Genomic DNA, 107,111 nt, shown 5'->3' with positions numbered 1-107,111 from the left:
TTCGCGCCGGCCTCGACCTCCTTGAGGATCCGCACGACCTGTTCCTCGGTGAACCGCGACTTCTTCATGTGAGCTCCTTCTGGGGGAACTCTACTTCCGACTGGCTCGAATCAACGAGGACGCTTCACCTAGAGCCAAGTCGTCCGGTTCCTCTGACCGCTGCTCGTGGCGTCGCGGTGCCGTGCCGAACGCTCACCAGGCGCAGGCTGAAGGCGGCTGACCTGTCCCGCGTCAGACGGACAACCGCCATCTGCCGCCAGCCACCGGGCGGACGCAAGCCCTTCCTATGGACTTCGACGCCGCCCTGGCGACGCGGGCGGCGCCGAGCGCGCCCAGATCCTCGAGGCCCGGCGGGACCGACCCAGCGGCAGGACGTCGGCGTCGACGCGCCTCATGCTGCACATCGTGCGCCCCGCCCATCCGCCCGTCGCCGTTTCGGGCACGCATGCGGGACGCGCGAATTGTCTTTTCCCCGGGCTCGTGCTTAGTTGCGCCCGGGGACACGGACGAGGGGATGGATCAATGACGATCCGCATTTTTCTGCTGGACGACCATGCGCTGGTGCGCACCGGTTTCAGGATGATCCTGGGCGCCGAGCCCGATCTCGAGGTGGTGGGCGAGGCGTCGAGCGGCGAGGAGGGCCTGCCGCTGATCCGCTCGCTCAGGCCGGACCTCGTGCTGTGCGACCTGCACCTTCCCGGCGTCAGCGGGCTGCAGATCACCGAGCGCCTGGTCCGCGGCCAGGACGGGCCGCGCGTGCTGATCGTCTCGGTGCAGGAGGACGGGCCGCTGCCGCGCAGGCTGCTGGAAGCGGGCGCGAGCGGCTACGTCGGCAAGGGCTGCGACGCATCCGAGCTGCTGCGTGCGGTGCGCGAGGTCGCCGTCGGGCGTCGCTATCTCGCCGGCGGCGTGGCCCAGCGCCTGGCGCTGGGCGCGCTGGACGGCGGCGGCTCGCCCTTCGACCAGCTCACCAGGCGCGAGCTGGAGGTGGCCCTCATGCTGTCGCAGGGCCGGCGCATGGACGACATCGCCGAGCGGCTCTGCCTGAGCCCGAAGACCGTCGCCACGCACAAGTACCGGATGATGGAGAAGCTCGACATCCGCGACATGATCTCGCTGGCGCGGCTGGCCGGGCAGTACGGCCTGATCTCCCCCTGATGCGGGGAAGGCGCGAACGGCGACCTGGATGGTCGCCGTTCGCGTACGCCTTCAGTCCTGCCTACCGTCCTCGCGACGCGGCTGCTCCTCGGGCGGAGCCGCGTCGTCCGCTGCCGCGCCCGGTGCCGGTTCGGCAGCGGGCGCCCGCTCGGCGCCCGGCTGGCCTTCCGCCGCCGGTTCCTGCGCCGGGGTGCGGTTCTTGGCGGACGAACGGGGACGCCGCGGAGGCTTCGGCGTGTCGACGGTCGCCGACGCGGCGTCCTCGCCCTGGCTGGCGGCCGCCGGCGGCGGCGTCAGCGTGAACGCGGGGCTGTCGGCCGTCGGCGCTTCCACCGTGCGCGCGCCGGGCGCCGCGGTGCCGCTGCTGGCCAGGGGGCGCGGCGCGACCGCGTCGCGCGGCGACTCCGGTGCCAGCGCGTCGGCCGCGGGCGGAGTGGCCTCCGGTTCGGGCTCGGCCTCGAGCTCCGTGCGCGTCACCTCGGCCTGCGGGGCCGGGGCCGTCTCCGGAGCGGCTTCGGGTGCCGCGGCGGTCACGGCTGCGTCGGGCCGCGCAGGCTGCTCGGGTGCCGCCGTGGCCGGTGTCGCCGGCGCATCGACGCGTGCTGCGGCCTCGTCCCTCGCGGGTGCCGGAGACGCCGCCTCCGGCGTCGCCTGCGGCGGAGTCAGCGGCTCGGCGGCGGCAGCCGGTGCTTCTTCGGTCACGGGTGCACGCGGGCGTTTGTCCGGCGCGGGCGTCGACGCGGCGGCGTCCTTGTCCTGCGCGGTCGCCCGCGGCTCGTCCTCGTCGAGGAAGGCCATGGCTTCCGCCGGCAGGCCGAGACGCGCATCGCCGCGCTCGCCGGAGCCCGTCGCATCCGCCTCGCCGTCGTCGAGCGCGATCTCGGACTGCTCGGTCGGCGTGTTCTGCGCGACCTCGTCCGCGGCGGGGTTCTCGCCACGACGACGACGGCGTCCTCCGCGACGTCCGCGGCGGCGGCGTCCGCTGCCGTCGCCGTTGGCATCGTCACCGGCCGGTGCGGCCTCGTTGCCGCTGGTCTCGGCGGGGCGGGGCGCCGGGGGCGTCTCCTCGCGGCGCACCTCGTTGCCGCTGACGGCGTCGTCGACGGCTGCCGCGGCGGGTGCCATGGCCGCCGCGGTGATCGGATCGGCCGCCTCGTCGGTCACCTGGCCCTGGCGCGGCGCGCGCGCCGGCTTGGCCTGGGCGTCCTGCCTGGCCTCGGCCTTGCGCGACGGCGCACGTTCGGGCTTCGCCGTCTCCTGCGGGCGTGCGGCCGGCTGGCCCTCGGCGCGCGGGTTCTCGGCGCGGCCGGACCTGGCCGCCTGCGGCGCCTGCTCCTCGCGTGCGGCGTCGCCGCCGCGGGGCTTGCGGCCCTGGCCCTGCTGGCCACCGCCGCGCGGGGTGTTCGGGGTGCCGGCCGACTGGCCGCGGCCGCGCCGCGACTGCTCGTCGCGGCGTCCGCCGCGCCGGCCCTCGCCGTTGCGCCGGTCACGCTCGCCGCCGGAACGGCGTCCATCGCCCTCGGCGGGCGCGGCGGGCGCCGCGGTGCCGGGCTGGCCGCGGAACCAGCGCACCACGCGCTCGATCAGCGAGGCCGAATGGGTCGGTGCCGGCTGCACCGCCGGCGCCGCGGGCTCGGGCTCCGGCTCGCGCACCGGCGCGGGCGAGCTGTGCTGCACGCGGGTGACCGCCGGCGGCGGGATGTTGAGGTTGGCCTTGGTCAGCGAGTGCGTCTCCAGCTTCCTGGGGCTGACGCGGTGGTAGCTGGGCTTGCTCGTCTCCTCGCCCAGTTCGTTCTCGCGGATCCGCACCACGTTGAAGTGCGGGGTCTCGATCTGCTGGTCGGCGACGATCACCAGCGGCGCCTTGTGGCGCTCCTCGATCTCGGTGAGCGCGCGGCGCTTCTCGTTGAGCAGGTAGTTGGCGATCTCCGGCGGCGCCTGCACCAGCACCTGGCCGGTGTTGTCCTTCATCGCGTGCTCCTCGGCGACGCGCAGGATCGACAGCGACAGCGACTCCACCGAGCGCATGCGGCCGTGGCCGTCGCAGCGCGGGCACACGATCTGGCTCGACTCGCCGAGCGAGGGGCGCAGGCGCTGGCGCGACATCTCCAGCAGGCCGAAGCGCGAGATGCGCCCGATCTGCACGCGCGCGCGGTCGTTCTTCAGCGCGTTCTGCAGGCGGTTCTCGACCTCGCGCTGGTGCTTGTTCGACGACATGTCGATGAAGTCGATGACCACCAGGCCGCCCAGGTCGCGCAGGCGCAGCTGGCGGGCGACTTCCTCGGCCGCCTCGAGGTTGGTGTGGAACGCGGTCTCCTCGATGTCGCCGCCCTTGGTGGCGCGCGCCGAGTTGACGTCGACCGCGGTCAGTGCCTCGGTCTGGTCGACCACGATCGATCCGCCCGACGGCAGCCGCACCTGGCGCTCGTAGGCGGCCTCGATCTGCGACTCGATCTGGTAGCGGTTGAACAGCGGGACGTTGTCCGCGTACAGCTTGAGCTTGCGCAGCTGCTGCGGCATCACCTGCTGCATGAACTCCCGCGCCTCGGCGTAGAGCTCGTCGGTGTCGACCAGGATCTCGCCGATGTCGGCGCGCAGGTAGTCGCGCAGGGCGCGGATGATCAGGCGCGACTCCTGGTAGATCAGGAACGGCGCGGGCCTGGAGAGCGCGGCGTCGGTGATCGCGCGCCAGACCTGGAGCAGGTAGTCCAGGTCCCACTGCAGCTCGTCGGCGTCGCGGCCGACGCCGGCGGTGCGGATGATGACCCCCATGTCGTCGGGGATCTGCAGCTGGTCCATCGCCTCCTTGAGCGCCTGCCGGTCCTCGCCCTCGATCCGGCGCGAGACGCCGCCGGCGGTGGGGGAGTTCGGCATCAGCACCATGTAGCGGCCGGCCAGCGAGATGAAGGTGGTCAGCGCCGCGCCCTTGTTGCCGCGCTCCTCCTTGTCGACCTGGACCACGACCTCCTGGCCCTCGCGGAGGATCTCCTTCAGGCCCGCCTTGTTCGGGTCGACCCCGTCGCGGAAGTAGTCGCGCGAGATCTCCTTGAGCGGCAGGAAGCCGTGGCGCTCCGCGCCGTACTCGACGAACGCGGCCTCCAGCGAAGGCTCCAGGCGGGTGATGCGCCCCTTGTAGATGTTGGATTTGCGCTGCTCGCGCGCGGGTTGTTCGATGTCGATGTCGTAGAGGGTCTGGCCGTCCACGATCGCGACCCGCAGCTCCTCGGCCTGGGTCGCATTGATGAGCATCCGCTTCATTGTTGTGGTGTCCTCACGCGCTCGACCGCGAGAACGCCGGCTGCCTTGGCTGTCGCACCCCGCGTCCCCAGGGGACGGGCGGCACCGCGACGGCTCCGTCCCGGGGACGGGGCCTGCCGAAACCTCCAGCGCTACAACCGAACCGCCGGGCGAAGCCCGCGGGAGCGCTCGTTGAAATACGTCCGGATCGCGCTCGCGCGCGCTCCGGAATGGCCTGGGCGACGGCATCCGCCGCACCGGGACGATCTATCCGTCCGCCCGCGCCGGCCGCTAACATGACCGCCCCCTCGGAGCGGCGGCAGCGTCTTTGCAGGATTCGAAACAAGCGGCTTTCGGCCGGTTTGCAACGAAATCAGGACGTTATCTCGCGCCCTTAGTGTAGCAGAGTCGATTGGCATGGCGGACGACACAGGCGTCGCCGGCGTCCGCCACGTGCAGGTGGCGGACGACCGCGACGGACAACGGCTGGACAACTTCCTTCTCGGGCAGCTCAAGGGCGCGCCGCGCGGGCTGGTCTACAAGCTCGTGCGCAGCGGCCAGGTGCGGGTCAACGGCAAGCGCGCGAAGGCGGAACAGCGACTGGCGGCAGGCGATGCCGTCCGCGTGCCGCCGGTGCGGACCGAGCCGGCGGCGGGAGGCGGAACTCCGTCGCGGACGCTGCTCGACCTGATCGAGCGCGCCATCGTGTTCGAGGACGGCGCGCTGATCGCGATCTCCAAGCCTTCGGGCGTGGCGGCCCACGGCGGCAGCGGGGTCAGCTTCGGGGTGATCGAGACGCTGCGCGCGCTGCGGCCGCAGGCCTCGCTCGAACTCGTGCACCGGCTCGACCGCGACACCTCCGGGCTGATGGTGATCGCGAAGAAGCGCTCGGCCCTGCTGCAGCTGCAGGCCCTGCTGCGCGAGGAGGGCGGCATCGGCAAGCGCTACCTGGCGCTGCTCGGCGGCCGGCTTCCGGACGGCGTGCTCGACGTCGACGCGCCGCTGCACGTCGCCGCGCGCCAGGGTGGCGAGCGCCACGTGCGCGTGGATGCGGTCGGCAAACCCAGCCGCAGTCACTTCCGCGTGCTGGAGCGGCGCGGCGGGCAGAGCTACTGCGAGGTCCGGATCGAGACCGGGCGCACCCACCAGATCCGCGTGCACGCCGCGCACCTGGGGCACCCGGTGGCCGGCGACGGCAAGTACGGCGACGCCGAGCTCAACCGGCGCCTGCGCGAACGCTGCGGGCTGCGGCGCCTGTTCCTGCACGCCGCCTCGCTGGAATTCGCGCTCGACGAGGGTCGCCGGCCCTACGTCCTGAACGCGCCGCTGGCGCCGGAACTGGCCGAGGCGCTGGACAGGCTCGGTTGAGGCGGGACGCTCAGGCGGAGGCGCTGGCGTCGTCGGCGAGCATGTCGGCCTTGGCCGCACAGATGAAGTCGTTCTCGGAGAGCCCGCCGACGTCGTGGGTGGAGTAGCGCACCACGACGCGGTCGTAGTGCACGCCCAGGTCGGGGTGGTGGTCCTCGCGGTGCGCGATGAAGGCGAGCGCGTTCACGAAGGCCATCGTCCGGTAGTAGTCGGGGAAGCGGAACGTCCGCACCAGCGCCTTGCCGGCCTCGGCGATCTCCCAGCCCGGGACCTGCGGCAACAGCTCGCGGACGCGGGCCTCGGCCAGACGGTGATCGGCGCCCCGCCGCGGCAGGCAATGTGCGACGTGCAGGGGAGTCAGGTCGGTCATGGCGGCGGTCCTGCGGGGGAGGCGGCGCAGTATAAGCGGCGCCCCGCGGCAAGGCCCCACCGGGACGGGCGTTGGGCAGGCCGTCATGGTGCGCTGTACTAGAATGCGCGGATGATCCAGATCAGCGACACCGCACAGCGCCATTTCCGCAGGCTGCTCGAGACCCAGGGCGGCGACGCCGTCGGCATCCGCCTGTCGGCGGTCGAGGCCGGCACCCCGCGCGCCGATGCGCGGCTGGAGTTCTGCGAGCGCGAGGACCTCGACGGCGACGAGTGGGCGATCGACTGCGAGGGCTTCGTCCTGTACGTCGATGCGCAGGCCGCCCCGTACTTCGATGCCGCGGAGATCGACTACGTCGCCAGCGGCACCGCGGGCCAGCTCAACATCCGCGCGCCCAGGATCAAGGGCCACGTGCCCGGCGACGACGCCTCCATCGTCGAGCGCGTGCGCTGGCTGCTCGACACCGAGATCAATCCGCAGCTCGCCTCGCACGGCGGCCGCGTCGCGCTGGAGGAGGTGACCGGCGACGGCGCGGTGATCCTGCGCTTCGGCGGTGGCTGTCACGGCTGCGGGATGGCCGACGTGACGCTCAAGCAGGGCATCGAGAAGACCCTGCGCGGGCGCATCCCCGAGATCACCGCGGTGCGTGACGCGACCGATCACGACACCGGTACCGCGCCCTACATCCAGCGCAGCGTCTGAACCCGGCACGCGCCACCGCCGTGGGCGCACCCGCGCATCGGCGCCGCCGCGACCGTCTCCCGGCATGACCGCCGTTCCCGCTGCCTGGCGCCGCCGCGATCGCTACGGGCTGGCCGAGCGCTTCACCGCCACGCGCGGATTCAGCCTGCTCGCGCTGGTGCTGGCGATCCTGGTACACGTCCCGGTGATGCTGGCGATGCTCCTGCCGGTGACCCCGCCTCCGTCCGCGGAACCGATACGCCGCGGCGGCGCAGTCGGCGAGGGCGGGTTCACCCTGGTCGACATCGCTCCCGAGGCACCGCCGTCGCCCGCGCCGCCGCCGCCGCGCACCTCCGCCGTGCAGGCCTCTTCCGTGCCACCGGCGCCGCGGCCCGCGCAACCGGCGCCGCAGCCGGCGACTGCCGAGGCCGAACCCGAGGCCGAGGCCGAGACCGAGACCGCCGCCGAGCCGCCACCCGAGACGGAGCCGGAGGCGATTGCGCCCACCGCGCCCGAGCCGCCGCCCGAGGCGGCGGTGCCCGTTGCCGAGACGCCGCCCGAGCCGCAGCCGGCGCCGCCGGCGATCGAGCGCGAACGCCTGCAGATCGAGCCCGAGGCGCTGGACCTCGCGCGGCCGCAGCCCGATCCGCTCGTGCAGGTCGAGCCGGACCTGCAGGCCGAGCCCGAGCTCCAGCCGGAACCGCAGGACCAGCCGCAGGCGCAGGCCGCGCCGCAGCCGGAAGCACCCGCGCCGGTGGAATTCGTGATCGAGGACTGGGTCCTGGCGCAGCCCGAGGCGCCGGTCGCCGACGCGGCGCCGGCCGCGGTCCGGCCCGAGCTGCGGCTCGAACGCGAGCCCCAGCCCGAGGCGGCGGCCGAGCCTGTCCCCGAGGCGCCCGCCATGCCCCTCGAGCGGACGCGTCTGGCGACGCCGGCCGAGCCGCTGTCGCTGCCGACGCCCGATCCCGGTCCCGCTGTCGTGCCGGAACTGGCGGTCGAGCCGGACCCGGCTCCGCCGGCGGAAGTCCCGCCCACGGAGCAGGATGCGGAACCGGAGCGCCCGGCGGAGACGCCGCTTGCCGAGGCGGAGGCGCCCGAGGCGTCGCCGGTCGAGCCCGTACAGCCTGCGCCCGATCCCGACGATGCCGCAGCGGATCCCGCGGCGGACGCGCAGGCGCCGGCCACGGCGGATGCGCAGGACACGGCGGCCGATGCGGACGCCGCCGACGCGGTGACGCAAGCGCCTCCGCTCGACTTCGGCCCGCCCGCGGACCGCGGCGAGCCCCCGCGTGCCGACGACTGGTCGGACGACTGGAGCGCGCCGGGCGACACGCCGAATCCGGCGCTGGCGGGATCCGACCTGCCGCGGCTGTACCAGCGCGACGGCGGCCTGAATGTCGACGAGGGCCTCGCCGACGGGATCGACGACGCGCGCGCGCTGGAGCGGGCCCCGACCGAATTCAGGATCGCCAACCTCGACAAGGCCGGCACCTTCCGGCGGCCGCTGCCGCGCGAATACGAGCCGACGCGCTGGGACGACTACTGGGTTCCCGAGCAGAACCTGCTGGAGGAGTGGGTCGCGCGCGGCATCAAGAGCGTGAGCATCCCGATCCCGGGCACCCGCTACAAGCTCGTCTGCACGATTTCGGTGCTGCAGTTCGGCGGCGGCTGTGGCCTGGATCGCGGCGGGCAGGCGCACGATCCGAAGCCGCCGCCGGACGTGCCGCTGAGCCCCTTCCGCCTGCCCGACGTGGCTGCGGATCCCGCGACGCCGCCGCCCGATCCGGGCGTCTGCGATGCGCTGCGCCAGGCCATGGATGCCGCCCGCAGCGCATCCGAGCTCGAGGCCGCGCGCGACGCCGCGATCGAGCGCGGCTGCACCTCCTGAGGCAACTCCGGTGGGGTGTCGCGACCGGCATCTGCCATGACCTCATTGGGTACCGGTGCCGCGCCTCGCAGCCCCGTCCGGACCGGCGCGCGGGGCCCTACGGAAACGAAAAAGGCCCCGCGGGTGCGGGGCCTTTCCAGCGCGATCGCGAAGCCCGCGTCAGCGGACGTGGCTGAGATCGGTGAGGTCGGTGGCCTGCCTGGAGAAGTAGGCCGCGATCTCCTCGATGTCGGCGTCGCTGAGGTTCTGCGCGAACGGCTGCATCTGCGGGTTCTGGCGCTCGCCGGAGCGGTAGTCGTGCAGGGCCTTGGCGAGGTAGTCGGGATACTGGCCGGCCAGCTTCGGATAGGTCGGCGCCAGGCTCTCGAGGCCGGTAGGGCCATGGCACTGGGTGCAGGCCTTGGCCTTCTCGGGGATGTCGGCGGGCAGTTGCGCCGCGTCCTGGGCGAACGCCGCGGAGGCGGAGAGGGCGAGGGCGGCGGCGAGGAGCCCGCGGGCGAGGACGTGGTTCATCGTGCACCTCCACCGAGGCTGGAGAGATAGGCGGCGATGTCGGCGATGTCCTGGTCGGAGAAGCTCTCCGCCTGCGCGCGCATGGTCGGATGGTTGCGGCGGCCCTCGCGGTACTCGTGCAGCGCGGCGACGATGTAGTCCTCGTTCTGCCCGCCGATCCGCGGCACGTGGTAGTTCGGGTAGGCGTTCTTGTACCCGGTGACGCCATGGCACCCGGTGCACGTGTAGGCCAGGTCCGCACCGCGCTCGACCTCGCCCCTGGGCGATTCCGGTGCCGCGGGGGCGGGCGTTGCGGCGGGAGCGGCGGGAGCGGGCGTGTCCTGCGCGTGCGAGACGCCGGCGGCGAGGAGCGCGAGGCTCATGCCGGCGGCGAGGTGGCGGATTGGCTTCATCGTCGGTGTGGTCCGGGACGTGTGGCGGTTCGAACAAAGCGGGCAGTATAGCGGTGCGCGACCGTGATGCCATTCATCGCCGCGGCACTCGGCCCCGGCAGGGAGAGGATCAAGCTTCCCGTCGCGACCCGGGCAGGACGAGGTCGCCGCCGTCATTCCGTCACCGTCCGCCGCGCACCATCGCGCTCCCCGGCCATGCGGCACCGCGCCAGGCCGCCCCGGCGGCCGGTCGTCCGCCGAACGGCACTCCGCAGCCTGACCTTCGGCACATCCACCGCCGCGGGTGGCCCGCAATACTGTCATACATACCTATAACACCAGGCTTCCACCACGCCATGAACGCCCACGCCCTCCCGCTGCGCCGCGCCGCCCTGGTCCTCGCCGGCGTCCTCCTGCTCTCCGCCTGCGGCGGCAGCGACGAGAAGGCTGCCGACGCCGCTTCCGAGACTCCCGCAGCAGGCGCCGAGGCACCCGCCGCGCAGCCCGAGGCGGTGCCGGTCGAGACCGCCCGCGCCGCCGAGCGCGAGATCGCTGCCAGCTACACCACGACCGCCGCGCTCGAGGCGCCCGGCGAGGCGCAGGTGGTGGCCAAGACTTCGGGCGTCCTGCTCGAGCTGATGGCGGAGGAGGGCGACCGGGTGAAGCGGGGCCAGGTGCTGGCCCGGATCGATCCGGATCGCCCGCGGCTGGAGGTCGCGCGGACCGAGGCGGCGATGCGCAAGCTGGAGGCCAACTACGCACGTTCGCAGCAGCTGGCCGACAAGCGCCTGGTCAGTGCCGACGCCAACGAACAGCTGCGCTACGACCTGGCCAGCGCACGCGCGGCCTGGGAGATGGCCAAGCTCGAGCTGAGCTACACCCAGATCGAGGCGCCGATCGACGGCGTCATCGCGCAGCGCATGGTCAAGCGCGGCAACCTCATCCAGCTCAACAGCGCGCTGTTCCGCATCGTCGACGACTCGCGCCTGGACGCGGTCCTGAACGTGCCGGAGCGCGAGCTCGCGATCCTGGAACCGGGGCAGACCGTGCTGCTGCGCGCCGACGCGCTGCCGGGCGAGGTATTCGAGGGCAAGGTCGACCGCATCAGCCCGGTGATCGATGCCGGCAGCGGTACCTTCCGCGTCACCTGCGCCTTCGATGCCGGCCAGGCGCTGCGGCCGGGCATGTTCGGGCGCGTCGAGGTGATCTACGACCGGCGCGACGACGTGCTGACCATTCCCCGCAGCGCGCTGCTCGAGGAGGGCGGCGAGCCGGCGGTGTTCGTGGTGCGCGACGGCAAGGCGGTGCGCACGCCGGTCGAGATCGGCCATTCGGGCAGCGACTACGTGGAGGTCCGCTCCGGCGTGGAAGCCGGCGCCAGCGTGGTGACCGCCGGCAAGCTGGCGATCCGCGACGGCGCCGCGGTGGAGACGCTGCCGATGGACGACGGCGCCCGCACCGCAGCCGCGACCCCTTCTGCCGAAGGCAACGGCGGCGGAGCGGTCCGGCAATGAACTTCATCGAGGCGTCCACCCGCCGTCGCGTCACCGTCGCGATGGCCACGCTCACCGTGGTCCTGTTCGGCCTGATCGCGCTGCGCGACATCAAGGTCAACCTGCTGCCGGACCTCAGCTATCCCACCCTGACCGTGCGCACCGAGTACACCGGTGCCGCGCCCGCGGAGATCGAGACGCTGATCACCGAGCCGGTCGAGGAATCGGTCGGCGTGGTCAAGAACCTGCGCAAGCTGCGCTCGATCTCGCGCACCGGGCAGAGCGACGTGGTGCTCGAGTTCGCCTGGGGCACCGACATGGACCGCGCCGGCCTCGAGGTGCGCGACAAGCTGGAGACGCTCGACCTCCCGCAGGAGGCCACCGCGCCGGTCCTGCTGCGCTTCAACCCGTCCAACGAGCCGATCGCGCGCCTGGTGCTCTCGGCCAAGGAGGGCGAGAGCGCGAACGCCGACGGCGCGCTGACGCGCCTGCGCCGCTACGCCGACGAGGAGCTGACCAAGCGCCTGGAGCCGGTCGAGGGCGTGGCCGCGATCAAGGTCTCCGGCGGCCTCGAGGACGAGGTGCAGGTGCTGATCGACCAGCAGCGCCTGGCCCAGCTCGACATCCCGATCGAGACGGTGATCGAGCGGCTCAGGCAGGAGAACATCAACGCCTCGGGCGGACGGCTGGAATCGGGCAGCCAGCGCTTCCTGGTGCGCACGGTGAACCAGTTCGCCTCGCTCGAGCAGATCGGCGACATGATGGTCACCACCCGCGCCCAGGGCGGCGGCAACAGCGCCGCCCAGGAGGCCGCGGCGGCCGCGGCGCGGGTGGCGGCGATGACCGGCTCGGCCGATGCCCTGGCGGCGGCGGCGACCGCCAGCTCGGCGGCCTCCGGCGACGGCGCCAGCTCGCCCGGCGGCGGTCTCGCCGTGCGCCTGCGCGACATCGCCACGATCCAGCAGGGCCACAAGGAGCGCGAGGCGATCATCCGCCTGGGCGGCGAGGAGGCGGTCGAGCTCGCGGTCTACAAGGAGGGCGACGCCAACACCGTCACCGTCGCCGACGCCATGCATGCGGCGCTGGAGCGGGTGCGCGCCGACCTGCCGCCGGACGCGGAGCTGACCGTGGTCGAGGACCAGTCGATCTTCATCCGCCAGGCGCTGGCCGACGTGCGCTTCGACGCGCTGCTTGGTGGCGTGCTGGCGATCCTGATCATCTTCTTCTTCCTGCGCGACAGCTGGAGCACGTTCGTGATCTCGCTGTCGCTGCCGGTCTCGATCGTCGCGACGTTCTTCTTCATGCAGCAGCTGGGGCTGAGCCTCAACGTGATGTCGCTGGGCGGCCTGGCGCTCGCCACGGGCCTGGTGGTCGACGATTCCATCGTGGTGCTGGAGTCGATCGCGAAGGCCCGCGAGCGTGGCCTCGGTGTGCTCGCCGCGGCGATCGAGGGCGCGCGCGAGGTGAGCATGGCGGTGGTCGCCTCTACGCTCACCATCGTCGCGGTGTTTCTGCCGCTGGTATTCGTCGAGGGCGTCGCCGGCCAGCTGTTCAAGGACCAGGCGCTGACCGTGTCGATCGCGATCATGGTCTCGCTGGCGGTGTCGCTGACCCTGGTGCCGATGCTGAGCTCGCTGAAGGGCCGTGCGCCGATGGCCTTCCCGGAGGAGCCGGCGCGCGCGCCGTGGCATCCGCGCTCGCGCGTGCTGAAGCCGGTGGCCGCCACCCGCCGCGGCATCGGTCATGGCGTGCGCGGCGCCGCGTTCGGGATCGGCTGGCTCGCGGTCACCGCGTTCCGCGCGGCCGGCCGCGTCGTCGGCCGCGCCCTGCGCTTCATCGGCACCTGGGTGATGAAGCCCTACGACCGTGCCGCCGCCGGCTACGCGCGGCTGCTGCCGCGGGCGATGGCGCGGCCGCGCCTGACGCTCGGCACCGCCGCGGCGGTCTTCGTCGCCGCCATGGCGCTGGTGCCGCTGCTCGGCCTCGACCTGATCCCGCAGCTCGCCCAGGACCGCTTCGAGATGACGGTCAAGCTGCCCGCCGGCACCCGCCTGGAGGAGACCGACGCGCTGATGCGCGCGGTGCAGGCCCGGCATGCGGAGGATCCGGGCATCCACGCGCTCTACGGCGTCTCCGGCAGCGGCACGCGGCTGGACGCCAGCCCGACCGAGTCCGGCGACAACATCGGCAAGCTCAGCGTGGTGCTGGCGCGCGGCGCACCGGGCGACACCGAGGAGACCGAGACCGAGCGCCTGCGTGCGACCATGGCCGGCTACCCGCAGGCCGAGGTCAAGTTCGGGCGGCCGGAACTCTTCAGCTTCTCCAAACCGCTGGAGATCGAGCTGCGCGGCCGCGACCTGGACGCGCTGCAGGTGGCCGGCCAACGCCTCGCCGCCATGCTGGGGGAGAACGACCGCTTCGCCGACGTCGAGTCGAGCGTGCAGGACGGGTTCCCCGAGATCCAGATCCGCTTCGACCAGGACCGCGCCGCCGCGCTCGGCCTGACCACGCGCCAGATCGCCGACATCGTCGTGCGCAACGTGCGCGGCGAGGTGGCCACCCGCTACAGCTTCCGCGACCGCAAGATCGACGTGCTGGTGCGTGCGCAGGAGGACGACCGCGCCTCGGTCGCCGACATCCGCAACCTCATCGTCAATCCGCAGAGCAGCCGTCCGGTGACGCTGGAGTCGGTGGCCGAGGTCGAGACCACGACCGGCCCGAGCGAGATCCATCGCGCCGACCAGGTCCGCGTGGCAGTGGTCTCGGCGAACCTGCGCTACGGCGATCTCGGCAGCGCGGTGGCCGCGGTGCAGGCGATGGTCGCGGAGAACCCGCTGCCGGCCGGCGTCGGCCTGCACGTGGGCGGGCAGGGCGAGGAGCTGCAGGATTCGGTGAACTCGCTGCTGTTCGCCTTCGCGCTGGCGATCTTCCTGGTCTACCTGGTGATGGCCTCGCAGTTCGAGTCGCTGCTGCATCCCTTCGTGATCCTGTTCACCGTGCCGCTGGCGCTGGTCGGTGCGGTGCTGGCGCTGGTGCTGACCGGCTCGACGCTCTCGGTGGTGGTGTTCATCGGCCTGATCCTGCTGGTCGGCATCGTGGTCAAGAACGCGATCATCCTGATCGACAAGGTCAACCAGCTGCGCGAGACGGGCGTGGCCAAGTACGAGGCCATCATCGAGGGCGCGACCTCGCGCCTGCGGCCGATCGCGATGACCACCCTGACCGCCCTGTTCGGCTTCATGCCGCTGGCCTTGGCCACGGGCGAGGGCGCCGAGATCCGAGCGCCGATGGCGATCACCATCATCGGCGGCCTGGCGGTCTCGACGCTGCTGACCCTGCTGGTGATCCCGGTCATGTACGGGCTGCTCGACCGGCGCCCGGACGCGCACTACGTGCGTCGCGCGCAGCCGGTCGCGCGCGCCGACGACGCGCTCGACGGCGGGCTGGGCGAGGGCGCGCAGGCATGAGCGCGCCCGACGACATCCCCCAGGGCGCCGGCGAGAAGCCGCAGCGCCACGGCTGGTCGGTCGCCGAACTGAGCCTCAAGCGGCCGGTGACGGCGATCATGTTCTTCGTCTCGCTGCTGGTGATCGGCCTGCTCGCCGCGGTGCGCCTGCCGCTCGAACAGCTGCCGGAACTGGACGCGCCGTTCGTCCTGGTGTTCCTGCCCTATCCGGGCTCGAACCCGCAGGAAATCGAGACCAACCTGATCCGCCCGGTCGAGGAGGCGCTGGCGACGCTGCCGGGCATCAAGCGCATGCAGTCGCAGGCCGGCGCCGACCAGGGCTTCGTGTTCATCGAACTCGCCGACTGGGACCGCGACGTCGAGATCGCCGCGGCGCAGGCGCGCGAGAAGCTCGACGCGATCCGCGACGAGCTGCCCGAGGATTTCCAGCGCTACCAGATCCGCAAGTTCTCGACCAGCGACGAGGCGGCCCTGCGCGTGCGCCTGGCGAGCAAGCAGGACCTGACCGGCGCCTACGACCTGCTCGACCGCGAGCTGGTGCAGCGCGTCGAGCGCGTGCCGGGCGTGGCGCGCGTGGAACTGTCGGGCGCGCCGCCGAGCGAGATCGAGGTGGCTCTGGATCCGGACCGCCTGAGCGCGCACGGCATCGCCCTCAACGACCTGGCGCAGCGCCTGCGCGCAGTGAACTTCTCGGTCTCCGCCGGCGAGATCGACGACCGCAGCGGCCGTCGCGTGCGCGTGCAGCCGGTGGGCGAGATGCGCGACCTCGACGAACTGCGCGATCTGGTCATCGACGAACGCGGCCTGCGCCTGGCCGACGTCGCCGAGGTCCGGCTGAAGCCGCAACGCGTGGACTACGGGCGCCGCCTCGACGGGCGCCCGGCAGTGGGCATCGACGTATACCGCGAGCGCAACGCCAACCTGGTCGAGGTCACCCGCGCGGTCCTCGCCGAGCTCGAGCAGGTCAAGACGGAATCGGCGTTCGAGGGCGTGGCCTTCAACATCATCGACGACCAGGGCGAGTCGGTGACCAGTTCGCTGAAGGAGCTGGCGGAGTTCGGTCTCATCGGCATCCTGCTGTCGGTGGCGGTGCTGTACTTCTTCCTGCGCCACTGGCCGTCGACGCTGATGGTGACGCTGGCGATCCCGATCTGCTTCGTCATCACCCTCGGCTTCATGTACTTCTTCGGGCTGACGCTCAACATCCTGACGATGATGGGCCTGCTGCTCGGCGTCGGCATGCTGGTCGACAACGCGGTGGTGGTGGTCGAGAGCATCTATCAGGAGCGCGAGAAGCTGCCGGGCAACCCGATGCAGGCCTCGCTCACCGGCACCCGCAACGTCGCCATCGCGCTGTCCGCGGGCACGCTCTGCCACTGCATCGTGTTCGTACCGAACCTGTTCGGGCCGGCCAACCAGATCAGCATCTTCATGGTGCAGCTGGCGATCACCATCTCGGTGTCGCTGCTGGCGTCCTGGCTGGTCGCGGTGAGCCTGATCCCGATGCTATCGGCGCGCATGAAGACGCCGCCGGCCGCGGTGTCGGACACGGGCTTCATCGCCCGGCTGCAGGCGCGCTACGCCCGGCTGCTGCGCTTCACCCTGGCGCATCGCGGCCTGTCCATCGCCGGCATCGTCGCGATCGTGCTGGTGAGCATGGTCCCGGCGAAATTCACCAAGTTCGACATGTTCGCCGAGGAGACCGGGCGCGAGCTGCGCCTGGGCTACAGCTGGAACGGCTCGTACCCGCTCGCGCAGATGTCGAGCGAGATCGCCCGGGTCGAGAACTGGCTCGACGCGCACCGCGAGGAGCTGCAGATCACCCAGATCTATTCCTGGTTCAGCGAGAGCGAGGGCGGCAGCACCATGCTGCAGCTGACCGAGGACGGCGAGATCCGCGACACCAAGGCGATCATGGAGCAGATCCGCACCGGGCTGCCGAAGTCGGCGCGGGTCAAGGTCGCCTTCAGCAACGGCGACGGCGGTGGCGGCGGGGGCGACAGCAACGCGATCCAGGTGTCGCTGATCGGCGATTCGCCGGAGATGCTGCGCGAGATCTCGCAGTCGATGGTCCCGGTCCTGGCGGCGCGGCCGCAGCTGCGCGACGTGCGCCTGGACGAGGGCGACGAGAACTCGGAGCTGGCGATCCGCGTCGACCGCGAACGCGCCGCGCAGTACGGTTTCGGCGTGGAGGAGGTCTCCAACTTCGTCAGCATCGCCCTGCGCGGCTCGCAGCTGCGCGATTTCCAGCGCGGCGACAGCGAGGTGCCGATCTGGGTGCGCTTCGCAGGTGCGCAGCAGTTCCGGATCGAGGACCTCTCCGGGCTCGACCTGCGCTCCGCCGACGGGCGCAGGATCCCCCTGCTGTCCCTGGTCGACGTCCGCACGCGGCCCGCGGCGACGCAGATCTCGCGCACCAACCGTGAGACCACGCTGAGCATCCAGGCCAACCTGGCCAAGGACGTGACGGTGCCGCAGGCGCGCGAGGCGATCGAGGCCGCGCTCGCCACCTACGAGATGCCCGACGGCTACCGCTGGAGCCTCGACGGCGCGTTCCAGCAGGACGACGAGGCCGGCAAGCAGATGCTGTTCAACCTGCTGCTGGCGGTGGTGATGATCTACGTGGTGATGGCGGCGGTGTTCGAGTCGCTGCTGTTCCCGGCGGCGATCATGTCGAGCGTCCTGTTCTCGATCCTCGGCGTGTTCTGGCTGTTCGCGTTGACCGGCACGTCGTTCACGGTGATGTCGTTCATCGGCATCCTGGTGCTGATGGGCGTGGTGGTGAACAACGGCATCGTCATGGTCGAGCACATCAACGCGCTGCGGCGCGCGGGGATGGACCGGACCGCGGCGCTCGTCGCCGGCAGCCGCGAGCGCCTGCGCCCGATCATGATGACCATGGGCACGGCGATCCTCGGCATGCTGCCGCTGTGCGTGGCGACCACCCAGCTCGGCGGCGGCGGGCCGGCCTATTACCCGATGGCGCGCGCGATCGCAGGCGGCCTGGCGTTCTCGACCGTGGTCAGCCTGCTGTTCCTGCCGACGATCTACGCGGTGCTCGACGACATGAGCGCGGCCACCTCGCGCCTGCTGAAGAACGTGCGCGCGAAGGCGCCGCTGCGGCCGCGGGCAGCGTCGGCGATGGAGTGAACGGGACGGGCGGCGGGCGCGAGTGCCCGCCGCTCAGACCAGCCTGCGCAGGATCGACAACCCGCCGGTCCACACGCCGATGGCGGTGCCGAGGCTGGTCAGGAAGAAGTTCAGCAGGATCCGCGACACACGGTTGCGCCACCAGCCGCGCACGGTGGCGACGTCGTCGCGCAGGGCCATGAAGTCGGCGTAGGTCGGTTTGCGCATCCAGGTCTCGACCAGGGCGCTGACGGTGCCCGAGGCCAGCGCCGGATGCAGCGGCGTGATCGGCGAGGAGACGAAGGCGGCGAGGATGCTCAGCGGATGACCACCGGCGATCGCACAGCCCAGCGCACCGAGAAAGCCGGTCGCCAGCACCCAGTGCAGCAGCAGCGCGCCGCCGAGGTCGACGCCGCCCTGCCAGAACCCCCAGGCGAAACCGCCGAAGACGAGCACGGCGAGCGCGATCGTGAACCAGGGGATGCGGCTGCCCTGCGGCGTCTCGATCAGGCGCGCGCGCACGGCGTCGGGCGCCTCCCGCTGCTCGGCCAGGTGCGCGGCGACGCCCTTCAGGTGCCCGGCACCGAGCACCGCGAGCACATGGCGCGCACCGTGGACCTGCGCGGTCTCGCGCAGCGCCGCGGCCATGTACTCGTCGCGCTCGGCGATGATGCTGCGGTAGAGCGCGGGGTTCTCGCGCGCGAAGTCGCCGAAGCTGCTTTCGAGCATGTCGCCGGACTTCAGCTTCTCGATGTCCGCCTCGCTGACCTCCTCGTCGGCGAACAGGCTCATCAGCAGGCCAGCGCTGATCTTGGCGCGTCCCCAGAAGCCCAGCGAGGCCAGCGCACGGCGGAAAGTGACCCCCACGTCGCGGTCCACCAGCGCCAGCGGCAGGCCGCGCTCGGCGGCGCGCATGGCCGCGGCCTTCAGCTCCGCGCCCGGCTCGATGCCCAGCTGTTCGGCGAGCCGCCGCTGATAGGCGGCGAGGCCGAGGTTGGCGGCGAACACCGGCGTCCGCCCGCTGCGGATGACCTGCAGGAGGTCGAGGCGCGCCATGGCGTCGGGGTCGTTGAGCGCGGCGTGGCGCTGGGCGTCGAGCTCGACGGCGACGAGGTCGTAGCCGGCGTCGCCGGCCAGCGCCTGTTCGACCGCCTCCACGCTCGCGCGCGAGACGTGGGCAGTGCCGAGCAGGACAAAGCGCACGCCGTCGCGCTCGACCTCGGCGAAGGGTTGGCCGCCGAACCGCGCCGCACCCTCGTCGGCGCGTGCGGCGCCGTCTCGATCCACGGGCTGCATCGGGCTCAGTCGCGGTAGCGGCGAAGGAGGTCGCCGTAGGCGTCGATGCGCCGATCGCGCAGGAACGGCCAGATCCGCCGCACGTGCTCGCTGCGGCCGAGGTCGACCTCGGCGTGCAGCACCTGCGGCGCGTGCGAGGCCTCGGCGAGGAACTCCCCCTGCGGCCCGAGTACGTGGCTTGCCCCCCAGAAGTCGATGCCGGACGCGCCCAGCGGCGACGGCTCGTGCCCGACCCGGTTGCACGACAGCACCGGAACGCCGTTGGCCACGGCGTGGCCGCGATGGCTCAGGATCCAGGCATTGCGCTGCCGGTCCTTCTCGTCCTGGGGGTCGTCGGGATCCCAGCCGATCGCGGTGGGATACAGCAGCAGTTCGGCGCCGGCCAGGGCCATCAGGCGCGCGCCCTCCGGATACCACTGGTCCCAGCACACCAGCACGCCCAGGCGGCCGACCGAGGTGTCCACCGGCTCGAAGCCGAGGTCGCCGGGCGTGAAGTAGAACTTCTCGTAGAAGCCGGGGTCGTCGGGGATGTGCATCTTGCGGTACTTGCCGACCAGGCGGCCGTCGGCCTCCAGTACCACCGCGGTGTTGTGGTACAGGCCGGCGGCGCGGCGCTCGAACAGCGAGCCGACGATCACCACCCCGTGCTTCTTCGCCAGCGCGCCGAGGCGCTCGGTGCTGGGGCCGGGGATCGGCTCGGCCAGGTCGAACTCGTGCACCGATTCGTGCTGGCAGAAATAGGCGCCGTTGTGCAGTTCCTGCAGCAGGACCAGGCGCGCGCCGGCGGCCGCGGCCTCGGCGACGCGCGCCTCGATCACGGCCAGGTTGGCCCCGGCGTCGCCGTGGTTGCGTTCCTGGATCAGGGCGACGGGCAGGGTGCGCTTCGACATGGGGCGGCTACCGGGAAGGTGGGCGTGACGCCGCGGACGCGGCGTCGACGCCGGACGGCGGATCAGATCAGGCCGGCCGGCAGCTGCATGGTCACGCAGTGCAGGCTGCCGTTCTGCCAGATCAGCGGGCGGCAGGGAACCGGCACGATCTCGTGGTCCGGGAAGGCCTTTTCAAGCACCGCGCGCGCGGCGGCATCGGCCGGATCGTCGTACGCGGGCATCAGCACGGCGCCGTTGACGATCAGGAAGTTCGCATACGAGGCGGCCAGGCGCCGCTCGCCGTCGCGGATCGGCTGCGCCCAGGGCAGCGCGAACAGGCGGTAGGGACGGTCGTCGGCGGTGCGGAGCCCGGCGAGCTCGGCGGCCATCGCCGCGAGCTCGGCATGATGGCTGTCGCCGGCGTCGTCGCAGGCCTGGTAGACGATGGCGTCGTCCGGCGCGAAGCGCGCCAGCGTATCGACGTGGGCGTCGGTGTCGTCGCCCTCCAGATAGCCGTGCTCGAGCCAGAGCACGCGCTCGACCCGGAGCGCCTGCTTGAGGCGTTCGGTGAGCGCTTCGCGCGTGGCCTCGGGGTGGCGCTCGTGCAGGCAGCGCCACGTGGTGAGCAGGGTGCCACGGCCGTCGGATTCGATCGCGCCGCCCTCCAGCGCGAACTCGACCGACTCCAGCGAGGCGTCGCCGAACACGCCGGCGGCGTGCAGCGACTGCACCAGGCGGTCGTCGCGACCGGCCTCGAACTTGCCGCCCCAGCCGGTGAAGCGGAAATCCAGCAGCCGGTGGTGCCTGCCGCGCTCGTCCTCGCAGGCGAGGGTGACCGGCCCGGAGTCGCGCAGCCAGGTGTCGTCGTAGGCGACCTCGACGAAGTGCAGCCGGCTCTCGTCGACGGCGGCATTGATCAGCAGCGCGGCGGCATGCTGGCGCACGGCCGCGTCGGGCACGCACACCAGTACCGGCTGCCGGCGCGCGATGGCGTCGACCAGCTTCACGTAGCTGCGCTCGACCTCGGCCAGGCGCGGCGCCCAGTCGGTACCGGAATGCGGCCACGCCACGACCACCGCGGACTGGCGCTCCCATTCCGCGGGGAAACGGTAGGACTTCATGCGGTCACCGTGCGGGCTTGGGCCCGAGCTCGCTGGCCACGGCCTTGTTGGCGACGACGTCGATCACCCGGTCGCGCTCGAAGTACACCGTGAAGGCGGGATAGACCCAGCGGTTGATGGTCGGCCACTGCGCCTTCTGCCCGCCGCGCGGCTCCAGCCTGCTCGACGGTGCGCCGTAGCGCGCCTGCACCTCGGCCGAACTCAGCCCGCGCGCCGGTACCGCGGCCGGCTCCGCGCCCACACGCTCGATCAGCAGGGTGTCGGCCTGGACGGGCAGGGCGACGGCGACGATGAGGCCAAGCAGGGCGGCACGCAGCATGGACGCTTCTCCGGGAGGGGCGGATCCGGCGGCGGCCGGACGGCGCGGACGTCGTGTCCGCGGATGGCGCGACGTTCTAGCAGAAGGCGCCGGGTCCCGCCATGCCGGCGCACGAAAAAGGCCGCGGATGCGGCCTTGTCGTGCCGGCGCAGGCGCCCCCGGGGCGCCGCGGGCGATCAGCGCTGGCGCGCCTTGAAACGCGGGTTGGACTTGCAGATCACGAAGACCTTGCCGCGACGGCGCACGACCTTGCAGTCGCGATGCCGGGTCTTGGCCGACTTCAGGGAGGACAGGACTTTCATGGCGCACTCTCGGCGGGGTTTGGCAAGCCGGCGAGTATAGCGGCCGGTCGTTCATGGAATCAACAGCTTGGCGCGCGCGGCAGGACGGCGCCCGGGGCGCCCGGCCCTGCCCCGGCGTACAATCGCCGGTCCTGTCCCTCCGGAGCCGCCATGTCCCCCGTCATTCCCGCGCTCACGATCGACGGTCCATCCGGCTCCGGCAAGGGGACCATCAGTCGCGCGGTGGCCGGGCGCCTGGGCTGGCACTACCTGGATTCCGGGGCGCTGTACCGCGCGGTGGGCCTCGCCGCCGGCTGGGCCGACATCGACTTCTCCGACCACGGCGCCCTGGTGCGCTGCGCCTTCGACACCGCGATCGTGTTCGAGACCGCCGGCACCGACGAGCCGCGCGTGCTGGTCAACGGCACCGACGCCACCGCCGAACTGCGGACCGAGACCACCGGCGCCGCCGCCTCGGCGATCGCGGCGATCCCCGAGGTGCGTACCGCGCTGCGCGACCGGCAGCGGGCGTTCCGGCAGCCGCCGGGGCTGGTCGCCGACGGGCGCGACATGGGCACCGTCATCTTCCCCGACGCGCAGATCAAGGTGTTCCTGACCGCGAGCGCCGAGGAGCGGGCCGGGCGTCGATATAAGCAGTTGAGCGAAAAAGGGGTTTCGGTTATGCTCGACGGTCTGCTGCGCGAGATCCTCGCCCGCGACGCCCGCGACGCCCAGCGCGCGGTGGCACCGCTCAAGCCCGCGGACGACGCGGTCGTGATCGACACCACCGGCACGCCGGTGGATGCGGTCGTCGAGCGCGTGCTGGACCTGGTTCCCGCGTCCCTGCGCTGAAGCGCCCGATCCAAGGACGGGCCCACGGCGCGGGGCTCGAGCAGTTCTTTCGTTCCCGGGCGTTCCCGCTCCGGGTCGTCAACCGTCGGCGCATCCGCGCCGCATAACAGGTGGGGTCGAGGACCTGTCCGGTCCGCCCCGTGTTCAACTGAGAATCCACATGACCGAATCATTTGCCGAACTGTTCGAACAGAGCCAGGCCACCCTGGCCAAGCTCAAGCCGGGCTCCATCGTCACCGGTACCGTCGTCGAGGTGCGCGACGACGTGGTGGTGGTGCACGCCGGCCTGAAGTCCGAGGGCATCGTCCCGATCGAGCAGTTCCGGAACGAGCAGGGCGAGATCGAGATCAAGGAAGGCGACCAGGTCAAGGTCGCGCTCGACGCGCTCGAGAACGGCTTCGGCGAGACCGTGCTGTCGCGCGAGAAGGCGAAGCGCGCCATGGTCTGGGACGAGCTGGAGCAGGCCCTGGAAGAGAACGCCACGATCACCGGCCGCATCAGCGGCAAGGTCAAGGGTGGCTTCACCGTCGACATCAAGGACGTCCGCGCGTTCCTGCCGGGCTCGCTGGTCGACGTGCGCCCGGTGCGCGACCCGACCTACCTCGAGGGCAAGGAACTCGAGTTCAAGCTCATCAAGCTCGACCGCAAGCGCAACAACGTGGTCGTCTCGCGCCGCGCGGTGGTCGAGAGCGAGCACTCCGAGGAGCGCGAGCAGCTGCTCGAGCGCCTGCAGGAAGGCGCGATCATCAAGGGCGTGGTCAAGAACCTCACCGACTACGGCGCGTTCGTCGACCTCGGCGGCATCGACGGCCTGCTGCACATCACCGACATGGCCTGGAAGCGCGTGCGCCATCCGTCCGAGGTGGTCAACGTCGGCGACGAGCTCGACGTGCGCGTGCTGAAGTTCGACCGCGAGCGCAACCGCGTCAGCCTCGGCCTGAAGCAGCTGGGCGAGGATCCGTGGGACAACATCTCGCGCCGCTACCCGTCGGGTTCGCGCATGCACGGCAAGGTCTCCAACGTCACCGACTACGGCGCGTTCGTCGAGATCGAGCCGGGCGTCGAGGGCCTGGTGCACGTGTCGGAGATGGACTGGACCAACAAGAACGTCAACCCGTCCAAGGTCGTCCAGGTCGGCGACGAGGTCGAGGTCATGGTGCTCGACGTCGACGAGGAGCGTCGCCGCATCTCGCTCGGCATCAAGCAGTGCCAGTCCAACCCGTGGGAAGCCTTCTCGGCGCTCCACAACAAGGGCGACCGCGTCTCGGGCCAGATCAAGTCGATCACCGACTTCGGCATCTTCATCGGCCTGGAAGGCGGCATCGACGGCCTGGTGCACCTGTCCGACATCTCCTGGAACGCCACCGGCGAGGACATCGTCCGCAACTTCAAGAAGGGCGAGGAGGTCGAGGCCGTGGTGCTGGCGGTGGACCCGGAGCGCGAGCGCATCTCGCTGGGCATCAAGCAGCTCGAGCAGGATCCGTTCGGCCAGTTCATGGCGGCCAACCCGAAGAACTCGATCGTCACCGGCACCGTCAAGGAAGTCGACGCGCGCGGCGCGACGATCGACCTGGGCGAGGGCGTCGAGGGCTACCTGCGCGCCAACGACATCGCCAAGGAGCGCATCGAGGATGCGACCCAGCACCTGAAGGTGGGCGACAGCGTCGAGGCCAAGTTCATCGGCATGGATCGCAAGGGCCGCTCGCTGCAGCTCTCGATCCGCGCCAAGGACGAGGCCGACGTGCAGGAGGCGATGGCCGAGTACTCGGCGGCGAACGCCGCTTCGGGCACGACCAAGCTCGGTGCGCTGCTGCGCGAGCAGCTGGGCAACAAGTCCGAGTGATCGTGATCGCCTGATCGTGATCGTGTCAGTCGCATGCGGCCCGGCTTCGGCCGGGTCGCATGCAAGCTTGTGTCCGTGCCCATGTCGTCGATGACCAAATCCGAACTGATCGAAGCCCTGTCCCGCCACCAGGCCCACCTGAAGGCGGACGACGTGGACCTGTCCGTCAAGACCCTGCTCGAGATGATGGCGGGCGCGCTCGCCGGCGGCGACCGCATCGAGATCCGCGGGTTCGGAAGTTTTTCCCTGCATTTCCGCCCGCCGCGTATCGGGCGCAATCCCAAGACCGGCGAATCCGTCGCGTTGCCCGGGAAGTACGTACCGCATTTCAAGCCCGGCAAGGAGCTGCGCGAGCGCGTCAACGCGGTCGAGCCGCAGCCGGCCGCGCCCGCCGCCTGAAGCCGCTAGACTGCCGGGGCCGCCACTGGCGGGAAGGATTCCACCGATGCGCATCCTCCAGCTGCTCATCGCCGCGCTCTGCGTGGCCGCGGGCGTCGTCTTCGGCGCCCTCAATCCACAGGGCGTCGCGCTCGACTTCGGGCCGTGGCGGATCGACGCCGCGCCGCTCGGCCTGTCGCTGCTGCTGGCGATGCTGGTCGGGGCGATCCTCGGCGGGCTGGTGCTGGGCGCGTTCGTGATCTGGCCCCTGCGCAGGCGGGTGTACCGGCTCGAGCGCCGCAACGGCGCCGACGAGTCCGCCGAGACCGCAGTCGTCGAGCCGGCACGCCCGACGCCGTGACGCCCTGGGTCTGGCTCCTCGTCCTGCTGCTGCCGGTCGCGGCGGCCTCGGGATGGTTCGCCGCGCGACGTAGTCGCCCGGCTGTGGGCGCGCAGGCGCCCGAGCGCCTGTCGACCAGCTACTTCCGCGGCCTGAACTACCTGCTCAACGAGCAGCCGGACAAGGCGATCGAGGTGTTCCTGCAGATCGCCGAGACCGACGAGAACACCTTCGAGACCCAGTTCGCGCTCGGCCTGCTGTTCCGCAGGCGCGGCGAGGTCGACCGCGCCATCCGCCTGCACCAGGGCCTGGTCGCCCGGCCGGGCCTCTCCGAGGCGCAGAAGCTGCAGGCGATCCTCGCGCTGGGCGAGGACTACATGCGTGCCGGCCTGCTCGACCGCGCCGAGACCCTGTTCGCCGACCTCGCGCAGGCCCAGGTGCTGGCGCCGCCGGCGCTGCGCCACCTGATCTCGATCTACCAGGCCGAACGCGACTGGGAGAAGGCGATCGAGTACGCCCAGCGCTTTGCCGCGATCTCCAAGGACCAGACCGGGCCTTTGATCGCGCAGTTCCACTGCGAGCTGTCGGAGCAGGCGCGCCTGCGCGGCGACATCGACCGCGCCCGCCAGGAGATCGCCAGCGCCTACGAGGCCGACAGCCACTGCGTGCGCGCGGGCATGCTCGAGGCCAGGCTGGAGATCGCCGCCGGCAACGACCAGGCCGCGATCCGCGCCTACGAGCGGGTGGCGCGCCACGACGTCGACTATCTGCCCGAGGTGCTCCCGCCGCTGCTCGCCTGCTACGTGCGCCGCGACGAGGGCGCGCGCGCGCGCGCGTTCCTGTCGGAGATGATCGAGCACTACGGGGGCGTGGCGCCGATCCTCGAGCTGGCGCGCCTGCTCGAGCAGGAGGACGGGCCGGAGGTGGCGCTGGATTTCCTGATCCGCCAGCTGCGGCAGCGACCCTCGGTCCGCGGCGAGGCCGCGCTCATCGAGCTGAGCCTGGCGAGCGGCAGCGATGCCGCGGCCAGCCTGCAGGCACTGAAGCAGATCAACGAGCAGCTGCTCGTGCGGGCGCCCACCTATCGCTGCAAGCGCTGTGGCTTCGGCGCGCGCTCGCACCACTGGCAATGCCCGAGCTGCAAGAACTGGGACACCGTGAAGCCGGTGCACACGGTGCTGGCCGAGTGATGCCGGACGCCGCGCAGGGACTCGCGCCCGCTCCGTTCATCGTCGCGATGATGCTGGCCGCCGCGCTGGTCTCGGCGCTGCTGACGTGGCTGGCGCGCGGGTTCGCGCTGCGCCGGCGCATGGTGGATGAGCCCGGCCGCCGGCGCTCGCATGCGCAGGCGACGCCGCGCGGGGGCGGGGTGGGCTTCGTGCTGGTCGCGATCGCGGCGGCGGCGTCGTTGCCGCTCACGGGGTGGGGCCCGGCACCGCTGTGGCTGGCGTTCGCGCTGGGGTCCGCCGCGGTCGCGGTGGCCGGCGGGCTGGACGACGTGGGTGGCCTGCGGCCGCGCTGGCGGTTCGCGGTGCACCTGGCTTCCGCGGCCGGCTACTGCCTCGTCCTCCTCGGCATGCCCGGATCGGGCGGCGAGTGGGCGCTGCTCGGACTCGCCGTCCTGTACCTGGCAGGGCTGGTGAACGCCTGGAACTTCATCGACGGCATCGACGGCATCGCCGCGAGCCAGGGGCTCGTGGTGGCGGTCGCGCTGGCCTGCCTCTCCGCCGGCACGGGTGCCGGGCTTCTGGCATGGACGCTGGCGGGGGGGCTGCTCGGGTTCCTGCCGTTCAACATGCCGCGCGCCCGCATCTTCATGGGCGACGTGGGCAGCGGAACCCTTGGCTTCGCCCTCGGCGCCCTCGCGCTGCAGGCGGCGGCGTCCGGCGCGATGCACTGGCTCGGCATGCTCGTGCTGGTGTCGGCCTGCGGCATCGACACCGCCTTGACCTTGGTGAAGCGGATACTCCAGGGGAAGGCGTGGTGGAGCGCGCACCGCGAACACCTGTATCAATGGCTGGTGCGGCGCGGCTCGAGCCATTTCCGGGCCACGGCTTCCTACTTCCTGTGGACTGCGACGGTCTGTGCCCTGTTCGCGTATCTGGCCCTCGTTGAACCCGGACTGCAGGCGCCCGTCGCGATCTTCGTGCTCGCGCTCGCCGCGTCGGCCTGGTTCCTGTTGCGCGCACGGCTGCGCATGAGCGTTCGAGGACCGAAGCGATGATGCCCTGGAAGGACCGCGTGGCCGCCTGGCTGCCGAGGCTGACGATCGTGCTGCACGATCTGGGCTGGGCGGCCGTGTCCTGGCTGTCCCTGATGCTGCTGCGCTACAGCTACGCCGGCGGTGCACCCTCGCTCGGCCACCTGCGCGTCGACATCCTGATCGTGCTGGTCATCCAGGGCCTGGTGTTCTGGCGCGTCGGCCTGTACCGCGGGCTGTGGCGGTTCGCGAGCGTCCCGGACCTGGTCAACATCCTCAAGGCCTGCCTTATCGGCACGGCGCTGATCCTGGTGGTGCAGTTCCTGCACTACCGCGCCGAGGAGCTGCCGCGCACGGTCCTGGCGTTGTATCCGCTGGTGCTGTCGTTCCTGCTGGCGACGCCGCGCTTCCTGTACCGCGCCTGGAAGGACACCCGCGACCGCGGCCGCGGCGACGAGAGCCATGTCAGGGTCCTGATCCTCGGCGCCGGCCGCGCAGGCGAGGCCCTGGTGCGCGACCTGCAGCGCGATGCGCGCTACCACGTGGTCGGCCTGGTCGACGACGATGCGCGCCTGCACGGCGCCAAGGTGCATGGCCTGCCGGTGCTCGGCGGGCTGAACCGCCTGATGGAGCTGGCGCACGAGACCGCGGTGGAGATGCTGGTGATCGCCATGCCGTCGGCGACGCAGGAGCAGATGCACGAGGTCGTGGCCCGCTGCGAGGAGACGCGGCTGCCGTTCCGTACCGTGCCGCGCCTGGACGATGTGCTGCAGGGCAGGGTGGCGCCGGGGGAACTGAAGGAGGTCGCGATCGAGGATCTGCTCGGCCGCGCACCCGTGGCCCCGGACTGGCAGGCGGTGCGGCGCTGGCTCGGCGGCCGCTCGGTCCTGGTGACCGGCGCCGGCGGATCGATCGGCTCCGAACTGTGCCGGCAATGCGCCATGCTCGGCGTCGCCCGCATCGTGCTGGTGGAGCGCTACGAACTGGCCCTAGTGCGGATCGCGACCGAACTCGGTGAACGCTTTCCCGACCTCGCGGTCGTGCCGGTGCTCGGCGACTGCGGCGACGCGGCGCTGATGCGCAAGGTGCTGCGGCGTACCCGGCCGCAGGCGGTGTTCCACGCCGCGGCCTACAAGCAGGTGCCGCTGCTCGAGGACCATGTCCGCGAGGCGGTCCGCAACAACGCGCTGGCCACCGCGGCCATGGCGCGGGTCAGCCGCGACGCGGGCGTCGGCACCTTCGTGCTGATCTCGACCGACAAGGCGGTCAACCCGGTCAACATCCTCGGCGCGAGCAAGCGGCTGGCGGAGCTGGCCTGCCAGGTCCTGGCGGAGGGCACCGAGACGCAGTTCGTGACCGTCCGCTTCGGCAATGTGCTCGATTCGGCCGGCAGCGTGGTGCCGCTGTTCCGCGAGCAGATCCGCACCGGCGGCCCGGTGACGGTGACGCATCCCGAGGTCACCCGCTATTTCATGACCATCCCCGAGGCCTGCCAGCTCATCCTGCAGGCGGCGGCGATCGACACCCACGAGGCGATCTACACGCTCGACATGGGCCAGCCCGTGCCGATCCGGCTCCTGGCCGAGCAGATGATCCGGCTGGCCGGCAAGACGCCGGGCGAGGACATCGCCATCGAGTACACCGGCCTGCGGCCGGGCGAGCGCCTGCACGAAACCTTGTTCCACGATGAGGAAGACTATCGGCGCACGGCGCATTCGAAGATCCTGCTCGCGGTGCCGCGGCGCATCGACAGTTCGGTGCTCAGGGCCGCGCTCGCGGCGGCGGAGGACGCGGTCGTGCGCTGCGACGACGACGCACTGCGGCAACTTCTGCAGGCCACCATGCCGGACTTCCAGCCGGCGCAGGCGGCGCCTCCCTACCTGGCCAGTGCCGTCGTCACGCCATTCCCAGCCATCAAGAAGGAAGCCTCAGCACAATGACCGTTGCCCGAAGCAAGCGCATCCGCAAAGCCGTCTTCCCCGTTGCCGGTCTCGGCACGCGTTTCCTTCCCGCAACCAAGACCGTCGCCAAGGAGATGCTGCCGGTCGTCGACCGGCCGCTGATCCAGTACGCGGTCGACGAGGCGATCGAGGCGGGCTGCGACACCCTGATCTTCGTCACCAACCGCTACAAGCACGCCATCGCCGATTACTTCGACAAGGCCTACGAGCTCGAGCACAAGCTCGAGCGCGCGGGCAAGAACGAGCAGCTGGAGATGATCCGCCACGTGCTGCCCGACGGCGTGCGCGCGATCTTCGTGACCCAGGCCGAGGCCCTGGGCCTGGGTCACGCGGTGCTGTGCGCGAAGCCCATCGTGGGCGACGAGCCCTTTGCCGTGGTGCTGCCCGACGACCTGATCTGGAACCGCGGCGGCGACGGCGCGCTGAAGCAGATGGCCGACCTGGCCGAGGCCGAGTCGGCGAGCGTGATCGCGGTGCAGGACGTGCCGCGCGCCAACACCGGGAGCTACGGCATCGTCGCCACCGAGGACTTCTCGGAGGGCTGGGGTCGCATCTCGGGAATGGTCGAGAAGCCGAAGCCCGAGGACGCGCCCAGCACCCTGGCGGTGGTCGGCCGCTACGTCCTCGACGGTCGCATCTTCGACCTGCTCGAGCAGACCGCGCCGGGCGCGGGCGGAGAGATCCAGCTCACCGACGCCATCGCCACGCTGCTGCAGGAGGATCCGGTGCTCGCCTACCGGTTCAGGGGCACGCGCTTCGACTGCGGCCAGCACCAGGGCGTGGTGGAGGCCAACATGCGTTTCGCGCTCGACAACCCCAGGCTGCGCGAATCCACCCTGGCGGCCATGCGCTCGGCGCTGGCCGACGTGGAGAAGGGCACCGCCTGACCGCCTCGGCGGGGCGGCGACCACGCCAACGAACAACGGCGCCCTCGGGCGCCGTTGTTCGTTGCGGCCGGCGGGCCGGCGTCAGAGTGCCTCGAAGATGCCCGCCGCGCCCATGCCGGTGCCGATGCACATGGTCACCATGCCGTACTTCTGCCGGTGCCGACGCAGGCCATGGACCAGGGTGGCCACGCGGATGGCACCGGTGGCGCCGAGCGGATGGCCCAACGCGATCGCGCCGCCGAGCGGGTTGACCTTGTCCGGGTCCAGCCCGACGTCGCGGATCACCGCCAGCGCCTGCGCGGCGAAGGCCTCGTTGAGCTCGATCCAGTCCAGCTGCTCCTGGCGGATGCCGGTGCGCGCCAGCGCCTTCGGGATCGCCGCGATCGGGCCGATGCCCATGATCTCCGGCTTCACGCCCGCCACGGAGAAACCGTGGAAGCGCGCCAGCGGCGTCAGCCCGTAGTCCTTGATCGCCTTCTCCGAGGCCAGCAGCACCGCCGCCGCGCCGTCGGAGGTCTGCGAGGAGTTGCCGGCGGTCACGCTGCCGCGGTTGCGGAACACCGGACGCAGGCCGCCCAGCGCCTCCAGGGTGGTGTCGGCGCGCGGGCCCTCGTCGGTGTCCAGCGTGCGGCTGCGCTCGACGATCTCGTCGCGGCCCAGGTCCGGCTGGCGCGAGTGCACCTCGTACGGCGTGATCTCGTCGCGGAACTCGCCGGCCCCGATCGCCCGGATGGCCTTCTGGTGCGAGGCGAGGGCGAACGCGTCCTGGTCCTCGCGCGAGACCTGCCACTGTTCGGCGACCTTCTCCGCGGTGATGCCCATGCCGTAGGCGATGGCGACGTTCTCGTCGCGGTAGATGGCCGGGTTCATGGCCACCTTGTTGCCCATCATCGGCACCATCGACATGCTCTCGGTGCCGGCGCCGATCATGAGGTCGGCCTCGCCGAGGCGGATCTTGTCGGCGGCCAGCGCGACCGCCTGCAGCCCGGACGAGCAGAAGCGGTTGATGGTCTGGGCGCCGACGGTGTCGGGGATACCGGCCAGCAGCGCGCCGATGCGGGCCACGTTCATGCCCTGCTCGGCCTCCGGCATCGCGCAGCCGACGATGACGTCGTCCAGCCGGCCGAGGTCGATGCCCGGCGCCTGCGCGACCACCGAGCGCAGCGCATGCGCCAGGAGGTCGTCGGGGCGCGTGTTGCGGAACATGCCGCGGCCGGCCTTGCCGACCGGGGTGCGGGTGGCGGCGACGATGTAGGCGTCCTGGATCTGTTTGCTCATGGGGTACTCCGGATTCGGTGCGCGGCCGGCCTCGCTTGGCCGGCGCGAAGGGATGGGAAAGCCCGGCGGCGGCGCTGCTGCGGCGCCCGCCGGAGGTCCAGGTCAGTTCCGCAGCGGCTTGCCCTTGGTCAGCATGTGGTGGATGCGCTCCTGGGTCTTGCTCGTCTGCGCCAGTTCGACGAAATGGCGGCGCTCGAGGCGGATCAGCCAGTCCTCGTCGACCACGGCGCCGCGGTCGACGTCGCCGCCGCACATGACGGTGGCGATGCGCGAGGCGATGTCGAAGTCGTGCTCGGAGATGAAGCGGCCCTCGAGCATGTTCACCAGTTGCGCCTTGAAAGTGGCGATGCCGACGTCGCCGGCCACGCGGATCTGCCGCGCGGGCAGGGGCGCGCGGTAGCCCGAATCCGCCAGCGCCCGTGCCTGCACGCGGGCGACGTGCAGCAGCTCATGGGCATTCATCACCACCACGTCGTCCGCGCGCAGCAGGCCGAAGGCCTGCGCCTCGCGTGCCGAGCCGGCGACCTTGGCCATGGCGATCGTCTCGAACCAGGGCCTGAGCTCGGCGAAGACGTCGCCGCCCGCGCCGGCCTTCGCCGAGGCGCGCACCGCGATCTCCTTCAGGCCGCCGCCCGCCGGCAACAGGCCGACTCCGGCCTCGACGAGGCCGACGTAGCTCTCCAGCGCGGCGACCGTGCGCGCCGCGTGCATCTGGAACTCGCAGCCGCCGCCGAGCGCGAGCCCGCGCACCGCCGCCACGACCGGAACCTGGGCGTACTTGATGCGCTGGCTGGTGGCCTGGAAATTGGCGACCATCTTCTCGAACTCGTCGACGCGGCCGGCCTGCAGCAGGCCCAGCGCGCCCTTGAGATCGGCGCCGGCGGAGAACTGCTCGCCGTGCTGCCAGATCACCAGGCCGTCGAAGCCCTTCTCGGCCACCGCGACCGCCTCCTGCAGGCCGTCGAGCACGCCGTCGGAGACGGTGTTCATCTTGGTCTTGAACGAGGCCACGGCGATGCCGTCGCCGTCGTGCCAGACGCGGATCGCGTCGTTCTCCATCACCGTCTCGCCGCGCCCGGCCTGTTCGCCGAGCACCGGGTCGGGGAAGCGCTGGCGCGCGTAGACCGGCAGCGTCGAGCGGCCGACGTTGGCGCCGCTGTCCGGGCCGAAGCTGCCGTCGGCCGCATGCACGCCGTCGCGCTCGCCGACCCATGCCGGCAGCGGCGCGTCCGACATCGCCTTGCCGGCCGCGATGTCCTCCTGGATCCAGCCGGCGACCTGCTTCCAGCCCGCCGCCTGCCAGGTCTCGAACGGCCCGATCTTCCAGCCGTAGCCCCAGCGGATGGCGAGGTCGACGTCGCGCGCGGTCTGCGCGATGTCCTTGAGGTGGTAGGCGGCGTAGTGGAAGAGGTCGCGGAAGATCGCCCACAGGAAGCGGGCCTGCGGGTTGTCGCTCGCGCGCAGGCGGGCGAACTTCTCCGCCGGGTCCCTGATCTTGAGGATCTCGGCCACCTCGTCGTCGGGCGTGCCGCCGGCGTCACGGTAGTCCTGCTGCGCGGGATCCAGGACCTGGATCGACTTGCCGGCCTTGCGGTAGATGCCGGCGCCGGCCTTCTGCCCGAGGGCGCCCTTGTCGATCAGGGCGGCGAGCCAGTCGGGCGTCTGGAAGTAGCGGTGCCAGGGGTCGTCTGGCAGGGTGTCGGCCATGGTCTTGACCACGTGCGCGAGCGTGTCCAGCCCGACCACGTCGGCGGTGCGGAAGGTCGCGGACTTGGGCCGTCCGATCGCCGGCCCGGTGAGCGCGTCGGCGACGTCGAAGCCGAGGCCGAACTCGCGGGTGTGGTGCATGGTCGAGAGCATCGAGAACACGCCGATGCGGTTGCCGATGAAGTTCGGCGTGTCGCGGGCGTAGACCACGCCCTTGCCGAGTGCGGAGACGAGGAAGGCCTCCAGGCCCTCGAGCACCTCGGGCGAGGTCGCCGAGCCCGGGATCAGCTCGGCCAGGTGCATGTAGCGCGGCGGGTTGAAGAAGTGCACGCCGCAGTAGCGCGCGCGCAGCGCGTCGGGCAGGACCTTGGCGAGCTCGTCGATGCCGAGGCCGGAGGTGTTGGTGGCCAGCACCGCATGCGGCGCGATGTGGCCGGCGACGCGGTCGTAGAGCGCCTTCTTCCAGTCCATGCGCTCGGCGATCGCCTCGATCACGAGGTCGCAGCCGTCGAGGAGGTCGAGGTGCTGGTCGTAGTTGGCGGCGACGATCTCGCCGGCCAGGTCCTTCCGCGCCAGCGGCGCCGGCGAGAGCTTGGCCAGGCCGGCGATCGCCTTGTCGACGATGGCGTTGGGCTTGCCGTCCTTCGCCGGCAGGTCGAACAGCACGGTGTCGATGCCGGCGTTGACCAGGTGCGCGGCGATCTGCGCGCCCATGACGCCGGCGCCGAGTACGGCCGCGCGGCGGACGGTGAGGGGTTTAGACATGGTCGTGGGTTCCTTGTCGGGAAGCGGAGGAGGGACGCGGCGCACGCAGGCCCGCGGCGGCGAACTGGATCAGGGCATCGGCGGCGTGCCGGCAGTGCGCGGCCTCGGTGCGACCGTCGGCGCGCTGGGTGATGCCGAAGTCGGCCATCGCGTAGGTGAGCGCGCCGGCGGTGAAGTCGAGCCGCCAGTACAGGTCGTCGCGGTCGAGGCCGGGCAGGGCGGCGGCGATCGCGTTGGCGAACTCGCGCAGCACGTGGCCGTAGTTGTCGGAGAGGAAGCGGCGCAGGCCATCGTTCTTCTCGGCATAGGCGCGCGCGATGATGCGGACGAAGGCGGAGCCGGAGCGGTCGATCGCCAGCGCCAGCGGCGGCTCGATGAACGCACCGAGGATCGCCTCGAGATCGCGGGGATCGGCGGCGACCGCGGCATGCAGTGCGTCCAGGCGGCGCGCGCTCATGTCGTCCATGCGCCGCCGGAACACCTCGTTGACGAGGTTGTCCTTGGAGCCGAAATGGTAGTTGACCGCCGCGATGTTCACGTTCGCTCGCCGCGTCACCTCGCGCAGCGAGGTGCCGGCGAACCCTTGGCGGGCGAACAGTTCCTCGGCGGCGGCGAGGATCCGGTCCTTGGTGCTGAACTGCGTGGCGGTCGACACGGGCGGGGCGAACACCTGATTCAAACGAGCGTTTAATCGTACGGCCGCCACATGGGTGAATCAATCTCGGGACGACGGCGCATGGGGCGTATGCGTGGGGTCAACGATCCGATAGAATCCTGCGTGTTTGTCTTCCAACCTTTTGGATTTGCCGGCCATCGGCAGGTCCGTCCGGGTGTCTTCCGGCGCCCGGCCCGCAATGGAGTTCGACCCGAATCATGTCGCTGGAACGCACCCTTTCGATCATCAAGCCCGACGCCGTCGCCAAGAACGTGATCGGCGAGATCTACACGCGCTTCGAGAAGGCCGGTCTCAAGATCGTCGCCGCGCGCATGGCGCAGCTGAGCCGGGAGGAGGCCGAGGGCTTCTACGCCGTGCACCGCGAGCGCCCGTTCTTCGGCGCCCTGGTCGAGTTCATGATCTCCGGCCCGGTGATGATCCAGGTGCTCGAGGGCGAGAACGCGATCGCCAGGAACCGCGAGCTGATGGGCGCGACCAATCCGAAGGACGCCGCGCCGGGCACCATCCGCGCCGACTTCGCGGATTCGATCGACGCCAATGCGGTCCACGGTTCGGACGGCGCCGACACCGCGAAGAACGAGATCGCCTACTTCTTCGGCGCCTGAACCCGAAGCCCGCGCCGGTGTCCCGCACCGGCGCGCGGCCTCACGAACCCGGTCTGCGCATCGTGACTTCGGTTTCCGCACGCACCAACCTGCTCGACCTCGACCGCGAGGGCATGGAGCGCTTCTTCGTCGAGACCCTCGGCGAGAAGACGTTCCGCGCGCACCAGGTGATGAAGTGGATCTATCACCGGCACGAGACCGAGTTCGGCAACATGACCGATCTCGGCAAGGCGCTGCGCGCCAAGCTCGAGGCGCACGCCGAGGTCGTCCCGCCGAAGATCCTGTTCGACAAGCCTTCGGCCGACGGCACCCACAAGTGGCTGCTGGGCATGGACGGCGGCAATGGGGTCGAGACGGTGTTCATTCCCGACCGCACCCGCGGCACGCTCTGCGTGTCCTCGCAGGTCGGCTGCGGCCTGAACTGCAGCTTCTGCTCGACCGCGACCCAGGGCTTCAACCGCAACCTCTCCGCCGCCGAGATCGTCGGCCAGGTGTGGATCGCGGCCCGGCACCTCGGCAACGTCCCGCACGGCATCCGCAAGCTCACCAACGTGGTGATGATGGGGATGGGCGAGCCGCTGCTGAACTTCGACAACGTCGTGCGCGCGATGAACGTCATGCGCGACGACCTCGGGCTGGGCCTGGCCAACCGCCGCGTGACCCTGTCCACCTCGGGGCTGGTGCCGCAGATCGACCGCCTTGGCGTCGAGAGCGACGTGTCGCTGGCGGTATCCCTGCATGCGCCGACCGACGACCTCCGCACCGAACTGGTGCCGATCAACAAGAAGTATCCGATCGCCGAGCTGATCGCCGCCTGCCAGCGCTACGTCGCGCGCAAGCCGCGCTCCACGGTGACCTTCGAGTACACCATGATGCGCGGGATCAACGACTCGGTGGAGCAGGCGCGCCAGCTGGTCAAGCTGATGCGCAAGGTACCGAGCAAGGTCAACCTGATCCCGTTCAACCCGTTCCCTGGCACCCGCTACCAGCGCAGCGACGACGCGGACATCCGCGCGTTCCAGGAGGTGCTGCAGAAGGCGGGCATCATCACCCTGGTGCGCCGCACCCGCGGCGACGACATCGACGCCGCCTGCGGCCAGCTCAAGGGGCAGGTGCTGGACCGGACCCGGCGCCAGGCGGAGTTCCGTCGGCGTCTCGAGCAGGGAGGTGACCATGCCGCTGCGTAGGCGACTGCTGCTGGCGTCGGTGGCGCTCGCGCTCGGTGCGTGCGGCAAGCCGTCGATGCTGATGGAGCCGAACGCGCAGTTCGAACCGGTCGAGCGCCCGCGTGCGAGCCTGCCGCAGGCCAAGTCGGATCCCGCCAGGGCGGCCGAAACCCAGATCGCCCTGGCCCAGGGCTACCTGCAGCGTGGCGACTACGAGGTCGCGGTCAAGCGCCTGGAGCGGGCGCTGGAGCTCGACCCGAAGTCCGCGGGTGCGCACACGGTGCTCGGCATCGTCTACGAGCGCATCGACCGGCCCGCGCTGGCCGGCGAGCACTACGAGCGCGCGACCCGGCTCTCCCCGGACGAGGGCGCCGTGCTCAACAACTACGGGGCCTGGCTGTGCCGCAACGGCCGCGCGCCGGAGGCGGACGCCTGGTTCGCGCGGGCGCTTGCCGACCCCTTCTACAAGTCGCGGGCCGGTGCGCTCGAGAACGCCGGGACCTGCGCGCTGCAGGCCGGCAACCTGGCCGGCGCCGAGCAGTACTTCCGCAAGAGCCTGGAGCTGCGCCCGAACGATCCGGGCGCGCTGGCCCAGCTGGCCGCGCTGAGCTACCGGGCCGGCGACCACCTGAGCGCCCGCGCATTCCTGCAGCGGCGCGAGGCCGCCGGTCCGCTGGATGCGCCGACACTGGATCTCGGGTCACGAATCGAGCAGGCACTGGGAGACACACAGGCCGCGTCTCGCTATCGTGAACGTCTCCGCGACGAATTTCCCGACTACACCGCAACCGCCTCCGGAGGTTGAGCCGTCCCATGAGTCCGCAGCATCCGTCCATGCCCAACGACATCCAGACAGAGCCGCTCGGACTCAGGCTCAAGCAGGCGCGCGAAGCGCAGGGACTGCGCATCGACGACGTTTCGGGCCAGATCCGCCTGCCGAGGCGCGTGATCGAGGCGATCGAGGCCTGCGACTGGGACCGCCTCGGCTCCGGGGTGCACCTGCGCGGCCAGCTGATGAGCTACGCGCGCCTGGTCGACGTGCCGCGCAGCGAGGTCGACGCGCACTTCCCCGCGCGCCAGCCGGTGGAGCCTCTGGTCACGATGGCCCATACCTCGCGCCTCAAGCACACGCTGGACCGCTCGGCGCGCAAGTTCGTCTATGTCGCGATCACCGCAGTGCTGGCGCTGCCGGTATGGCTGGGCACCCGCGAGCATCTCAGCGGGCGCGACAGCGCCTTGACCTCCCTCGACCAGCCGCTGGACGTCGGGATGGAGAGCGCCGCGCCGGTCCCGCCGGACGTCGGTCTCGACACGCCCGTCCTGGCCTCGCTGACGCCGGCCTACCAGCGCGAGCCGGTCCAGCTGCAGGGGCCGGTGGTACCGCCGGCGACCGGGGGCATGACGCCGGAGCAGGACGCTGCGGAGTCCGCCGCGGCCGACGCCGGCGCGGGATTGGTGCTGCGCGCGCACGGCGAGAGCTGGTTCGAGGTCTACGGGCACGAGGGCCAGCGCCTCGCCCAGGGCCTGCTGCAGGATGGCGAGGTGCGGCAGTTCGATGCCGGCGCGCCGGCGCGGGTGACGCTCGGCAACGCCGAAGCGGTCGACGTCCTGAACGCCGGCGAGGCGATCGACCTCGCGCCCTATCAGCGCGCGCAGGTCGCTCGGTTTACCATCTCGCGCGACGGCAGCCTGACGCCGCCCGGCGGCTGAGTCGCCGGCGACGGTGCGCGGGGGCCGTCGCACGTCATCGCGGCGCCGATCGCGGCCGCGATGTATCCCGCAAGATCTGGAGTACGGTCATCGAACTGCAAGACGAATTCGAACAGGGCGAACGCGTCCGCGCCTGGTTGCGCGAGAACGGCGCGGCGATCCTCGGTGGCGTCGCCGTCGGCCTGGCGCTCATCGCCGGCGGTTTCATCTGGAAGAACCACAGGGCCTCCGAAGCGGAGGATGTCGCGGCCCAGCACTACGCGGTGATCGAGGCCGCCGGGGACGCGGAGGCGGGCCGGGTCGCGGACCTCGCGCACGCGCTGCGCGCGCAGCATCCCGACAGCGCCTACGCCGTGCTCGCCGCGCTGCACGCCGCACGCGCGCAGCTGGACGCGGGTGATGCCGCCGCGGCCGCCGCGACGCTCCAGGAGGCCGCCGGCGCGGCCGCCGATCCGGCGCTCGACGGCCTCGTCGTGCTGCGCCTGGCGCGCCTGCAGCTGGCTGCGGGCGAACCCGCGGATGCGCTGGCGACGCTCGGCCGGCTCGAGGCCGGCAGCTATACGGGCCTGGCCGCCGACCTCCGTGGCGACGCACAGCGGGCGCTGGGCGAGACCGAGCAGGCGCGCGCGGCCTATGACGAGGCCCTGACCCATCTGGATGCCGCCGCGCCGATCCGTGCGCTGGTGGAGCTGAAACTGACCGACCTCGGCGGCGCACCCGCCGCATCGCCGGAGGCCTGACATGACCCTGTCCACCGAAATCCGCGCGCGCCGCGTGGCGCCGCGCCGTGCCGCACGCACGCCCGTGTTGCTGGCGATGGCGGTCGCCCTCGCGCTGCCGGGTTGCAGCACGATCAAGGGCTGGTTCAGCAGCGACGACAAGGACGCGACCGCGCCTGCCGAGCTGACCGACATCACGCCGACCATCGAGATCCGCGAGCTCTGGTCGCAGTCCATCGGCGATGGCGAGGAGCGCCTCGGCCTGCGCCAGCATCCGGCGGTGGTCGACGGCGCGGTCTACGCCGCGGACCTGGAGGGCCGCGTCCGTGCGCTCGACGCGCAGACGGGCAAGGAGATCTGGGAGATCGAGACCGAATACCAGCTCAGCGGCGGCCCGGGAGCGGGCGAGGGCGTGGTCGTGGTCGGCGGACTCAACGGCGACATCGTCGCGCTCGATGCCGCCACCGGCAGCCAGCGCTGGCACGCGACCACCACCTCCGAGGTGATCACCGCGCCCGCAGTCGCGGGCGGCCTGGCCATCGTGCGCAGCAACGACGGCCGCACCAGCGCCTACGACCTCGCCAACGGCGAGCGGCGCTGGACCTTCGACCAGCAGCAGCTGCCGTCGTTGACCGTGCGCGGCAACGCCGAGCCGGTGGTCGCCAACGGCATCGTCTACCTGGGCGACGCCGGCGGCACGGTCACCGCGCTCGACCTGCGCACCGGCCTGCGCCGCTGGGAGCAGGTCGTGGCGCAGCCCGAGGGCCGTACCGACCTCGAGCGCATGGCCGACGTCGACGGCGAGCTCGCGGTGTCCGGCAGCCTGCTCTACGCCATCAGTTTCAAGGGTCAGGCCCTGGCGATGAGCAGCGACAGCGGCGCACCCTTGTGGAACCGCGACATCGGCAGCTATGCCGGCATGGCGGTCACCGAGCAGCGCGTGCTGGCGGTCGACACCCACGGCACGGCCTGGTCGCTGGACCGCTTCGGCGGCTCCGCGATGTGGCGCCAGGAGGCGCTGGCGCGGCGCTGGCTCACCACCCCGGCGATCCAGGGCAACTACATGGTGGTCGGCGACTACGACGGCTACCTGCACTGGATCGACCTGGACTCCGGCGAGATCGCCGCGCGCGAGCGTCTGCAGGGCTCGGCGATCCGCGCCACGCCGCAGGTGGGTGCCGACGGCACGCTCTACGCCATCTCCACCGACGGCAAGCTCGCCGCCTACCGCATCGACTGAGGGCGGCGCTTCCGGCACCGCCATCGCCGCGGCGCGCCCGCGGCGAGCGTGATTTCGTCCGCGGCGGGCGCCGCGGTACGCTGTCGCACCTTCCGCCGCGACGCGACCCGCCTCACCGACGGGTCGCGCGTTGCGGCGTTTCCGTACCACGACGTCATGGACCCTGAGCAATGCTGCCTCTGGTCGCCCTCGTCGGACGGCCGAACGTCGGCAAGTCCACGCTCTTCAACGCGCTCACACGCACCCGCGATGCGCTGGTCCACGACCAGCCGGGGGTGACGCGCGACCGCCACTACGGCGTCTGCCGGCTCCTTCCGGAGCGACCCTTCGCGCTGGTCGACACCGGCGGCATCGAGGGCGAGGGCGAGGACCTCGCCGGCGCCACCACGCGCCAGGCCCGCGCCGCCGCACTCGAGGCCGACCTGATCCTGTTCATCGTCGACGGGCGCGAGGGCGCGTCCGGGCTCGATTCCGAGATCCTCGCCTGGCTCAGGCGCAGCGGGCGCGCGTTCCGGCTGGTGGTGAACAAGACCGACGGCGTCGACCTGCAGGCCGCGCTCGCCGAGTTCGCCCGCTTCGGGGTCGAGGACGTGCTGCCGATCGCCGCCTCGCACCAGCGCGGCATCGACGACCTGCTCGAGGTGGTCGCCGCCGGGCTGCCGGATGCCGCCGCGGGCGAGGAGCCGCCCGATCCCCAGCGCATGCGCCTGGCCTTCATCGGCCGCCCGAACGTCGGCAAGTCCACCCTGGTCAACCGCCTGCTCGGCGAGGAGCGGGTGATCGCCTCGGACGTGCCCGGGACCACGCGCGACTCGATCTCGATCGATCTCGACCGCGACGGCCGCAAGTACACCCTCATCGATACCGCCGGCATCCGCAAGAAGGGCCGCGTCGACGAGGTCGTCGAGAAGTTCTCGATCATCAAGACCCTGCAGGCGATCGAGTCCTGCCAGGTCGCGGTGGTGCTGATCGACGCCGGCGAGGGCGTGACCGAGCAGGACGCCACCGTGCTCGGGCACGTACTCGAGGCCGGCCGCGCGCTGGTGGTGGCGGTCAACAAGTGGGACGGGCAGAGCGACTACCAGCGCAGCCAGACCATGGGCCTGCTCGACCGCAAGCTGGCCTTCGTCGACTGGGCCGAACGGATCACGATCTCGGCCAGGCACGGCAGCGGCCTGCGCGAGCTGTTCCAGGCGATCCACCGCGCGCACGCCTCGGCCACGCGCGCATTCTCGACCTCCGAGGTCACCCGCGCGCTGGAGATCGCCTACGAGGCCTTCCAGCCGCCGGTGGTGCGCGGGCACGTGGCCAAACTGCGCTTCGCCCATCCCGGCGGCGAGAACCCGCCGACCTTCATCGTCCACGGCACCCGCCTGAAGACGCTGCCGGTGAGCTACAAGCGCTACCTCGAGAACTTCTTCCGCAAGCGCTACAAGCTGGTCGGCACGCCGGTGAAGTTCGAGTTCCGCGAGGGCGCCAATCCCTACGAGGGCCGCAAGAACGAGCTGACCGAGCGCCAGATCAAGAGCCGCAAGCGCCTGATGCGGCACGTCAAGAAGCGCTGAGGGAGCGATGGGCGGGCGGCTCGACGACGTCACGCTCGGGATCCTCGCCGGCGGCGAGGGGCGCCGCTTCGGCGGCCGCGACAAGGCCTGGATCGAATTCGCCGGCGAGCCGCTGGTGCTGCGCCAGGTGCGTCGGCTCGGGCCGTGGTTCGCGCAGGTGCGGGTGAGCGCCAACCGCAACGGAGACCTCTACCGGCGCCACGGCCTGTCGGCCGTCGCCGATGCCGGTGCGCCGCAGGGGCCGCTGTCCGGCGTGGCAGCGCTGCTCGCGCACTGCACCACGGCGTGGCTGATGACGGTTCCGGTCGACGCCCACGCGCTCGAACCGGCGGCGCTCCATGCGCTGCGGGCCGCTGCGGAGCGGGCCGATGGTGCCGTCGCCGCCGAACCCGACGGCCTGCAGCCCATGCTCGCCCTGTACCGGGTCGCGCCCATGCGCGGGCGCGTGGATGCGGCGCTGGCCGCGGGCCGGCTCGCGGTGCGCGAGGTGCAGGCGCAGGCCGGCTTCGCCGTCGTCGCGCTCGCCGCCTGCGTCGGCAACCTCAACACGCCGGCCGCGCTCGCCGCCGCGGAAGCGGGCGGCGCGCGCGACGATCCCGCACGACCCGATTTCCGACCGGAGACACCCGCGTGACCGAGGCCCATCCCTTCCGCATCGGCTTCGCCGAGGCGCTGCGCATCGTGCGCGAGACCGGCCACGAACGCCGCCTGCCGGCCGAGCGGGTGCCGCTGGCGCGCGCCCGGGGCCGCGTGCTCGCCCGGGACCTGGCGGCGCCGATCGCCCTGCCGTCCTTCGACAATGCGGCCATGGACGGCTTCGCCCTGCGGGCCGCGGATGTCGCCGCCGCGGGCGACGGCCTGCGCCTGGTCGGCGAGCAGTTCGCCGGGCGGGCGCACGACCTGCGCGTGGGGGTCGGCGAGACCGTCCGCATCACCACCGGCGCCGCGCTGCCCGCCGGCGCCGATGCCGTGCTGATGAAGGAGAACGCGCGGGTCGAGGGCGAGCGCGTGGTCGCACTGTCCACGCCCGCTGCGGGCACGCACCTGCGCCGCGCGGGCGAGGACGTGGCCGTCGGTGACCTGGTGCTGCGCGCCGGCGAGCCGCTGAACCCGGCGCGGCTCGCGCTCGCCGCCGCGATGGGCATCGCCGAGCTGGAGGTCGCGGCGCGGCCGACCGTGGCCGTGTTCACCACCGGCGACGAGCTGCGCCGCCCCGGCGAGCCGCTGGCCCGCGGCGAGATCTACGACAGCAACCGGGTGCTGCTCATGGGCCTGCTGGCCGAGCTCGGCCTGGAGCCGATGGCGCTGCCGGCCCTTCCCGACGACCCGGCGCGGATGCGGGCCGCACTCGCGGACGCCGCCGGCGCATTCGATCTGGTCATCACCTGCGGCGGCGTGTCCGCGGGCGAGAAGGACCACCTGCCTGCACTGCTGGACACCCACGGCCGCATCCGCTTCTGGAAGGTGCGCATGAAGCCGGGGATGCCGGTACTGTTCGGCGACTGGGACCGGGCCTGCATCCTCGGCCTGCCGGGCAATCCGGTCTCGGTGCTGGCGACCTTCCTGACCCTGGGTCGCGGTCTGCTCGATGCGCTGCAGGGGCGGCCCGAGGCCGCCCACCGGCTGCGCGCGCGCCTGGTGGCGTCATGGGAGAAGCGCCACGAGCGGCTGGAGTTCCTGCGCGGCCGCCTGCAGTCGGCGGAGGACGGCAGCCTCGTCGTGCATGCCAATCCCGCCGACGGCTCCCACCGCATGCGCGCCGCGGCCGACAGCGATGCGCTGATCGTGATGGAGGAGGGCGCGCGGCGCTACGAAGCCGGGAGCGTGGTCGAGGTGCTGCGTTATTGAGCGGGCGCTCGCGCCGCAGGGTCCAGCGACGGATAATCGCGCGATGGCCGACATCATCGAGATCCTCCCGGCGGAGGCGTCCGCGCGCCAGCAGGCCGGCGCAGTGCTGGTCGACGTGCGTGAGGTCCACGAGCAGGCGCTGGGCATGGCGCGCGGTGCGCTGGGCGTCGCGCGGGCGTCGCTCGAGGCCACGCCCGCGCGCTGGCTGCCCGATCCGCATGCCGAGGTGCTCCTGATCTGCCAGACGGGCGGCCGTTCGGCGCAGGCGGCCGCGACGCTGCAGGCTGCGGGCTACGGCCGGGTCGCCTCGGTGGCCGGCGGAACGACTCGCTGGCAGGCCGAGGGGCTCCCGCTGGACGTGCCGGAAGGCGACCTCGACTTCCACGAGCGCTATTCGCGGCAGCTGCGCCTGCCGGAGGTGGGGCCGGAGGGCCAGCGCCGGCTCGAGGCGGCGCGGGTGGTCCTGATCGGGGCCGGCGGGCTCGGCTCGCCCGCGGCCTACTACCTGGCCGCCGCCGGCGTGGGCACGCTGGTGCTGGCCGACGACGACGTGGTCGACCGCAGCAACCTGCAGCGCCAGATCCTGCACACCGAGGCGCGGATCGGGGTTGCCAAGGTCGATTCGGCGGCCGCGGCCCTGGCGGCACTGAACCCGCGGACCCGGATCGAGACGCACCCGTTGCGGGTGCGGGCGGACAACGTCGAGGCGCTGATCGCCACGGCCGACGTGGTCATCGACGGCGCCGACAACTTCGCCGCCCGTTATCTGCTCAACGACGCCTGCGTGAAGCTCGGCAAGCCCCTGGTGTACGGCGCGGTGCACCGCTTCGACGGTCAGGCGAGCGTGTTCGATGCCGGCCGCCGGCGCGGACAGGCGCCATGCTATCGCTGCCTGTTCCCGGAGCCGCCGCCGCCGGAGGCCGCGCCCAACTGCGCCGAGGCCGGCGTGCTGGGCATCGTGCCCGGCGTGATCGGCCTGCTGCAGGCGACCGAGGCGATCAAGCTCGTCCTCGGCCTCGGCGAGACGCTCTCCGGGCGCCTGCTGCACTTCGACGCGCTGCGCATGCGCTTCCGCGAGACGCGCCTGCCGCCCGATTCCGACTGCCCGGTCTGCGCGCCCGGACGCGCCTTCCCCGGCTACATCGACTACGCCGCGTTCTGCGCGGGGGGCTGAAGCCGGCCCCTGCAGGAGCGGCTTCAGCCGCGACCGGCTGAACCCCTCGGTGGTGGAGCGGGGCGGCTGGGGAACCGAGACCTCGGCCCCTGCGGATCCGCAGGCAATCCTCCGCGCCGCCGGGAGAGCGGGTGCGGCGGCGCAGCTGCGATGTCCGGCACCGGTCGCGGCTGGAGCCGCTCCTACCAGAAGGGACGCTCAGCCGTGCGTCTTCTGCGCCGCCTCGAAGGCGGCGAGCTGTTCCGGCGTCGCCGGCTTCTGGTGCTTGGCCTTCCATTCGGAGAAGGGTTCGCCGTAGATCGCCTCGCGTGCGGCGTCCTTGTCGAGGGCGATGCCGCGCTCGGCGGCCGCCTCGCGGTACCAGTCGCCCAGGCAGTTGCGGCAGAAGCCGGCCAAGGTCATCAGGTCGATGTTCTGCACGTCCAGGCGGTCGGCGTTGAGGTGCCTGACCAGGCGCCGGAAGGCGGCGGCCTCGATCTCGGTACGGGTGGTCGGGTCCATGGTCATGCGTCGATGTCCTCGTACTTGGCGGGCGCCGGGTTGAGGTGCCCGCAGGCGTCGCAGGTGCGCAGGGCGTGCGAGCGGTAGAAGCGCTCGAACACCGGCGGGAAGTCGGTCTCGATGCTGCCGAGCGGGAAATAGGTCTCGAACAGCAGGTGGTTGCAGCGCTCGCAGAACCACATCAGGCCGTCGCGCTCGCCTTCCAGGCGCCTGCGCTCGATCACCAGGCCGACGCCGCCGGCCGGGCGCTGCGGCGAGTGCGGGACCTTCGGCGGCAGGTAGAACAGCTCGCCGGCGCGGATCGTGATGTCGCGCGCACGGCCTTCGTCCTGCACCCTGAGCACCATCTCGCCCTCGAGCTGGTAGAAGAACTCCGGGCCCTCATCGTAGTGGTAGTCGGTGCGGGCGTTGGGCCCGCCGACGACCATCACGATGAAGTCGCCGTCGACGATGCACTTGTTGCCCACCGGCGGCTTCAGCAGCTCGCGGTGGCCCTCGATCCAGGCCTGCAGGTCGATCGGCGGCATCAGCATCCAAAGACCCTCCGTTGCGTCGTTCAGGCCAGCGCCGGGCCGAGGCCCGGGAGCCGGGCGAGCGCGGCCTCGTAACGCGGCGCGAGTTCGTCCGGAGCCGAGACGCCGTCGCTCAGCACGCGCACGCGGCCGTCGCGCAGGCTGTAGACCCAGGCATGCACCGACAGGCTCTGCCCGCGCGCCCAGGCATCGGCGACGACCGTGGTCTGGCAGACGTTGAGCATCTGCTCGATCGCGTTGAGCTCGCACAGGCGGTCGTGGCGCAGGTGCTCGGGCTCGATGCCTGCCAGGTGGCCGGCGTGCTTGGCGGCGACGTCGCCGACATGGCGCAGCCAGTTGTCGGCCAGCCCGACGCGGGTGTTGGTCATGCTCGCGTGCACGCCGCTGCAGCCGTAGTGGCCGACCACGAGGATGTGCCGCACCTTGAGCAGCTCGACCGCGAACTGGATCGCCGAGAGGCAGTTGAGGTCGGTATGCACCACCACGTTGGCGACGTTGCGGTGGACGAACACCTCGCCCGGGGCCATGTCGATGATCTGGTTGGCCGGCACGCGCGAGTCGGAGCAGCCGATCCACAGCACCTCGGGCGCCTGCTGGTTCACGAGGCGATCGAAGAAGCCGGGATCCTCGGCCACGACGCGATCGGCCCAGGCGCGGTTGGCGTCGAGGAGGTGTTGCAGGCGATGGGTCATGCGGGCGGCTCGCTGCGGAAAGACGGCTGGCATTCTCGCACCGCGGACGCCGGCCCGTCGTCGTGCGGCGCCACGACGCCATCGCCGCCGGAGGTCCCGGATCGCATCGGCGTCCCGCGCGGCTCGCCGGCAGGTCGCGTCGCCGCCACGGGGTTGGCTTGGGGCTTGGGGCTTGGGGCTTGGGAATCGGGAATCGGGAATCGGGAATCGGGAGTCGGGGAACGGGGAACGGGGAACGGGGAACGGGGAACGGGAAGGCATCGTGCATGGGGTCGACGCGAGAATCGCTGCGGTCGGCCCCCTCACCGCTGACAGCGCGGACACCAGTACAGCCGCCGGTGCGCCAGCATCACCCGCTGGATCGAGCCGCCGCAGCCGGCGGGGCAGGGCTCGCCGGCGCGGGCGAAGACCTGCATCTCGAACGCGTCCGGCGTCTCGGTGATGTAGTCGCTGCGCATGCCGGCGGTGGCGGCGATGCCGCGGGCGCGGTAGCTGCGCCGCGGCACGTCCAGCAGGGCCTCGGCCAGGCGCCGGCGTCCGGCGTCGGCGAGGTCCTTCGGTTTCCAGGTGGGTGCGATGCGCGCCTGGAACAGGACCTCCGAACGCAGGTAGTTGCCCATGCCGGCGAGGAACGCTTGGTCGAGCAGCAGCGCCGGCAGACCGCGGCCGCGGAAGCGCGTGCCCTCCAGGCGCCGCACCACCTCGTCCGCGCCGAGAGCGGGATCGAGCACGTCCGGGCCGATGCGCGAGAGGAACGGATGCCGGCGCAGGCCGTCGTCGTCGAGCAGGGCGATGTCCGAGGCCGAGTACAGCAGGACCGCATGGCGCGCGGTCTCCAGCGCCACGCGCAGCGAGCGCGTCGTGGCCGGCCGCGCGCCCGGTGCGGCGACCCGCCAGACGCCGTAGAGCTGGTTGTGGGTGTAGAGGGTCAGGCCGTTGGAGAAGCGGGTCAGCAGCGCCTTGCCGCGCGGCGTCACCGACACGACCTCCGCGCCGACGAGCGCCTTCGCCCGCGGCGCGAGCGCCGGCGGCTGGAGGAACGCCTCGACCAGCGGCTCGCCGACGATGGCCTCGGCGAGACGATCGGCCGCGCGGCGGATCTCGGGACCTTCCGGCATGCGCTCAGAGCGCGTGCATGCGGCCGCCGTCGACGGCCAGGCTGACGCCGCTGATGTAGGCGGCGGCCGGCGCGGCGAGGAAGGCCACGGCGGCGCCGACCTCCTCGGCCCGGCCGAGGCGGCGCATCGGGATCGCGTCGGCCATCTCCTGGCGGATCGTCGCCGCATCGCTGCCGCGCCCGGCGGCGCGGGCCGCGGCGAGCTCGGCGATGCGCGGGGTGTCGATGGAGCCCGGCAACACGTTGTTGACGGTGATGCCGTACGGGGCCAGCTCGCGCGCGAGCGTCTTGGCCCAGCTCGCCATCGCGCCGCGGGTGACGTTGGAGACGCCGAGGCCGGGAATCGGTTCGCGTACGGAGCTGGAGACGATGTTGACGATGCGCCCGAAGCCGTCGCGACGCATGCCCGGAACGACGATCCCGGCGAGCGTCTGCGCGGCCAGCACGTGCTGGCGGTAGGCCGCCAGCAGCGCCGCCTCGTCGGCGTCCTCCAGGGCGCCCGGCGGCGGACCGCCGCTGTTGTTGACCAGCACGTGCACCGGCGCCTGCGCGACGAGTGCCGCGACCTTGGCACGAAGCACTGCGGTCTCGCCGGTGTCGACCGCGATCCAGCCATGGCGCTGGCCCGGGGCGCGATCGTCGAGCGTGGCTGCGACCCCGGCCAGCCGATCGGCGCGGCGTGCGAGCAGGCTCACGCTCGCGCCGAGCAGGGCCAGTTCGCGTGCGGCGGCCAGACCCAGCCCCTGCGAGGCGCCGCAGACGAGGGCGTGTCTTCCGGTGAGGTCGAGATCCATGGCGGCGCGTCCCCGTCAGTCGCGCCGCTTCGCCAGGTGCTCGCGCATCAGCGCGGCCACCTCGGCGCCGGCCGGGTCCCGGCCCGCCAGCGCCGCGGCCACCGCCTCGACATTGGCGACCGGATGGTTCTGGCTCAGCTTGAACTTGAGCGCGGCGCGCTCGACGTGGAAACGGAAGCCGACGATGCCGCGGAGCTGGCGGCGCTGGGCCGGGTCGTCGGCGTCGAAGCGCCAGTCGCTACCCACGGAGCTTTCGAAGCGCGCGCTCATCCGCGCCACCAGGTCGCCGAGGGCGTCCTCGTCGGCGACCGGCTCGAGCCGGCCGTGCAGGTGGGCGAGGGCGTAGTTCCAGGTCGGCACGCGCGCGGCGGCGACCTTGTCGGGATAGGCCGCGGGCGACACGTAGGCGTGCGGCCCGTGCACCACCACCAGCGCCGCGCCGCCGTGCGCGGATTGCGGGTTGGGGCGTGCCCAGTGGCCCTCGAGCAGCAGCGCATCGCCGCGGCGCGCATGCAGCACCGGCAGGTGGCTGGCGAACGGCAGCCCGTCCTGCACGGTGACCAGGGTCACGAAGGGATCGCGCGCCAGCAACCGCTCGAGCGCGGCGGGGTCCTCCTCGACGAAGGCCCGGGGCAGGTACATCCCGGCCTCAGGCGCGCCCGCCGAGCGCCTGGATCATGCGCGGGCGCAGCGTTTCCTCGTCGTCGCCCTGCGGCGGCGCGATCTCGCTGGGCGCGAAGCCGAGTTCGGCGGCGTCGTCCTCGTCGAGGCCGTCGAAGGCGCGGAAGTCGGCGTCGAGCAGCGCGCCGCGCGCGCTGTCGAGGCTGTCGTAGGTCAGGGTGTTGCCGTCGCAGTCGAAGACTTCGGCGATGCCGGACTCGCGCAGCCGCAGCCGCGCCCAGACCAGGCTGCGGCCGAGCGCCGCGACCCACCACTGGTCCTGATGGCTCATGGGTGTCTCTCCGTTCAAGAAGGCTGGACCAGCGCGCGGATGCCGACCAGCACCAGCGCGACGACGGCGGCGCCGGCCCCGACCCACAGTCCCACCTGCGCCGGCACCGCCAGCCCGCGCAGGCCGTCGTCCGGCGCCTTGCGGAACTGCCCGCGCAGGAACCAGCCGGCCCAGGCCAGCGGGTCGGCCCCCAGCCGCGCCCGCGTCCGCGGATCGTGGTCGCGCAGGTGCAGCGCGCTCAGCAGCCAGAACAGGCCGAAGCAGGCGATGCCGCCGATCGCCAGGCCGATGGCGCCGAGGATGGCGAGCTCGAGGATGGCGATGCCCATGCTCAGAAGGTCGCGTGGCCCGGCGTGCGCGGGTAGGGGATGGCGTCGCGGATGTTGGACAGGCCGCAGACGTAGCAGACCAGCCGCTCGAAGCCGAGGCCGAAACCGCCGTGCGGGACGGTGCCGTAGCGGCGCAGGTCGCGGTACCACTCGTAGTGCTCGCGCTCGATGCCGAACTGGGCCATGCGCGCATCGAGCAGGTCGAGCCGCTCCTCGCGCTGCGAGCCGCCGATGATCTCGCCGATGCCCGGCGCCAGCACGTCCATCGCCGCGACGGTGCGGCCGTCGTCGTTGATGCGCATGTAGAAGGCCTTGATCTGCTCGGGGTAGTTGGTCACCACCACCGGGCGGCCGACGTGCTGCTCCGACAGCCAGCGCTCGTGCTCGGTCTGCAGGTCCAGGCCCCACTCGACCGGGTACTCGAACTTCTGCCCGCTCTTCTGCAGCAGGGCGATGGCGTCGGTGTAGTCGATGCGCTCGAACGGCGCGGCGATGAAGGCCTCGAGGCGCGACACCGCGCTCTTCTCCACCCGCTCCGCGATGAACGCCATGTCGTCGGCACGTTCGGCCAGGACCGCGGCGAACAGGTACTTCAGGAACTGCTCGGAAAGCCCGGCGAGGGCGTCGAGGTCGGCGAATGCGACCTCCGGCTCGATCATCCAGAACTCCGCCAGGTGACGGGCGGTGTTGGAGTTCTCGGCGCGGAAGGTCGGGCCGAAGGTGTAGACCTTGGACAGCGCGAGCGCGTAGGCCTCGACGTTGAGCTGGCCGGAGACGGTCAGGAAGGTCTCCTTGCCGAAGAAGTCGCGCCCGAAGTCGACACCGCCCTCCTCGCCGTAGGGCAGGTTGGCGAGGTCGAGGGTCGAGACCCGGAACAGCTGGCCGGCGCCCTCGGCGTCGGAGGTGGTGATGATCGGCGTATTGACCCAGACGAAGCCCTGCTCGTGGAAATAGCGGTGCACCGCCTGCGCCAGGCAGTGGCGGATGCGGGTGACCGCGCCGAACAGGTTGGTGCGCGGGCGCAGGTGGGCGACCTCGCGCAGGAACTCCATGGAATGCGCCTTGGGCTGGATCGGATAGGTCTCCGGGTCGTCCACCCAGCCGCTGACCTCGACCGCCTCCGCCTGGATCTCGAAGGCCTGGCCCTGGCCCTGCGAGGCCACCAGCGTGCCGGTGGCGACGATCGCGCAGCCGGCGGTGAGGTGGCGGACCTCGCTGTCGTAGTTGGGCAGGGCGGCGGGCGCGACCAGCTGGATCGGATGGAAGCCGGAGCCGTCGCTGAGATTCACGAACGACAGGCCGGCCTTGGAGTCGCGGCGGGTGCGCACCCAGCCGCGGACGGTGACCTGGCTGCCGGCGGGGATACGGCCGGACAGCGCCTCCTGGACGCTCGTGATCGTCATTGCTTGCGATTCCCGGGGCACGGCCCCAACTGAGGGTGACTGAAGGAAGGACCGGCGATGATAGCGGCCGGCCCGGACCCTTAGAATACGCAGCGTCCGCCGGCGCCCGCGCGCCGCCCGCACGAGGAACCGCCATGAGCATCCACCTGACTCCCGCCGCGCACGCGCGCGTCCGCCACTACCTCGAGGTCGAGCCCGGCACGATCGGGCTGCGCTTCGGGGTCAAGCGCACCGGCTGCTCGGGCTGGGGCTACGTGGTCGACATGGCGCGCGAGGCGCGCGGGGACGATGCGGTGTTCGAGCAGGACGGCGTCGCCATCCGCGTCGACCCCGACAGCCTGCCCCTGGTCGACGGCACCGAGATCGACTTCGTCAAGCAGGGCCTGGGCGAGCAGTTCGTGTTCCGCAACCCGAACATGAAGGGCGAATGCGGCTGCGGCGAGAGCTTCACCACCGCGGACGTCGCCGCGCTCTGACGCTTGCGGGGCACGGGGTACCCCCTCCCGGGCCCCCGGTCCCCGTGTCCCTGGCTCCCCACGCCCGGGCCCCAGCGATTGCCGGGCCTGCTCGGTGCTGCCATACTATCCGGCTCCCGTGCGTCCGTACGGGTGACCTTGCCCCACCGCGGCGCGCGCGCCGGTCGGGGGGCTGTCCAGCCGCCGCCGGCGGCGACATCCACGAGGAACCACCATGCGTCATTACGAAGTCGTGTTCCTGGTCCATCCGGACCAGAGCGAGCAGGTGCCCGCCATGATCGAGCGCTACAAGGCGCTGATCGAAGGCGAGAACGGCCAGATCCACCGTCTCGAGGACTGGGGCCGCCGCCAGCTGGCGTATCCGATCGAGAACCTGGTCAAGGCGCACTACGTGCTGCTCAACATCGAAGTCAGCCAGAAGGGCCTGGACGAGCTGGTCGACGCCTTCCGCTTCAACGACGCGATCCTGCGTCACCTGGTGATGAAGCGCGACGAGGCCGACACCGAGCAGTCCTTCATCATGAAGAGCAAGGACGAGAAGAACGACCGCGGCGATCGCGGCGACCGTCCCGAGCGCGGCGAGCGCCGGCGCCGTGACGACGAGTCGTCGGATGGCGACAACAAGGCCGAGTCGGCCGATTCCAACGCCTGATCGAGGAGCGCTCCCATGTCCAAGTTCTTCCGCCGCCGCAAGTTCTGCAAGTTCACCGCCGAGGGCGTCAAGGAGATCGACTACAAGGATCTCAACACCCTCCGCCAGTACCTGACCGAGACCGGCAAGATCGTGCCGAGCCGCATCACGGGCACCAAGTCCAAGTACCAGCGCCAGCTGGCGACCGCGGTCAAGCGCGCGCGCTACCTCGCCCTGATCCCGTACACGGACAACCACAACGCGTGATGCGGCGGCGGTGGCCGGCTCCGGCACGGAGCGCGGCCGCCGCGTTCGGCCCCATCCGTTCGGACAGCCACTGCGCTGCGGGCCGCCTTTCGGTCCGCTAACGAATACGGAGCAAGACCATGCAACTCATCCTCCTGCAGAACGTGCAGAACCTCGGCAAGCTCGGCGACAAGGTCAACGTGCGCCCGGGCTACGGCCGCAACTTCCTGGTCCCGCAGGGCAAGGCCGTGCCGGCGACCGAGGCCAACCTGGCCGAGTTCGAGCAGCGTCGCGCCGAGTACGAGGCGCGCGCCAAGGAGCAGCTCGACACCGCGCAGTCGCGCCTGGGCGATCTCGAGGGCGCCAGCGTCACCATCAGCGCCAACGCGTCGGCCGAGGGCAAGCTGTTCGGCTCGATCGGTCCGCGCGACATCGCCGAGGCCTTCACCGCGGCCGGCAAGCCGCTGGAGAAGTCCGAGGTGGTGATGGGCGAAGGCCCGATCCGCCGCGCCGGCGAGTACGACATCAACGTCTACCTGCACGCCGGCATCGAGACCACGGTCAAGGTGATCGTCGAGGGCGTCGCCGCCTGATACGCGGCCTCCAGGCACGTCGCGGACGGGCGCCCACGGGCGCCCGTCTTCGTTCATGGCCGTCGCAGTCGCTGCGACGCGCCGGGCCGACGCTTTCCCACCTGTTATCCACAGCTTTCCCACGGACTTGTCTGCAACGCCCGGTGCCGGCGCCCCGCTAGCATGCGCGGTCGCGACCGGCCTCCGGCGGCGCGCACGCACTCCTCGAGACCGACACCGCCATGGCCGCACGTTCCGGAGCACGTTCCGACTTCCAGCCCGACGCGAGGATCGAGGCGCTCAGGATCCCGCCGCAGTCGGTCGAGGCCGAGCAGGCGGTGCTGGGCGGCCTCATGCTCGCGCCGGAGTCGCTCGACACCGTCGGCGACCTGGTCTCCGAGGACGACTTCTACCGGCGCGACCACCGCCTGATCTACCGCGCGATCCGCGACCTCGCCAACAAGAACCAGCCCTTCGATGCGGTGACGCTCGGCGAATGGTTCGAGAACAACGGCGTGGCCGAGCAGGTCGGCGGCGGCGCCTATCTCATCGAGCTCGCCACCACCACGCCCTCGGCCGCCAACATCAAGGCCTACGCCGAGATCGTGCGCGAGAAGGCGGTGCTGCGGCAGCTGATCGAGGCCGGCACCGAGATCGTCAACGACGGCTTCCAGCCGGAGGGGCGCTCGACCAGCGAGGTGCTCTCCGACGCCGAGCAGAAGGTGTTCAAGATCGCCGAGCAGGGCGCGCGCGGGCGCCGGGCCTACGTGCCGCTGCGCGATGCGATGAAGGAAGCGTTCCAGATGCTGCAGGAGCGCTACGAGAACCAGGGCAACGTCACCGGCCTGCCGACCGGCTTCAACGACTTCGACGAGATGACCGCAGGCCTGCAGCCCTCGGATCTGATCATCCTCGCGGCGCGCCCGGCGATGGGCAAGACCACCTTCGCGCTCAACATGGCCGAGTACGCGGCGCTGAAGAGCAAGAAGACGGCGGTGGTGTTCTCGATGGAGATGTCGGCCTCGCAGCTGGCCTTCCGCCTGATCTCGTCGATGGGTCGCGTCAATGCCGGGCGCCTGCGTACCGGCCAGCTCGAGGACGAGGACTGGTCGCGCGTGAATTCGGCGATCAAGATGCTCTCCGAGGTCAAGATCTTCATCGACGACACCCCGGCGCTCTCGCCCAACGAGGTGCGCTCGCGCTGCCGCCGCATCAAGCGCGAGCACGATCTCGGCATCGTCGTCATCGACTACCTGCAGCTCATGCAGGTGCCCGGCAACAGCGAGAACCGCGCCACCGAGATCTCCGAGATCTCGCGCTCGCTGAAGGCGCTGGCCAAGGAACTGCACGTGCCGGTGATCGCGCTGTCGCAGCTCAACCGCTCGCTGGAGTCGCGCACCGACAAGCGCCCGGTCATGAGCGACCTGCGCGAGTCCGGCGCGATCGAGCAGGACGCCGACATCATCGTCTTCATCTACCGCGACGAGTACTACCACAAGGAATCCGCGGACAAGGGCCTGGCCGAGATCATCATCGGCAAGCAGCGAAACGGCCCGACCGGCTCGGTCAAGCTCAAGTTCTTCGGCGAGTACACCCGTTTCGACAACCTGGCGATGGACAGCGTCGGCAGCTTCGAATAACGCAGGGCTCGGTCCGCGCCGTCGCCGACGAACGCTCTGCCGGGTCCGCCCGCCCGCAGCCCGACCCGCATTGCCCGCGGATCGCCACAACCGCAGGCGCGATTGCCGCTAGCCTGCGTGCCCGAGCCGAGCCGGGCGACAAGCTCCGCTTCCCGCTTCCCGATCCCCGCCGTCCCCTCCAGCGCATGAGCCGAGCCACCACCGCCACCATCCATCTCGACGCCCTGCGCCACAACCTCGCGCGCGTGCGCGAACGCGCGCCGGGCAGGCGGGTGATGGCCGTGGTCAAGGCCGACGGCTACGGCCACGGCCTCGAACGGGTGGCGCGTGCGCTGGCCGATGCCGATGCCTTCGGCGTCGCCGCGCTCGCCGACGCCGAACGCCTGCGCGCGGCCGGGCTCGACAACCGCATCGTGCTGCTGTCGGGCTTCGACGAGGCGGCCGACCTCGACGTGCTGCGGCGCCTCGGCGTGGACACCTCGATCCACCATCCCAGCCAGATCGCGATGCTCGAGGCCGACGCGCGCCAGGGCGGCGGGCCCCTGCGCTGCTGGCTCAAGCTCGACACCGGCATGCACCGGTTGGGCATCCCGGCCGACGAGGCGAAGACCGTGCACGCGCGGCTCGCGGCGCTGGCGAACGTGCACGCCGAGCTCGGCCTGATGAGCCACTTCGCGAGTTCCGACGAGCTGCGGAGCACGCAGACGCTGCGCCAGCTCGAGGCCTTCCGGGCCGCGACCGATGGCCTGCCCGGTCCGCGCTCGCTGTGCAATTCGGCGGCGGTGCTGGCCTGGCCGCAGGCGCACGCCGACTGGATCCGGCCGGGCGGGGCGCTGTACGGCGTGTCGGTGATCGCCGGAACCACGGGCGCGGACCACGGCCTGCGCCCGGCGATGACCCTGTCGACCCGCCTGATCGCGGTCAACCGCGTGCGCCGCGGCGAGCGCATCGGCTACGCGGCGAGCTGGGAGTGCCCGGAGGACATGCCGGTCGGCGTCGCCGCGATCGGCTACGGCGACGGCTATCCGCGGCATGCGCCGGCGGGCACGCCGATGCTGGTCGACGGCGTGCGCGTGCCGGTGATCGGGCGCGTATCCATGGACCTGATGACCCTCGACCTGCGTGGCGTGCCGGATGCGCGGGTCGGCGCCCCCGTGGTCGCCTGGGGCGAGGGCCTGCCGGTCGAGGAGGTGGCGGCGCAGGCCGGCACCATCGGCTACGAGCTGGTGTGCTCGATCACCCGCCGCGTGCGCTTCGTCGAGGCCTGAGCGCCGTGCGCGCGTCCGTCCGGCATCGCCGCATACGCGCGCTGCATCCGGCCCGCGCGAGGATGTCCGGTCCTTCGTGCCGGATCGCCGCATGACCGATACCCGTCCCGTCGCCCTCGTCTGGCTGCGCAACGCGCTGCGCGTGGACGACAACCCCGTGCTGCAGGCGGCGCTCGACGGGGGCTTCAGGCCGGTCCCGGTCTACGTGCATGCGCCCGGGGACGCCGGCCGCTGGCCGATGGGCGCGGCGCAGCGGGCCTGGCTGCACCGCAGCCTGGCGGCGCTCGACGCGCGGCTGCGCGGACTCGGTTCCGGGCTGGTGCTGCGCAGCGGCCGCGCGCAGGCGGTGATCGAACGCCTGGTCGCGGAGAGCGGCGCGGTCGCGGTGTACGGCGACCGCCGGGTGGAACCGGCGTGGCGCGCGCTCGACCAGCGGCTGGACGCGGCGCTCGCCCGCAGCGGCGTGCGCCTGGAGATGCGCCAGGCGGCGCTGCTGTTCGAGCCTGACGCGGAGTCGGTGCGCACCGGGCAGGGCACGCCGTATCGGGTGTTCACCCCGTTCTGGAAGACGCTGCGCCGGCAGTGGCCGCAGGACCGTCCTTTGCCTGCGCCGACCTCCCTGCCGCCGCTTCCCGCGCTGGCCACCGGAACGCTGGCGGATCTCGACCTGGCGCCGCGCACCGCCTGGGACACGGGCTTCTGGGAGCACTGGGAGCCCGGCGGGGCCGGCGCGCACGAACTGCTGGACGCCTTCGTCGAGGGCGCCGCGGGCGCCTACGATGCCCAGCGCGACCTGCCGGACCGCATCGGCACCTCGCGCATGTCGCCGCACCTGCACCTGGGCGAGATCTCGCCGCGGCAGATCCTGGCACGGCTCGCCGACGCGCGCTGGAACGCGCGGCAGAAGGCCGGTATCGAGGCCTACGAGCGCGAGCTGGCCTGGCGCGAGTTCTCGCACCACCTGCTGTGGCACTTCCCGCACATGCAGGAGGAGGACTTCAACCCGCGCTTCGCGCGCTTCGCCTGGGCCGAACCCGCACCGCAGGTCCTCGAGGCCTGGCGCCACGGCCGCACCGGCATCCCCATCGTCGATGCCGGGATGCGCGAGCTCTGGGCCTGCGGCTGGATGCACAACCGCGTGCGCCTGATCGTCGGCAGCGTGCTGACCAAGAACCTGCGCCAGCACTGGCTCGCCGGCGCGCGCTGGTTCTGGGACACGCTGGTCGACGCCGATCTCGCCAACAACTCGCAGAACTGGCAGTGGATCGGCGGCACCGGCGCGGATGCCGCACCGTACTTCCGCATCTTCAATCCGGTGACGCAGTCGGAGCGCTTCGACCCGCACGGCCGCTACATCCGCCAGTGGATGCCCGAACTCGCCGCGCTGCCCGGCAAGGCGATCCACGCGCCGTGGACCCAGCCCGCGCTGCTGGCGCGGTACGCGCCCGCGTATCCGAAGACGCCCGTGGTCGATCTCGCCGAGAGCCGGGAGGCCGCGCTCGACGCCTTCCGCGCGCTGCGCTGAGCGCCATGCGGCGGGCGACGCGGCCGTCGCCGCGCCGCCGGCCGGGCATCCTCAGCCGAGCGTGGCCTGCAGGGTGATCTCGGTGTCGAACAGCTTCGACACCGGGCAGCCTTCCTTCGCCGCCTGCGCGATCTTCTGGAACTCGTCCTCGCCGATGCCGGGGATCTTCGCCTTCATCGTCAGCGCCGAGGCGGTGATGCGGAAGCCTTCGCCCTCCGACTTGAGCGAGATCGCGCAGTCGGTGTGCAGCTCGTCGGCCGCATAGCCGGCCTTCTCCAGCGCGAAGGCGGTGGCCATGGTGAAGCAGCCGGCATGCGCGGCGGCCAGCAGCTCCTCGGGATTGGTGCCGGGGCCGTCCTCGAAGCGCGCCTTGGCGCCATAGACCGAATCCAGCGCCTTCGATTCGGTGCTGAGCTGGCCCTTGCCTTCCTTGCCGTTGCCGTTCCAGATCGCGGTTGCCTTGCGTGCCATGGATGTCCTCCTCGGGAGTGGGGAACGGCAGGCTAGGGCGGCAGCAGTAAGCCGGTGTCAATGACGGGCGTCCGGCACGCGTTGACATTGTCCGGGTGCTCAGGGCGTGCCTAGACTCGGCGCGTGCAGCGGCATCGCCGCTGCGACGTGACCGCGGTGCGCCGGTCCACGGATGCAGGGGGCATCCGGAGCGGGCCGGTGGCGGCTGTTCGCGGTCGATCGCCACTCAGCGGCGCCGCAGGCGCCGGCCCCCGGAGTCCGGCATGTCCACATTCTTCCGTTCCCTTCCGCACCCGCTCGCCCTCGGTGCGGCGTTCGCGCTGGCGCTCGCCCTGCCGACGGCGGCATCCGCCCAGTCCCAGGCGGCGCGCATCGACGACTCGGGACGCGTCGTGCTGGAGGCCGAGACGCTGCCGGGCCTCTACCTGGTCCGCTTCGATGCGCCGGTGGTGGACCGCCGCGCCGTGGCCCTGCAGGGGGCGCAGCGCGCGCAGGCGCTCGCGCGCCAGGACGCCGCGCTGGCACGAGCCTCGCGCGATGTCGGGCGCCCGCTGCAGCCGCTCGACGAACGCCTGCGCTTCCAGTACGCCGTCAACGCCGCCGCGGTGCGGCTGGATCCGGCCGAGGCCGCGGTCCTGCGCGACAGCCCCGGCATCGCCGGCGTCGAGCCGGTGACCCTGCTGCCGCAGGACACCGACGCCGGCCCCGAGCTGATCGGTGCGCCGCTGGCCTGGGGCGTGCGCTACCAGGGCGGCAGCGGCGGCAACCTCGTTCCGGTTCCCATCCGTGGCCTGCGCGGCCCGCGCAGCCAGGGCGAGGGCGAGATCGTCGGCGTGATCGATTCCGGCCTGAACTTCGACAGCCCCTCGTTCGCGGAGATCGACGGCGCCGGCTATCGCCACGCCAATCCGCTGGGCGAGGGCGTGTACCTCGGGCTGTGCGGCGAGGAGGCGATTCCGGAGTGGACGCCGCGCTGCAACGCCAAGGTGGTCGGCGCCTACGACTTCGTCGACGCGCTGATGCCGGAGATCATCGCCGGCGACCCCGACGCCAGCGACGGGCCGCCCGGGCCGGAGGACAACAACGGCCACGGCTCGCACACCGCCTCGACCGCCGCCGGCAACGCGCGCAGGGCGCAGGTGCCGGGCGGGCCGGAGCGGATCATCAGCGGCGTCGCCCCGCGCGCCAACCTCGTCGTCTACGACGTCTGCTACGTCGCCGGCGACGGCCGCGGGCTGTGCCCCAACGTCTCGACGCTCGCGGCGATCGAGCAGGCCATCGCCGACGGCGTGGTGACCGCGCTCAACTACTCGATCAGCGGCGGCACCGCACCGTGGACGCAGGCCAACTCGCTGGCCTTCCTCAACGCGGTGGAGGCCGGGATCAGCGTGGCCGCCTCGGCCGGCAACAGCGGCCCGGCCGGTGCCACCCTCGGCCACGTCGAACCATGGGTGCTGTCGGTGGCGGCATCCACCCACACCCGCGGCCCCTTCGTGAACAAGCTGCGGATCACCGGGCCCGAGCCGGTCCCGGCGCCGCTGACCGACATCACCATCACCATCCCCTCGAGCAGCACACCGCTGATCGAGCCGATCGCCGCGCCGCTGGCCTACGATCCCGCCGATCCCTTCCTGTGCGCGGCGCCGCCGGCCGGCTCGCTCGTCGGCGAGATCGCGATGATCCGCCGCGGCAACTGCACCTTCGTGATCAAGGTGCAGAACGCCGCGGCCGCGGGGGCGGTCGCCGTCGTCCTGGTCAACAACGCGGACGCTGCGCTGAACCCGGCCTTGGACAACACCACGATCCCGGTCGGCGTCGTCACCCTGAGCCAGGGCAACGCGATCGAGGACTTCTACGTCGACAACGCCGGCGTGACGGCGCTCCTGGACTACCCGTCGGAGCCGACGGCGACCGAGCCCGACCAGGTCGCGACGTTCAGCTCGCGCGGGCCCAGCGCCTATGCGGCGCTCAAGCCCGACGTCGCCGCACCCGGGGTCGATGTGCTGGCGGCGCTGGCCGGCGGGGCGGATGCCCTCGGGCTCTCCAGCGGCACCTCGATGGCGTCGCCGCATGCGGCGGGCGCGCTCACCCTGCTGCGCGCCCTGCACCCGGAGTGGACGCCGGCCGAGGCCAAGTCGGCGCTGATGCTGACCGCCACACCGGCGATGACCGACGCAGTCGACGGCGCGCCGGCCACGCCGCTGATGCGCGGCGCCGGCCGCATCCAGGTCGGGCCGGCCATGGCGCCGGGACTGGTCATGGACGCCACCCCCGCGGCCATGCGTGCCGCGGATCCCGCCGCCGGCGGCGACCCCTCGACCCTCAACATCCCCAGCCTGCAGGCGCTGCACTGCATCGACCGCTGCACCTTCGAGCGCACCGTCACCGCGGTCGAACGCGGCAGCTGGCAGGCGAGCCTGGAGGACATCGGCGGCAGCGTCGCGCCGTCGGGCTTCCTGCTGCAGGCCGGCGAGTCGCGGACCATCACGATCACCATCGACGTCGAAGGCGAGGAGCAGGGCGCCTGGGCGTTCGGACGGGTCGTGCTGGAGCCGCTGGCGCGCAGCCTGCCGACGCTGTCCATGCCGGTCGCCGTATTCGTCGATCCCCTGGAGCTGGCGATCGAGCCTGAGGAGGTGGATGCGTCGGCGCCCGCGGGCGGCAGCGCCCAGGCCGCGATCACGCTCTCCAACCTCGGCAACGACGGCCTGACCTGGTCGCTGTTCCAGGGGCAGCGCGCGCTGCCGATCGTCGACCAGCCGGCCAACACCCTCAACGGCCTGGTCAGCACGCTCTACGCCGACAGCGGCACCGGCGCGCTGGTCGCCGACGACTTCGAGCTGGCCGAGCCGACCACCATCGAGGAACTCTCGGTCGAGGGCTTCCTGTTCGCCAACTACGGCGACACGGTCGACCAGTACGCGACCTCGATCACCTGGAGCGTCTGGGCCGACGCCGACGGGGCCCCGGCCGGCGCGCCGGGGCAGGGCGCACCGCCGGTCTGGAGCTATACGACCAGCCCCAGCAATCCCGGCGTCGCGCGCGGCACCAACACGCTCGCCCTCGACCTGGCGGCAGCGAGCCTGGACCTGGCGCTGCCGGCCGGGCGCTACTGGCTGGTCGCCTATCCGACCTTCGACTCGCTGCCCATGCCCGGCGGGCTCACCGTGATCTGGTACCGCTTCCTGCGCGACGTGCAGGACGGCGCGGTGGCGCAGGAGATCAACACCGAGCCTGAATTCGGAGGCACCCCGGGCGCGCAGTGGGGCGGCATCGACAGCGCCTTCCCCGGACACTACGGCGCCTCCATGACGGTGCTGGCGACCGGCCTGTGCACGCCGCCGTGGGCGACGGCCGACTCCACCGGAGGCAGCCTCGGCGCGGGCGAAAGCTCCACGCTCGGCGTCACCCTGAGCGCCGACGCGCTCGATCCCGGCGTCCATCACGGGCGCCTGTGCATCGAGAGCAACGACCCGCAGCGCCCGCTGTCGATCGTGCCGCTGCGCTTCGAGGTCGACTCATAGCGGTAGCGGCTGCACGGCAGCTCCGCACGCGGCTGTCTCCTCAGCGCGATGGGCGCGACAGCGTGGCCGGCACGGACCGACGCGTAGCGTCCACGGCGCAGGAAAATTGAGAAAAGTCAGGTGTGCGTGCCGCAGGGCTTTGGCGATGCTGCGCCGGCACGCCCTGCGTGCCGACCTGCGCCGCACGCGACGGCGACCCGCATGGCGACGTGCCGGGGTCGCACCTTCGCTCGCCGGCGTCGCGGCATCCGGACCCACGAGCGAGGACGAGGCAGCATGGACGGACGCAGTTTCGATGTGAGCCGTAACGCCTGGACGGGGCAGTGGCAGATCCGTACCGACGGTCCCGGCGATCCTCGCCCATTCCTGGACCGCGAGGCCGCCATCGCCGGGGCCGACGTGCTGGCCCGGAGCTGGTTCCGCACCACCGGTCTGCCCGCGGTCGTGCGCGTCGAGCAGGGGCTGCGCGATTTCCGCGTCGAGCGCACGTACGCAGCCGCCGGCAGCGTGTGGGGCCCCGCATGATCATCTTCGAGGTGCGTTGCCGGACCGGATGCCGTCCGTGGACGTCCGGCTGACGGCCAGCGCGGCCGCATGCGCTACGGCAACGCAGCCGAAGCGCGACGCAGTGCCTGCGACCGGGCGATGCGAAGCCGGTAGGCATGCGGGCGCCGATTCGCCGCGACGTGGCGAACAACACAGTTTCATCCGCCGACGCGGGCGGAGCGTCGGCCACCTTGCATGCGTGACATCCGGTGCATGGCGGTCAACAGCGTCGTCGCGCTGGCACGGTTGCACCGAGCGGCTTGAGGCCTTGCTCGCTTCGTCCGCTCCGGCGCCAATCGCAGGATGAAGATGGCGAACAAGGTCGAGCTGTCCGTCTGCGATATTTTTTCTGGTGGCCGCCGCCAGGTTCGAGACGGCCCGGTCCAATCCATGCGTCGCATGCGAACAAACGGCGCAGGCCTGTCGCAGCGCGAGGGTGACGTCGCTGCCTGCCATCGCATACGCAGGCTGCATGCGCCTCAACGGCTGCATCATTCCGAAGGCGATCGAGGCCGGGAGCACCTGCTCTCGGTCCTTCTCTTGCCCAACCGCCTCATGACCCGCGGCGGACAGGAGCGGAAACGAAAAAGGCCGCGAAGCCCGTGGTTGCTGGGTTTCGCGGCCTTCTACGGACCCTTGCGGATCGTCTGTTGGTGGAGGTGGGGGGAGTCGAACCCCCGTCCGAAGGCACTCCATCTCCGGTCCTACATGCTTAGCTCACCGTTGGATCTCGTCCCGACGCAGCACGGTGTGCGAAGCGCGCGGCGGAACCAGCCTGTTTTGGGTTGACCGATGGCTGACAGGCAGCCGCCACCGGCGATCCCGTGATGATGACCCTACATCCACGAGCACGGGCACAAGTGGGTTCGGGGCTACGCCTTAAGCGGCGAGAGCGTAGTTGTCGTCGTTGGCAACTATGAGTTTGCGACTGGATTAACGAGGAAAGTCACCCCCTCGGCATGCACCAGACGATTTCGCGACCCCCGTCGAAGCCAGAGCACCCCCGGGAAAACGCATCGATCATCCGATCGCGGCAAGTATAGGGGCGGGCGGGGCGCATTCAAGGTGCGGGAGGCCCACCGCCGTCCGCCGTTCACCGCACCGGCGGCTCAGGCGTCCCTGTTGTTCTTGCGCATGATCCGCTGCTTGTCGCGCTGCCAGTCGCGCTCCTTGCTCGCCGCGCGCTTGTCGTGGGTCTGCTTGCCCTTGGCCAGCGCCAGCTCGAGCTTGACCCGGTTGGCCTTCCAGTACAGCGCGGTCGGGATCAGCGTGTAGCCCTCGCGCTCGACGTAGCCGACCAGGCGGTCGATCTCGTGGCGGTGCATGAGCAGCTTGCGGTTGCGGCGATCGTCGGCGACGACGTGGGTCGAGGCCGAGATCAGCGGGGTGATCTGCGAGCCGAACAGGAAGATCTCGCCTTGACGCACCAGCGCATAGCTTTCGCCGATGTTGGCGCGCCCGGCGCGGATCGCCTTCAGCTCCCAGCCCTGCAGGGCCAGCCCGGCCTCGAAGCGTTCCTCGAGGTGGTACTCGTGGCGGGCACGCTTGTTGAGCGCGATGGTTCCGCCCGCGCCGCTTCCGTTATTCTTTCCGGTCTTTTTCGACATGACTTCCTCTCTGCCGCCATTCTCGCGCAGCACGCCGTGCGTGGCGAGCGAACATCCCCGATGAGCCACGTCCACCGCCACGCCCTCGTGCGCCACTCCGCCGCGCGCATGTACGCGCTCGTCAACGATGTCGATGCCTATCCGCGGATCTTCTCGTGGTGCGAAGGCGCCGAAGTGCTGGAGCGCGGCGAGGACCACATGGTCGCGCGCCTGTCGCTGCGCCTGGGCGCGATCCGCAGCGGCTTCACCACGCGCAACACGCTGGTGCCCGACCGCCGCATCCAGCTCGACCTCGTCGACGGTCCGTTCCGCAGCCTGCAGGGCGTGTGGGAGTTCCAGGCGCTCGACGAGCAGGCCTGCAAGGTCTCGCTGACCATGGACTTCGAGACCAGCAGCCGGCTGATCGGGCGCGCGCTGGAGGTGGGCTTCAAGACCATGGCCGACCGCATGGTCGGCGACTTCATCCGCGCCGCCGATGCCAGCGTCGCCTGAGGCGCGGCTCACGGTCGAGGTGGTCTTCGCCTGGGACGGCCGCAGCTGGGCGCAGCACGTGGAGCTCGAGGCCGGAGCCGACGTCGATGCCGCGCTCGGCGCCGCGCGCGAGGTGCGCGCCGCTATCGCCGCGCATGCGCCGCAACTGCTTCAGGACGACGCCGCGCTGGCGGTCCATGGACGCAGCGCGGGCAGGGCGCAACGGCTGCGCGAGGGCGACCGCGTGGAAATCGTGGGGCCGCTCAAGGTCGACCCCAAGGAAGCGCGGCGCCGGCGCGCCGCGGCGGACGACTGACGCTCGGCTCAGCGACCGCCGCCGCGCTGGTTCTTCTCGCGCGGCAGGTTGCCGAAACGCGCCATCTTGCGCCCCAGCTCCTCGTCCTGCTTCGGGAAGTACTCGCCTTCCCAGCGGGCGACCGTGTCGCCCTCGAAGTAGACGGTGAGGTTCTTGATCTCCGGCCCGCCGACGCGCGTGTCGCGCTGCGTCGCGACGTAATCCCAGCGCGACTCGTGGAAGGGATCGCTCACCATCGGCGTGCCGAGCAGCGAGCCGACCTGGCGCTTGGTCATGCCCTCGCGCAGCTGCTCGACGTTCTCCGGCTGCAGCAGGTTGCCCTGGTAGATCGGCTGCCGGTAGAGGATTCCGCAGCCGGCCAGGAGGCTGGTCGCCAGCAGCATCGTCGAGATCTTCTTCATCAGCGCGGGTCGCTCGCAGGCCGTGTGAGAGGGGCGCGATGATACACTAGCGTCCGTTTCGCGCCGGCAGCGGTGCAGCCACATTCACCTGCCGTTGGAGGGTTCATGGAATCGCAGGATCTACGCAAGGTCGGGCTGAAGGTCACGCACCCGCGGCTCCGGATCCTGTCCCTCCTGGAGGAGGCGAGCCCGCGGCACATGACCGCCGAGGACGTCTACCGCAACCTGCTGGACGCGGGCGAGGACATCGGCCTGGCGACGGTGTACCGGGTCCTGACCCAGTTCGAGGCGGCCGGGCTGGTGCTCAAGCACAACTTCGAAAGCGGCCAGGCCGTGTTCGAGCTCGACCGCGGCGGGCACCACGACCACATGGTCGACCTCGATTCGGGCAAGGTCATCGAGTTCACCAGCGACGAGATCGAGCGCCTGCAGCGCGAGATCGCCGACCGCCACGGCTACATCCTCGAGGAGCACTCGCTGGTGCTCTACGTCCGTCCCAAGCAGAAGAAGTAGCCGCCGCGCCGCCTATGCGGCCTGCGCGCGCTCGAGCATCTGCCGGGCGTGGGCGAGGGTGGTCTCGGTGATGTCGAGCCCGCCCAGCATGCGCGCGATCTCCTCGGTGCGCGCCGCTGAGTCCAGCGCGGTGACCTGGCTGTGGGTGGTGCCCGCGCTGACGTCCTTGCTGACCCGGTAGTGGCCGTGGCCCTGCGCCGCGACCTGCGGTAGATGGGTCACGCACAGCGCCTGCCGGCGCGCGCCGAGCGCGCGCAGCTTCTGTCCCACGACCTCGGCGACCGCGCCGCCGATGCCGGTGTCGACCTCGTCGAAGACCATGGTCGGCACCGCGTCCGCATCCAGCGTCGCGACCTCGATCGCCAGGCTGATGCGCGACAGTTCGCCGCCGGAGGCGACCTTGCGCAGCGGGCGCGGCGGCTGTCCCGGATTGGCCGACACCATGAGTTCCGCCCGCTCGCCGCCCTGCGGATCGGGCGTGTCGCCGGCGTTCGGCTCGAGCGCGATCTCGAAGCGGCCGCCGCCCATGCCGAGTTCGTGCATCAGGGTCTCGACCTGCGCCGCCAGCCGCTTCGCCGTCTTCGCGCGGGCCGCGCCGAGGGCGTCGGCGGCCGTGCGCCAGCGCGCCTGCGCGGCGGCCATGCGCTCGGCGATGGAGGCCGCGTCGGCACCGGCGGCGCGCAGCGCCTCGAGTTCGTGTCCGAGCGTCTCGCGGCGTTCGGCCAGCGCCTCGATCGGCACGCGGTGCTTGCGGCCGAGTTCGTGCAGCCGGGTCAGGCGCGCCTCCATCTCCTGCAGGCGGTCGGGGTCGAGCTCGAAGCCGTCGCGCAGGCGCTCGACCAGGGCCGCGGCCTCGTCGATCTGGATCTGCGCCGCGTCCAGCATGCCGACCGCCTCGCCCAGCGCGGGCTCGTCGGCGGCGAGCTGGGCGAGCTCGGCATGGGCCTGGCGCAGCAGCGGCGCGACGGCGAAGCCTTCGTCGCCGGACAGGCGCGCGACCGCGCGGTCGCAGCCCTGCAGCAGGCCTGCGGCGTTGGCTTGGCGACGGTGCGCGGCGAGGAGCTCGTCGATCGACTCCGGCGCGAGCGCCTCGGCCTCCAGTTCGTCGTACTGGTGCTGCAGCCAGTCCAGACGCGCCGACGGGTCGCCGTCGCGCGCCAGCTCGGCCTGGCGCCGGGCCAGCGCGTGCCACTCCTGTGCGGCCTCGCGCACGGCGGAGAGCAGCCGGTCGTGGCCGCCGAAGCCGTCGACCAGGGCGAGCTGGTGCGTGCGCGAGAGCAGCGCCTGGTGCTCGTGCTGGCCGTGGATCTCGACCAGGAGGCCGCCGAGCTCGCCCAGCTGCGCGATGGTGGCGGCACGGCCGTTGATCCAGGCGCGCGAGCCGCCGTCGGCGCGGACCACGCGGCGCACCTGGCACAGCCCGTCCTCGTCGAGTTCCGCGTCGGCCAGCCAGGCTGCGGCGGCGGGGGCGTCGGCCAGCTCGAACTCGGCCTCCAGCTCCGCGCGTGCCGCCCCGTGCCGGACCATGCCGCTGTCGGCGCGGCTGCCGGTCAGCAGCAGCAGGGCGTCGACCAGGAGCGACTTGCCGGCGCCGGTCTCGCCGGAGACCACGGTGAGCCCCGCGCCGAAGCTCACGCTGGCGCTGCTGGCGACGGCGAAATCCTTGAGCTGGAGACGGGTGAGCATGCGCTGCGGGCGGTCGCGGAAGTGCGGATCGCTGCGCAGTGTACGTGGGCGCTTCTCAGCCGATAAGACACCGTCGGCGCTTGCCTGCGTCGGCCGCTGCCCTTATCTAGTCGCCACGTCCCAGCGCACCGTCGGTGCCGCGTCCCGCCATGACTGCATCGCCCATCCTCGATCCGCGCGCCCGCCAGCTGCTGCGCACGCTGATCGGGCAGTACATCCGCGACGGCCAGCCGGTCGGCTCGCGCACGCTGGCGGAGTCCTCGGGTCTCGACGTGAGCCCGGCGACGATCCGCAACATCATGTCCGACCTCGAGGAGGTCGGCCTGGTCGCGGCGCCGCACACCTCGGCCGGGCGCATCCCCACGGCGCAGGGCTACCGGGTGTTCGTCGACAGCCTGCTGCAGCTCAAGCCGCTGGGTGCCAGCGAGCGCGCCCGCATGCGCGCCAACCTGGCGGCCGGGGCGGGCACCCAGGCGGTGCTGGGCAGCGTCTCGGAGCTGCTCTCGGCGATGAGCCGGTTCGCCGGCGTGGTGACGGTGCCGAAGCGAACCCAGTTCGCGTTCCGGCACATCGATTTCGTGCCGCTCGACGGCGACCGCGTGCTGGCGATCCTGGTGTTCACTGACAACGAGGTGCAGAACCGGGTCTTCGCCACGCGCCGGCCCTACGCCCGCGAGGAGCTGGAGCGCACCGCCAACTACCTCAACGCCCACTTCGCCGGGCGCACGCTGCCCGACATCCACGCGCAGCTGGTGCGCGAGCTGCGGCAGACCCGGTCGGAGATGGAGCGGACCCTGTCGGCGGCGGTGGAGCTGTCCGAGCATGCGCTCGCCGGCGGCGGCGACGACGACATGCTGGTCGCCGGGCAGACGCGGCTGATGGGCATCCAGGACCTGTCCGACCTGGACCGCCTGCGCGAACTGTTCGAGGCCTTCTCCCGCAAGCGCGAGATCCTGCAGCTGCTGGAGCGCACCCAGCGCGCGCCGGGCGTGCGCGTGTTCATCGGCGAGGAGGCGGGCCTGCCCTCGCTCGGCGCCTGCACCGTGATCACCGCGCCCTACGCGGTGGAGGGGCAGGTGCTGGGCGTGCTGGGGGTGATCGGGCCGACTCGGATGGCCTACGACCGGGTCATCCCGATCGTCGAGGCCAGCGCCGAGGTCCTGGGCGCCGCGCTCGGCCCCGCCGGCGCCTGACGGCGCGCGGGCGGGCTTGAAAGCGCCTGCGCCGTCCGCATAACGGCCTGCGGAAGGGACGCGGCAGCCGGTCGCGCCCGCGTTTCGAACGACAGCTATCAGGACCGCAGCCGATGCAGCAACCCGACACGCCCCAGCACGCCAAGACCCCCTACGACGAGGCCCAGCCGGCCGCGGCGCAGACCGAGCCGCAGGCGGAGGCGGGCGAGGATCCGGCGGCCGCGCTGGCGGCGGCCCAGGCGGAACTCGCGCGGCTGCGCGAGGACGGGCTGCGCGAGCGCGCGGAGCTCGAGAACCTGCGCCGGCGGCTGACCCGCGACCTCGAGCAGGCCCGGCGCTTCGCCAACGAGCGCCTGCTCTCGGAGCTCCTGCCGGTGTTCGACAGCCTTGAGGCCGGTCTCGCCTCCGCCGCCGAGGCCAGCCCGCTGCGCGACGGCCTGGAGCTGACCCTGCGCCAGCTGCGCAAGGTCGCCGCCGACCACGGCCTGGCCGTGGTCGATCCCGCCGGCGAGACCTTCGACCCGCAGCAGCACCAGGCCATCGGCATGGTCGACGGGCAGGGCCAGGCGCCGAACACGGTCGTGCAGGTGGCCCAGCGCGGCTACGTGCTGAACGAGCGCCTGCTGCGCCCGGCGCTGGTGATGGTGGCGCGCGACGCCTGACCTCGCGCGGCCGCGCGCGAGGCTTGAACGCCGCGCCGCGGGCCCCACATCCGGTGGCAGACCGGCGGCCCGGCCGCCCACGCACATCGTCAGGTCCACTTCTTTGCGCGGCGCGGCCGCGATCCACATCTTGAGGGAGCACAACATGGGCAAGATCATCGGCATCGATCTCGGCACGACCAATTCGTGCGTGTCGGTCATGGAAGGCGGCAAGGCCAAGGTCATCGAGAACAGCGAGGGTGACCGCACCACGCCGTCGATCATCGCGTTCACCAAGGACGGCGAAGTCCTCGCCGGCGCCTCGGCCAAGCGCCAGGCGGTGACCAACCCGAAGAACACCTTCTACGCCGTCAAGCGCCTGATCGGCCGCAAGTTCACCGACGCCGAGGTCAAGAAGGACCTCGACGTGGTGCCCTACGGCATCGTCGCGCACGACAACGGCGACGCCTGGGTCGAGACCGCGGACGGCAAGAAGCTCGCGCCGCAGGAGATCTCCGCGCGCGTGCTGGAGAAGATGAAGAAGACCGCCGAGGACTACCTGGGCGAGAAGGTCACCGAGGCGGTCATCACCGTCCCGGCCTACTTCAACGATTCGCAGCGCCAGGCGACCAAGGACGCCGGCCGCATCGCCGGGCTCGACGTCAAGCGCATCATCAACGAGCCGACCGCGGCGGCGCTGGCGTACGGCCTCGACAAGAAGGGCGGCGACCGCAAGGTCGCGGTCTACGACCTCGGCGGCGGCACCTTCGACGTCTCGATCATCGAGATCGCCGAGGTCGACGGCGAGAAGCAGTTCGAGGTGCTGGCCACCAACGGCGACACCTTCCTCGGCGGCGAGGACTTCGACAATCGCGTCATCGACTACCTCGTCGACGAGTTCCAGAAGGACTCCGGGCTGGACCTGCGCAAGGATCCGCTGGCCCTGCAGCGCCTGAAGGACGCGGCCGAGCGCGCCAAGATCGAGCTGTCCTCGTCGCAGCAGACCGAGGTCAACCTGCCGTACGTGACCGCCGACGCCTCGGGCCCGAAGCACCTCAACATCAAGCTGACCCGGGCCAAGCTCGAGGCGCTGGTGGACGAGCTGGTCCGCCGCACCATCGAGCCCTGCCGCACCGCGCTCAAGGACGCCGGCCTGCGCGCCTCTGACGTCAACGAGGTCATCCTCGTCGGCGGCCAGACCCGCATGCCCAAGGTGCAGGCGGCGGTGGCGGAATTCTTCGGCAAGGAGCCGCGCAAGGACGTCAACCCCGACGAGGCGGTGGCGATCGGCGCGGCGGTGCAGGGCGGCGTGCTGGCCGGCGACGTCAAGGACGTGCTGCTGCTCGACGTGACCCCGCTGTCGCTGGGCATCGAGACGCTGGGCGGCGTGTTCACCAAGATCATCGAGAAGAACACCACCATCCCGACCAAGGCCTCGCAGACCTTCTCCACCGCCGAGGACAACCAGTCCGCGGTGACGGTGCACGTGCTGCAGGGCGAGCGCGAGCAGGCCCGCTTCAACAAGTCGCTGGCCAAGTTCGACCTCACCGGCATCGATGCCGCGCCGCGCGGCATGCCGCAGGTCGAGGTGTCCTTCGACATCGACGCCAACGGCATCCTCCACGTCTCGGCCAAGGACAAGAAGACCGGCAAGGAGCAGAAGGTCGAGATCAAGGCCGGTTCGGGCCTGTCCGACGACGAGATCCAGCGCATGGTCGCCGACGCCGAGGCGCACCGCGAGGAGGACAAGAAGTTCCAGGAGCTGGTGCAGACCCGCAACCAGGCCGACGCCCTGATCCATTCGACCCGCAGCGCCATCACCGAGCATGGCGAGAAGGTCGGCGGCGAGGTGATCGCGAAGGTCGAGGCTGCGCTGGCCGAGCTGGAGACCGCGATGAAGGGCGACGACAAGGGCCAGATCGAGGCCAAGTCCAAGGCGCTCGAGGAAGCCGCGCAGTCGCTGTACGCCGCCGCGGCGGCCGGTGCCAATCCGGGCGCGGGCGCCGAGGCGGGCTCCGGCCCGGCCGGCGGCCAGACCCCGGATGACGTGGTCGACGCCGAGTTCACCGAGGTCAAGGGCGACGACAGGAAGTAACCGCCCGCGACTGGCGATGCCACGGGACGCGGGGCCGCAGGGCTCCGCGTCCCTTTTGACGTATGACGGCCCGCCGCACCGCACGCGGCGGGCCCGCTGCACGGGATGCTGTCCGCGATGAGCAAGCGCGACTACTACGAGGTGCTGGGCGTCGGCCGCAGCGCCTCGGCCGAGGAACTCAAGAAGGCCTACCGCCGCCTGGCGATGAAGCATCACCCGGACCGCAATCCGGGCGACGCCAAGGCCGAGGCCGCGTTCAAGGAGGCCAAGGAAGCCTACGAGGTGCTGTCCGACGCCAACCGGCGGCGGATGTACGACCAGCACGGCCACGCCGCCTTCGAGCACGGCATGGGCGGCGGTGGCGGGGGTGCCGCCTACGGCGACGTCGGCGACATCTTCGGCGACATCTTCGGCAGCATCTTCGGCGGTGGCCGCGGCGGGCGCGGGCCGATGCGCGGCGCAGACCTGCGCTACGTGCTCGACATCGACCTGGAGGAGGCCGTCGCCGGGATCGAGCGCACCATCGAGGTGCCGACCCTGGTGGGCTGCAAGAGCTGCGGCGGGTCCGGCTCCGAGGACGGCGAGATCGACACCTGCGCGACCTGCGGCGGCATCGGCCAGGTGCGCATGCAGCGCGGCATCTTCTCGGTGCAGCAGCCGTGCCCTACCTGCGCCGGCCGCGGCAAGGTCATCAAGAACCCCTGCCGCCGCTGCCACGGCAACGGCCGCGTCGAGGAGGACAAGGTCCTCGAGATCAAGATCCCGGCCGGCGTCGACACCGGCGACCGCATCCGCCTGGCGGGCGAGGGCGAGGCCGGTCCGCCGGGCGCGCCGGCGGGCGATCTCTACGTCGAGATGCGGGTGCGCGAGCACTCGATCTTCCAGCGCGACGGCGACGACCTCTACTGCGAGGTGCCGATCCGCTTCTCGCAGGCCGCGCTCGGCGCCGTGATCGCGGTGCCGACGCTGGAGGGGCGCGCCGAGATCCGCATTCCCGCCGAGACCCAGACCGGCAAGATGTTCCGGCTGCGCGGCAAGGGCGTGAAGTCGGTGCGCAGCAGCGCCGCCGGCGATCTGATGTGCAAGGTCGTGGTCGAGACCCCGGTCAACCTGACCGCGGAGCAGCGCCGCATGCTGGAGGAATTCGAGGCGACCTTCGCCGGCGAGCACGCGCGCCGGCATTCGCCGAAGTCCAGCACCTTCTTCGACGGCGTGAAGTCGATCTGGGAACGCATGCGCTCCTGACGCGCGTGCCGGCGGATGCGACCAGGGGCGGCCTCGAGGCCGCCCTTTTTCGTGCCGGCGAGCGGGCGCCTTCGGCTATCCTGCCGTGATGCATCCAGACCCGATCCGACTCCTCGTCCACGGGGCCAGCGGCCGCATGGGCCAGGCGATCCTGCGCCTGCTGCGCGACGACGCGCGCTTCGCCGTGGCGGCCGTGGCCGCGCGCACGCCGCTGGCGGCCGGCGAGGCCGCCTGTCTCGCTCCCGACGCGCTCGGCGACGCGCCGGACTTCGACCTGGCCATCGACTTCAGCCTGCCGGAGCCGTTCGAGGCGGTGCTGCGCCTGTGCCGCGAACGGCGCGTGCCGCTGGTGTCGGGCACCACGGGGATCTCGGCGGCGCAGCAGGCCGCACTCGACACCGCCGCGCTCGACATCCCGGTGCTGTGGGCGCCGAACTTCAGCCTCGGCGTGGCGGTGCTGGAAGCGGTGTCGCGGCGGGTGGCCGCGGCGCTGCCGGACTGGGACTGCGACATCGTAGAGGCCCACCACACCCGCAAGCGCGACGCGCCTTCGGGCACCGCGCTGCTGCTGGGCGCGGCGGTCGAGACCGGGCGCGGCCGCGGGCCCGCCTACGCCAGCCTGCGCGCGGGCGACATCGTCGGCGAGCACACCGTGCAGTTCGCCTCCACCGGCGAGCGCCTGGAGCTCGTGCACCGGGCGACCAGCCGCGACATCTTCGCGTTCGGCGCGATCCAGGCGGCGGCCCGCCTCGCGGAGCAGCCGCCGGGACGCTACGGCTTCGCGGCGCTGATGTTCCCCGGCCTCGACTGACCGACCGCCAGCCAACCGTCATCGCGCCGTCATGCTGGCGCAGCAGCGGGCGGGCCGCTAGAATTCCCGCTCGCCCCACCCCCTACCTCAACCCGTCCGGATCGGCTCCTGCCGCATCCGCGGGTCTGCGCGTATCCGAAGGCAGCGCAGCGAGGCCCCAGCCAGGCGAGATCCCAGTGACGCAACCCGCACTCCTTGCGCTCGAAGACGGCACCGTGTTCGAGGGCATTTCCGTAGGCGCAGCCGGCAGCCGCGTCGGCGAAGTGGTGTTCAACACCGCCATGACCGGCTACCAGGAAATCCTCACCGACCCTTCCTATGCGCGCCAGCTGGTCACGCTGACCTATCCGCACATCGGCAACACCGGCTGCACCGACCAGGACAACGAATCGTTCAAGGTCTGGGCCTCGGGCCTGATCTGCCGCGACGTGCCGCGGCGGCCGTCGAACTGGCGCAGCCAGCTCTCGCTGCCGGCGTGGCTGGCGAAGAACGACACCGTCGCCATCGCCGACATCGACACCCGCCGCCTGACCCGCCTGCTGCGCTCCACCGGCGCGCAGAACGGCTGCCTGGTGGCCGGCGACGACGTCGACGCCGACGCCGCGGTCGAGGCCGCGCGCAAGTTCCCGGGCCTGAAGGGCATGGACCTGGCGAAGGAGGTCGGCGTGCGCGAGCGCTACGAGTGGAGCGAGGGCCGCCTCGACCTCGACGCCGGCACGTTCGCCCGGAGCGACCGCCGCTTCCACGTCGTCGCCTTCGACTACGGGGTCAAGACCAACATCCTGCGCATGCTCGCCGAGCGCGGCTGCCGCATCACCGTGCTGCCGCCGCAGACCTCTGCCGCCGAGGCGCTGGCGCTGGATCCGGACGGCATCTTCCTGGCCAACGGCCCGGGCGATCCGGAGCCCTGCGACTACGCCATCGCCGCGATCCGCGAGCTGCTGGCGAAGCAGATCCCGACCTTCGGCATCTGCCTCGGCCACCAGCTCCTGGCGCTCGCCGCCGGCGCGAAGACGGTGAAGATGAAGCACGGCCACCACGGCGCCAACCATCCGGTGATCGACCTCGACACCGGGCGGGTGATGATCACCAGCCAGAACCACGGCTTCGCGGTCGACGAGGCGACGCTGCCGGCCAACGTGCGCGTCACCCACCGCTCGCTGTTCGACGACACCAACCAGGGCATCGCGCTCACCGATGCGCCCGCGTTCGGCTTCCAGGGCCATCCCGAGGCCAGCCCCGGACCGCAGGACGTGGCCGGCATGTTCGACAAGTTCGTTTCGATGATGGAGGCCCGCTGAGATGCCCCGCCGTACCGACATCCAGACCATCCTCGTCATCGGCGCCGGCCCGATCGTCATCGGCCAGGCCTGCGAGTTCGACTACTCCGGCGCGCAGGCCTGCAAGGCGCTCAAGGCCGATGGCTTCCGCGTGGTGCTGGTCAACTCCAACCCCGCCACGATCATGACCGACCCGGAGACCGCCGACGCGGTCTACATCGAGCCGATCAACTGGCAGACGGTCGAGAAGATCATCGCCAAGGAGAAGCCGGACGCGCTGCTGCCGACCATGGGCGGGCAGACCGCGCTCAACTGCGCGCTCGACCTCGCCGACCACGGCGTGCTCGAGAAGCACGGGGTCCAGCTGATCGGCGCCTCGCGCGAGGCGATCCGCACCGCCGAGGACCGCGAGCTGTTCCGCGTGGCGATGGGCGAGATCGGGCTGGAATGCCCCAAGGCCGAGGTCGCGCGTTCGTTCGAGCAGGCGCTGGAGATCCAGGCCAAGGTCGGCTTCCCGACCATCATCCGCCCGAGCTTCACCCTCGGCGGCTCCGGCGGCGGCATCGCCTACAACCGCGAGGAGTTCGAGGAGATCATCAAGCGTGGCCTCGAGCTGTCGCCGGTGGGCGAGGTGCTGGTCGAGGAGTCGGTGCTGGGCTGGAAGGAATTCGAGATGGAGGTCGTCCGCGACACCGCGGACAACTGCATCATCGTGTGCTCGATCGAGAACCTCGACGCGATGGGCGTGCACACCGGCGACTCGATCACCGTCGCCCCGGCGCAGACGCTGACCGACAAGGAATACCAGCGCCTGCGCGACGCCTCGATCGCGGTGCTGCGCAAGATCGGCGTCGACACCGGCGGCTCCAACGTGCAGTTCGGCATCAACGCCCAGACCGGGCGCGTGGTCGTCATCGAGATGAACCCGCGCGTGTCGCGCTCCTCGGCGCTGGCCTCCAAGGCCACCGGCTTCCCGATCGCCAAGGTCGCGGCCAAGCTCGCGGTGGGCTACACCCTCGACGAGCTGCGCAACGAGATCACCGGCGGGCTGACGCCGGCCTCGTTCGAGCCTGCGATCGACTACGTGGTGACCAAGATCCCGCGCTTCGCCTTCGAGAAGTTCCCGCAGGCCGACGCGCGCCTGACCACGCAGATGAAGTCGGTCGGCGAGGTCATGGCGATCGGCCGCAGCTTCCAGGAATCGGTGCAGAAGGCCCTGCGCGGACTGGAGACCGGCAAGGTCGGCTTCGATCCCACCGGCCTCGACCTCGGCAGCGACGAGGGCCTGACCGCACTGCGCCGCGAGCTCAAGGAGCCGGGCGCCGAGCGCATCTTCCACCTCGCCGACGCCTTCCGCGCCGGCATGAGCGTGGAGGAGGTGCATGCGCTGTCCTTCGTCGACCCGTGGTTCCTCGACCAGATCGAGGAGATCGTGCAGCTCGAGAACGACGTCGTCGCGCGCGGCCTGCAGGCGCTCGACGCCGCGACCCTGCGCCGGCTCAAGCGCAAGGGCTTCTCCGACGCGCGCCTGGCCCAGCTCACCGCCACCGACGAGGCCGCGGTGCGCGCGCTGCGCCACGCCTTCAGGGTGCAGCCGGTGTACAAGCGCGTGGACTCCTGCGCTGCCGAGTTCGCCACCGACACCGCCTACCTGTATTCCACCTACGAGGAGGAGTGCGAGGCCAATCCGTCCGACCGCCGCAAGATCATGGTGCTGGGCGGCGGCCCGAACCGGATCGGGCAGGGCATCGAGTTCGACTACTGCTGCGTCCATGCCGCGCTCGCGCTCCGCGAGGACGGCTACGAGACGATCATGGTCAACTGCAATCCGGAAACCGTCTCCACCGACTACGACACCTCCGACCGCCTCTACTTCGAGCCGCTGACGCTCGAGGACGTGCTCGAGATCGTGGCGCTGGAGAAGCCGGAAGGCGTGATCGTGCAGTACGGCGGGCAGACCCCGCTGAAGCTGGCGCGTGCGCTCGAGGCGGCCGGCGTGCCGATCGTCGGCACCTCGCCGGACTCCATCGATCTCGCCGAGGACCGCGAGCGCTTCCAGCAGCTGGTCACCCGCCTCGGCCTGGAGCAGCCGCCGAACCGCACCGCCCGCACCGCCGAGGAGGCGCTGGTGCTGGCGCGCGAGATCGGCTATCCGCTGGTGGTGCGCCCGAGCTACGTGCTCGGCGGCCGCGCGATGGAGATCGTCTACTCCGACGCCGACCTCGCGCGCTACGTGCGCGACGCGGTCAAGGTCTCCAACGACTCGCCGGTGCTGCTCGACCGCTTCCTCGACAATGCCGTCGAGGTCGACGTCGACATCATCGCCGACCGCGACGGCAAGGTCCTGATCGGCGGGATCATGGAGCACATCGAGGAAGCCGGCGTGCACTCCGGCGACTCGTCCTGCTCGCTGCCGCCGTACTCGCTGTCGAAGGGCGTGCAGGACCGCCTGCGCGAGCAGGTCGCCCAGCTCGCCCGCGGGCTCAACGTGGTCGGCCTGATGAACACGCAGTTCGCGATCCAGGACGAGGCGATCTTCATCCTCGAGGTCAACCCGCGCGCCTCGCGCACGGTGCCGTTCGTGTCCAAGGCGATCGGGCGGCCGCTGGCCAAGATCGCCGCGCGCTGCATGGTCGGCCAGACGCTGGCGGAGCAGGGCGCGCTCGACGAGATCGTGCCCGGCTACCACTCGGTGAAGGAGGCGATCTTCCCGTTCGCCAAGTTCCAGAACGTCGATCCGATCCTCGGTCCCGAGATGCGCTCCACCGGCGAGGTGATGGGCGTCGGCCGCGGCTTCGCCAGGGCGTTCGCCCGCGCGCAGGAGGCCGCCGGGATCCGTGCCCCCAAGGTCGGCAAGGCCTTCGTTTCGGTGCGCGATCCCGATAAGGTGAGGTTGCTGCCGGTCGCGCAGGAGATGGTCCGCCGCGGGTATACGCTGGTGGCGACGGCCGGCACCGCGGCCTACCTGGCCGGCGAGGGCGTGGCCTGCGAGGTGGTCAACAAGGTCACCGAGGGCCGGCCGCACGTGGTCGACCTGATCAAGAACGGCGAGATCGTCTACATCGTCAACACGACCGAGGGTCGCCAGGCGATCTCCGACTCGTTCTCCATCCGGCGCGAGGCGCTCCAGCACCGCGTCACCTATTCCACGACGATCGCCGGCGCGCGTGCGCTGCTGCAGTCGCTGGACCACCGCGGCGAGGGCGACGTGTCCTCGCTGCAGGAACTGCACCAGGAGTTGCACGGATGAGCACGCGTATTCCCCTGACCGCCGCCGGCGCCGAGCGCCTGCGCGCCGAGCTCGAGGACCTGACGCGGGTGAAGCGGCCGGCGGTCATCGCCGCCATCGCCGAGGCGCGCGAGCACGGCGACCTCAAGGAGAACGCCGAGTACCACGCCGCGCGCGAGCAGCAGGGCTTCATCGAGGGCCGCATCAAGCAGCTCGAGGCCGACCTCTCGCATGCCGAGATCATCGACCCGGGCAAGCTCAACCCGGGCGGCAAGGTCGTGTTCGGCGCGACGGTGGTGCTGGCCGACGTCGAGACCGACGAGGAGAAGACCTACCAGGTGGTGGGCGACCTCGAGGCCGACATCAAGCAGAACCGCATCTCGATCTCGTCGCCGCTGGCGCGCGCGATGATCGGCAAGGAAGCGGGCGACACCGTGGTGCTGGACGCGCCGGGCGGCCAGCGCGAGTTCGAGCTGGTCGAGGTGCGGTACCAGGCCTGAGGCTGAGGGCCGCCCGATGCTGACCCTGTTGCTGCCGGCGGCGGAACGCCTGCGCGGCCAGCGCCTCGACGCCGACCTCGCGCTGCGGCTGGCGCGCGCCGATCGCCCGGCCGCGGGCGAGCCGGGTTACCTCGCGCAGCTGCGGCGCCAGTTCGACGTGGCGCCGTGGCCGCCGCCGATCGCGGCGCTGACCCGGCAGCACGACGCCGGCGACGCCGCCCATCACGCCTGGCTGCGCGCGGATCCGGCCTACGTGCGCATCGACATCAATGCCGGGCGCATGCTCGCCTGCGGCGAGACGCTGCAGATCGCCGCCGACGAGGCGCAGGACCTGCTGCGTCCGCTCAAGCCGCTGTTCGGCGACGCCGGCTTTCCGCTGTCGGCGCCGCACCCGGCGCGCTGGTATCTGAGGCTGCCGCGCGAGGCCCGCATTCCAGCGTTCGCCTCGCCGGACGACGTGCTCGGCGACGACCTGTTCGAGCACCTGCCCGACGGCACCGACGCCCGCCGCTGGCGCAGCCTGATGAGCGAGGCGCAGGTGGTCCTGCACAACCATCCGCGCAATCAGGCGCGCGTGGAGCGCGGCCTGCCGCCGGTCAATTCGCTGTGGTTCTGGGGCGGCGGGCTGCTGCCCGACCGCGTCGGCAGCACGCTGGCCTGGGTGCGCAGCGGCGATGCGGAGCTGCTGGCGCTGGCCGCCGCCGCCGGCGTACGCGTCGATCCGGGCGGCGATATCCCCGCGGGCGACGGCCTGATCGACCTGCGCGGCGTGCGCGACGTGGCAGCGCTGGCCGGCGAATGGCTGCGTCCGGCGCTGGACGCGCTCGACGCAGGGCGCCTGGACGCGCTGGCGCTCGACCTCGCCGACGGCGGCCGGCTGCGCCTCACGCGCGCGCAGCGCTGGCGGCTGTGGCGGCGGCGTCCGTTCGCGTTCGCGGCATGAGGAGGCAGGCTTGAGTCCGGCGCTGCGCATCCGGCGCCGCGCAGTGCCTGCGCACGGGCCGTGGCGCGACATGCATCCGGTCCTGCAGCGCATCTACGCCGCGCGCGGCGCCTGCGACGACGCGGCCGCGCTGCTGCGCCTGGCGCGCCTGCATCCGCCGGCGGAACTCGGCGGCATCGACGCCGCCACCGCGCTGCTGGCCGAGGCGATCGCCGCCGACCGCCACATCGTGGTGGTCGGCGACTTCGACTGCGACGGCGCCACCGGCACCGCCACGGCCGTGCTCGGCCTGCGCATGCTCGGCGCCGGGCGGGTCAGCTACCAGGTGCCGCACCGCGTGCAGCACGGCTACGGACTGTCCCCGGCGCTGGTCGAGGTGCTGGCCGAGCGCGCGCCGGACCTGGTCCTGACCGTCGACAACGGCATCGCCTGCCTGGCCGGCGTGGCCGCCGCGCGCGCGCGGGGCTGGCGGGTGGTGGTGAGCGACCACCACCTGCCGGGACCGGCGTTGCCGGCCGCCGATGCCATCGTCAATCCGAACGCACCCGGCTGCGCCTTCCCGAGCAAGTGCATGGCCGGCGTCGGCGTCGTGTTCTACCTGCTGCTCGCCCTGCGCCGCCGGCTGCAGGACGCCGGCACCTTCGCGGGCGCGCCGCCGGACCTCGCCGAGCTGCTCGACCTGGTCGCCGTCGGTACCGTCGCCGACCTGGTGCGGCTCGACTACAACAACCGCGTGCTGGTCGCCGCCGGGCTGCGCCGCCTGCGCGAGGGCCGCTGCCGACCGGGACTGCGCGCGCTGGCCGAGGTGGCCGGGCGCCGGCTGGAGACGCTGTCGACCACCGACATCGGCTTCGCCCTGGCGCCGCGCCTCAATGCCGCCGGGCGCCTCGACGACATGGGCCTGGGCATCGAGTGCCTGCTCGCCGACGACCCGCAGCGCGCGCGCGAATACGCCGCCGCGCTCGACGGCATCAACGCCGAACGGCGCGCGTTGCAGCAGCAGATGGTCGACGAGGCCGACCGCCTCGCCGCCGCCGTCGGGCTGGAGCAGGGCGCGGCGCCGCTGGCGCTGAGCCTGTTCGATCCGGGCTGGCATCCGGGCGTGGTCGGCCTGGTCGCCTCCAAGCTCAAGGAGCGCCTGCACCGCCCGGTGGTGGCGTTCGCGCCCGCCGACGAGGGTGCGGACGAGCTGCGTGGCTCGGCGCGCTCGATTCCAGGTTTTCATATCCGCGATGCGCTGGCCGCGGTCGATGCCGCGCATCCCGGGCTGATCCCGCGCTTCGGCGGGCATGCGATGGCCGCCGGCCTGACCCTGCCGCTGGCGCACCTGGAACGCTTCGGCGCCGCCTTCCAGGCCGAGGTCGAGCGCGGCCTCGATGCGGAACTGCTGGAGCAGGAGCTGGCCAGCGACGGGCCGCTCGCCGCGGACGACTTCTGCCGCGAGCTCGCCGAGCTGCTGCGCGCGGCGGGGCCGTGGGGCCAGGGCTTCCCGGAGCCGGTGTTCGACAACGCCTTCGAGGTGCTCGACTGCCGCGAACTCTCCGGCGGGCGCCACCTGCGCCTGCGCCTGCGCGCGAGCGACGGCGGACCGGTGCTGTCGGCGATCCGCTTCGGCTGGGACGGCGTGCCGCCGCCGGCGCGGATCCACGCCGCCTACCAGCTCGAGCCGGACGACTTCCGCGAGCGCCGCGACATCCAGCTGCTCCTGCGCCACATCGCGCCGGCCTGAGCAGTCCATTCCGATCCCACCCGTCAGGAGATTCCGCTTGAAGCCTATCGGTGCCGGCTCCGCCGTCCTCGCCGCCGTCCTCGTCCTCGCCGCCTGCGGCCGCGGACCACACGCGCTCGGCGACGCGCAGCGCCTGGAGGTCGGGGACGAGATCCGCGGCGAGATCACCTCGGCCGCCCGCCTCAACCTCAACGACGGCAGCCGGAGCGTGCTCTACGACGTCGATCTCGCCGCGGGTTCGGTCGTCGAGTTCCAGCTCGAGGGAGCGCTGCGCGCGGGGCTCGTGCTGCTGGAGGATGGGGCGCCGGTCGCGCGGGCGACGGCCGACACCGCGGAGGGCCAGCTCCGGCTGTCGTATCGCGCCGCAGAGGCCGGACGCCGGGTGCTGGCGGTGAGCGGCAGCGACGCGGACGCCTACGGGCCGTTCCGGCTGCGTGCGCGCGACATCCCGCTCGAGGAGGGCGCGACGCTCGCGCTGCCGAGCGACGTCGCGGCCTGGCTGCCGGCCGAGGGCCGGGACTGGACGGTCGAGATCGCCGAAGCGGGCCTCTACGTGTTCGACGCGCGTTCCGGCGCCGTGGACGCGCAGCTGGAGGTGAGCGGCCCGTCCGGCACCTTCGGCAACGACGACCACGGCTCCGGGCTGGATGCGCGGGTCACGGCGGTGCTCGAACCCGGCCAGTACCGCGTGCACGTCGGCGCCTACGGCGGCGGCGAGGGACTGGTCCGGGTCGCGGTGGAGGCGCGCCCGCTGCCGCAGGGTGGGACGGTGCAACTCGGCGGCGAGCTGGCGCTCGACGGGCCGCCGCTGTACGGGGTGACCGGCGTCGACGCCGCCGGCTACACGCTGGCGATCGCAGGCCGCACCGGTGTCCGCATCGAGATGCGCGGCGAGGACATCGACAGCGTCCTGGGGCTGGAAGGCGAGGGCGTGTCCCTCAGCGACGACGACGGCGCCGGCGGCTACGACGCGCGCATCGAGACGGTGCTCGAGCCCGGCCGCTACGCCATCTCCACGCGCAGCTACGGCGCCGAGGGCAGCTTCGTCCTCACCGCGACCAGCACCGAGCTGCCGCCGGACATCGGCGGCGGCGCGCTGCAGGTCGGTACGCCGCTGGACCGCCGCCTGCTCGCCGGCGCCACCGACCGCTACCAGCTGGAGGTCGAGCGCGCGGGCGACTACGTGATCGACATGATGTCCAACGACCTCGACAGCGTGCTCGGCCTGTACCGCGGCGAACGCCCGCTCGGCGAGGACGACGACGGCGGCGAGAACGAGGACGCGCGCCTGCGGCTGACGCTCGAGCCCGGCCGCTACGAGATCCGCGCCTCGTCCTACCTCGGCACCGGCGGGCGCTACAGCATCAGCGTCCAGCACGACTGAGCCCGGCGCCGGTGCCGGCCGGTACCGGCGGGTCAGTGCAGCGTCGGCGTCGACCCGGGCGCCGGCTCGGCGAGCGCCGGGCGCCAGTCCGGGGCCTGCGCGCCGAGGATCTCGATGGCGCCAGCGACGGCGCTGCGGTCGGGGTCGGCGAGCACGCCGGCGACGTCGCCCCGCGCCGGATCGACGCCCCAGAGCCCGGTCCAGGCGTCGCGCCCGGCGCGCTTGGCGGCATACAGCGCGACATCGGCGATCCGAGCGGCATCCTGCCAGCCGCCGCGGGTGCCGTCGGCGAAGAAGGGGCAGGGTGCGAAGCCGATCGAGACGCTGATGCGGGGTCCGTCGTCCGCGCCGGCCGCCGCCGCCAGCCGCAGGCGCTCGGCCACGGCGCTGGCGCCGGACGGGGTCAGCCCGCGCGCCAGCACCAGGAACTCCTCGCCGCCCCAGCGCGCGACTAGGTCGTCCGGGCGGCAGGCCTGGCGCAGCGTGCCGGCCAGCGCCACCAGCACCGCATCCCCTGCGGCATGGCCGCTGCGATCGTTGATGGCCTTGAAGTGGTCGACGTCGATGAGCATCAGCACGTCGCGCTGGTCGCCGTGCGCCGGTGCCGCGGCGGTGCCGGCGGCGAGCCGGGCGGTCGCCGCGCGGCGGTTGACCAGGCCGGTGAGGGCGTCGGTGTTGCTGAGACGGCGCAGGCGGCGCGTGGCCTTGCGCTGCACCAGTGCGACGCCCAGGCCCGCGACCAGGAGCAGGCCGAGGGCGCCGAGCGCGACATCGCGCAGCGTGCGGTCGCGGCCCGCCTGCAGCGCATGCAGTTCGGCCTGGTGGCGGCTCTCCAGGGCCTCGCGCGTGGCGGCGGCGTCCTGCATCTGCGCCTGCAGCAGCGCGAGGTTGTCGAGGTTGAAGGCGCGCAGCGCGTCGATCTGCAGGCGGGCGAGATCCTCGCTGGCGGCCAGCGCCTCCTCGTCGCGGCCCAGCGCGTGCAGCGCGGCGAGACGCTCGCGCAGCGCGTCCCGGCGTTCCCGCGGCGCCGGGTCGCCTTCGATCGCGGCCAGTGCGGCGGCGGCGCTCGCCAGTGCGGCGGCGGAATCGTCCTGCGCCCGCTCCAGGCGGGCGCGCAGCACCAGGCTGGCGGCCTCGCCCGCCGGGTCGGGCAGGGCGCGCTGCACCGCGATCGCCTCGGCCAGCGCCGCCGCCGCCTCGTCCTGCCGCGGGGTGCCGATCAGCAGGCCGGCGGCCTCGGCATCGAGGCGCGCCGCGACCAGCCCGTTGCGCTCCTCGGCGGCGATGCGCCGGGCCTCGTCGAGCATGCGGCGCGCGCGCTGCGGCTGCTGCATGCGCAGCAGGTTGACCACGCGGTCGTAGTAGAGGGTGGCGCGGTCGTGGTCGGCGCCGGCGTCGCTCAGCGCCGCGGCCTGCGCGTAGTACTGCTCGGCCAGCGCATAAGCGCCCAGGTGCTCCGAATGGATACTGCCGATGTTGACCAAGGTCGCGACCTGCACCGCGCGCGCGTCGGTCGCCTCGGCGCTGGCATACGCCTCGAGGTAGGCCGACAGCGCGCCCTGCAGCTCGCCGGCGAGCTGGCGGATCGCGCCGAGATTGGACAGCACGCGCAGGCGGTCCTGCGGATCGATGTCGTCGCGGCGGGACAGGTCCTGCAGGCGCGCCGCGGCAGCGCGCGCCGTCGCCACGTCCCCGGCGAGTCCCGCCGCGTAGCCGAGGCAGACCTGGATCTTCATCTCGGTCAGGGCCGGCAGCGCACCGGCGTCGAGAAGCCGGCGAGCCAGCGCCATCGCCCCGGCGGGCTGGCCGCGGCGCATCTCCAGGCAGCGCATGGCCTCGGCATCGACGCCGGGCGCGTCCTGCGCCGGCGCCGCGGCGCCGCGCAGCGCGCAGGCCAACAGGGCCGCAGTCAGCGCCGCCAGCAGCATCGGCTTGGTCATCGTCGTATCCGCCCGGACCGGAAGTATTCCGTGCAGACGGGAAGCAAGCGCCGTGCCGGGTGGAGGACGCGGCGCGCCGCCGTGCCCGCGACCGCCGCGTCGCGCTCTGCTATCCTCGCCGGTCTTTTTCATTGCACCGACGCAGGACCGAGACGAGCCATGATCGAGCTCAATCCCGTCCGCCAGCGCATCGCCGACCTCCGCGGTCGGCTGGATGCGCTGAGGGGGTATCTTTGACTACGACCTCAAGGTCGAGCGGTTGGAGGAAGTCGACCGCGAACTGGAACATCCCGACGTCTGGAACGAACCCGAGCGCGCCCAGGCGCTCGGTCGCGAGCGCGCCAGCCTCGACCGCGTCGTCGGCGGCATCCGCAGCCTGAGCGAGGGCCTGGCCGGCGCCGCCGAGCTGCTGGACCTGGCCGAGGCCGAGGACGACGAGGACACCGCGCAGGCGGTGGTCGAGGACGTCGAGAAGCAGGCCCGCGAGGTCGAGCAGCTCGAGTTCCAGCGCATGTTCTCCGGCGAGATGGACGGCGCGCCGTGCTTCATCGACATCCAGGCCGGCGCCGGCGGCACCGAGGCCCAGGACTGGGCCGAGATGCTGCTGCGCATGTACCTGCGCTGGGCCGAGTCGCGCGGCTGGAAGGCCGAGCTGATGGAGGCCTCCGCGGGCGAGGTCGCGGGCGTGAAGTCGGCCACCGTGCGCGTCGAGGGCGACTACGCCTACGGCTGGCTCAAGACCGAGACCGGCGTGCACCGCCTGGTGCGCAAGAGCCCGTTCGACTCCGACAACCGCCGGCATACCTCGTTCACCTCGGTCTTCGTGTCCCCCGAGGTCGACGACGACATCGACATCGACATCAACCCCGCCGACCTCAAGACCGACGTGTACCGGTCCTCCGGCGCGGGCGGCCAGCACGTCAACAAGACCGAATCGGCGGTGCGCATCACCCACGTGCCGACCAACACCGTGGTCGCCTGCCAGACCGAGCGCTCGCAGCACGCCAACCGCGACCGCGCGATGAAGATGCTCAAGGCCAAGCTCTACGAGCTGGAGCTGCAGAAGCGCAATGCGGAGAAGGACGCGCTGGAGGCCTCCAAGTCCGACATCGGCTGGGGCAGCCAGATCCGCAACTACGTGCTCGACCAGTCGCGGATCAAGGACCTGCGCACCGGCGTCGAGCGTAGCGACACCCAGAAGGTGCTCGACGGCGATCTCGACGAATTCGTCGAGGCGGCGCTGAAGTCCGGCCTCGAGGCCGGCGCCAAACGCATCGACGCCTGACCCGAGGTCCCGTCCGTGGCGCGCAGGTCCGTCGCGGGCGGGCCGCCCGCGGCGGGGCCGTCCCCGCCATGCACCTGCGCCCCGCCACGAAGCCCGCCATGACCGAAGCCACTCCGCAGCCCGAAGCCGCCCTCGACGAAAACAAGCTGATCGCCGAGCGTCGCCAGAAACTCGCCGCGCTGCGCGGCAAGGGCCCGGCGTTCCCGAACGACTTCCGCCGCGACGCCTTCGCCGGCGACCTGCAGGCCGAGTTCGCCGACGCCGAGCGCTGGGGCGCGGAGGCGCTCGAGGCGGCGCCGCGGCGCGTGGCGGTGGCCGGCCGGCTGATGGCCAAGCGGATCATGGGCAAGGCCAGCTTCGCCCAGATCCAGGACGAGTCCGGGCGCATCCAGCTGTTCCTGCAGGCCGCGGCGCTGGGCGAGGCCTACGACGCGTTCAAGCACATGGACGTCGGCGACATCGTCGGCGTGACCGGCACGCTCACCCGCACCCGCACCGGGGAGCTGTCGGTGCGCGCCGACGCGCTGCGCCTGCTGACCAAGTCGCTGCGCCCGCTGCCGGACAAGTGGCATGGCTTGGCGGACGTCGAGCAGCGCTACCGCCAGCGCTACGTGGACCTGATCGTGACGCCGGAGGCGCGCGAGGTCTTCGTCAAGCGCTCGAAGATCATCCGCGCGATCCGCGCCTGGCTCGACGCCCGGCGCTTCCTCGAGGTCGAGACGCCGATGATGCATTACATCCCCGGCGGCGCCACGGCCAAGCCCTTCGTCACCCATCACAACGCGCTCGACCTCGAGCTCTACCTGCGCGTGGCGCCGGAGCTCTACCTCAAGCGCCTGGTGGTCGGCGGGCTGGAGCGGGTCTACGAGATCAACCGCAACTTCCGCAACGAGGGCGTATCGACCCGGCACAACCCCGAGTTCACGATGCTCGAGCTCTACGAGAGCTACGCCGACTACCACGCGGTGATGGACCTGACCGAGGGCCTCATCCGCGACGTGGCGCGGGACGTGCTCGACACCACCCGCGTGCAGTGGGAAGGCGCCGACATCGACCTCGGACCCGCGTTCCGGCGCTGGCGCATGGACGAGGCGGTGCGCCACCACAACCCGGAGATCTCGGCCGCCGACTGTCGCGACCGCGACGCGCTCGCCGCGCACTGCGCGCGGCTGAAGATCCCGGTCAAGCCCGGCTACGGCTGGGGCAAGCTGCTGCTGGAGATCTTCGAGAAGACCGTCGAGCACACCCTGGTGCAGCCGACCTTCATCACCGACCATCCGGTCGAGGTCTCGCCGCTGGCGCGCGAGAGCGACCGCGACCCGGGCATGACCGACCGCTTCGAGCTGTTCGTCAACGGCAAGGAGATCGCCAACGGCTTCTCCGAGCTCAACGATCCCGAGGACCAGGCGGCGCGCTTCCGCGCCCAGGTCAAGGCCAAGGAGGGCGGCGACGATGAGGCCATGCACTACGACGCCGACTACATCCGTGCGCTGGAGGTCGGCCTGCCGCCGACCGGCGGACTGGGCATCGGCATCGATCGCCTGGTCATGCTGCTGACCGGCGCGACCTCCATCCGCGACGTGCTGCTGTTCCCCTACATGCGTCCCGAGGCCGGCTGAACGATCCGCGGCGCGCAGCGGCGGGCGCAGCGCCGCCGCCTCAAGCGGCGCCGGCGGTCGGCCGATATGACCGGTCAGGCCCGCGCGCGCGGCGTCCCGACCTTCTGCGGATGCGCGGGGCGGGGTACGCTCCTGTCGCCGCCGGGGAGTGCGGCGCGCCGCACGCCAGCGAGGATCTTCCAGTGAACGTGCTCATCGTCGACGACCTGCCGTCCCAGCGCACCATGCTGCGCCATGTGATCGAGGACATCAGCAGCGGAATCCAGGTCACCGACTTCGGCGACCCGGTCGAGGCGCTGCTGTGGTCGCAGAGCGCGCACCCGGACCTGCTGCTGCTCGACTACCGCATGCCCAAGCTCGACGGGCTGGAGTTCGCGCGCCGCTTCCGCCGCCCGTTGACCCACCGCGACGTGCCGATCGTGCTGATCACCGTGGTCGGCGACGAGCCGGTGCGCAATGCCGCGCTCGATGCCGGCGTGATCGACTTCATGGTCAAGCCGATCAAGCCGCGCGAGCTGCGCGCGCGCTGCCGCAACCTGCTGGAACTGCGCCAGCAGCAGCAGTCGCTGAAGTCGCGCACCCGCCTGCTGGAACGCCAGCTGCTGTCGAGCATGCACGAGCTCGAGGAACGCGAGCGCGACATCCTGCTGCGCCTGGCGCGCGCCACCGAGCACCGCAGCGGCGCCGCCGGCTACCAGATGGAGCGGATGGCGCGCTACGCCGGCCTGCTCGCCGAGACGCTCGGCCTGCCGGACGAGGAGGTGCGCATGATCGAGCTCGCCGCGCCGCTCAACGACATCGGCAAGATCGGCGTGTCCGACGCGATCCTGCAGAAGCCGGGGCCGCTCGACGCCGAGGAGTTCGAGGCGATCAAGCGCCATCCGCGGATCGGCCACGATATCCTCAGCGACAGCCGCAGCCGGTTCGTGCAGGCCGGCGCGCTGATCGCGCTGCACTACCAGGAGCGCTGGGACGGTGGCGGCTATCCCGCCGGGCTGAAGGGTGCGGCGATCCCGGTGCAGGCGCGCATCGTGGCGGTGGCCGACGTGCTCGACGCGCTCACCAGCCCACGCCCCTGGCGCGACGCGTGGACGCTCGCCGAGGCGCTCGCCCACATCGAGGCCGAGGCCGGGCGCCAGTTCGATCCGGACGTCGTGCGCGCCCTGCTGTCGCGCCGCGCGCAGGTCGAGGAGCTGCACGGGAACTTCAGCGGCGGAGCCGTGCTTCCGCCGGCGCGTGGGCAGGCCTGAACGGAGTCCGGCATGACCGATCACACCCTGGCGCGATGGCTTTCGCGCTACCGCGATCGCGAGGACAGCGAGCACCAGCAGGCAGCGGTGCGGATCGTGATCCTCGGCATCGTCGCGCTCTACCTGGCCTGGCTCGACCCCAGCGACGGCCCGCCCGTGGTGGGTCTGCGCGCGGTGGCCTGGTTCACCGGCCTGTCGACGCTGATCGGGCTGGGCATCCTGGGCTGGATCGCGGTCGCACCGGGCAAGTCGCACATCCGCCGCGGCGTCGGCATGGCCGCCGACTACAGTCTGCTCGGCATCGCCATGATGCTGATGGGGCCGAACATGGCGCAGCTGTACGTGATCATCATGTGGATCACGATCGGCAACGGCCTGCGCTTCGGGCCGGCCTACCTCTACATCGCCATCGGCTGCGCGGCGGCGAGCTTCGGCGCGGTGATCATGGCGACGCCGTACTGGCAGGCCATGCCGGTGCTCGCCTGGGGCCTGCTCGTGGGCCTCGTCGCGATCCCGCTGTACCTGAGCTCGCTGCTACGGGCCTTGGTCCGCGCCACCGAGGAGGCACGACGCGCCAACGAGGCCAAGAGCAACTTCCTGGCCAACATGAGCCACGAGTTCCGCACGCCGCTCAACGGCATCGTCGGCATGGCGGAACTCCTGATCACCACGCCGCTCACGCCGGAGCAGCGCGACAGCGCCGAGGTCATCCAGACCTCGGCGCGCAGCCTGCAGATGCTGGTCGAGGACGTCCTCGACATCTCCGCGATCGAGGCCGGCAAGCTGCGCCGCAGCGACGAGGACTTCAGCCTGTCGGAGCTCCTGCGCGGCGTGCAGGTGATGCTGGTGCCGCCCGCGCACGCGAAGGGGCTCGGTTTCGAGCTGGAGGTGGGGCGCGAGGTGCCGGACGGCCTCCACGGCGACGCCACCCACGTGCGCCAGGTGCTGGTCAACCTGCTCGGCAACGCGATCAAGTTCACCGAGGAGGGCCGGGTCTCGCTGAAGGTGAGCCTGCTCGGGCGCGACGAGAACGGCGGGTCGCGCCTGCGCTTCTCGGTGCGCGACACCGGCATCGGCATTCCGGCCGAGGCGCTGGAGCGCATCTTCGATGCCTTTGAGCAGGTCGACACCGGTCACGCGCGACGCTACGGCGGCACCGGCCTCGGCACCACGATCTCCAAGGCGCTGGTGACGCTCATGGGCGGGCGCGTCGGCGTCGACAGCGAGGAAGGCGCCGGCTCGCACTTCTGGTTCGAGCTGCCGTTCGCGGCGGCACGCCAGCCGTTGGCGGCCGCGCCGCCCGCCGACAACGTCATCGCCTTCGACGATCCCTTCGTGCGCCATCGCGCCCGGGTGAGGCCGCTGCACGTGCTGGTCGCCGACGACCAGCCGGCCAACCTGATGGTGATGCGCAAGCTGCTGGAGAAGGCGGGGCACCATCCGCGCACCGTGGAAAGCGGCGAGGAGGCGCTCGCCGCCATCGAGACCGAGCCCTTCGACGTGGTGATCGTCGACCTGCACATGCCCGGCCTCAGCGGCATCGAGGTCATCAAGCAGGCCGCCTTCATGCAGGCCGGGCGGACGCGCACGCCCTTCATCGTGCTCACCGCCGACGCCACCTCGAGCACCCTGGTCGAATGCCAGCGCGCCGGCGCCCGCGCGGTGCTGACCAAGCCCATCGTGGTGGCGCGGCTGCTGGAGAACCTGGCGGAGATCGGTTGCGGCGAGCGCGACGGCGCGACGCCGCCGCTGCCGGCCCCGGTCGATACCGACGAGCTGATCTCGCAGACCATCCTCGACGAACTGGCGGAGATGCACCTCGGCGCGGACTTCGTCACCCGCTTCCTGGGCGAATGCGCGCGCGACGCCCGGCGCTGCATCGCAGAGCTGGAGGACGCCGGCAGGACTGCCGCCTGGGACGAGTTCCGCGACAGCTGCCACGCGCTCAAGGGCGTGACCAGCAACATGGGCGCCGTACGCATGGCGGCGACCGCGTCGGACGCCATGCGCCTGACCAACTGGCAGTTGCCGCGCGAATGGAAGCCGCGGGTCGGTCTGCTCCGGCAGCAGCTCGAGCTGACCCTGACCGCGCTGCGCGCGCGCGGCGAGAGCGTGCCGGTGGAGCGCGATTCCTGACGGTCCGGTCCCGGCGCCATGGCAGGCGCCGGAACCGGCCGCGCCGTTTCAGCCGGCCGGGGCGGACAGCGTCTCGCTGCCGGTGCCCGGTCCGCCCGGGCGCCGGAGCTGGGCCCGGACCAGACGCTCCATCGTCCGCAGCGAGCGGTCGCCGAGCCTCAGCGCCGCATCGACCCAGATCCCGGTGATGCGCATGAGCTCGTCGAGGCTCACCGGCTCGGTGGTGCGGCGGACCTCGTCCAGCGCGAGGCGCGCGCTGGCGATCCGGCGGTTGCGCAGGATCCGCTCCTCGACCGCGCGCACGCCTTCGCCCTTGCCGACGAGGACGTCGACGATGCCCATCCGGTGCAGTTCGTCGCTGGTGTACATGGTGCCGTTGAGCATCATCTCCTCGGCCAGCTTCGCGCTCACGCGCTGGCGCAGGTAGGAGAAGGCGCCCATGCCCGGGAACAGGCCGAAGAGCACCTCGGGGAAGCCCATGCTCACCCCGGATTCGGCCACGATCGTCTGGCACGACAGCGCCAGCTCGAAGCCGCCGCCCAGGGCGTCGCCCTCGACCAGCGCGATCGAGTGCGCGGTCGGGTGCAGGCGTCCGTGCAGGGCGTACACGCCTTCGACGCAGTCGCGGGCGTAGGTCAGCAGCCCATCGCGGTCGCGGGCGCGGATGTAGCGTCCGAAGAGGTCGAGATCGCCGCCCAGGTTGAACACGGGCGCATCGGAGGCAACCACCACGTGGGCGATCGCATGCTCGCCGGTCGCTGCGCGCAGCGCGATCCGATCCGACGCATGCCGCAGGTAGGCGTGCATCTCGTGCATCAACGGGCGGTTGAAGCAGGGCCTGTAATCGGCCTGGGCGGCCGCGGCGTGGGCATGCATGAAGCACCAGTAGGCGTCGTTGTCGGACTCCTCCTGGATGCGGATCGTGGAATAGGCGGACTCGCGGTGCAGCAGCTTGACGTTGTTCATCTGGAAAGACCCCTGGGAAGCGCGACCTGGTGGAGCGCGGGCAGATCGCTGAAAGTGTGACGTGGGGAAGAGCGCTCGACGCGATTACTAGATCGCGGGCCCTTGACAATGTAAATAGGCTCTGCCAGCCACATCCCGCTGCCGTTGCGGCAACGAAAAGGGCCCGCGCGGAGGCGGGCCCTTGTTCACTGGTGCCGCAGGGGCGTCCGGTCAGGCGGCGGAGCGGGTCGCCTCGGCGGCGGGCGCGATCTCCTCGCGCAGCTCGCGGCGCAGGATCTTGCCTACGTTGCTCTTGGGCAGCTCCTTGCGGAACTCGATGTGGCGGGGCCGCTTGTAGCCGGTGAGGTTCTCCCGGCAGTAGGCATCGACGTCGGCCTTCGACAGCGCCGGGTCCTTGGGCACGATGACGGCCATGACCGCCTCGCCGGAATGCTCGTCCGGAACGCCGATCGCGGCGACTTCCAGCACGCCCGGCATCTGCGCGAGCACGTCCTCGACCTCGTTCGGATACACGTTGAAGCCGGACACCAGGATCATGTCCTTCTTGCGGTCGACGATGTAGACGAAGCCCTGCGCATCCATCCGCGCCATGTCGCCGGTATGCAGCCAGCCGTCGGCGTCGATCGCCTTGGCCGTCTCCTCCGGGCGCTTCCAGTATCCGGCCATGACCTGCGGCCCCTTGATGCACAGCTCGCCGACCTCGTCGAAGCCGAGGGTGCGGCCCTCGTCGTCCTTGATGCAGGCGTCGGTGGAGGGGATCGGCAGGCCGATGGAGCCGTTGTACTCGGCGAGGTCGGGACGGTTGATGCAGGCCGCGGGCGAGGTCTCGGTCAGGCCGTAGGCTTCCACGAGGGTGCTGCCGGTGACCTTCTTCCAGCGCTCGGCGACCGCGCGCTGCACCGCCATGCCACCGCCGAGGGTGAAGCGCAGGCGCGAGAAGTCGACCTGGTCGAAGCCCGGCGTGTTGAGCAGGCCGTTGAACAGCGTGTTGACGCCGGTGATGTGGGTGAACGAGGCACCCTTGAGCTCCTTGACGAAGCCCTTCATGTCGCGGGGGTTGGTGATCAGCAGGTTGTGCGCGCCGGCGCGCATGAACACTAGGCCGTTCGCGGTCAGGGCGAAGATGTGGTAGAGCGGCAGCGCGGTGACGATCACCGATTCGCCCGGCGTGATCGCGGCGCCGATCCAGGCCGAGGCCTGCTGCATGTTGGCGACGAGGTTGCGGTGCGTGAGCATCGCGCCCTTGGCCACGCCGGTGGTGCCGCCGGTGTACTGCAGGAACGCGACGTCGGCAGGATCGATGCGGATCGGCGGAAGCGGTCGGTCGCCGCCGCGCTCGAGCGCCTCGCGGAAGCGCACGGCGCCGGCGATATGGCTGTCGGGCACCTGCTTCTTCACGTACTTCAGCACGAAGTTGATGATCGCGCCCTTGGGGAAGCCGACCAGGTCGCCGACCCCGGTGGTGATCACCTGGCGCAGCGGCGTGTCGGCGATGACCTTCTCGACCACGTGCGCGAAGTTGTCGAGCACCACGATGACGCTGGCGCCGGAGTCGACCAGCTGGTGCCTGAGCTCGCGCGCGGTGTACATCGGGTTGGTGTTGACCACGGTCAGCCCCGCACGCAGGGTGCCGAAGATCGCGATCGGGTACTGCAGCACGTTCGGCATCATCAACGCGACGCGGTCGCCGCGCTTGAGCTTGAGCTCGTGCAGCAGGTAGTTGGCGAAGCGTGCGCTCAGGCGATCGAGGTCGCCGTAGCTGATGGTGGCGCCGAAGTTGCTGAAGGCGGGACGCTCGCGGTACTGCGCGCAGGTCGTCTCGAACAGGGCGACGATCGAGGCATACTCGTCGGCATCGATTTCCGCCGGCACGCCGGCCGGATAGCTGCTCAGCCAGGGGCGTTCCGCACTCATGTTCCCTCCCTCGACACGCGTGATGGGCCTGCGCGCGGACGCGTCCGGCCGTTGTGGTTATCGCAGGATTGGAGCACACGCCCACAGGGCGGGCAAGGCGATCTCTCTGCTGATGGCGACGTGTTTGCTCGTGTTGGCCGCATGTTCGCGGACGCCGAGCGAGGAGGCGCTACGCGTGCGGATCGCGGCCATGGCCGCGGCCGTGGAGGCCCGCGACGCGGGCGCCGTGCTGGCGCCGGTGGCGGAGGATTTCGGCGGCCCCGACGGGCTGGACCGCGATGGCCTGGCGCGTCTGGTGCGGCTGTCGTTCCTGCGCAACGCGGGCATCGGAACCACGCTCGGACCGATGTCGGTCCAGGTCGACGGCGAGCGCGCGCGGGTCGGGTTCGACGCCGGCCTCACCGGTGGACGCGGGCTTCTGCCGGAGCGTGCGCAGCTCTACGCGGTCGAGACCGGCTGGCGCTTCGAGGACGGCGAATGGATGCTGATCTCGGCGCAATGGACGCCGCGGCTTTAGGTTCCGAACCCGCCACCCTGCAGGAGCGGCTTCAGCCGCGACCACCGTCGCCGATGGCCGATCGGGGCTGAAGCCCCTCCCACACCGGCGATGTCGCGGCTGAAGCCGCTCCTGCCGTCCGCTTGCGCCCCCACCGGCCCACCGGCGGCGAATGCCGCCGGCGGGGCGTGCGCCTGGAATCAGGCGGCCTTCGAGCGTGCGGCGAGCTGGCGCAGGACGAAATGCAGGATGCCGCCGTGGCGGAAGTACTCGACTTCCTTCGGCGTCAGCAGCATCACCGCGACGCGGAAGCGGGTCTCGGTGCCGTCCTTGCTCCGCGCCAGCACCTCGGCCTCCTTCGAGGCGCCGTCCTCGAGGCCGGTGACGTCGAAGGTCTCCGAGCCGTCGAGGCCGAGCACCTGCGCGTTCTGCCCGTCCAGGAACTGCAGCGGCAGCACACCCATCCCGACCAGGTTGGAGCGGTGGATGCGCTCGAAGCTCTCGGCGATTACCGCCTTCACCCCCAGCAGCATCGTGCCCTTGGCCGCCCAGTCGCGCGAGGAGCCGGTGCCGTACTCCTTGCCCGCGAGCACCACCAGCGGCGTGCCGTCGGCCTGGTACTTCATCGCCGCGTCGTAGATCGGCATCTTCTCGCCGTCGCCGTCCTTCCCGAAGTACAGCGTGTTGCCGCCTTCCTCGCCGCCGAACATCAGGTTCTTGATGCGGATGTTGGCGAAGGTGCCGCGCACCATGACGTCGTCGTTGCCGCGGCGCGAGCCGTAGGAGTTGAAGTCCGCCGGCTGCACGCCGCGCGACTGCAGGAACCGGCCGGCTGGCGAATCCTTCTTGATGTTGCCGGCGGGCGAGATGTGGTCGGTGGTGATGGAGTCGCCGAACAGGCCGAGCACGCGCGCGCCGTGGATGTCCTCGATCGCGCCGGTGTCCATCGACATGCCCTCGAAGTAGGGCGGGTTCTTGATGTAGGTCGAGGCCTCGTCCCAGGCATAGGCGTCGCCGTCGGGCGAATCGATCTGGGCCCAGCGGGTATCGCCCTTGAACACGTCGGCGTAGTTCTTGGAGAACATCTCCGGGCCGATGGTCGCGGCGATGGTGTCGCCGATCTCCTTGTTCGACGGCCAGATGTCCTTGAGGTAGACCTCCCTGCCGTCGCTGCCGGTGCCCAGCGGCTGCGTGGTGAGGTCGATGTCGGTGGTGCCGGCGATGGCGTAGGCGACCACCAGCGGCGGCGAGGCGAGGTAGTTCATCTTGACCTCGGGATGCACGCGGCCCTCGAAGTTGCGGTTGCCCGACAGCACCGAGGACACCACCAGGTCGCCTGCGGCGATGGCCGCGGAGACGTCCTCGGGGAGCGGGCCGGAATTGCCGATGCAGGTCGTGCAGCCATAGCCGACCAGGTAGAAGCCGAGCTTCTCCAGGTCGTCCATCACCCCGGCCTTCTTCAGGTAGTCGGTGACCACCAGCGAGCCCGGGCCGAGCGAGGTCTTGACCCAGGGCTTGACCTTGAGGCCCAGCTTCGCGGCGTTGCGCGCCAGCAGGCCGGCGCCGAGCATCACCGCCGGGTTCGAGGTGTTGGTGCAGGAGGTGATCGCGGCGATGACCACCGAACCGTCGGTGATGCCCTCGATGCCGCCGGCGACCTGCCGCTCCTCGGCCTGCGACTCGCGCGCGCCCACCGCGGTGCCGCCGCCGCCCTCGTTGGCGTAGCGCGCCTCCTGCCTCTGGGTGTCGCGCTTCCTGGCGCGCGCCTCGGCGAACGGGGCGAGGCTGTCGCGGAAGTTCTTCTGCATGTCGCTCAGCAGCACGCGGTCCTGCGGCCGCTTGGGGCCGGCCAGGGACGGCTTCACGTCGCCCATGTCGAGGTGAAGGGTGGCGCTGTACTCGGGTTCCGGGCTGCCGGGCTCGTGCCACAGCCCCTGCGCCCGGGCGTAGGCCTCGACCAGGCGAATCTGGGCTTCGTCGCGACCGGACAGGCGCAGGTAGTTCAGGGCCTCGGCATCGACCGGGAAGATGCCGCAGGTCGCGCCGTACTCCGGCGCCATGTTGCCGATGGTGGCGCGGTCGGCGAGCGGCAGGCTGGCCAGGCCGTCGCCGAAGAACTCGACGAACTTGCCGACCACCCCGTGCTTGCGCAGCATCTGGGTGACGGTGAGCACCAGGTCGGTCGCGGTCGCGCCCTCCGGCAGCCTGCCGGTGAGCTTGAAGCCGACCACCTGCGGGATCAGCATCGACGAGGGCTGCCCGAGCATGGCGGCCTCGGCCTCGATGCCGCCGACGCCCCAGCCGAGCACGCCGATGCCGTTGATCATCGTGGTGTGCGAATCGGTGCCGAACACGGTGTCGGGGTAGGCGAAACGCTCGCCGTCCTTCTCCGAGCTCATCACCACCCGGGCCAGGTGCTCGAGGTTCACCTGGTGGACGATGCCGGTGTTCGGCGGCACCACCTTGAAGTTGTGGAAGGCCTTCTGGCCCCAGCGCAGGAAGCTGTAGCGCTCCTTGTTGCGCTGGAACTCGATCTTGCCGTTGAGGTCGAGCGCCTCCGGCTTGCCGAACACGTCGACCTGCACCGAATGGTCGATGACCAGCTCGGAGGGGATCAGCGGGTTGATGTCGTCCGGATTGCCGCCGAGCTGCTTGACCGCGTCGCGCATGGCGGCCAGGTCGACCACGCACGGCACGCCGGTGAAGTCCTGCAGCACCACGCGCGCCGGCATGAAGGCGATCTCGGTGTCCGGCTCGGCCTTGGCCTGCCAGTTCGCCACTGCCTCGATGTGTTCCTTGCCGACCGTGACCCCGCCGTCCTCGCAGCGCAGCAGGTTCTCCAGGAGGATCTTCATCGAGTACGGCAGGCGCTCGATGTCGAAGCGCTCGCCCAGCTTCGGAAGGCTGAAATAGGTGTAGGACGTCCCGTCGACGTCGAGGGTGCTGCGGGTGGCGAAGGAATCGCTCATCGGGGAGGCTCCTGTGGCTGTGGGGCTGGACGGGCGGGTGCGCCCGACACTGTGCGCAAGCGGATGTGAGCATGATGCCCAAGCGCCGCCGGCGCGGACTTGTCCGCGGGTGCGCAGGCCAGTATGCGCGGTGGAGTATGCATGGTGAAGTATGTAGACTTTGCGCATATTTCAACGCGGGCGGTCCGCCACCATGGAAGTCACCGTCGCCGAACGCGGTCAGATCACCCTGCCCAAGGCGGTGCGCGACGCGCTGGGTCTGACCAAGGGCAGCACCCTGGAGGTCGAGATCGAGAACGGCCGCATCGTGCTGCGCAAGAACGTCGACGACGCCGTCTCCCGCGCCCGCGGCCGCTTCAAGCTCGACGGCTTCGCCTCCGGCGACGACGCGGTGCGCGCGGTGCGCGAGCCGGGCGAGCCGCCGCGCGGCTGAAGCCATGATCGCGATCGATTCCCCCGTCCTCGTCGACCTGCTGGCCGACGGGCCCCACGCCGACGCGGCCGAAGGCTGCCTGCGCCGCTGCCTCGGCGCCGGGCCGGTGCTGGTGTCCGACGTCGCCCTGGCCGAGGTGTGTGCGGTGCTGCGCGACGGCGCCGAGGCGCTGGGCGTGCTGGAGGAGATGGGCATCCGCTTCAGTCCCCTGGAGGCCAAGGCGGCGCTGCGGGCCGGCGAGATGCAACGCCGCTACCGGCAGCGCGTGCCGGGCGGCTCGCGCGCGGTGCCGGACTTCCTGATCGGCGCGCACGCGCTGCTGCAGTGCAACGGCCTGATCACCCGCGACGACGCCTTCTTCCGCGACTACTTCAAGGGCCTGAAGCTGATCGTGCCCTAGCTCCACCTGCTGTCTTCGTTCCGTCCTTCAACCCGTTCCTTCGGAGTCTCCATGCTGGAAGCCTATCGCCACCACGTTGCCGAGCGCGCCGCGCTGGGCGTCCCGCCGCTGCCGCTGACCGCGGCGCAGACGGCGGACGTCATCGAACTGCTGAAGGCGCCGCCGGCGGGCGAGGGCGAGTTCCTGCTCGACCTCATCACCCAGCGCGTGCCGGCCGGCGTCGACGACGCGGCCCAGGTGAAGGCCTCCTACCTCGCCGCGGTCGCCTTCGGCAGCGAGGCCTGTCCGCTGATCGACCGCCGCCGCGCGACGGAACTGCTGGGCACCATGCTCGGCGGCTACAACATCCATCCGCTGGTCGAGCTGCTGGGCGACGCCGAACTCGGGCCGGTCGCCGCGGAGGGCCTGAAGAAGACCCTGCTGGTGTTCGACGCCTTCCACGACGTCAAGGAGAAGGCCGACGCCGGCAATGCCAACGCCCGCGCGGTGCTGCAGAGCTGGGCCGACGCCGAGTGGTTCACCAGCCGCCCGGAAGTGCCCGAGAGCATGACCGTGACCGTGTTCAAGGTGCCGGGCGAGACCAACACCGACGACCTGTCCCCGGCGCCGGACGCCACCACGCGGCCGGACATCCCGATGCACGCGCTGGCGATGCTCAAGAACCGGCGCGACGGCGCCGCCTTCGAGCCCGAGGAGGACGGCAGGCGCGGCCCGATCGCCTTCATCGAGTCGCTGAAGGAGAAGGGCCACCCGGTCGCCTACGTCGGCGACGTGGTCGGCACCGGCTCCAGCCGCAAGTCGGCCACCAACTCGGTGCTGTGGTGGACCGGCGAGGACATCCCGTTCATCCCGAACAAGCGCTTCGGCGGCGTCTGCCTGGGCTCCAAGATCGCGCCGATCTTCTACAACACGATGGAGGATGCCGGCGCGCTGCCGATCGAGCTCGACGTGTCCAGGATGGAGATGGGCGACGTCATCGAGCTGCGCCCGTACGAGGGCAGGGCGCTCAAGGGCGGCGAGGTGATCGCCGAGTTCCAGGTCAAGTCCGAGGTGCTGTTCGACGAGGTGCGCGCCGGCGGCCGCATCCCGCTGATCATCGGCCGCGGCCTCACCGCCAAGGCGCGCGAGGCGCTGGGCCTGCCGCCCTCGACCCTGTTCCGCCTGCCGCAGGACCCGGCCGACACCGGCGCGGGCTACACCCTGGCGCAGAAGATGGTCGGCCGCGCCTGCGGCCTGGCGGAAGGCCAGGGCATCCGCCCGGGCACCTACTGCGAGCCCAGGATGACCTCGGTCGGCTCGCAGGACACCACCGGGCCGATGACCCGCGACGAGCTCAAGGACCTGGCCTGCCTCGGCTTCTCCGCGGACCTGGTGATGCAGTCGTTCTGCCACACCGCGGCCTACCCGAAGCCGGTCGACGTGCGCACCCACCACGAGCTGCCGGCCTTCATCAGCAACCGCGGCGGCATCGCGCTGCGCCCGGGCGACGGCGTCATCCACTCCTGGCTCAACCGCATGCTGCTGCCCGACACCGTCGGCACGGGCGGCGATTCGCACACCCGCTTCCCGATCGGCATCTCGTTCCCGGCCGGCTCGGGCCTGGTCGCCTTCGCCGCAGCCACCGGCACCATGCCGCTGGACATGCCCGAGAGCGTGCTGGTGCGCTTCAAGGGGCGGATGCAGCCCGGGGTGACCCTGCGCGACCTGGTCAACGCGATCCCGCTCTACGCGATCAAGGCGGGCCTGCTGACGGTCGCCAAGCAGGGCAAGAAGAACATCTTCTCCGGCCGCATCCTCGAGATCGAAGGCCTGCCGGACCTGAAGGTGGAGCAGGCGTTCGAGCTGTCGGACGCCTCCGCCGAGCGCTCCGCCGCCGGCTGCACGGTGCGGCTGGACAAGGCGCCGATCATCGAATACCTCAACAGCAACATCAGCCTGCTGTCGTGGATGATCGAGCAGGGCTACAAGGACCCGCGCAGCCTGCAGCGCCGCATCGACGCGATGAAGGCCTGGCTGGCCGATCCACAGCTGCTGGAGCCCGACGCCGACGCCGAGTACGCCGCGGTCATCGAGATCGACCTGGCCGACGTGCACGAGCCGATCGTGGCCTGCCCGAACGACCCGGACGACGTGAAGACGCTCGGCGACGTCGCCGGCGCCACGATCGACGAGGTGTTCATCGGCTCGTGCATGACCAACATCGGCCACTTCCGCGCGGCGTCCAAGCTGCTGGAAGGCAAGCGCGACATTCCGACCAAGCTGTGGGTCGCGCCGCCGACCAAGATGGACGCCGCCGAGCTGACCAAGGAGGGCCACTACGGCGTCCTCGGCGGTGCCGGCGCGCGCATGGAGATGCCAGGCTGCTCGCTGTGCATGGGCAACCAGGCGCAGGTGCGCGAGGGTGCGACGGTGTTCTCGACCAGCACCCGCAACTTCCCGAACCGTCTCGGCCGCAACTCCAACGTCTATCTCGGCTCCGCCGAGCTCGCAGCCATCTGCTCGCGCCTCGGCCGCATTCCGACCAGGGACGAGTACATGGCCGACATCGGCGTCATCAACACCCACGGCGCCGAGATCTACCGCTACATGAACTTCGACCAGATCGAGGACTACCGCCGCGAGGCGGACACCGCCACGGCCTGATCGGTCGCGGCGCCGCGGCACGCGACGACCCGGTCCCGGCGGCCGGGTCGTTCGCGTTCCGGGATCCACAGGGCGGGGTGTCGACCTGCGTCCCGGATCCGGTCGCAAGCCGGGTTGCGGCTGAAGTCCCTCCTGCAGCATCAGCAACGGCGAAGCGTGCTCCGTAGGAGCGGCTTCAGCCGCGACCGCACGAGCTTCGGCCCGTACTGGACGGGTCGCCGACCTGTGGGAGGGGCTTCAGCCCCGATCGGTGCCTGCGCGACATCGGTCGGGGCTGAAGCCCCTCCCACATATCCCCTCCAACGCACGTGGTCGTCGCGGCTGAAGCCGCTCCTACGCAGCCATGCTCGCCGACCGATGTGCAGGCCGCTCCGCCGCGACGCGCCCATGCCGGACGGGCCTCAGGGCAGCCGCTTGATCCAGTCCCGCGCCGCCTGCGCCATCGCGCGGCGCGCGAACACCACGTCCCAGTAGCGTCCGCCCATCTGCCGCCACAGCACCGCCGAGCGCAGGCCGGCCAGCAGGGTCGCGCGGATCTCCGCCACGACCTCGGGCTGCGCCAGGTAGTTCGGATTGCCTTGGACCATGACCCGCGGACGCAGGGTGCTGATCGTGGAGGAGTAGAGCTCGCCCAGGCGCGCCAGCACGGTCGGGTGGGTCGGGCCGAAGTGCTCCCGCTGGCGGTCGATCGCGGCGATGTCGCCGGCGACCTTGTCCATCATCCGCGGCTGTGCGCTGAAGCGGCGCTCGACCTGGAGGATGGTGAAGGCCAGCCGCGCCGGCGCCGGGTCGGCGCCGCCGCCCTCCAGTTGCTGCAGCAGCACCCGCAGGCCGCGTCCCACCCGGTTGGCGCTGCCGTAGACGGCTTCCGGCGACTCGGCATCCAGGCGGAACACGCTTTCGATGCTCGCGGTGAGGCAGGCGTTGTCGGTCTCGCCGTTGCCGGCGATTTGCCGGACCATGCTGGTGGCCTGCAGCAGGCCGCCCAGGGCCAGCACGCGGTCGCGCACGTCGCCGCTCATGCCGCGTCCTCCGCCGCTGCCGGCAGGCGCGCGTCGGTGGCGACGATCGTGGCGCCGCCGAGGCATTCGTCGTCGCGGTAGAAGACCACGGACTGGCCCGGCGTGACCGCACGCTGCGGGCGTTCGAAGCGCACGGCGAGGCGGCCATCGTCGCCGACCGCCACCTCGCAGCGCTCGTCGGGCTGCCGGTAGCGCGTCTTGGCGGTGCAGGCGAAGCGTCCGGCCGGGGGCGCGCCGGCGGTCCAGTGGGCTGCCTCGGCGTCGAGGGTGGTCGAGAAGAGATGCGGGCTGTCGCTGCCCTGGTCCACGTAGAGCACGTTGTTCCTTACGTCCTTGCCGACCACGTACCACGGCGCGCCGGTGCGGCCGCGGATGCCGCCGAGGGCGAGGCCCTCGCGCTGGCCGAGCGTGTAGAAGTAGGCGCCGACGTGCTCGCCCAGGCGGGCGCCGTCGACGCTGCGGATCTCGCCCGCGCGGGCGGGAAGATAGTTGGCCATGAAGCTGCGGAAGTCGCGCTCGCCGATGAAGCAGATGCCGGTCGAATCCTTCTTCGCGTGCACCGGCAGCGCCGCCTCCCGCGCCATCGCGCGCACCTGCGCCTTGGGCAGGTGGCCGATCGGAAACAGCGTCGCCGCCAGCGCTTCCTGGCCGATCTGGTGCAGGAAGTAGCTCTGGTCCTTGCCGGCGTCGGCGCCGCGCAGCAGCGCCCAGCGGCCGTCGCGCCGCTCGATCCGCGCGTAGTGGCCGGTGGCGATGCGCTCGGCGCCGAGGGCGCGCGCGGCGTCGAGGAAGGTGCGGAACTTGATCTCGCGGTTGCACAGCACGTCGGGATTCGGCGTGCGCCCGGCGCGGTACTCGTCGATGAACTGCGCGAACACACCGTCCCAGTATTCGCGGGCGAAGTTGCGTGCGGTGAACGGCAGGCCGAGGCGCCCGCAGACGGCGACGGCGTCGCGGCGGTCGTCCTCGGCGCGGCAGTCGCCGGTGCCGTCGTCCTCCCAGTTCTGCATGAACATGCCGCTGACCGGCGCGCCATCGCGCACCGCGTCCTGCGCGAGCAGCAGCGCGGCGACCGCGGAATCGACGCCGCCGGAGACGCCGACGACGATGCTCACAGTCGCGCCACCGCGCCGAGCGGCAGGCGCTGGCCACGCAGCCAGTCCTCGACCACGCGCCACACCAGCGGGCTGCGGTGGCGCACGGCCTCGGCCTCGAGCTCCGCCGGCGTCATCCACAGTGCGCGCTCGACGGGATGGTCCAGCGCGCGCGCCGGGTCGTGGCGCAGCGGCCGTGCGGCGAAGGCAATCCGCAGGAACTCGCGCCCGGTCTCCGGCACGCGCCACTGGTAGGCGCCGATGAAGGCCAGCGGCTCCACCTCCCAGGCGGTTTCCTCCAGCGTCTCGCGGACCATGGCGTCGGCGAGCGCCTCGCCCGGCTCCAGGTGCCCGGCCGGCTGGTTCAGCACCAGGCTGTCGTCGATGCGCTCCTCGACCACCAGCAGGCGCCCGTCGCGGACCACGACCGCGGCGACGGTGGTATCGGGCTGCCACGAGGCATGGTTGCGGAACGGTGTCGTCACGAAGCTGGAACGGCTGCCGGGCTGGGGCCGAAATTGTGCGGACTGGCGCGGCCCGGCGTCCAATCCCGCGTCGCCCGCGGCCTATACTCGGACCATGCCCAACCACCGTCCCGAACACGAACGCGACGCCGACCATGGCGTCGCCCTGGAACCCGAGCGCACCGAGGCCGAGCGCCCGCCGCTGTACCGGGTCGTCCTGCTCAACGACGACTTCACGCCGATGGAATTCGTCGTCGAGGTCCTGCAGCGCTTCTTCTCGATGAATCGGGAAAAGGCGACCCAGGTGATGCTCCACGTCCACACCCGCGGCAAGGGCGTATGCGGGGTCTACACGCGCGAAGTTGCAGAAACCAAGGTATCCCAGGTGAACGACTACTCCAGGCAGCACCAGCATCCGCTGTTGTGCACCATGGAAAAAGCCTAGAAGTTTCCCCATCTGTAGTGCCATCGTTCGGAGGCACATCCATGTTCAGCAAGGATCTCGAGTTCACGATCGGCCAGTGCTACAAGCAGGCCCGCGAGGCCCGCCATGAATTCATGACGGTCGAGCACCTGCTTCTTGCGCTGATCGACAACCCGTCCGCCGCCGGCGTGCTGCGGGCCTGCGGCGCGGACACCGTCCGCCTCGCATCGGACCTGACCCAGGTCATCGGCGACACCGTCCCGGTCCTGTCCGGTGACGACGACCGCGATACCCAGCCGACGCTGGGCTTCCAGCGCGTGCTGCAGCGCGCGGTCTACCACGTGCAGTCCTCGGGCCGGAAGGAAGTCACCGGCGCCAACGTCCTGGTGGCGATCTTCGGCGAGAAGGATTCGCACGCCGTCTACTTCCTCAATCAGCAGGACGTGACCCGTCTCGACGCGGTCAACTACCTCTCCCACGGCGTTGCCAAGATGGAGGGCGAGTCGACCCGCTCCGACGATTCCTCGCAGGAATCCGGACGCGAGGGCGAGCGCGGCGAGGAGGGCAAGGCCGCCAACCCGCTGCAGGAATACGCCACCGACCTCAACGCCGCCGCGCGCGAGGGCCGCATCGATCCCCTGATCGGCCGCGACGAGGAGGTCGAGCGCACCATCCAGGTGCTGTGCCGCCGCCGCAAGAACAACCCGCTGTACGTGGGTGAGGCCGGCGTGGGCAAGACCGCGCTCGCCGAGGGCCTGGCCAAGCGCATCGTCGAGGGCGACGTGCCCGACGTGCTGCGCGAGACGGTGATCTACTCGCTCGACCTCGGCGCCCTGGTCGCCGGCACCAAGTATCGCGGCGACTTCGAGAAGCGCCTGAAGGGCGTGCTCACCCAGCTCAAGAAGGAGCCGAACGCGGTTCTGTTCATCGACGAGATCCACACCATCATCGGTGCGGGTTCCGCCTCTGGCGGGACCATGGATGCCTCCAACCTGATCAAGCCGGTCCTGCAGAACGGCGAGCTGCGCTGCATCGGCTCGACCACCTTCCAGGAGTACCGCGGCATCTTCGAGAAGGACCGCGCGCTGGCGCGGCGCTTCCAGAAGATCGACGTCGTCGAGCCGTCGGTGGCAGATGCCTTCGCCATCCTCAAGGGCCTGAAGTCCAAGTTCGAGCAGCACCACAGCGTCGAATACGCCGTGGACGCGCTGAAGGCGGCGGTGGATCTCTCGGTCAAGCACATCGGCGACCGGCTGCTGCCGGACAAGGCGATCGACGTGATCGACGAGGCCGGCGCGCGCCAGCGGCTGATGCCGGAGGAGAACCGCAAGGCGCTGATCGACGTGCCGGAGATCGAGCTGATCGTGGCCAAGATGGCGCGCATCCCGACCAAGCAGGTCTCCGCGTCCGACAAGGACGTGCTGCAGAGCCTGGAGCGCAACCTGAAGATGGTGATCTTCGGCCAGGACCCCGCGATCGAGACCCTGGCCTCGGCGATCAAGATGGCGCGCTCGGGCCTCGGCAATCCCGACAAGCCGATCGGCAGCTTCCTCTTCGCCGGCCCCACCGGCGTCGGCAAGACCGAGGTCACCAGGCAGCTGGCGATGCAGCTGGGCATCGAGTTCGTGCGCTTCGACATGTCCGAGTACATGGAGCCGCACTCGGTCTCGCGCCTGATCGGCGCGCCTCCGGGCTACGTCGGCTTCGATCAGGGCGGCCTGCTGACCGAGAAGATCGTCAAGACGCCGCACTGCGTGCTGTTGCTCGACGAGGTCGAGAAGGCGCATCCGGACATCTTCAACATCCTGCTGCAGGTGATGGACCGCGGCGTGCTGACCGACACCAATGGGCGCGAGGCGAACTTCCGCAACGTGATCCTGGTGCTGACCACCAACGCGGGCGCCGCCCAGGCCGCACGGCGGACCATCGGCTTCACCCGCCAGGACCATTCGACCGATGCGATGGAGACGATCCGCCGCAGCTTCACGCCGGAGTTCCGCAACCGGCTGGACGCGATCATCCAGTTCAAGGCGCTGGGCATCGACCACATCCTGCGCGTGGTGGACAAGTTCATCATCGAGCTGGAGGCGCAGCTCGGCGAGAAGCACGTCGCGCTGACGGTGTCGCCGGATGCGCGCACGTGGCTGGCCGAGAACGGCTTCGACGAGCAGATGGGCGCACGCCCGATGGCGCGGGTGATCCAGGAAAAGATCAAGCGCCCGCTGGCCGACGAGCTGCTGTTCGGCTCGCTCATCGGCGGCGGCCGGGTCAGCGTGGACGTGCGCGACGGCGAACTGGTGGTGGAGTCCTTCCCCGAGCCGGAGCGGTTGCTGCCGGCGACGGTGGAGTGACCGGCGCCGCGTGCGCGGCGACGAGAAGGCGGCCTGCGGGCCGCCTTCTTCTTGTCCCGCAGGGCGGGCCGGCCCCACCGGCGCCGGATACGAAAAAGGCGGCCTGGGCCGCCTTCGCTCCGTCGTTCCGCCAGGGCACGACCTACTTCATGCGGTAGGTGATGCGGCCCTTGGTGAGGTCGTACGGGGTCATCTCGACCTTGACCTTGTCGCCGGTCAGGATGCGGATGTAGTGCTTGCGCATGCGTCCGGAGATGTGGGCCGTGATCACGTGCCCGTTCTCGAGCTTCACCCGGAACATGGTGTTGGGCAGGGTCTCCTGGACCACGCCCTCGAGTTCGATGGAATCGTCTTTCGACATGCCGCCTCGGTGGTTCGATGCGCGGCCGGCGGCCGCGATGGAAGTCGCACATTATGTCATGGCTGCCGGCTCGGCGCAAAAACGCCGTGGCAGTCAAGCCTCGCGCAGGCCCAGCACGCGGGCAGGGAAGGGCGCGACGCGCCCCTGCCAGCTTCCGGCCGGGGCGGAGAGCGCCACGAGTTCCTCCACGGCGCGGAGGAAGGCCGGGCGCGGCATCAGCACCGCCCCGAGCGTGCGCAGGTGCGGATTCTCGACCTGGGCGTCGATCAGCGGCCAGCCCCAGCCGGCGAGGATGCGGGCCAGCGCCAGCAGCGCCGCCTTGGACCCGCCGGAGACGCCGCTGAACATGCTTTCGCCGAAGAACATGCGGCCGATGGTCACGCCGTAGATGCCGCCGACGAGGCGATCGCCGGCGAACACCTCGACCGAGTGCGCATGCCCGAGCCGGTGCAGGTGCTGGTAGGCGGCCGCCATCGCGGCGCCGATCCAGGTGCCGTTCTGCCCGGGCCGCGGCGCCGTGGCGCAGGCCCGGACGACGTCGGCGAAGGCCGTGTCGACGCGGACCTCCCAGTCGCTCCGGCGCAGGGTGCGGCCGAAACGCGACGGCGGCCGCAGCGACGCCACCTCGAACACCGCGCGCGGATCCGGGCTCCACCACAGCACCGGCTCGCCTTCCGAGTACCAGGGGAAGATGCCGTGCCGGTAGGCGTCCAGCAGGCGCGCCGGATGCAGGTCGCCGCCCGCCGCCAGCAGTCCGTTGGGCGCGCGCAGCGCGCGCGAGGGGTCGGGAAAGCCGGCGCCGGGGTCAGCGGGCAGGATCGGCAGGCGCATCGTCCGGCCCGGGATCGTCGCGGTAGGGCGAGTGGCGCATCGCCGCGGTGTGGTAGCCGGCGGTGGCGTCGCGCTCGGCGTCGCACCAGGCGCGCACGGCCCGGGCGAAGTCGGGATCGAGCAGCAGGTGGCGGCTGCGCGTGGGCGTCGGCAGGAAACCGCGCGCGACCTTGTGCTCGCCCTGCGCGCCCGGCTCGAAACGCGCCAGTCCCTCGCGCAGGCAGTAGTCGATGCCCTGGTAGTAGCAGGTCTCGAAATGCAGCCCCGGCGCGCTCTCGTCGGCGCCCCAGTAGCGCCCGTAGAGGGTGTCGCGCCCGCGCAGGCACAGCGCGCCGGCCGCGATCGCCCCGTTGCGCTCGCCGAGCACCAGCACCAGGGCCCGCGGCATGTGGCGCGCCAGGTGGCGGAAGAAGTCGAGCGTCAGCGCCGGCGAGTTGCCGTACTCGGAGAAGGTCCGGCAGTACAGGCCGTGCATGGCGACGAGATCGTCGTCGCTGGCCGAGCTGCCGTCGACGACGCGGAAGCGGTAGCCGGCCTCGCGCACCCGCGCGCGCTCCTGGCGGATGTTCTTGCGCTTCTTGCTGCTGAGCGCGGCCAGGAAATCGTCGAAGTCGCCCCAGGGCACGTCGGCGCCCGGCTGCGGGTTGTGCCAGTGGAACTGCACGTCCTCGCGCGCCGCCCAGTCCGCCGGCACGTCGCGGGCCTCGGCGGCGGTCATGAAATTGACGTGCACCGACGACAATCCGAGCGCCTCGGCCTGCGCCGCCAGCCCGCG

Annotated in this window: 93 protein-coding genes and 1 other RNA gene (1 of these 94 cut by a window edge); 58 read left to right on the top strand and 36 right to left on the bottom strand. The window is 71.5% G+C overall.

The features are described from left to right. Nucleotides 1-522: 522 nt before the first annotated feature. On the top strand, nt 523-1,158 hold the full coding sequence (locus KB893_RS02465) for a response regulator (protein ID WP_211928033.1): 636 nt from the start codon (nt 523-525) through the stop codon (nt 1,156-1,158). A 51-nt stretch (nt 1,159-1,209) separates the two neighbouring features. Here KB893_RS02465 and KB893_RS02460 read toward each other — a convergent pair whose 3' ends face one another. Continuing rightward, nucleotides 1,210-4,416 carry an Rne/Rng family ribonuclease gene (locus KB893_RS02460; RefSeq protein ID WP_213173392.1) on the bottom strand — a complete coding sequence of 1,069 codons (3,207 nt, stop codon included), beginning with the start codon at nt 4,414-4,416 and terminating at the stop codon, nt 1,210-1,212. 396 nt (nt 4,417-4,812) lie between these two features. Here KB893_RS02460 and KB893_RS02455 point away from each other — a divergent pair, with 396 nt between their 5' ends. Next, nucleotides 4,813-5,763, top strand: coding sequence for an RluA family pseudouridine synthase (locus tag KB893_RS02455; protein WP_211927821.1), 951 nt, complete (start codon nt 4,813-4,815; stop codon nt 5,761-5,763). A gap of 10 nt (nt 5,764-5,773) precedes the next feature. On the opposite strand, the gene KB893_RS02450 is transcribed toward KB893_RS02455, so the two are convergent. Further along, nucleotides 5,774-6,133, bottom strand: coding sequence for a 4a-hydroxytetrahydrobiopterin dehydratase (locus tag KB893_RS02450; RefSeq protein ID WP_211927822.1), 360 nt, complete (start codon nt 6,131-6,133; stop codon nt 5,774-5,776). 111 nt (nt 6,134-6,244) lie between these two features. Between KB893_RS02450 and KB893_RS02445 the strand changes: the two genes are divergently transcribed. After that, complete coding sequence (locus KB893_RS02445) at nt 6,245-6,835, top strand: NifU family protein (RefSeq protein WP_211927823.1); 591 nt, start codon at nt 6,245-6,247, stop codon at nt 6,833-6,835. Between the two features lie 64 nt (nt 6,836-6,899). Beyond that, entirely contained in the window at nt 6,900-8,702 is a 1,803-nt protein-coding gene (locus KB893_RS02440; protein ID WP_213173391.1) for a hypothetical protein, read from the top strand. A 159-nt stretch (nt 8,703-8,861) separates the two neighbouring features. On the opposite strand, the gene KB893_RS02435 is transcribed toward KB893_RS02440, so the two are convergent. Both KB893_RS02435 and KB893_RS02430 read right to left on the bottom strand, forming a co-directional pair. After that, complete coding sequence (locus tag KB893_RS02435) at nt 8,862-9,215, bottom strand: c-type cytochrome (RefSeq protein WP_211928031.1); 354 nt, start codon at nt 9,213-9,215, stop codon at nt 8,862-8,864. Next, the gene (locus KB893_RS02430; protein ID WP_211928030.1) at nt 9,212-9,607 is read right to left on the bottom strand and encodes a c-type cytochrome; all 396 of its coding nucleotides are present in this window, start codon (nt 9,605-9,607) and stop codon (nt 9,212-9,214) included. Before KB893_RS02430 ends, KB893_RS02435 begins: the two co-directional genes overlap by 4 nt. A 335-nt stretch (nt 9,608-9,942) precedes the next feature. Here KB893_RS02430 and KB893_RS02425 point away from each other — a divergent pair, with 335 nt between their 5' ends. From KB893_RS02425 to KB893_RS02415, 3 genes are read left to right on the top strand one after another with little or no spacing between them, the layout of a single operon-like run. Then, entirely contained in the window at nt 9,943-11,100 is a 1,158-nt protein-coding gene (locus KB893_RS02425) for an efflux RND transporter periplasmic adaptor subunit (protein WP_213173390.1), read from the top strand. Then, on the top strand, nt 11,097-14,546 hold the full coding sequence (locus KB893_RS02420; RefSeq protein WP_213173389.1) for an efflux RND transporter permease subunit: 3,450 nt from the start codon (nt 11,097-11,099) through the stop codon (nt 14,544-14,546). The genes KB893_RS02425 and KB893_RS02420 overlap by 4 nt, the downstream gene beginning before the upstream one ends. Beyond that, complete coding sequence (locus KB893_RS02415) at nt 14,543-17,695, top strand: efflux RND transporter permease subunit (RefSeq protein ID WP_213173388.1); 3,153 nt, start codon at nt 14,543-14,545, stop codon at nt 17,693-17,695. Before KB893_RS02420 ends, KB893_RS02415 begins: the two co-directional genes overlap by 4 nt. A 33-nt stretch (nt 17,696-17,728) precedes the next feature. On the opposite strand, the gene KB893_RS02410 is transcribed toward KB893_RS02415, so the two are convergent. The 5 genes from KB893_RS02410 to ykgO form a co-directional block, all read right to left on the bottom strand. Next, a complete protein-coding gene (locus KB893_RS02410; RefSeq protein WP_377730670.1) occupies nt 17,729-18,979 on the bottom strand; it encodes a TraB/GumN family protein in 1,251 nt (416 codons plus the stop codon). Continuing rightward, the gene (locus KB893_RS02405) at nt 18,976-19,860 is read right to left on the bottom strand and encodes a carbon-nitrogen hydrolase (RefSeq protein ID WP_211927752.1); all 885 of its coding nucleotides are present in this window, start codon (nt 19,858-19,860) and stop codon (nt 18,976-18,978) included. Before KB893_RS02405 ends, KB893_RS02410 begins: the two co-directional genes overlap by 4 nt. A 62-nt stretch (nt 19,861-19,922) precedes the next feature. After that, nucleotides 19,923-20,960, bottom strand: a complete 1,038-nt coding sequence (locus KB893_RS02400; RefSeq protein ID WP_211927753.1) for an agmatine deiminase family protein — start codon at nt 20,958-20,960, stop codon at nt 19,923-19,925. Between the two features lie 4 nt (nt 20,961-20,964). Beyond that, a complete protein-coding gene (locus KB893_RS02395; protein WP_211927754.1) occupies nt 20,965-21,279 on the bottom strand; it encodes a hypothetical protein in 315 nt (104 codons plus the stop codon). Between the two features lie 176 nt (nt 21,280-21,455). Next, nucleotides 21,456-21,581, bottom strand: a complete 126-nt coding sequence (gene ykgO, locus KB893_RS02390; protein ID WP_005913193.1) for a type B 50S ribosomal protein L36 — start codon at nt 21,579-21,581, stop codon at nt 21,456-21,458. A gap of 150 nt (nt 21,582-21,731) precedes the next feature. Between ykgO and cmk the strand changes: the two genes are divergently transcribed. The 8 genes from cmk (at nt 21,732) to galU (ending at nt 30,021) form a co-directional block, all read left to right on the top strand. Beyond that, nucleotides 21,732-22,412 carry a (d)CMP kinase gene (cmk, locus tag KB893_RS02385; protein ID WP_211927755.1) on the top strand — a complete coding sequence of 227 codons (681 nt, stop codon included), beginning with the start codon at nt 21,732-21,734 and terminating at the stop codon, nt 22,410-22,412. Nucleotides 22,413-22,572: 160 nt separating this feature from the next. Continuing rightward, complete coding sequence (gene rpsA, locus KB893_RS02380) at nt 22,573-24,255, top strand: 30S ribosomal protein S1 (protein ID WP_213173387.1); 1,683 nt, start codon at nt 22,573-22,575, stop codon at nt 24,253-24,255. Nucleotides 24,256-24,345: 90 nt separating this feature from the next. Beyond that, nucleotides 24,346-24,654: an integration host factor subunit beta gene (locus tag KB893_RS02375; RefSeq protein WP_213173399.1), complete on the top strand. Its 309-nt coding sequence runs from the start codon at nt 24,346-24,348 to the stop codon at nt 24,652-24,654. Nucleotides 24,655-24,700: 46 nt separating this feature from the next. Then, the gene (locus KB893_RS02370; RefSeq protein ID WP_211928286.1) at nt 24,701-24,994 is read left to right on the top strand and encodes a lipopolysaccharide assembly protein LapA domain-containing protein; all 294 of its coding nucleotides are present in this window, start codon (nt 24,701-24,703) and stop codon (nt 24,992-24,994) included. Then, nucleotides 24,991-26,163, top strand: a complete 1,173-nt coding sequence (gene lapB, locus KB893_RS02365; protein WP_213173386.1) for a lipopolysaccharide assembly protein LapB — start codon at nt 24,991-24,993, stop codon at nt 26,161-26,163. Before KB893_RS02370 ends, lapB begins: the two co-directional genes overlap by 4 nt. Next, on the top strand, nt 26,163-27,197 hold the full coding sequence (locus KB893_RS02360; RefSeq protein ID WP_246505254.1) for an MraY family glycosyltransferase: 1,035 nt from the start codon (nt 26,163-26,165) through the stop codon (nt 27,195-27,197). Before lapB ends, KB893_RS02360 begins: the two co-directional genes overlap by 1 nt. Beyond that, nucleotides 27,194-29,113 carry a polysaccharide biosynthesis protein gene (locus KB893_RS02355; protein ID WP_213173384.1) on the top strand — a complete coding sequence of 640 codons (1,920 nt, stop codon included), beginning with the start codon at nt 27,194-27,196 and terminating at the stop codon, nt 29,111-29,113. The genes KB893_RS02360 and KB893_RS02355 overlap by 4 nt, the downstream gene beginning before the upstream one ends. Then, nucleotides 29,110-30,021: a UTP--glucose-1-phosphate uridylyltransferase GalU gene (gene galU / locus KB893_RS02350; protein WP_211928213.1), complete on the top strand. Its 912-nt coding sequence runs from the start codon at nt 29,110-29,112 to the stop codon at nt 30,019-30,021. The genes KB893_RS02355 and galU overlap by 4 nt, the downstream gene beginning before the upstream one ends. Nucleotides 30,022-30,102: 81 nt before the next feature. Here galU and KB893_RS02345 read toward each other — a convergent pair whose 3' ends face one another. The 3 genes from KB893_RS02345 to KB893_RS02335 all read right to left on the bottom strand — a co-directional run bounded on the left by KB893_RS02345 (nt 30,103) and on the right by KB893_RS02335 (nt 34,426). Next, a complete protein-coding gene (locus KB893_RS02345) occupies nt 30,103-31,299 on the bottom strand; it encodes an acetyl-CoA C-acyltransferase (protein ID WP_213173383.1) in 1,197 nt (398 codons plus the stop codon). Between the two features lie 102 nt (nt 31,300-31,401). Next, the gene (locus KB893_RS02340) at nt 31,402-33,771 is read right to left on the bottom strand and encodes a 3-hydroxyacyl-CoA dehydrogenase/enoyl-CoA hydratase family protein (protein WP_213173382.1); all 2,370 of its coding nucleotides are present in this window, start codon (nt 33,769-33,771) and stop codon (nt 31,402-31,404) included. Further along, nucleotides 33,764-34,426 carry a TetR/AcrR family transcriptional regulator gene (locus KB893_RS02335; RefSeq protein ID WP_213173381.1) on the bottom strand — a complete coding sequence of 221 codons (663 nt, stop codon included), beginning with the start codon at nt 34,424-34,426 and terminating at the stop codon, nt 33,764-33,766. The genes KB893_RS02340 and KB893_RS02335 overlap by 8 nt, the downstream gene beginning before the upstream one ends. Nucleotides 34,427-34,644: 218 nt before the next feature. On the opposite strand from KB893_RS02335, the gene ndk reads away from it, so the two are divergent. The 10 genes from ndk to moeB all read left to right on the top strand — a co-directional run bounded on the left by ndk (nt 34,645) and on the right by moeB (nt 44,474). Next, on the top strand, nt 34,645-35,052 hold the full coding sequence (ndk, locus tag KB893_RS02330) for a nucleoside-diphosphate kinase (protein ID WP_211928067.1): 408 nt from the start codon (nt 34,645-34,647) through the stop codon (nt 35,050-35,052). Nucleotides 35,053-35,105: 53 nt separating this feature from the next. After that, entirely contained in the window at nt 35,106-36,239 is a 1,134-nt protein-coding gene (rlmN, locus tag KB893_RS02325) for a dual-specificity RNA methyltransferase RlmN (RefSeq protein WP_484482096.1), read from the top strand. Beyond that, nucleotides 36,226-37,023, top strand: a complete 798-nt coding sequence (gene pilW, locus KB893_RS02320; protein WP_211926914.1) for a type IV pilus biogenesis/stability protein PilW — start codon at nt 36,226-36,228, stop codon at nt 37,021-37,023. Before rlmN ends, pilW begins: the two co-directional genes overlap by 14 nt. A 29-nt stretch (nt 37,024-37,052) precedes the next feature. Further along, nucleotides 37,053-37,928, top strand: a complete 876-nt coding sequence (locus KB893_RS02315; RefSeq protein ID WP_211926913.1) for a RodZ domain-containing protein — start codon at nt 37,053-37,055, stop codon at nt 37,926-37,928. Nucleotides 37,929-38,065: 137 nt separating this feature from the next. Continuing rightward, nucleotides 38,066-38,668 (top strand): YfgM family protein, encoded by a 603-nt coding sequence (locus KB893_RS02310; RefSeq protein ID WP_211926912.1) that lies wholly within the window; start codon nt 38,066-38,068, stop codon nt 38,666-38,668. Between the two features lie 76 nt (nt 38,669-38,744). Further along, the gene (bamB, locus tag KB893_RS02305; RefSeq protein WP_211926916.1) at nt 38,745-39,887 is read left to right on the top strand and encodes an outer membrane protein assembly factor BamB; all 1,143 of its coding nucleotides are present in this window, start codon (nt 38,745-38,747) and stop codon (nt 39,885-39,887) included. 170 nt (nt 39,888-40,057) lie between these two features. Beyond that, on the top strand, nt 40,058-41,452 hold the full coding sequence (gene der / locus KB893_RS02300; RefSeq protein ID WP_211926911.1) for a ribosome biogenesis GTPase Der: 1,395 nt from the start codon (nt 40,058-40,060) through the stop codon (nt 41,450-41,452). A 7-nt stretch (nt 41,453-41,459) separates the two neighbouring features. Next, nucleotides 41,460-42,086: a molybdenum cofactor guanylyltransferase gene (gene mobA, locus KB893_RS02295; protein WP_211926910.1), complete on the top strand. Its 627-nt coding sequence runs from the start codon at nt 41,460-41,462 to the stop codon at nt 42,084-42,086. Beyond that, the gene (locus KB893_RS02290; protein ID WP_211926909.1) at nt 42,083-43,300 is read left to right on the top strand and encodes a molybdopterin molybdotransferase MoeA; all 1,218 of its coding nucleotides are present in this window, start codon (nt 42,083-42,085) and stop codon (nt 43,298-43,300) included. Before mobA ends, KB893_RS02290 begins: the two co-directional genes overlap by 4 nt. A 43-nt stretch (nt 43,301-43,343) precedes the next feature. Continuing rightward, nucleotides 43,344-44,474 (top strand): molybdopterin-synthase adenylyltransferase MoeB, encoded by a 1,131-nt coding sequence (gene moeB, locus KB893_RS02285; protein ID WP_213173380.1) that lies wholly within the window; start codon nt 43,344-43,346, stop codon nt 44,472-44,474. Between the two features lie 198 nt (nt 44,475-44,672). Here moeB and KB893_RS02280 read toward each other — a convergent pair whose 3' ends face one another. The 9 genes from KB893_RS02280 to asnS form a co-directional block, all read right to left on the bottom strand. Continuing rightward, complete coding sequence (locus KB893_RS02280; RefSeq protein WP_211926907.1) at nt 44,673-44,981, bottom strand: DUF1244 domain-containing protein; 309 nt, start codon at nt 44,979-44,981, stop codon at nt 44,673-44,675. Continuing rightward, nucleotides 44,978-45,508 (bottom strand): 3-hydroxyanthranilate 3,4-dioxygenase, encoded by a 531-nt coding sequence (locus KB893_RS02275; RefSeq protein ID WP_211926906.1) that lies wholly within the window; start codon nt 45,506-45,508, stop codon nt 44,978-44,980. The genes KB893_RS02280 and KB893_RS02275 overlap by 4 nt, the downstream gene beginning before the upstream one ends. Nucleotides 45,509-45,531: 23 nt before the next feature. Continuing rightward, complete coding sequence (can, locus tag KB893_RS02270; RefSeq protein WP_211926905.1) at nt 45,532-46,200, bottom strand: carbonate dehydratase; 669 nt, start codon at nt 46,198-46,200, stop codon at nt 45,532-45,534. A gap of 302 nt (nt 46,201-46,502) precedes the next feature. Next, on the bottom strand, nt 46,503-47,318 hold the full coding sequence (nei, locus tag KB893_RS02265; protein WP_211926904.1) for an endonuclease VIII: 816 nt from the start codon (nt 47,316-47,318) through the stop codon (nt 46,503-46,505). 4 nt (nt 47,319-47,322) lie between these two features. Further along, nucleotides 47,323-48,111 carry an SDR family oxidoreductase gene (locus KB893_RS02260; RefSeq protein WP_211926903.1) on the bottom strand — a complete coding sequence of 263 codons (789 nt, stop codon included), beginning with the start codon at nt 48,109-48,111 and terminating at the stop codon, nt 47,323-47,325. A 15-nt stretch (nt 48,112-48,126) separates the two neighbouring features. After that, nucleotides 48,127-48,753 (bottom strand): FMN-binding negative transcriptional regulator, encoded by a 627-nt coding sequence (locus KB893_RS02255; RefSeq protein ID WP_213173379.1) that lies wholly within the window; start codon nt 48,751-48,753, stop codon nt 48,127-48,129. A gap of 7 nt (nt 48,754-48,760) precedes the next feature. Continuing rightward, nucleotides 48,761-49,063, bottom strand: a complete 303-nt coding sequence (locus KB893_RS02250; protein WP_211926901.1) for a hypothetical protein — start codon at nt 49,061-49,063, stop codon at nt 48,761-48,763. 14 nt (nt 49,064-49,077) lie between these two features. Further along, entirely contained in the window at nt 49,078-49,392 is a 315-nt protein-coding gene (locus KB893_RS02245) for a hypothetical protein (RefSeq protein WP_211926900.1), read from the bottom strand. Nucleotides 49,393-49,394: 2 nt separating this feature from the next. After that, entirely contained in the window at nt 49,395-50,795 is a 1,401-nt protein-coding gene (gene asnS, locus KB893_RS02240; protein WP_213173378.1) for an asparagine--tRNA ligase, read from the bottom strand. Between the two features lie 134 nt (nt 50,796-50,929). On the opposite strand from asnS, the gene KB893_RS02235 reads away from it, so the two are divergent. The 7 genes from KB893_RS02235 (at nt 50,930) to KB893_RS02205 (ending at nt 57,153) form a co-directional block, all read left to right on the top strand. Next, the gene (locus KB893_RS02235) at nt 50,930-51,271 is read left to right on the top strand and encodes a HesB/IscA family protein (protein ID WP_211928139.1); all 342 of its coding nucleotides are present in this window, start codon (nt 50,930-50,932) and stop codon (nt 51,269-51,271) included. 214 nt (nt 51,272-51,485) lie between these two features. Further along, nucleotides 51,486-51,923 carry a 30S ribosomal protein S6 gene (gene rpsF, locus KB893_RS02230; RefSeq protein ID WP_211928138.1) on the top strand — a complete coding sequence of 146 codons (438 nt, stop codon included), beginning with the start codon at nt 51,486-51,488 and terminating at the stop codon, nt 51,921-51,923. 15 nt (nt 51,924-51,938) lie between these two features. Further along, nucleotides 51,939-52,169 carry a 30S ribosomal protein S18 gene (gene rpsR, locus KB893_RS02225; RefSeq protein WP_211928137.1) on the top strand — a complete coding sequence of 77 codons (231 nt, stop codon included), beginning with the start codon at nt 51,939-51,941 and terminating at the stop codon, nt 52,167-52,169. A gap of 119 nt (nt 52,170-52,288) precedes the next feature. Further along, entirely contained in the window at nt 52,289-52,741 is a 453-nt protein-coding gene (rplI, locus tag KB893_RS02220; RefSeq protein ID WP_213173377.1) for a 50S ribosomal protein L9, read from the top strand. Nucleotides 52,742-52,962: 221 nt separating this feature from the next. After that, nucleotides 52,963-54,360 carry a replicative DNA helicase gene (locus KB893_RS02215; RefSeq protein WP_213173376.1) on the top strand — a complete coding sequence of 466 codons (1,398 nt, stop codon included), beginning with the start codon at nt 52,963-52,965 and terminating at the stop codon, nt 54,358-54,360. A gap of 185 nt (nt 54,361-54,545) precedes the next feature. Beyond that, nucleotides 54,546-55,628, top strand: coding sequence for an alanine racemase (gene alr, locus KB893_RS02210; RefSeq protein ID WP_211927986.1), 1,083 nt, complete (start codon nt 54,546-54,548; stop codon nt 55,626-55,628). Between the two features lie 91 nt (nt 55,629-55,719). Next, a complete protein-coding gene (locus KB893_RS02205) occupies nt 55,720-57,153 on the top strand; it encodes a cryptochrome/photolyase family protein (RefSeq protein WP_213173375.1) in 1,434 nt (477 codons plus the stop codon). A gap of 51 nt (nt 57,154-57,204) precedes the next feature. On the opposite strand, the gene KB893_RS02200 is transcribed toward KB893_RS02205, so the two are convergent. Next, entirely contained in the window at nt 57,205-57,624 is a 420-nt protein-coding gene (locus KB893_RS02200; RefSeq protein ID WP_213173374.1) for an OsmC family protein, read from the bottom strand. Between the two features lie 263 nt (nt 57,625-57,887). Here KB893_RS02200 and KB893_RS02195 point away from each other — a divergent pair, with 263 nt between their 5' ends. Next, nucleotides 57,888-61,148 carry a S8 family serine peptidase gene (locus KB893_RS02195; RefSeq protein WP_213173373.1) on the top strand — a complete coding sequence of 1,087 codons (3,261 nt, stop codon included), beginning with the start codon at nt 57,888-57,890 and terminating at the stop codon, nt 61,146-61,148. Nucleotides 61,149-61,424: 276 nt separating this feature from the next. Then, nucleotides 61,425-61,673 (top strand): hypothetical protein, encoded by a 249-nt coding sequence (locus KB893_RS02190; protein WP_211927948.1) that lies wholly within the window; start codon nt 61,425-61,427, stop codon nt 61,671-61,673. A gap of 672 nt (nt 61,674-62,345) precedes the next feature. Here the strand turns inward: KB893_RS02190 and ssrA are convergent. Further along, nucleotides 62,346-62,699: a transfer-messenger RNA gene (ssrA, locus tag KB893_RS02185) on the bottom strand. A gap of 104 nt (nt 62,700-62,803) precedes the next feature. Further along, entirely contained in the window at nt 62,804-63,301 is a 498-nt protein-coding gene (gene smpB / locus KB893_RS02180; RefSeq protein WP_211927949.1) for an SsrA-binding protein SmpB, read from the bottom strand. 60 nt (nt 63,302-63,361) lie between these two features. On the opposite strand from smpB, the gene KB893_RS02175 reads away from it, so the two are divergent. Continuing rightward, complete coding sequence (locus KB893_RS02175) at nt 63,362-63,793, top strand: type II toxin-antitoxin system RatA family toxin (protein WP_213173372.1); 432 nt, start codon at nt 63,362-63,364, stop codon at nt 63,791-63,793. After that, entirely contained in the window at nt 63,777-64,088 is a 312-nt protein-coding gene (locus tag KB893_RS02170) for an RnfH family protein (RefSeq protein WP_213173371.1), read from the top strand. The genes KB893_RS02175 and KB893_RS02170 overlap by 17 nt, the downstream gene beginning before the upstream one ends. 8 nt (nt 64,089-64,096) lie before the next feature. Here the strand turns inward: KB893_RS02170 and KB893_RS02165 are convergent, their stop codons facing one another. Then, nucleotides 64,097-64,489 carry an outer membrane protein assembly factor BamE gene (locus KB893_RS02165; protein WP_213173370.1) on the bottom strand — a complete coding sequence of 131 codons (393 nt, stop codon included), beginning with the start codon at nt 64,487-64,489 and terminating at the stop codon, nt 64,097-64,099. Between the two features lie 105 nt (nt 64,490-64,594). On the opposite strand from KB893_RS02165, the gene fur reads away from it, so the two are divergent. Further along, nucleotides 64,595-65,002, top strand: coding sequence for a ferric iron uptake transcriptional regulator (fur, locus tag KB893_RS02160; RefSeq protein ID WP_211927942.1), 408 nt, complete (start codon nt 64,595-64,597; stop codon nt 65,000-65,002). A gap of 12 nt (nt 65,003-65,014) precedes the next feature. Here fur and recN read toward each other — a convergent pair whose 3' ends face one another. After that, nucleotides 65,015-66,688, bottom strand: a complete 1,674-nt coding sequence (recN, locus tag KB893_RS02155) for a DNA repair protein RecN (RefSeq protein WP_211927941.1) — start codon at nt 66,686-66,688, stop codon at nt 65,015-65,017. A 149-nt stretch (nt 66,689-66,837) separates the two neighbouring features. On the opposite strand from recN, the gene hrcA reads away from it, so the two are divergent. The 11 genes from hrcA to KB893_RS02100 all read left to right on the top strand — a co-directional run bounded on the left by hrcA (nt 66,838) and on the right by KB893_RS02100 (nt 81,738). After that, on the top strand, nt 66,838-67,881 hold the full coding sequence (gene hrcA, locus KB893_RS02150; RefSeq protein ID WP_211927940.1) for a heat-inducible transcriptional repressor HrcA: 1,044 nt from the start codon (nt 66,838-66,840) through the stop codon (nt 67,879-67,881). 113 nt (nt 67,882-67,994) lie between these two features. Beyond that, a complete protein-coding gene (gene grpE / locus KB893_RS02145; RefSeq protein ID WP_211927939.1) occupies nt 67,995-68,543 on the top strand; it encodes a nucleotide exchange factor GrpE in 549 nt (182 codons plus the stop codon). 145 nt (nt 68,544-68,688) lie between these two features. Beyond that, entirely contained in the window at nt 68,689-70,617 is a 1,929-nt protein-coding gene (dnaK, locus tag KB893_RS02140; RefSeq protein WP_213173369.1) for a molecular chaperone DnaK, read from the top strand. A 117-nt stretch (nt 70,618-70,734) separates the two neighbouring features. Further along, nucleotides 70,735-71,862, top strand: coding sequence for a molecular chaperone DnaJ (gene dnaJ, locus KB893_RS02135; RefSeq protein WP_213173368.1), 1,128 nt, complete (start codon nt 70,735-70,737; stop codon nt 71,860-71,862). 88 nt (nt 71,863-71,950) lie between these two features. After that, a complete protein-coding gene (locus KB893_RS02130; protein WP_213173367.1) occupies nt 71,951-72,673 on the top strand; it encodes a 4-hydroxy-tetrahydrodipicolinate reductase in 723 nt (240 codons plus the stop codon). A 176-nt stretch (nt 72,674-72,849) separates the two neighbouring features. Beyond that, on the top strand, nt 72,850-73,974 hold the full coding sequence (gene carA, locus KB893_RS02125; RefSeq protein WP_213173366.1) for a glutamine-hydrolyzing carbamoyl-phosphate synthase small subunit: 1,125 nt from the start codon (nt 72,850-72,852) through the stop codon (nt 73,972-73,974). Nucleotide 73,975: 1 nt separating this feature from the next. Then, nucleotides 73,976-77,203, top strand: a complete 3,228-nt coding sequence (carB, locus tag KB893_RS02120; RefSeq protein WP_213173365.1) for a carbamoyl-phosphate synthase large subunit — start codon at nt 73,976-73,978, stop codon at nt 77,201-77,203. Beyond that, nucleotides 77,200-77,682 carry a transcription elongation factor GreA gene (gene greA / locus KB893_RS02115; RefSeq protein WP_211927557.1) on the top strand — a complete coding sequence of 161 codons (483 nt, stop codon included), beginning with the start codon at nt 77,200-77,202 and terminating at the stop codon, nt 77,680-77,682. The genes carB and greA overlap by 4 nt, the downstream gene beginning before the upstream one ends. A gap of 16 nt (nt 77,683-77,698) precedes the next feature. Continuing rightward, nucleotides 77,699-78,625, top strand: a complete 927-nt coding sequence (locus KB893_RS02110; protein ID WP_213173364.1) for a phosphoglycerate mutase — start codon at nt 77,699-77,701, stop codon at nt 78,623-78,625. A 10-nt stretch (nt 78,626-78,635) separates the two neighbouring features. Further along, entirely contained in the window at nt 78,636-80,354 is a 1,719-nt protein-coding gene (recJ, locus tag KB893_RS02105; RefSeq protein ID WP_377730502.1) for a single-stranded-DNA-specific exonuclease RecJ, read from the top strand. A 37-nt stretch (nt 80,355-80,391) separates the two neighbouring features. Beyond that, the gene (locus KB893_RS02100; protein ID WP_211927559.1) at nt 80,392-81,738 is read left to right on the top strand and encodes a hypothetical protein; all 1,347 of its coding nucleotides are present in this window, start codon (nt 80,392-80,394) and stop codon (nt 81,736-81,738) included. Nucleotides 81,739-81,770: 32 nt separating this feature from the next. On the opposite strand, the gene KB893_RS02095 is transcribed toward KB893_RS02100, so the two are convergent. Next, nucleotides 81,771-83,678, bottom strand: a complete 1,908-nt coding sequence (locus KB893_RS02095) for a GGDEF domain-containing protein (protein ID WP_211927560.1) — start codon at nt 83,676-83,678, stop codon at nt 81,771-81,773. 159 nt (nt 83,679-83,837) lie between these two features. Here KB893_RS02095 and prfB point away from each other — a divergent pair. The 4 genes from prfB (at nt 83,838) to KB893_RS02075 (ending at nt 89,968) form a co-directional block, all read left to right on the top strand. Further along, nucleotides 83,838-84,963 (top strand): peptide chain release factor 2 gene (prfB, locus tag KB893_RS02090; protein WP_213173363.1). Its coding sequence is split into 2 segments (ribosomal slippage): nt 83,838-83,912 and nt 83,914-84,963, totalling 1,125 coding nucleotides; the frame shifts between segments, so codons are not numbered across the junction. Nucleotides 84,964-85,061: 98 nt separating this feature from the next. After that, nucleotides 85,062-86,582, top strand: coding sequence for a lysine--tRNA ligase (gene lysS, locus KB893_RS02085; RefSeq protein WP_213173362.1), 1,521 nt, complete (start codon nt 85,062-85,064; stop codon nt 86,580-86,582). A gap of 110 nt (nt 86,583-86,692) precedes the next feature. Beyond that, entirely contained in the window at nt 86,693-87,832 is a 1,140-nt protein-coding gene (locus KB893_RS02080) for an HD domain-containing phosphohydrolase (protein WP_213173361.1), read from the top strand. 12 nt (nt 87,833-87,844) lie between these two features. Further along, a complete protein-coding gene (locus KB893_RS02075; protein WP_213173360.1) occupies nt 87,845-89,968 on the top strand; it encodes an ATP-binding protein in 2,124 nt (707 codons plus the stop codon). Nucleotides 89,969-90,016: 48 nt separating this feature from the next. On the opposite strand, the gene KB893_RS02070 is transcribed toward KB893_RS02075, so the two are convergent. Together KB893_RS02070 and KB893_RS02065 are read right to left on the bottom strand one after the other, a co-directional pair. Next, nucleotides 90,017-90,934 carry a crotonase/enoyl-CoA hydratase family protein gene (locus tag KB893_RS02070; protein ID WP_213173359.1) on the bottom strand — a complete coding sequence of 306 codons (918 nt, stop codon included), beginning with the start codon at nt 90,932-90,934 and terminating at the stop codon, nt 90,017-90,019. Nucleotides 90,935-91,144: 210 nt separating this feature from the next. Then, nucleotides 91,145-92,848: an AMP-binding protein gene (locus KB893_RS02065; RefSeq protein ID WP_211928102.1), complete on the bottom strand. Its 1,704-nt coding sequence runs from the start codon at nt 92,846-92,848 to the stop codon at nt 91,145-91,147. A 190-nt stretch (nt 92,849-93,038) separates the two neighbouring features. Here KB893_RS02065 and KB893_RS02060 point away from each other — a divergent pair, with 190 nt between their 5' ends. Beyond that, nucleotides 93,039-93,365, top strand: a complete 327-nt coding sequence (locus KB893_RS02060) for a nuclear transport factor 2 family protein (protein ID WP_246505165.1) — start codon at nt 93,039-93,041, stop codon at nt 93,363-93,365. A 179-nt stretch (nt 93,366-93,544) separates the two neighbouring features. Here KB893_RS02060 and acnA read toward each other — a convergent pair whose 3' ends face one another. Continuing rightward, nucleotides 93,545-96,313 (bottom strand): aconitate hydratase AcnA, encoded by a 2,769-nt coding sequence (gene acnA, locus KB893_RS02055; RefSeq protein WP_211927304.1) that lies wholly within the window; start codon nt 96,311-96,313, stop codon nt 93,545-93,547. A gap of 193 nt (nt 96,314-96,506) precedes the next feature. Between acnA and KB893_RS02050 the strand changes: the two genes are divergently transcribed. From KB893_RS02050 to KB893_RS02040, 3 genes are read left to right on the top strand one after another with little or no spacing between them, the layout of a single operon-like run. Continuing rightward, nucleotides 96,507-96,746 carry an AbrB/MazE/SpoVT family DNA-binding domain-containing protein gene (locus tag KB893_RS02050; protein WP_211927303.1) on the top strand — a complete coding sequence of 80 codons (240 nt, stop codon included), beginning with the start codon at nt 96,507-96,509 and terminating at the stop codon, nt 96,744-96,746. 4 nt (nt 96,747-96,750) lie between these two features. Beyond that, nucleotides 96,751-97,146 carry a type II toxin-antitoxin system VapC family toxin gene (locus KB893_RS02045; protein ID WP_211927302.1) on the top strand — a complete coding sequence of 132 codons (396 nt, stop codon included), beginning with the start codon at nt 96,751-96,753 and terminating at the stop codon, nt 97,144-97,146. Between the two features lie 51 nt (nt 97,147-97,197). Continuing rightward, complete coding sequence (locus KB893_RS02040; protein WP_213173358.1) at nt 97,198-99,789, top strand: bifunctional aconitate hydratase 2/2-methylisocitrate dehydratase; 2,592 nt, start codon at nt 97,198-97,200, stop codon at nt 99,787-99,789. Nucleotides 99,790-100,190: 401 nt separating this feature from the next. Here KB893_RS02040 and hflD read toward each other — a convergent pair whose 3' ends face one another. From hflD to KB893_RS18175, 3 genes are read right to left on the bottom strand one after another with little or no spacing between them, the layout of a single operon-like run. Beyond that, nucleotides 100,191-100,811 carry a high frequency lysogenization protein HflD gene (gene hflD, locus KB893_RS02035; RefSeq protein ID WP_211927300.1) on the bottom strand — a complete coding sequence of 207 codons (621 nt, stop codon included), beginning with the start codon at nt 100,809-100,811 and terminating at the stop codon, nt 100,191-100,193. Further along, nucleotides 100,808-101,971 (bottom strand): tRNA 2-thiouridine(34) synthase MnmA, encoded by a 1,164-nt coding sequence (gene mnmA, locus KB893_RS02030; protein ID WP_246505244.1) that lies wholly within the window; start codon nt 101,969-101,971, stop codon nt 100,808-100,810. Before mnmA ends, hflD begins: the two co-directional genes overlap by 4 nt. Further along, the gene (locus KB893_RS18175; protein WP_338026833.1) at nt 101,923-102,390 is read right to left on the bottom strand and encodes an NUDIX hydrolase; all 468 of its coding nucleotides are present in this window, start codon (nt 102,388-102,390) and stop codon (nt 101,923-101,925) included. Before KB893_RS18175 ends, mnmA begins: the two co-directional genes overlap by 49 nt. Before the next feature lie 94 nt (nt 102,391-102,484). On the opposite strand from KB893_RS18175, the gene clpS reads away from it, so the two are divergent. After that, nucleotides 102,485-102,814: an ATP-dependent Clp protease adapter ClpS gene (gene clpS / locus KB893_RS02025; protein WP_211927298.1), complete on the top strand. Its 330-nt coding sequence runs from the start codon at nt 102,485-102,487 to the stop codon at nt 102,812-102,814. A 41-nt stretch (nt 102,815-102,855) separates the two neighbouring features. Continuing rightward, nucleotides 102,856-105,144: an ATP-dependent Clp protease ATP-binding subunit ClpA gene (gene clpA, locus KB893_RS02020; protein ID WP_213173357.1), complete on the top strand. Its 2,289-nt coding sequence runs from the start codon at nt 102,856-102,858 to the stop codon at nt 105,142-105,144. Between the two features lie 142 nt (nt 105,145-105,286). On the opposite strand, the gene infA is transcribed toward clpA, so the two are convergent. The 3 genes from infA to KB893_RS02005 all read right to left on the bottom strand — a co-directional run. Then, nucleotides 105,287-105,505 (bottom strand): translation initiation factor IF-1, encoded by a 219-nt coding sequence (infA, locus tag KB893_RS02015; protein WP_211926969.1) that lies wholly within the window; start codon nt 105,503-105,505, stop codon nt 105,287-105,289. A gap of 93 nt (nt 105,506-105,598) precedes the next feature. Continuing rightward, nucleotides 105,599-106,336, bottom strand: a complete 738-nt coding sequence (gene aat / locus KB893_RS02010) for a leucyl/phenylalanyl-tRNA--protein transferase (protein ID WP_211926970.1) — start codon at nt 106,334-106,336, stop codon at nt 105,599-105,601. Continuing rightward, nucleotides 106,311-107,111, bottom strand: the 3' portion of a protein-coding gene (locus KB893_RS02005) for a GNAT family N-acetyltransferase (protein WP_213173356.1). The gene runs 390 nt beyond the window's last position; 801 of the gene's 1,191 nt are visible here — the last part of the coding sequence; its start codon lies off the right edge, out of view; the stop codon is at nt 106,311-106,313. The genes aat and KB893_RS02005 overlap by 26 nt, the downstream gene beginning before the upstream one ends.

The organism is Coralloluteibacterium stylophorae (genome assembly GCF_018122625.2).
Classification (GTDB): domain Bacteria; phylum Pseudomonadota; class Gammaproteobacteria; order Xanthomonadales; family Xanthomonadaceae; genus Coralloluteibacterium; species Coralloluteibacterium stylophorae.
The sequence above is the reverse complement of the archived record's forward strand: the minus strand, read 5'-3'. Positions and strand labels throughout refer to the sequence as shown.

Excerpts from the sequence above, each read along its gene's own strand:
- KB893_RS02095 (WP_211927560.1), bottom strand. The coding sequence starts at position 83,678 with ATGACCAAGCCGATGCTGCTGGCGGCGCTGACTGCGGCCCTGTTGGCC.
- KB893_RS02405 (WP_211927752.1), bottom strand. The coding sequence starts at position 19,860 with ATGTCGAAGCGCACCCTGCCCGTCGCCCTGATCCAGGAACGCAACCAC.
- KB893_RS02080 (WP_213173361.1), top strand. The coding sequence starts at position 86,693 with ATGCGCGGGGCGGGGTACGCTCCTGTCGCCGCCGGGGAGTGCGGCGCG.
- fur (WP_211927942.1), top strand. The coding sequence starts at position 64,595 with ATGGAATCGCAGGATCTACGCAAGGTCGGGCTGAAGGTCACGCACCCG.
- infA (WP_211926969.1), bottom strand. The coding sequence starts at position 105,505 with ATGTCGAAAGACGATTCCATCGAACTCGAGGGCGTGGTCCAGGAGACC.
- KB893_RS02215 (WP_213173376.1), top strand. The coding sequence starts at position 52,963 with ATGGCCGCACGTTCCGGAGCACGTTCCGACTTCCAGCCCGACGCGAGG.
- pilW (WP_211926914.1), top strand. The coding sequence starts at position 36,226 with ATGCCGCTGCGTAGGCGACTGCTGCTGGCGTCGGTGGCGCTCGCGCTC.
- rpsA (WP_213173387.1), top strand. The coding sequence starts at position 22,573 with ATGACCGAATCATTTGCCGAACTGTTCGAACAGAGCCAGGCCACCCTG.
- mobA (WP_211926910.1), top strand. The coding sequence starts at position 41,460 with ATGGGCGGGCGGCTCGACGACGTCACGCTCGGGATCCTCGCCGGCGGC.
- KB893_RS02235 (WP_211928139.1), top strand. The coding sequence starts at position 50,930 with ATGAGCATCCACCTGACTCCCGCCGCGCACGCGCGCGTCCGCCACTAC.
- hflD (WP_211927300.1), bottom strand. The coding sequence starts at position 100,811 with ATGAGCGGCGACGTGCGCGACCGCGTGCTGGCCCTGGGCGGCCTGCTG.
- KB893_RS02255 (WP_213173379.1), bottom strand. The coding sequence starts at position 48,753 with ATGTACCTGCCCCGGGCCTTCGTCGAGGAGGACCCCGCCGCGCTCGAG.
- KB893_RS02400 (WP_211927753.1), bottom strand. The coding sequence starts at position 20,960 with ATGAAGTCCTACCGTTTCCCCGCGGAATGGGAGCGCCAGTCCGCGGTG.
- KB893_RS02110 (WP_213173364.1), top strand. The coding sequence starts at position 77,699 with ATGCTGACCCTGTTGCTGCCGGCGGCGGAACGCCTGCGCGGCCAGCGC.
- KB893_RS02370 (WP_211928286.1), top strand. The coding sequence starts at position 24,701 with ATGCGCATCCTCCAGCTGCTCATCGCCGCGCTCTGCGTGGCCGCGGGC.
- clpS (WP_211927298.1), top strand. The coding sequence starts at position 102,485 with ATGCCCAACCACCGTCCCGAACACGAACGCGACGCCGACCATGGCGTC.
- KB893_RS02415 (WP_213173388.1), top strand. The coding sequence starts at position 14,543 with ATGAGCGCGCCCGACGACATCCCCCAGGGCGCCGGCGAGAAGCCGCAG.
- KB893_RS02045 (WP_211927302.1), top strand. The coding sequence starts at position 96,751 with ATGATCGCGATCGATTCCCCCGTCCTCGTCGACCTGCTGGCCGACGGG.
- KB893_RS02460 (WP_213173392.1), bottom strand. The coding sequence starts at position 4,416 with ATGAAGCGGATGCTCATCAATGCGACCCAGGCCGAGGAGCTGCGGGTC.
- KB893_RS02395 (WP_211927754.1), bottom strand. The coding sequence starts at position 21,279 with ATGCTGCGTGCCGCCCTGCTTGGCCTCATCGTCGCCGTCGCCCTGCCC.
- KB893_RS02190 (WP_211927948.1), top strand. The coding sequence starts at position 61,425 with ATGGACGGACGCAGTTTCGATGTGAGCCGTAACGCCTGGACGGGGCAG.
- KB893_RS02280 (WP_211926907.1), bottom strand. The coding sequence starts at position 44,981 with ATGACCATGGACCCGACCACCCGTACCGAGATCGAGGCCGCCGCCTTC.
- KB893_RS02075 (WP_213173360.1), top strand. The coding sequence starts at position 87,845 with ATGACCGATCACACCCTGGCGCGATGGCTTTCGCGCTACCGCGATCGC.
- alr (WP_211927986.1), top strand. The coding sequence starts at position 54,546 with ATGAGCCGAGCCACCACCGCCACCATCCATCTCGACGCCCTGCGCCAC.
- lysS (WP_213173362.1), top strand. The coding sequence starts at position 85,062 with ATGACCGAAGCCACTCCGCAGCCCGAAGCCGCCCTCGACGAAAACAAG.
- acnA (WP_211927304.1), bottom strand. The coding sequence starts at position 96,313 with ATGAGCGATTCCTTCGCCACCCGCAGCACCCTCGACGTCGACGGGACG.
- KB893_RS02420 (WP_213173389.1), top strand. The coding sequence starts at position 11,097 with ATGAACTTCATCGAGGCGTCCACCCGCCGTCGCGTCACCGTCGCGATG.
- KB893_RS02455 (WP_211927821.1), top strand. The coding sequence starts at position 4,813 with ATGGCGGACGACACAGGCGTCGCCGGCGTCCGCCACGTGCAGGTGGCG.
- KB893_RS02070 (WP_213173359.1), bottom strand. The coding sequence starts at position 90,934 with ATGAACAACGTCAAGCTGCTGCACCGCGAGTCCGCCTATTCCACGATC.
- bamB (WP_211926916.1), top strand. The coding sequence starts at position 38,745 with ATGGCGGTCGCCCTCGCGCTGCCGGGTTGCAGCACGATCAAGGGCTGG.
- KB893_RS02250 (WP_211926901.1), bottom strand. The coding sequence starts at position 49,063 with ATGAGCCATCAGGACCAGTGGTGGGTCGCGGCGCTCGGCCGCAGCCTG.
- rpsF (WP_211928138.1), top strand. The coding sequence starts at position 51,486 with ATGCGTCATTACGAAGTCGTGTTCCTGGTCCATCCGGACCAGAGCGAG.
- KB893_RS02425 (WP_213173390.1), top strand. The coding sequence starts at position 9,943 with ATGAACGCCCACGCCCTCCCGCTGCGCCGCGCCGCCCTGGTCCTCGCC.
- rplI (WP_213173377.1), top strand. The coding sequence starts at position 52,289 with ATGCAACTCATCCTCCTGCAGAACGTGCAGAACCTCGGCAAGCTCGGC.
- KB893_RS02170 (WP_213173371.1), top strand. The coding sequence starts at position 63,777 with ATGCCAGCGTCGCCTGAGGCGCGGCTCACGGTCGAGGTGGTCTTCGCC.
- greA (WP_211927557.1), top strand. The coding sequence starts at position 77,200 with ATGAGCACGCGTATTCCCCTGACCGCCGCCGGCGCCGAGCGCCTGCGC.
- KB893_RS02165 (WP_213173370.1), bottom strand. The coding sequence starts at position 64,489 with ATGAAGAAGATCTCGACGATGCTGCTGGCGACCAGCCTCCTGGCCGGC.
- KB893_RS02430 (WP_211928030.1), bottom strand. The coding sequence starts at position 9,607 with ATGAAGCCAATCCGCCACCTCGCCGCCGGCATGAGCCTCGCGCTCCTC.
- smpB (WP_211927949.1), bottom strand. The coding sequence starts at position 63,301 with ATGTCGAAAAAGACCGGAAAGAATAACGGAAGCGGCGCGGGCGGAACC.
- KB893_RS02355 (WP_213173384.1), top strand. The coding sequence starts at position 27,194 with ATGATGCCCTGGAAGGACCGCGTGGCCGCCTGGCTGCCGAGGCTGACG.
- dnaJ (WP_213173368.1), top strand. The coding sequence starts at position 70,735 with ATGAGCAAGCGCGACTACTACGAGGTGCTGGGCGTCGGCCGCAGCGCC.
- cmk (WP_211927755.1), top strand. The coding sequence starts at position 21,732 with ATGTCCCCCGTCATTCCCGCGCTCACGATCGACGGTCCATCCGGCTCC.
- can (WP_211926905.1), bottom strand. The coding sequence starts at position 46,200 with ATGACCCATCGCCTGCAACACCTCCTCGACGCCAACCGCGCCTGGGCC.
- KB893_RS02040 (WP_213173358.1), top strand. The coding sequence starts at position 97,198 with ATGCTGGAAGCCTATCGCCACCACGTTGCCGAGCGCGCCGCGCTGGGC.
- galU (WP_211928213.1), top strand. The coding sequence starts at position 29,110 with ATGACCGTTGCCCGAAGCAAGCGCATCCGCAAAGCCGTCTTCCCCGTT.
- recN (WP_211927941.1), bottom strand. The coding sequence starts at position 66,688 with ATGCTCACCCGTCTCCAGCTCAAGGATTTCGCCGTCGCCAGCAGCGCC.
- KB893_RS02275 (WP_211926906.1), bottom strand. The coding sequence starts at position 45,508 with ATGCTGATGCCGCCGATCGACCTGCAGGCCTGGATCGAGGGCCACCGC.
- grpE (WP_211927939.1), top strand. The coding sequence starts at position 67,995 with ATGCAGCAACCCGACACGCCCCAGCACGCCAAGACCCCCTACGACGAG.
- ykgO (WP_005913193.1), bottom strand. The coding sequence starts at position 21,581 with ATGAAAGTCCTGTCCTCCCTGAAGTCGGCCAAGACCCGGCATCGCGAC.
- KB893_RS02440 (WP_213173391.1), top strand. The coding sequence starts at position 6,900 with ATGACCGCCGTTCCCGCTGCCTGGCGCCGCCGCGATCGCTACGGGCTG.
- hrcA (WP_211927940.1), top strand. The coding sequence starts at position 66,838 with ATGACTGCATCGCCCATCCTCGATCCGCGCGCCCGCCAGCTGCTGCGC.
- aat (WP_211926970.1), bottom strand. The coding sequence starts at position 106,336 with ATGCGCCTGCCGATCCTGCCCGCTGACCCCGGCGCCGGCTTTCCCGAC.
- KB893_RS02130 (WP_213173367.1), top strand. The coding sequence starts at position 71,951 with ATGCATCCAGACCCGATCCGACTCCTCGTCCACGGGGCCAGCGGCCGC.
- KB893_RS02245 (WP_211926900.1), bottom strand. The coding sequence starts at position 49,392 with ATGGGCATCGCCATCCTCGAGCTCGCCATCCTCGGCGCCATCGGCCTG.
- ndk (WP_211928067.1), top strand. The coding sequence starts at position 34,645 with ATGTCGCTGGAACGCACCCTTTCGATCATCAAGCCCGACGCCGTCGCC.
- carB (WP_213173365.1), top strand. The coding sequence starts at position 73,976 with ATGCCCCGCCGTACCGACATCCAGACCATCCTCGTCATCGGCGCCGGC.
- KB893_RS02465 (WP_211928033.1), top strand. The coding sequence starts at position 523 with ATGACGATCCGCATTTTTCTGCTGGACGACCATGCGCTGGTGCGCACC.
- clpA (WP_213173357.1), top strand. The coding sequence starts at position 102,856 with ATGTTCAGCAAGGATCTCGAGTTCACGATCGGCCAGTGCTACAAGCAG.
- der (WP_211926911.1), top strand. The coding sequence starts at position 40,058 with ATGCTGCCTCTGGTCGCCCTCGTCGGACGGCCGAACGTCGGCAAGTCC.
- KB893_RS02450 (WP_211927822.1), bottom strand. The coding sequence starts at position 6,133 with ATGACCGACCTGACTCCCCTGCACGTCGCACATTGCCTGCCGCGGCGG.
- moeB (WP_213173380.1), top strand. The coding sequence starts at position 43,344 with ATGGCCGACATCATCGAGATCCTCCCGGCGGAGGCGTCCGCGCGCCAG.
- KB893_RS02345 (WP_213173383.1), bottom strand. The coding sequence starts at position 31,299 with ATGAGCAAACAGATCCAGGACGCCTACATCGTCGCCGCCACCCGCACC.
- KB893_RS02195 (WP_213173373.1), top strand. The coding sequence starts at position 57,888 with ATGTCCACATTCTTCCGTTCCCTTCCGCACCCGCTCGCCCTCGGTGCG.
- rpsR (WP_211928137.1), top strand. The coding sequence starts at position 51,939 with ATGTCCAAGTTCTTCCGCCGCCGCAAGTTCTGCAAGTTCACCGCCGAG.
- KB893_RS02050 (WP_211927303.1), top strand. The coding sequence starts at position 96,507 with ATGGAAGTCACCGTCGCCGAACGCGGTCAGATCACCCTGCCCAAGGCG.
- KB893_RS02260 (WP_211926903.1), bottom strand. The coding sequence starts at position 48,111 with ATGGATCTCGACCTCACCGGAAGACACGCCCTCGTCTGCGGCGCCTCG.
- asnS (WP_213173378.1), bottom strand. The coding sequence starts at position 50,795 with ATGACGATCACGAGCGTCCAGGAGGCGCTGTCCGGCCGTATCCCCGCC.
- KB893_RS02360 (WP_246505254.1), top strand. The coding sequence starts at position 26,163 with ATGCCGGACGCCGCGCAGGGACTCGCGCCCGCTCCGTTCATCGTCGCG.
- dnaK (WP_213173369.1), top strand. The coding sequence starts at position 68,689 with ATGGGCAAGATCATCGGCATCGATCTCGGCACGACCAATTCGTGCGTG.
- KB893_RS02175 (WP_213173372.1), top strand. The coding sequence starts at position 63,362 with ATGAGCCACGTCCACCGCCACGCCCTCGTGCGCCACTCCGCCGCGCGC.
- KB893_RS02205 (WP_213173375.1), top strand. The coding sequence starts at position 55,720 with ATGACCGATACCCGTCCCGTCGCCCTCGTCTGGCTGCGCAACGCGCTG.
- KB893_RS02200 (WP_213173374.1), bottom strand. The coding sequence starts at position 57,624 with ATGGCACGCAAGGCAACCGCGATCTGGAACGGCAACGGCAAGGAAGGC.
- KB893_RS02340 (WP_213173382.1), bottom strand. The coding sequence starts at position 33,771 with ATGTCTAAACCCCTCACCGTCCGCCGCGCGGCCGTACTCGGCGCCGGC.
- KB893_RS02435 (WP_211928031.1), bottom strand. The coding sequence starts at position 9,215 with ATGAACCACGTCCTCGCCCGCGGGCTCCTCGCCGCCGCCCTCGCCCTC.
- KB893_RS02060 (WP_246505165.1), top strand. The coding sequence starts at position 93,039 with ATGGCCGCGGCCGTGGAGGCCCGCGACGCGGGCGCCGTGCTGGCGCCG.
- nei (WP_211926904.1), bottom strand. The coding sequence starts at position 47,318 with ATGCCGGAAGGTCCCGAGATCCGCCGCGCGGCCGATCGTCTCGCCGAG.
- KB893_RS02315 (WP_211926913.1), top strand. The coding sequence starts at position 37,053 with ATGCCCAACGACATCCAGACAGAGCCGCTCGGACTCAGGCTCAAGCAG.
- KB893_RS02445 (WP_211927823.1), top strand. The coding sequence starts at position 6,245 with ATGATCCAGATCAGCGACACCGCACAGCGCCATTTCCGCAGGCTGCTC.
- KB893_RS02375 (WP_213173399.1), top strand. The coding sequence starts at position 24,346 with ATGACCAAATCCGAACTGATCGAAGCCCTGTCCCGCCACCAGGCCCAC.
- KB893_RS02065 (WP_211928102.1), bottom strand. The coding sequence starts at position 92,848 with ATGAGTGCGGAACGCCCCTGGCTGAGCAGCTATCCGGCCGGCGTGCCG.